The sequence below is a fragment of the Actinoallomurus soli genome (assembly GCF_024055715.1).
In the GTDB taxonomy this organism is placed as follows: domain Bacteria; phylum Actinomycetota; class Actinomycetes; order Streptosporangiales; family Streptosporangiaceae; genus Actinoallomurus; species Actinoallomurus soli.
Genome location: NZ_JAMXMV010000001.1, coordinates 229314 through 344656, shown reverse-complemented (window position 1 = coordinate 344656; position 115343 = coordinate 229314). Strand labels below are relative to the sequence as shown.

Here is a 115343-nt window from a genome sequence, read left to right as displayed (position 1 = left end):
GAGGACGAGCGCGAGGGCCGCCGGGTCCCCGGGTTCGAGAACGTCCCCGGCGCCGTCGCCGCCGCGGCGGCCCTGGAGGCGTACGCGGCGGAGATGGAGCGCGACGGGCCGCGGCTCTCCGCGCTCGTCGACCGGATCCGTGAGCGCGTTCCCCGGCTCGTCGAGGACGTCGAGGTCATCGGCGACCCCGTACGCCGCCTGCCGCACCTGGTGACGTTCTCCTGCCTGTACGTCGAGGGCGAGGCGCTCCTCACCGAACTCGACCGGCTCGGTTTCGCCGTCTCTTCCGGCAGTTCGTGTACGGCCGATACGCTGCGTCCCAGCCACGTCCTGGAGGCGATGGGGGTGATTACCCACGGGAACGTCCGGGTATCGCTCCCTCGCGGAACCAGCGCGACCGACGTCGACCGTTTCCTCGCGGTTCTGCCCGGAGCCGTGGCCCGGCTCCGCCGTACGGCGGGGATGACCACTCATTGAGTAGGGAGATGCGATGGGGCTGAGGCGCCGCCGGGCCGAGCGGGAGGTCCCCCGGGAGGCGACGCCCCCGGCGTACACCGGGCCGATGCCGGTCCTGACCATCGATGCGCTGGGCCGCAAGTGCCCGATCCCGATCATCATGCTCGCCGAGCGCATCGGTGAGGTGCCGGTCGGCCAGATCATCGCGGTGCAGGCGGACGACGTCGCCGCGCGCACGGACGTCCCCGCCTGGTGCCGGATGAAGTCCCAGGACTTCGTCCGCGAGGAGACCCTCCCCCGCGGCTGGGCCTTCCACATACGCCGGACGTATTGAACCGCGCCCGCTCCGCGGGCGCGGTTCGCCGGCGCCCAACGCACCGTCTTCCCTCGCGTCTGATGGCGCCCGCTCCGCGGGCGCGGTTCGCCGGCGCCCAACGCACCGTCTTCCCTCGTCGCTCCGGTCGCTTCGCTCCCTGCGCTCCTCAGTCCAGACGGTGCGCGCCGGCTCACCTTGTGGTTGCCGTTGCTCAGGCACGGCGGTCGGAGCGGCACGAGCTTGCTTCGATTGCTGCGCTCCTCAGTCCAGGCGGCGCGTGCCGCTGACGCTGCGGTCGCTGTTCGGATTGCCTGAACGGGTGAGCGCTCGCTCCGGCCCTGAAGGGGCGGAGCGAGCGCGGAGGATGGAGTCAGATGTGCCGGGCGATCTCGGCGGCGGCGTCCGGTCCGTACGCGTCGGCGAACCGCTCGACGAAGCGCTCGCCGTGGAGGGTGTACTCCTGCGGGCCGGCGACCTCCAGCGCGTGCGCGGCGAGGAGGTTGCCGGTCTGCGCGGCGCGTTCGAGGGACAGCTCCCAGGAGAGCGCCGTGAGGAACCCGGCGCGGAACGCGTCGCCGACTCCCGTGGGCTCGACCTTCACGACCTCCGGGGCGGCGTCCACGTGCAGGCTCGGCTCACCGGCGCGGTCGATACGGACGCCCTTCGGGCCGAGCGTGGTGACGCGGACGCCGACGCGGGACAGGATCTCCTCGCTCGACCAGCCGGTCTTCTGCTCGCACAGCGACGCCTCGTACTCGTTGGTGAACAGGTACGCTGCGCCGTCGATCAGCTCCCGCACGTCGTCCATCCGGGCGAGTTGCTGGGAGGGGTCCGCCGCGAAGGGGATGCCACGGGCGCGGCACTCCTCCGTGTGACGGATCATCGCGTCGGGGTCGTCGGCGCCGATGAGGACCAGGTCGATGCCGCCGACCCGCTCGACGATCGGCTGCAGCTCGATCTGGCGGGCCTCGCTCATCGCACCCGTGTAGAACGAAGCGATCTGGTTGTGGTCCTGGTCGGTCGTGCACAGGAACCGCGCGGTGTGGTGGAGGTCGGACACGTGCACCGAGGACGTGTCGACGTTGTGCCGCTCCAGCCAGGACCGGTAGTCGGCGAAGTCGTCGCCCACCGCGCCGACGAGGATCGGGCGTTGTCCGAGCAGGCCCATGCCGAAGCAGATGTTGGCCGCCACGCCGCCGCGCCGGATCTCGAGCGCGTCGACGAGGAAGGACAGGGACACGGTGTGCAGCTGGTCGGGAATGAGCTGGTCCGCGAACCGTCCCGGAAAGCTCATCAGGTGGTCGGTTGCGATGGAGCCGGCTACAGCGATGCGCACGACGTCGATCTCCTCGTCGGTTCGGCGGCCTCGTCATGAACGCGGGGCCGTCTCGAAGGGCGTTCCAAACCCGGCAAGGGTACTGCCTCACCGGGTCCTGACACGCCGGATGCCCGTGACCGGGGCAGGCCCGGTCACGGGCATCATCGCGTGCAGCCCTGGAGGCTCAGTGGAACGAGTCGCCGCAGGCGCAGGAGCCGCTGGCGTTCGGGTTGTCGATCGTGAAGCCCTGCTTCTCGATGGTGTCGACGAAGTCGATCGTGGCACCGGCGAGGTAGGGGACGCTCATCCGGTCGACACGGACGTTGAGGCCGTTGAAGTCCTGGACGAGGTCGCCGTCCACCTCACGGTCGTCGAAGTAGAGCTGGTAGATCAGGCCCGAGCACCCACCCGGCTGGACCTGCACGCGCAGCGCGAGACCTTCTTCGCCCTGCTGCTCGAGCAGGCTCTTGGCCTTCTCCGCGGCGGCGTCCGTGAGGACGACGCCCTGCTGCGTGCCGGTCTCGGCTGGAACCGTCATGTGCTGACTCCCGATTGGCTCGGTCGCCTCGCGGCGGCCGTGATGTTGTCGCTTGCCTCTCCGCACAACGTACCCGCTGCCGGGGGGCATTCCCCAATGAGCGTGTTCTTTCACGCCCGCTCCCGGCCACTTGACCTCCCGCGCGTACGATGACGTATCGTCAAAGAGACGATAAGTCTGCCAAGGGAGCCTCCCAGTGACGATCGACATCGGCAGCCCCCTGCTGCTCCTCGGCCGCGGCGCCGACCCGGCGAGCGAGCGCGGTGTCTCCTGCCCGGGTGACCTGCCGCCCGCCTCCGACCCCGCCCTGGTCGAGCGGGCCCATGCCGCCAAGGCGGCCCTCGGCGAGCGGCTGTTCGTGCTGGGCCACCACTACCAGCGCGACGAGGTCATCCAGTTCGCGGACGTCACGGGCGACTCGTTCAAGCTCGCCCAGGAGGCCGCGGCCCGGCCGCAGGCGCCGTACGTCGTCTTCTGCGGCGTGCACTTCATGGCCGAGTCCGCCGACATCCTGACCGGCGCGGACCAGCGCGTCGTCCTCCCGGACCTGGCAGCCGGCTGCTCGATGGCCGACATGGCGACCTACGACCAGGTCGAGGAGTGCTGGGAGGTCCTGGAGGACGCGGGCATCGCCGACGACGTCGTTCCGATCACGTACATGAACTCCTCGGCCGACATCAAGGCGTTCGTCGGCCGGCACGGCGGCACCGTCTGCACGTCCTCCAACGCGCGCCGCGCCCTCGAGTGGGCGTTCTCCAAGGGCTCGAAGGTGCTGTTCCTGCCCGACCAGCATCTGGGCCGCAACACCGCCGTGCTCGAGATGGGCCTGGGGCTCGACGACTGCGTGGTCTACAACCCTCACCGGCCGGACGGCGGTCTCGGCACGGACGAACTGCGCGCCGCCACGATGATCCTGTGGCGCGGGCACTGCTCGGTGCACGGACGGTTCAGCAAGGAGTCCGTCGACGACGTACGGGCCCGCATCCCCGGCGTCAACGTGCTGGTGCACCCCGAGTGCCGTCACGAGGTCGTCAAGGAGGCCGACCACATCGGGTCGACGGAGTACATCATCCGGATGCTCGAGGAGGCGCCCGCCGGCTCGGCGTGGGCCGTCGGCACGGAGCTGAACCTCGTGAAGCGCCTCGCCGACCGCCACCCCGACAAGACGATCGTCTTCCTCGACAAGACCGTCTGCTTCTGCTCGACGATGAACCGCATCGACCTGCCGCACCTGGTCCGGTCGCTGGAGTCCCTGGCGCACGGCGAGGTGGTCAACCAGATCACGGTCGACGCCGAGACCGCCCACTACGCCCGCATGGCCCTCGACCAGATGCTCGCGCTCCCCTAGCCGCCCCACCGCCCGATCACCGGCGGTCGCCGCGGCCCTTCCGCCGACCGCCGGTGCTCCGGCTTCAGCGAAGCCCGTCGAACGGCTCGACCAGCTCATCCAGCATCCGGCACATCGGCTTCGGGTCGCCGCGCATCCTCGCGATCGACGCGGCGGTGTTCTGGTCCGCGTCGAGCCGATGCCAGTTGCCACGGAAACTGGCATCTCGGGCGAGTTGCCCGAAGAGAGCACGTTGGGTCCGGCCGTTGCCTTCCCGGAAGGGATGGACGGCGTTGATCTCTCCCAAGTAGAAGGCGAGCCTCTCGACGAAAACGCTCCGTCGGAGCCGCCTCAGGTGGCCCTCGCGGGCCAGGCCGCGGAATATCTGGTCCGCGGCGGACTCGATGAACTGAGGGAGGCAGAACGGGTGGCCCTTGGCGATCACGACGGTTCTTAACTCGCCGGCCCATGGATAGACGTCGCCGAAGATCGCCTTATGGAACGAGCGCAAGTGAACGAGGTCGTAGTCTCCGGAAAGCGATCGCGTCTCAAGCCGGGCGAGCGCCAGATAGGTGAGGTCGGCCTCGGCTTGTGACAGCTCACGTGGGTCATTCATGCCGAGCCTGTTGACAAGGACGCCGGTTGACGGATCTATGTACGGGTCATTACTCACAGACGTCGATACTGCCGCAGCGTCTCCTCGTACATGTCCGCTTCGCTGATCTCACCCCTAGCCCAGCGCTCCGCGCGGGCGGTCGCCTCCGCCGAGGGGGCGAGGCCTTCCGCCCGGAGCGATCCCTCCGCCGCGTCCAGCGCATGACGCCGACGTTTGTACTCGGCGAATTCCTCATATGCGGCATATGGCAGCAATACCGCTTCAGGCTTGCGCTGCGACCCGAAGATCACTGGCTCCGCGGACGCGCCCTCGCGACGAAATCGCGCGACCGTCTCGGAGAGACGCCGGCGCACCTCGGACAGCGGATGCACGGACAGCGCGAAGGACGTCATGCCCACGAGTGTACTTGGAATGTGTACAACTTCCCGTACATCTCCGCCACGACCTGCTGCTTGTCAGGGCGGGGTCTGTTCGGAGACCCAGGCGGCGATCTGGGTACGGGAGGTGAAGCCGAGCTTGGCGAGGATGTGCTCGACGTGGCCTTCGGCGGTGCGCTGGGCGATCACCAGGGACGCCGCGATCTCCTTGTTGCTCATTCCCCGCGCGACGAGCCGGGCGATCTCCGTCTCCCGCTTGGTCAGCGGGGTCCATCTGTCGCCGACCGCCGGGGCGGACGGGGCGGGCGGAGGCGGCCGCCGCTCCGAGAGGGCGTAGTCGAGCGCCTCCTCCTCCGAGAGGCGGGTACCCCGTTCGACGGCCGCGCGGAACGCCTCCTCACCGAGCCCCTGACGCGTACGGGCCACGCATTCCTCGTGGTGGATCGCGAGGTAGGCGTATCCCGGCATCCGCGCGCCGATTCCCTCCCAGAGATTGCCCAGGATGCCCAGCAGCCGGCCGGCTCGCTCGTGGTCCCCCTCCCCGGCGGCGATCCAGGCCAGCGCCTCGATGTTCAGGCCCATTCCCAGCGTGTCGCCGAGCAGGCGGTTGAATCGCAGGCTCTCGCGTTCCAGGGAGGCGGCGCGCCGCGGATCGCCCTGACGCCAGGTCTGGATGCCGAGCGCCGTCATCGCGTACGCCCGCTGCCAGCGTTCTCCGTGGACGTCGCAGATGGCCATGGCCTTTTCGGCGGCGGCGACGGCGCGCTCGGACTCGTCCAAAGAGGAGTACGCGAGGGCGAGCCGGGTGAGCGCCAGCACCTCACCGAGAGGGTCCTGGACGGCGCGGTGACGGGTCACCGCCTCCGTGTAGAACCCGACCGCAGCCTCACTGTCCCCCTGATGCATGGCGACCGTCCCGGAGTACGACGCGACGTAACCGAGGATGTGCTCCAGCCCGTTCTGCTCGGCGAGGGCTCTGCTCTCGGCGAGCATCCGGGTCGCGGACGCCGGATCTCCCTGCATGATGGCGAGCCAGCCGCACGACGCCAGCGCCCGGGACCTGATCTCGACGTGGATCCCGGGATCCGCGAGGCCCTGCTCCAGCCAGTCGCGCCCCTCCCCGAGGTGGTAGCTGGTCACCCAGTGGTACAACAGGTTGCTGGCCATGTCGATGCAGAGCCCGGCGCGCTCGGCGTAGCAGTACTCCAGAGCGGAACGCAGGTTCGGATACTCGACCCTCAGCCGGTTGAGCGTCTCCACCTGCGCCGGGCCGAACAGCCGCGCCTTCGACTCGCGGGCGACTCTCCGGTAGTAGTCGCGGTACCGGCGTTCGACCGTCGACTTCTCGCCCGAGTCGGCCAGCCGCTCCCGGCCGTACCGCCGTATGGTCTCCAGCAGCCGGAACCGAACTCCGCCCGGGCCCTCCTCCCGGGCGAGGACCGACTTCTCCACGAGGCCGATCACCAACTGGACGATCTCGCCACGGCCGATGCCGTCCCCGGCGCAGACCTCCTCGGCAGCCTCGAGATCCAGGCTGCCGGTGAACACCGAGACGCGCGCCCACAGCAGACGCTCCTTCTCCGTGCACAGGGCGTAACTCCAGTCGATCAGCGCGCGGAGCGTCTGATGTCGCGACGCGACGGCTCTCGACTCCATGGACAGGAGCCGGAAACGATCGTCGAGCCGGTCGAGCAGCTGCTCGACCGAGAGGGCGCGCAGCCGTACCACGGCGAGTTCGATGGCGAGCGGGAGCCCGTCCAGGCGCCTGCAGATCCGCTCGACGATCTCACGATTACGGTCCGTGACGGCGAATCCGGGCAACACCGCCTCGGCCCGCTCCGTGAACAGCCGGACCGCGTCGGACATCGCGGACTGTGTCCCATGCGGCGCTCCGTCGCAGGGCAGGGACAGCGTCGGCACGACGTACGTCTGCTCGCTGAAGATGCCCAGCGGCTGCAGGCTCGTGGCCAGGATGTGCAGCTCCGGGACCTCGCGCAGCAGCGTTCGCGCGAGCAGGCCGCACTCTTGGAGGAGGTGCTCGCAGTTGTCCAGGATCACCAGCGTCCGTTTGCCGGCCAGATGCTCGACGAGCACTTCGCCGGGGCGCTCGACCGAACGGGCCGTGATTCCCAGCGCGGCGACCAGCGTCTGGGCGAGCAGCTTCGGATTGTCCAGTTCCGCGAGTTCGGCCAGCCAGACGCCGTCCGGGTAGGCGCGTCGTAGTTCGGCGGCCACCCGCAGGGCCAGCCGGCTCTTGCCGACACCGCCCGGTCCGGTGAGGGTCACGATGCGAGACACCGACAGCAGGCGTTTCACTTCGGCCAGCTCGCGCCGACGCCCGACGAATGTAGTCATCTCCGCAGGGAGCCAAGAAGTGGATCTCCGCCCGGAGGTGCTGAATGTGGTCACCGTCATTGAAGCCTCGTATTCGGCTTTGACCAGCGATTTCAGGCTGAAACCCACCCTAGCAGCGTCTCGCGCGCCGATTCGGGCGCGTCCGATCGAGGGCCGGCCCTAGCAGCGCAGGCGGTGGGCCTCGTCGAAGAGGGCGGCCTCCGCGAGGCGGGTGGTGACGTACGCGCTGATGGCCGCCGCCGCGAGCAGCATGTACATCACGACGATCTGATAGCGGATCGCGGTGAGCGGGTCGACACCGCCGAGGATCAGGCCGGTCATCGCGCCGGGCAGAGTGATCAGGCCGACGACCTTCGTCGAGTCGACGACGGGCAGCAGGGCGGTGTGGAGCGCGTCGCGGGTATGCGGCGCGAACGCCTCGCGGGCGGTGAGACCGAGCGACAGCCGGGCCTCGATCGCTGCCCGGCCGGACGTCACCGCGTCCCGTACGCGCCGGAGCGCCAGGCCGGCCGCCTGCATCGAGCCACCGATGATCATTCCGGCCACGGGGACGACGACGCGCGCCTGGGCGGGGATGACGTCGAGCAGGACGAGGGCGAGCAGCGTCGTGCCGCCGCCCGCGGCCAGGCCCGCGGTGGCGGCCACCCGCGACCGGGGCACCCCCGAGCCGCGCCGCCCCGCGACCTGCCCGGCGATCACCACCATAACCGCCGCCCAGGCGAACGCCCCCGGCAGGCCGGCGTACTTGAAGATGGCGAGCAGCAGCGCGCCGACGGCGATGAGCTGGACGCCGGCGCGGACGGCGGCGACGACGAGTTCACGGCTGATCCGCAGACGTGCCCGCGCGACGATCCCGAGCGCGACGGCGACCAGCGCGAGCGAGGCCACGACGCCCGGCCATGACGGGACGTGCACCTCATGGGTCACAGGACCTCCTCCACAGGAAGAGCGATCGCACTCACGAGACCTCCTCCACCGCAGGGGCGACCGCACTCACGATGCCTCCTCCGCCGCAGGGGCGACCGGCGGAGCCGTGCCCTGGCTCGCGCGCTCACGAGGTCGCGGTCCGCAGGTAGGCCACCTCGTCGGGAGGGCCGTGTTCGGCCAGTCGCCCGGCGCGGAGAACGATCACGTCGTCGGCGAGGCGCCGGGCCTGCGCGGTGTCATGGCTGACGAGGACGGCGGTGCCGCCTGCCGCGCGCAGGTCCTTGACGACCTGCTCGATGGCCTCGGCGCTGGCGCGGTCGAGTGCGGAGGTGGGCTCGTCGAGGAGGAGGACCTCGGGGCGGAGCGCCAGCGTACGGGCCAGGCAGACGCGCTGGGCCTCTCCTCCGGACAACCCGGCGGTCGGGCGTTCGGCGAAGGCGGGCGGCAGACCGATCTCGGCGAGGAGCGAGCGGGCCTCGTCCTCCGTCAGGCCGGGACGGCCGACCCGCAGATCGTCCAGGACCGTGCCGGTGAGCAGGGTCGGCTGCTGCGCGACGAGGCCGACGCGGCGGCGCAGCGCGAGGACGTCCAGGGCGGGCAGCGGGGTGCCGTCGAGCAGGACGCGGCCGCTGGTCGGCTCCAGCATCCGGTTGAGCAGGCGCAGCAGCGTCGACTTGCCGGCGCCGCTGGGCCCGGCGATCGCCGTGCAGTGCCCCGATCGGAGGGTGACGCTGATGCCGTCGAGGATGACGGCATCGCCGTGGCGTACGCCGACGGCCTCGAGGACGAAGGTCACAGCCCGGGAGCGCCCCATACCGGGAACCACCGGCTCAGGTCGCCCTCGACGGGCAGGTCCGCGCCGACCGCGCCGCGTACCTGCAGTTCCAGAGCGTTGTCCCGCCTTTCGCCCGGCATCGGGGCGAAGGGGTAGAAGGTGCCGCGCTTGTAGAGGTAGACGAGGCCGAAGCGCCTGCCGTCCGGGCCGGTGAAGGCCACGAGCGAGCAGAGCAGCTGGGGGCCGAATCCGCCGGACTCCAGGGCGGCGTTGACCGCGTGCAGGTCCGTGACGAGGCCTTCGAGGTCGGTCGCGGGGTGCCGGGCGACCAGCCAGGTGTAGCCGTACGTGTCGGTGCTCAGCTCGACCTTCGGCCCCTCACCGGCGTCCAGGAGCTCGCGCACGTCCTTCTCGATCTGCGCGAACGCCGCGCCCTCGGCCGCGCGGAAGCAGACGGCGCCCACGCCCGTGGGCGTCAGCCCGGCCGCGGCCTCCAGGGTCACGGCCGCGGTCGGCAGCGCGAACAGCCGGTCGAGGTCGGGTTTCTTGGGCTTCGACCGGCCCAGCAGTGTGTCGAGGAACCCCATGTAAGACTCCCTGGTCCACCAGCGGCGTGTCGCCCGCGTCAGGCTCCCCGGCCGAGCTGGGCGGAGATCTTGGCGAGCTGTTCGAGTCGCTGGTCCAGCGACGGGTGGGTGGAGAAGAGCGTCGAGATGCTGATCCCCTTGCTGAAGGCGGGCGCGAAGTAGAAGGCGTTGAACGGCTCGGCGGCCCGCAGGTCCTTGGTCGGGATGCGGGACATCTCGCCGGTGACCTTGGTGAGCGCGGCCGCCAGTGCGGAGGGCCGTCCGGTGAGCAGCGCCGCGGCGCGGTCGGCCGACAGCTCGCGGTAGCGCGACAGGGCGCGGGTCAGCAGGAAGCTGATGGCGTAGACCGCGGCGCTGACGCCGATGACGACCAGGAGGACCATCGCGGTGCTCTGGTCGTTGTTGTTGCGGTCGCGGTCGTTGAACCCGCCCCACAGGCCCCACTCCAGGCCGAACCGCGTGAGCAGGCCGGCCAGGATGCCGAGGAACGACGCGATCGTCATCACCGCGACGTCACGGTGGGCGACGTGGGACAGCTCGTGGGCCAGCACGGCCTCCAGCTCGACGGGGTCGAGCCGCCGGAGCAGGCCGGTGGTGACGCAGACCACGGCGTTCTGCTGGTTGCGTCCGGTGGCGAAGGCGTTCGGCACGTCGGTGTCGGCGACCGCCACCTTCGGCTTCGGCATATCGGACATGGCGCAGATCCGGTCGATCACGCCGTGCAGCTCCGGGGCCTCCTCCGCCGACACGACGCGCCCGTGCATGGCGAACAGCGCGAGCCGGTCGGAGAAGAAGTACTGGGCCAGGAGGAAGGCCACGGCGATGACCAGGACGACCAGCCAGAGCCGTGGCACGAACACGAAGAAGAACCCGACGAAGACGATGTACAGCAGCCCCAGCAGGAACATCGTCAGCAGCATGCGCGATGTGAGCCCTCGGTCGGGTGCGAAGCGCGAGCGCTCCATCATGTCCCCTTCCTCCCGTCCGACGCTTCTTCAGATAGAACGTGCGGACAGGCCCGCTTTGTGCCGTACGGGTCAGTCAGGGATGAGTCCTTCGTCACCCAACATCGCGCGGACCTCATCCATCGTCGCGTCAGCGGGCGGCAGGATCAGGTCCGACGGCTCGAGGTCCTCGGGCGGCAGTGGCTTGCCCACCGTGCGCACCCGCTCGAGCAGCGCGTGCAACGCGCCGCGGAACTGCTCCTCGTCGCCGGACTCGATGGCCTTCTCGAGCTCGGCGTCGAGGTCGTTCAGGGCGGCCAGGTCGCCGTCGGCGACGTTCAGCTGGCCCTCGCCCATCAGCCGGACGATCACTGGCCCTCCCCCGGCTGGTACGGCCGCTGGGGCTGCGGCTGGGCCTGCTGGTGGGGGGCGGCCTGCTGGCCCTGCGCCTGGCCCGGCGCGGCGTCGAGCTGCTTCGGCGCGGAGCCCATGCCGAGCTCGGCCTTCATCTGCTCGAGCTCGAGGTCGACGCCCGGGCCGCTGCCCATGCGGTCGAGCTCGGCCTGGATGTCGTCGCGCGGACCGGAGTAGTCCTCCAGGGCGCCCGAGGCGAGCAGCTCGTCGATGGCGCCGGCGCGCGCCTTCATGTTCTCGGTCTTCTCCTCGGCGCGCTGGATCGCCAGGCCGACGTCGCCCATCTCCTCGGAGATGCCGGAGAACGCCTCGTTGATCTTGGTCTGCGCCTCGGCGGCCGTATAGGTGGCCTTGATCGTCTCCTTGCGCGTACGGAAGGAGTCGACCTTGGCCTGCAGGCGCTGGGAGGCGAGCGTGAGCTTCTCCTCCTCGCCCTGCAGCTGCTGGTACTGCGCGCGCAGGTCGTTCAGCTGGCTGTCCAGACCCGCCCGGCGGGTCAGCGCCTCGCGGGCGAGGTCCTCCCGCCCGACCTGCAGGGCCTTCTTGCCCTGCTCGGTCAGCTTGTTCTGCTGCTGCTCGAGCTGGTTGATCTGCAGCTCCAGTCGCTTGCGAGACGTCGCGACGTCCGCGACCCCCCGGCGGACCTTCTGCAGCATCTCAAGCTGGCGCTGGTAGGAATAGTCAAGGGTCTCGCGAGGATCTTCCATCCGATCCAGTGCCTTATTGGCCTTGGACTTGAAGATCATCGACATACGCTTCATCACGCTCATCGCGCGTGGCCGGTCCCTTCCGCTGGTGCCTAACAACGCTGCTGGGGTTTCGCTGACCACCCTACGCGTTAACGTCCAAGACAGTCATTATGTTCGCCGCGAGCGCCGGTAGGCTGATCTGCGTGTTCCGACGCCGTACCGATACCGCCACGCAGGAGCCCGAAGCCACCCCGGAGATCGTCAAACCGGGAGGGAAGGGCCGCCCCACGCCCAAGCGCCGCGAGGCGGAGAGGCGCAACCGCCAGCCGATCACCGCGCCCAAGACGCGCAAGGAGGCCTATGCGCAGGCCCGCGAGCGCCAGGCCCGTGACCGCCAGAAGGTCAAGGAGGGCATGGCCCGCGGCGACGACCGCTACCTGCCCAAACGCGACCAGGGGCCGGGCCGCCGGCTCGCCCGCGACTTCGTCGACTCCCGGCGCACGTTCGGCGAGTACTTCATGTACCTCACCCTGCTGATCCTGCTGCTGGCGATGGTCGCGCCGATGACCGTCAAGGCGTACGTCTACCAGTTCGGCTGGCCGGTCATGCTCGTCCTGATCATCGGCGAGTCGATCTACCTGGGCAGGCGGGTGAAGAAGCTCGCCCAGGAGCGCTTCCCCGACGACAACCTCCGCGGCATCGGCTTCTACACCGCGACCCGGTCGATGCAGATCCGCCGGTTCCGCATGCCGCAGCCGCGCCTCAAGCCGGGTCAAAAGGACCAGGTCTGACCTCCGCCGCTTAGGGTTCCGAGCATGGAGTTCCGTCATTTGGGCCGAAGCGGCCTCATGGTCAGCGAAATCTCGTACGGCAACTGGATCACGCACGGCTCCCAGGTGGAGGAGGACGCCGCCAAGGCGTGCGTCCAGGCCGCCCTCGAGGAGGGCGTCACCACCTTCGACACGGCGGACGTCTACGCCGGCACCCGCGCGGAGGAGGTCCTGGGCCGCGCCCTGAAGGGACAGCGCCGGGAGTCGCTGGAGATCTTCACCAAGGTCTACTGGCCCACCGGCTCCGGTCCCAACGACCGCGGCCTGTCCCGCAAGCACATCTTCGAGTCGATCCACGGCTCGCTGCGCCGCCTGCAGACCGACTACGTCGACCTGTACCAGGCGCACCGGTTCGACCACGAGACCCCGCTCGAGGAGACCCTCAAGGCGTTCGACGATCTCGTACGCCAGGGCAAGGTGCTCTACATCGGCGTGTCGGAGTGGCGCGCCGAGGAGATCGCCCGGGCGCTGAAGATCGCCGACGAGATGGGCCTGGACCGGATCGTCTCGAACCAGCCGCAGTACAACATGCTGTGGCGGGTCATCGAGTCCGAGGTCGTGCCGCTGTGCGAGAAGGAGGGCGTCGGGCAGATCGTCTGGTCGCCGATCGCCCAGGGCGTGCTGACCGGCAAGTACGAGCCGGGCGCCGCTCCGCCCGCGGGCTCACGCGCCACCGACGAGAAGAGCGGCGCCGCGTTCATCCAGCGGCTCCTGGACGACGAGGTGCTGACCCGCGTGCAGCGGCTCAAGCCGCTCGCCGAGGAGGCGGGCCTGTCGATGGCGCAGCTCGCCGTCGCCTGGGTCCTGCAGAACCCCAACGTCTCCTCGGCGATCATCGGCGCCACCCGCCCGGAACAGGTGCGGGACAACGTAAAGGCCGCCGGCGTCAAGCTCGAGGCCGACCTGCTGCAGCGCGTCGACGAGATCCTCGCGCCGGTCGTCGAGCGCGACCCGGCCAAGACCGTCAGCCCGTCGCACCGCCCGTAGGCGCCGGCGTCCGCCGGGCCTCCCTGACCGGGAGCCCGGCGGAATCCGCCGCCCGCGCGCCGGCTCGGCGCTCAGCCGGCCTCGGGGTGAAGGCTCATCGGGCCGTACTCCACCCGCCCGTCCTCCAGGAGGGACACCTGGTCGACGCCGGCCTCCAGGAGGCCGCGCCAGTTCTCCCCCACCCAGGACTCCGCGTCGGCCTGGGTGGTCCAGGTCTCCTCGCCGAAGCCGGGGGCCTCCACCGGCGTCCCGTCGGACTTCTCGTACCGCCAGCTCCAGGGCATCGCTCTCCTCATTCCCGTCCGGATCGTCCGGCTCGTCGGGCCGCCCCCGCCACGGGCCGCGGCGACCTCCGAGGTCGGCGTCGCGCTCGGACCCGCCTCATGATCCGCAGGTTACCGGGACCGGCCGTTTTGACGCCGTTCACCGCCCCGTGGTCAACTCATCGGCAGCAGCACACGCGCCGTCGCGGGGGAAGCCGGTCCAAGTCCGGCGCTGACCCGCAACCGTAGGCCGTACGGGCGTCCCGCCCGGCGGCGAGCCGGAATGCCCGCGCCGGCGCGAGCGGCTCCGTCGTTCCGTCGTGGTCTGCGGATGGAGTCCGGGCGCGTGCGGCATTCGGTGCGCCCGCTTCACCGGGGACCGCCCTGCCCCCAGAAAGGCGCCCATGCCGAAGATCGCAGCCGCTCGCCCCGCCACGAAGATCGGGGCGGGCCTCCTCGCCTCCGCCCTGGTGTTCGCGCCCATGTCCGAGGCGCACGCCGACGGCGTGGCGTTCTGGGGATACTGGCAGGCCAAGGGCGGCACATGGGCCTTCGCGAGCACGGGCCCGGCCCAGGCCCATCCCAAGGACGGCGCGGTCGAGGGATGGCGGTTCGCGAAGTCGAGCGGGAACACCGGGACCCCGCCCCGCGACAAGCCGGACTTCGCCACGATCTGCGGGCCCGGGAGCGGCACCCCGGCGGGCAGGAAGCGCGTCGCCGTCGTCATCGACTACGGCGAGGCGGGCGACGCCCCGAAGGGCCAGGTGCCGCGCGCTTCCAAGCGGTACTGCGCGACCGTTCCGGAGAACGCCACCGGCTCCGACGTCCTCGCGGCGGCGGGCAGCCCGCAGGCGGACAAGAGCGGCCTGATCTGCGCCATCGACTCCTTCGGCACCTGCGGCATACCGATCGCCCCGTCCCCGACGGCGACCGCGGCCGCGAAGACGACCGCCGAGAAGAAGAAGGACTCCGGGACGCCGGTCGGGTTGTACGCCGGGATCGGCCTGATCGTGGTCGTCGCCGCGGGCGGCGGTCTCGTCGCGGCCCGCCGGTCGCGCCGATGAGCGAGCGCAGCGAGCGAACCAAGAACGCCGCGCCTCTGGTCACTCCTCCGACGAAGGAGGACGCATGAGCGAGCGCAGCGAGCGAACCAAGAACGCAGCACCTCTGGTCACTCCTCCGACGAAGGAGGACGCGTGAACCGACGGCTGCATCCCGGGGCCTGGTGGCTGTGGGCGCTGGGGCTCGCGACGGCGGCCACGCGGACGACCGACCCGCTGCTCCTCCTGCTGGTCGGGGCGGTGACCGGGACGGTCGTCGCGGTGCGCCGGACCGACGACCCCTGGGCGCGGGCGTACGGGATGTTCCTGCGGATCGGTCTCTTCGTGGTCGTGGTGCGGCTGGTGTTCGGGGCGGTGTTCGCGGCGCAGGCGCCGGGCACCACGCTGGTCACGCTGCCGTCGGTGACCCTGCCGTCCTGGATGGCGGGGCTGCGGGTCGGCGGGCCGGTGACCGCCGAGGGCCTGGCCGTCGCCGGGTACGACGCGCTGCGGCTCGCCACCGTCCTCGTCTGCGTCGGCGCGGCGAACGCGCTGGCCGCGCCGAGCCGGCTGCTCAAGTCGGTGCCCGGGGCGCTGTACGAGGTGGGCGTCGCGGTCGTCGTGGCGATGACGTTCGCACCGCAGGCGGTCGCGCACGTCCGGCGGGTCCGCGACGCGCAGCGCCTGCGCGGCCGCGCCGACCGGGGGATCCGGTCCCTGCGGCGGCTCGCCATGCCGGTGCTCGAGGGGGCGCTGGACCGGTCGGTGCAGTTGGCCGCCGCGATGGACGCGCGCGGGTACGGCCGTACCGCGGCCGTACCCCGCACGCGGCGACGCGCCACCGCGGCCCTGGTCCTCGGCGGGCTCCTCGCGGTGTGCGCCGGGCTGTACGGGCTTCTCGACGGGCAGGCGCCGGCGGCGCTCGGGACGCCGATGCTGCTCGCGGGGTCGGTCTGCGCCGCCGCCGGCCTGTGGCTCGGGGGGCGCCGCTCCCCCCGGACCCGGTACCGCCCGGATCCGTGGGCGCTGCCGGAGTGGGTCACGGGCGGATCGGGCGTGCTGGCCGCCGCCGCGATGACCGCCGCCGGTCTCGCCGGCACCGAGGGCCTGCGGCCCGTGCCGGGGTCCGCCCCGGGCCTGCCGGCGCTCCCGGCCGCCGGCGTGTTGCTCGCCCTCGCCCCGGCGCTCCTCCGGAGGATCCGGACATGATCCGTTTCGAGCGGGTCGGCTTCCGCTACGGCGGGACGCCGGTGCTCACGGACGTCGACCTGGAGATCGAGGAGGGGGAGCTGTGCCTGGTCGCCGGGCGTACCGGCACGGGCAAGTCCACGCTGCTGCGCGCGGTGAACGGCCTGGTCCCCCACTTCACCGGCGGCGTGCTGTCCGGCCGGGTGACCGTCGCCGGCCGGGACACCCGCGATCATCCGCCGCGTGAGCTCGCCGACGTCGTCGGCTACGTCGGCCAGGACCCGCGGGCCGGGTTCGTCTCCGACGTGGTCGAGGAGGAGCTGGCGTACGGCATGGAGTCCCTGGGAGTCCCGCCGGACGTCATGCGACGGCGCGTCGAGGAGACCCTGGACCTGCTCGGCCTGGCCGGGTTGCGGGACCGGCCGCTCGGCACGCTGTCCGGCGGGCAGGCGCAGCGGGTCGCGATCGGCTCGGTGCTGACCACGCACCCGAAGGTCCTCGTGCTCGACGAGCCGACGTCCGCGCTGGACCCGGTCGGGGCGGAGGACGTCCTGGCCACGCTGCAGCGGCTCGTGCACGACCTCGGCCTCACCGTGGTCCTCGCCGAGCACCGCCTCGAACGGGTCGTCCACCTGGCCGACACGATGGTGCTGCTGCCCGGCGACGGGCGGCCGCCCGCGTACGGCCCGACCGGCGCGATCATGGCGGACTCGCCGGTGGCGCCGCCCGTGGTCCGGCTGGGGCGGCTGGCGGGCTGGTCGCCGCTGCCCCTGTCCGTACGGGACGCCCGGCGCGCCGCCGCTCCCCTGCGCGAGCGCCTCGCCGTGGCTCCGCCGCCCGCTCCGCCCTCGGTGAACGGCGACGGGCGGACGCTCGCGTCCGTACGCGGCCTGGAGGTCCGGTACGGCCCGGTGCCGGCGCTGCGCGGCGTCGACCTGTCCGTCGCCTCCGGTGAGGTGATCGCGCTGATGGGACGGAACGGCGCCGGGAAGTCCTCGCTGCTGCGCGCCCTGGTCGGCCTCGTGCGCCCGGCGGGCGGGCGGGTGCGGGTCGGCGACGCGGCGCCGCACGAGACGCCGCCGCGCGTCATGGTCCGGAACGCCGGCCTGGTCCCGCAGGACGCGGCCGACCTGCTGTACGCCGAGACGGTCGCGGCCGAGTGCGCCGCCGCGGACCGCGACATGGCGGCGGAGCGCGGAGCCTGCCGCTCCCTGTTCGAGCGCCTCGCGCCCGGCGTCGACGACGCCCTGCATCCGCGCGACCTGTCGGAGGGGCAGCGGCTGTCCCTCGCGCTGGCCGTGATCCTGACCGGACGGCCGCCGCTGGTCCTGCTGGACGAGCCGACGCGCGGCCTCGACTACACCGCCAAGGAACGCCTGGTGGAGATCGTCCGTGACCTGGCCGCCGACGGGCACGCGCTCGTCCTGGCCACCCACGACGTCGAACTGGTCGCCGAGGTCGCGACCCGCACCGTGGTCGTCGCCGAGGGCGAGATCGTCGCCGACGGGCCGACCGCCGAGGTGGTGGTGTCCTCGCCGGCGTTCGCCCCCCAGGTCGGCAAGATCCTCGCTCCGGCGCCGGTCCTCACGGTGGACCAGGCCCGTGAGGTCCTGGCATGAACCCGGTCCGGCTGCGGGCGCGGTCCGGGACGGCGCTCGTGCTCGTGTCGCTGGCGGGGCTGACCGCGTTCTGCTGGCCGCTGCTGGTCACACCCGGGGCCCGGATCACCCAGTCGACCTTCGCGCCGTGGATCTTCGTGCTGCTCCTTCCGCTGCTGCTCGCGGTGGCGCTCGCCGAGGTCGCCGAGGGCGGGATCGACGCGAAGGCGATCGCGCTGCTGGGCGTGCTCGGCGCGGTCGGCGCGGCGCTCCGGCCGCTCGGCACGAACGTCGCCGGGTTCGAGCCGATGTTCTTCGTGCTCGTGCACGGCGGGCGGGTGCTGGGGCGCGGGTTCGGCTACCTGCTGGGGTCGGTGACGATGTTCGCCAGCGCCCTGATCACGGCGGGCGTGGGCCCCTGGCTGCCGTACCAGATCCTCGGCGCGGCGTGGGTGGGGTTCTTCGCCGGGTGCCTGCCGCGACGGCCGCGGGGCCGGGCGGAGATCGCGATGCTCGCGGCGTACGGCGCGGTCGCCGCGTTCCTCTACGGCTGGCTGCAGAATCTCGGGTTGTGGCCTTTCGCCGGGGGGATGTCGAGCTCGATCTCGTTCCACCCGGGCGCCCCGCTCGCCGACAATCTCGGGAGGTTCGTCGCGTTCGACCTCGCCACCTCCCTCGGGTTCGACGTACCGCGGGCGATCTTCACGGCGATCCTGGTGGCCGTCACCGGCCGCCCGGTGCTCCTCGCTCTGCGCCGGGCCGCCCGGCGGGCGGCGTTCGAGGCTCCGGCGGGTGACGGGACGGCGTTCGAGGCCCCGGCCGGCGGCCGGGCGGGCGAGGGGCGGTGACCATGGAGATCGATCTGCTCGGCACGGCCGGGCCGCGCGGCTGGCCCGAGCCCGGCTGCCGCTGCTCCTCCTGCACCCGGATGCGCGCGGCGCGCCTCCGCGTCGAGCCGACCCGTGTCCTCCTCGACGGGGTCCCGCCGGAGGAGTGCGACCGGCGCGAGGTGCCCGGCGGATACGACCTCCGTACGCCGCGCGGGCACCGGGTCCTGCTCGCGGCCGGGCCGGGCGCCCGCCCCGAGCCGGCCGGCCCCGAGCCGTACGACGCCGTGCTCCTCGACCTCATCGGCGACCCGTCGCACCTGGGGCGGCTCCGGCGCGCCGGAGCGGTGACCGAAGAGACGCGGATCGAGACCGTCCACGTCGACCACCGCGTCGCCTCTCCGGCCGAACTGGAACGCCGGCTGGACCGGTGGATCCGCCCCGTGTCCGGGCCGTGGCGGTCGCTGATCCTGGGCGGCGCCCGGTCGGGCAAGTCCGGAGAGGCCGAGCTCCGGGTCATGGCGCACCCGGCCGTGACGTACGTCGCGACCGGGATCATGCACGCGGACGACCCGGAGTGGCGCGCCCGGATCAGCGCGCACCGGCGGCGCCGCCCCCGCTGGTGGGAGACGGCCGAGACGATCGACCTGGCCGGCCTCCTGCGCGACGCGAGGGGCACCGTCCTCATCGACGGGATGGGCACCTGGCTGACGGCGGTGTTCGACGAGCTCGGCGCGTGGGAGCGTCCCCAGGCGGTGACGCCGCGCCTGGACGAGCTGGTCGACGCGTGGCGGTCCACGCGGGCCCACGTCGTCGCGGTCGGCGACGAGGTCGGCCTGTCGATCGTTCCCGGCACCGCGAGCGGGCGCGCCTTCCGTGACATTCTGGGACGGCTCAACCAGCGCCTGGCCGCCGAGTCGGAGGAGACCGCACTGGTCGTCGCCGGCCGGGTCCTCGACCTGCCGTGACCGCCGGGAGGCGCGCGGCGGCGGAGGACGCCCGGAGGACGTCGTGAGGGAAGAGAACGAGCGGATCCTCGGCGCGGAGGGACTCCGCCTCGCCGTGTCGCTGCTCACCGTGTTCCCGGTGCGGTGCGGGCGCGTGGACCGGGAGACCGCTCGGCGGGCGATGACGCTGGCCCCGGCCGCCGGTCTCCTGGTCGGCGTGGCGGCCGCCGTGGTGCTCACGGTCGCGGGCCTGCTCGGCGCCGGACCGCTGCTCGGCGCCGCCCTGGCGGTCGGGACGACGGCGCTGCTCACCCGCGGTCTGCACCTGGACGGGCTGGCCGACCTCGCCGACGGGCTCGGCAGCGGACGCCCCGCCGAGGGCGCCCTGGCGGTCATGAAGCGGTCCGACATCGGGCCGTTCGGGGTCATCACGCTCGTGTTCACGCTGCTGATCCAGGTGGCCGCCCTGGCCCAGGCGCCGCACCGGGCGGTCGCCGTGACCGCCGCGGCCGTGACCGGGCGGCTCGCGGTGACGTGGGCCTGCCGCGCGGCGATCCCCGCCGCCCGCCCGGAGGGCCTGGGCGCCCTGGTCGCCGGGACCGTACGGCGCCGGGACGCCGCGGCCGCGACGGCGGTCGTCGCGGCCGCCGCGTCGGTCGTGGGACTGCTCGCCGGGGGCGCGCGACCGGCCGTCCTCGCCCCGGTGGCCGTGGCGGCCGGGCTCCTGGTCTCCGCCGCGCTGCTCCGGCACGCCGTACGGCGCCTGGGCGGCGTCACCGGCGACGTCCTGGGCGCGCTCGTGGAGACGTCCGCGACCACGGCGATCGTCGTACTCGCGGTGGCGTAGACGCCGCGGAGCGAAGCGCAGGCGGACGGCGGGGCGAACGCGGTGCGGCGGCGTAGGCCGCAGGGACACGGGCCGACGCGCCGGGACCGGACGGCGTGGGTCGGAGAAGGCGCGGGAGCGTCCCGAGAGTGAAGCTCCCGCGCCGGTCGCGGAACGCGCCCTGGCCATGGCGCGTGTGATGTCCCGCGGGCCGCCGTCCCCGTGGACGACCGCCGCTGCCCGCTTCCCCTCGGCCAGAGACGGCCCTGGGATGTCCCAGGACGACGGGGCCAGTCGAGGAATCGTAATCGACCGGTCGAGGGCGAAGGTCCGGACGACGCGCGGCGAAGATCGCCCAAGTCCGTGGACTCGAACAAAGAACTGCGAGGCAGGACTACCATCGGGCTGTGTGACGAACCTCCACCTTGCCAACGCTCAATCCGCTTCTCTTGACGTCGACGCCGTCGTGATCGGTGTCGTGACCGACGACTCCGGGCCGGCCCTGGCGCCCGGTGCCGCAGGGGTCGACGAGGCCTTCCAGGGTCGCCTCGTCGACGCGCTGAGCGGATTGGGCGCCGAGGGCAAGCCGGGTGAGGTCACCAAGGTGCCGACGTTCGGCAACCTGGCCGCCCCGCTCGTCGTGGCCGTCGGCCTCGGCGAGTCCTACGACGCCGAGGCCCTGCGCCGGGCGGCCGGTGCCGCGCTGCGCTCGCTCGCGGGCTCCGGCTCGGTCGCGGTCCTGCTGCCCGCCGCCACCGCGGACGAGGTGGCCGCCGTCGCCACCGGCGCGCTGCTCGGCAACTACGCCTTCCTGAACTACCGGACCGGCGACGGTCACAAGCACCCGGTCGCGGAGATCACCGTGGTGACCGAGGCCGACACGAACGGCGTGGTCCAGGGCGCCCTCGACCGCGCCCGTACGCTCGCCGAGGCCGTCTCCCTGGTCCGCGACCTGGTCAACGCCCCGCCCTCCGACCTGAACCCGGAGGATCTCGCCGCCGCCGCGCGCGAGGTCGGCGAGGAGGCCGGCCTGTCGGTCGAGGTCCTCGACGAGCACGCCCTGGTGGAGGGCGGTTACGGCGGGATCGTCGGGGTCGGCCAGGGCTCGGCCAACCCGCCGCGCCTCGTCCGTCTCGCCTACGAGCACCCCGAGGCCACCAAGACCGTCGCGTTCGTCGGCAAGGGCATCACGTTCGACTCCGGCGGCCTGTCCCTCAAGCCCAGCGAGTCCATGGACTGGATGAAGTCCGACATGGGCGGCGCCGGCGCCGTGCTCGGCGCGCTGAAGGCCATCGCCGCGCTCGGTCCGAAGGTCAAGGTCGTCGGTTATCTCGCCATCGCGGAGAACATGCCGAGCGGCACCGCGCAGCGCCCCTCCGACGTGCTGACCATCTACGGCGGCAAGACCGTCGAGGTGCTCAACACCGACGCCGAGGGCCGCCTCGTCATGGCCGACGCGATCGTCCGGGCCGGCGAGGACGAGCCCGACCTGATCGTCGACGTCGCCACCCTGACCGGCGCCCAGCTCGTCGCGCTCGGCACCCGGACGACCGGCGTCATGGCCAACGACGACGACGTGCGCGAGAAGGTCGTCGACGCGGCCGGCCGCGCCGGCGAGTCCGCCTGGCCGATGCCGCTGCCCGAGGAGCTGCGCAAGGGCCTGGACTCGGCCGTCGCCGACATCGCCAACATCAGCGGCGAGCGCTGGGGCGGGATGCTGGTCGCCGGGATCTTCCTCAAGGAGTTCGTGCCGGACGGCGTGCGCTGGGCGCACCTCGACATCGCCGGCCCGTCCTTCAACCAGGGACAGCCGTACGGCTACACCCCGAAGGGCGGCACCGGATCCGCGGTCCGCACCCTCGTCCAGATCGCCGAGGACGTCGCCGCCGGCACCCTGTGACCGACGTGGAATCGGCAGGCCCGGTGCGCGGCGCGCGCCGGGCGGCCCGGGCAGGCCGCGCGCGGGGACGGCGCGTCCCCCGCGCGGCTCGGCGGCCGGGCGGGCGGCGCGGGTGAGAGGCGTCGTCCCGCCGGGCGGACGGCGGCCGATGGGAGGCGCTGTCCCGGCCCGGCGGCCGGAAGTGGAAAGATGCGTGCGGGAAAAGAAATCGCTCCGGGCCGGAGGCGCCCGAGCGGGCATCGAAGGAGCGTCCTGTGTCGAATAGCCCCTACGACATCGTCGTCCTAGGTGGCGGCAGCGGCGGATACGCGTGCGCCCTGCGGGCGGTCGAGCTGGGTCTGAGCGTCGTACTGATCGAGAAGGACAAGCTCGGCGGCACGTGCCTCAACCGCGGCTGCATCCCGACCAAGGCGCTGCTGCACGCGGCCGAGGTGGCCGACCAGACGCGCGAGTCGGCCACGTTCGGGGTCAAGGCCCGGTTCGAGGGCATCGACCTGCCGGGCGTGCACGCCTACAAGGACAAGGTCGTCAGCACGACCGTGAAGGGCCTGACCGGGCTGATCAAGTCCAAGGGCATCACGATCGTCGAGGGCGAGGGCCGGCTGACCGGCCCCACCACGGTCCAGGTCGGCGACACCACGTACGAGGGCCGGCACATCGTGCTGGCCACCGGCTCGGTGCCCCGGTCGCTGCCCGGTCTGGAGATCGACGGCGAGCGCGTCATCTCCAGCGACCACGCCCTCGTGCTCGACCGGATCCCGCAGTCCGTGGTCGTCCTCGGCGGCGGCGTCATCGGCGTCGAGTTCGCGAGCGTGTGGCGGTCCTTCGGCGCCGAGGTGACGATCGTCGAGGCGCTGCCGCACCTGCTGCCGCTGGAGGAGGAGTCCAGCTCCAAGCGGCTGGAGCGGGCCTTCCGCAAGCGCGGCATCAAGTTCGAGCTCGGCGCGCGGTTCGAGAGCGTCAAGCACACCGAGTCGGGCGTCATCGTCACCCTCCAGGGCGGCAAGACCCTCGACGCCGACCTCATGCTGGTCGCCGTGGGCCGCGGCCCGGTCTCCGAGGGCCTCGGCCTGGAGGAGGTCGGGGTCGAGACCGAGCGCGGCTTCGTGAAGGTCGACCAGTACTGCCGCACCAACGTCCCGACCATCTCGGCGGTCGGCGACCTGGTCCCGACGCTCCAGCTGGCGCACGTCGGCTTCGCCGAGGGCATCCTCGTCGCCGAGCGGCTGGGCGGTCTGGACCCGGCGCCGATCGACTACGACGGCGTTCCGCGCATCACCTACTCCGAGCCCGAGGTCGCGTCGGTGGGCGTCACCTCCGCGGTGGCCCGCGAGCGCGGTCACGACATCATCGAGTTCACCTACGACCTGGCCGGCAACCCCCGGAGCAAGATCCTGGGCACGCAGGGCGAGGTCAAGGTGATCGCGGCCAAGGACGGTCCCGTGCTGGGCGTGCACATCGTCGGCAGCCGCGTCGGCGAGCTCATCACCGAGGGCCAGCTGATCTACAACTGGGAGGCCCTGCCGTCCGAGGTCGCCCAGCTCATCCACCCGCACCCGACCCAGTCCGAGGCGATCGGCGAGGCTCACCTCGCGCTCGCCGGCAAGCCGCTGCACGTCCACGGCTGACCCCGCACGTACCCAGAACACGACGTATCACAAGGAGTCGCTGAGAACCATGCCGGTCTCCGTAACCATGCCCCAGCTCGGCGAGAGCGTGACCGAGGGCACCGTCACCCGCTGGCTCAAGAAGGAGGGTGAGCGCGTCGAGGCCGACGAGCCGCTTCTCGAGGTGTCGACGGACAAGGTCGACACCGAGATTCCGTCGCCGGCCGCGGGTGTCCTGAGCAGCATCACCGTCGCCGAGGACGAGACCGTGGAGGTCGGCGCGGAGCTGGCCGTCATCGCCCAGGAGGGCGAGGCGACCGCCGACGCCGCCCCGCAGCAGGAGCAGGCCCAGCCCGAGCCCGCCCCGGCCCCGCAGGCCGCCCCGGCCCCGCAGGCCGCCCCGGCCCCGCAGGCCGCCCCGGCCCCGCAGCCCGAGCCGCAGCAGCCGGCCGCGCCGTCCTGGCCGCCGGCCCCGGCCCCGCAGGCCGCCCCGCCCGCTCCGGCCGCGCAGCCGGCCGCCGCGGCGCCGCAGCCCGAGCCGCGTCAGGAGGCCCCGGCCCCCGCGCCGGCGCCGCAGCAGGAGACGGCCGCCGAGCAGCCGTCGGGTGAGAGCCCCTACGTCACGCCGCTCGTCCGCAAGCTGGCGGCCGAGCACGACGTGGACCTGGCCACCGTCAAGGGCACCGGCGTCGGCGGGCGCATCCGCAAGCAGGACGTCCTGGAGGCCGCCCGGGCCAAGCAGGCACCGCCGCAGCCGGCGCCCGAGCCGGCGCCGCAGGCCGCTCCGGCTCCCGCGCAGCCCGCCCCGGCCGCCGCGCAGGCTCCCGCCGCTCCCGCCGCCCGCCCGGCCGCGCCGGTCTCGGCGGAGGTGTCGCGCCTGCGCGGTACCACGGAGAAGATGTCCCGCACCCGTCAGTCGATCGCCCGGCACATGGTCGAGTCGCTGCAGGTGTCGGCGCAGCTGACCACGGTCGTCGAGGCGGACGTCACCAAGATCGCGCGGCTGCGTGAGCGCGCCAAGGACGACTTCCTGGCGCGGGAGGGCGTGAAGCTCAGCTTCCTGCCGTTCTTCGCGCAAGCGGCCGTCGAGGCGCTCAAGGTGCACCCGAAGCTCAACGCCGTCATCAACTCCGAGACCAACGAGGTGACCTACCACGACGTCGAGAACCTCGGCATCGCGGTGGACGCCGAGAAGGGCCTCATGGTGCCGGTGATCCACAACGCCGGTCAGCTCAACCTCGCCGGCCTGGCCCAGCGGATCGCGGACCTGGCGGAGCGCACCCGCACCAACCGGGTCAGCCCCGACGAGGTCACGGGCGGCACGTTCACGATCACCAACACCGGCAGCCGTGGCGCGCTGTTCGACACGCCGATCCTCAACCAGCCGCAGGTCGGCATGCTCGGCACCGGTTCGGTCGTCAAGCGTCCCGCGGTCATCGACGACCCGCAGCTCGGCGAGGTCATCGCGGTGCGCTCGATCGTGTACCTCGCGCTGACCTACGACCACCGCCTGGTGGACGGCGCCGACGCCGCGCGGTTCCTCACCACGGTGAAGAACCGCCTCGAGGAGGGCAACTTCGAGGCCGAACTCGGCCTTTAAGGTCTGTGTCGGCTCCGTCTTTCGTTCGGTCCGCTAACTAAGCTGCGATCGTGCAGATCGCCATCACCGGTTCGACCGGACTCATCGGTAAGGCCCTCGTCCGCGCGCTGCGCGACGAGGGCCTTACCGTTCTCAGGCTCGTACGACGGCGGCCCGCGGCCGACGACGAGGTCCGCTGGGATCCGTTCGGGGAGGTGGACACGGCCTCCCTGGAGGGCGTCGACGTGGTCGTCCACCTCGCCGGAGCGGGTATCGGCGATCGCCGTTGGACCGACTGCTACAAGCAGGAGATCCGCGACAGCCGCATCGAGGGCACCCGCACCCTCTGCCGGGCGCTGGCGGCCATGGACGACCCGCCCTCGCTCCTGGTCTCCTCCTCGGCGGTCGGCTACTACGGCTGCACCGGCGACCGTACGGTCGACGAGGACAGTCCTCCGGGCGAGGGCTTCCTCGCCGACGTCTGCCGCGACTGGGAGGCGGCCACGGCGCCGGCCGCCGAGGCCGGGATCCGCGTCGTGATCCCGCGTACGGGCGTCGTGCTGGCGCGCGAAGGCGGCACGCTCGGCCGGATGCTCCCCCTGTTCCGAGCCGGGCTCGGCGGGCGCCTCGGCAGCGGCCGCCAGTGGTTCAGCTGGATCACCCTCGCCGACGAGGTGGCGGCGCTGCGCTTCCTCATCGGCGGCCCGCTGGAGGGACCGGTGAACCTCACCGCCCCCGAACCCGTCACCAACGCCGCCTACACCACCGCCCTCGGCCGCGCGCTGCACCGGCCGACCCCGTTCGCCGTCCCGCCCTTCGCGCTGCGGCTGGCGCTCGGCGGGCTGGCCGACGAGGGCGTGCTCGTGAGCCAGCGCGTCCTGCCCGCCCGCCTCACCGCGGCGAACTTCGGCTTCCGGCATCCGGACCTGGCGTCCGCGCTCGCCGGCATCCTCCCCTGAACGCCCGGGGACCCGGGAGGTCGGTCGGGGTCGGTTGGTCGGGGAGAGCCCGGGAGGTCGGTCGGGGTCGGCGGGTCGGGGAGAGCCGGCAGGTCGGTCGGGTCTCTCCCAGGAAGTCGCAACGAACGCGCCACTCCGCCTGCACGGCCCGGCGCCGGGGCCGTACCGTGACGAGTGGCCGGGCGCCGCGGAGGGCGAGCGGGCGATGTGGTCGGGCGGCCCGACGCGACGGGCCGGTCGGCGGCGCGGGACGATCCGGCCGCGAGGCGAGGGAGAGAGCGAGAGATGAGCACCGACGGTAAACCGCACATCGTGGCGATCGGCGGTGGCGGCTTCATGCCCAACGACCGCTACGGGCTGACGCCGAGCCCCCTTCTCCGGTACGCCCTGGACCTCACCGGCCAGGACCGCCCGCGGGTCTGCCATCTCGCGACCGCGCTCGGCGACGCCGCCGACGCGATCGCCCGTTTCTACGCCGCGCTCGCCGGGACCGACGCCGAGGTGAGCCACCTGGCGCTGTTCCCGATGCCGAACCACGAGGACCCGGCGGCGCACCTGCTGGCCCAGGACCTCGTCTACGTCTCGGGGGGAAGCGTCGCCAACCTGCTGGCCCTGTGGCGCCTGCACGGCCTCGCCGACGCGTTCGCCGAGGCCTGGCGGACGGGCGTCGTCCTGTGCGGGCAGAGCGCCGGAGCGCTGTGCTGGCACGTCGGCGGCACGACCGACTCCTTCGGTCCGCACCTGCGCCCCCTCACCGACGGGCTGGGCCTGCTCCCCTACTCCTGCGGTGTCCACTACGACAGCGACCGGCAGCGGCGGCCGCTGCTGCAGCGTCTCGTCGCCGAGGGCGAGCTGCCCGACGGGTACGCCGCCGACGAGGCGGTCGCGCTGCACTACGTCGGTACCGAGTTCGTCCAGGCCGTGTCGTACGTCGAGGGCCAGGGCGCCTACCAGGTCGCCGCGGACGGCTCCGGTGGGGTCAAGGAGACACGGATCGAGCCTCGGCTGCTGGCGTCGTTCTAGAAGGACGTACGCTGATGGTCGTGAGCGTCAGCGAAGAATCCACCACCGTCCTCGGCGAGCGGCCTGCGAACACCGGCACCGGCGACCTGGTCTTCATCCACGCCGGCTTCGGCGAGCGGGCGATCCCGTACGAGGAGGCGTGGGAGCTGCAGCGCCGGCTGCACGAGCGGCGGGTCGCCGACGAGATCCCCGATGTGTGTCTCCTGCTGGAGCATCCGCCGGTCTACACGGCGGGCAAGCGCACGGAGCCGCTCGACCGCCCGATCGGAGACCCGGGCGCGCCGGTGATCGACGTGGACCGCGGCGGGAAGATCACTTGGCACGGCCCCGGCCAGCTCGTCGGGTACCCGATCGTGAAGCTCCGGGAGCCCGTCGACGTCGTCGCGTACGTCCGCACCATCGAGGCGGCGCTGATCTCGACGTGCGCCGACCTGGGCCTGGCCACCAAGCGGGTGGAGGGCCGCAGCGGAGTGTGGGTGCCCGGCGTTCCCGACCGCAAGGTCGGCGCGATCGGCATCCGGGTGTCGCGCGGCGTCACGATGCACGGGTTCGAGATCAACTGCGACTGTGACCTGGGGTGGTTCGACAAGATCGTGCCCTGCGGCATCCGTGACGCGGGCACGACGTCGCTCTCCGCCGAGCTGGGCCGCGAGGTCACCGTGCCGGAGGTGCTCGCGCTGACCGAGGCGCGCCTCGCCGAGGCGCTCGACGCGTCCGGCACCGCGCACCGTTCGCTCGACGCGATGCTCGGCCGGCCCGTCACCTCCTGACGGCACGGGCCAAGGCGCTGAGGCGGAGGCCCATCGGCCCGGTCCGCGGCCGCGTCGGCTCACGGACAGGTGGGCGCAGGGTCAGGCCGGTCCACGGATCGGCCGGTCCACGGCCGGGTCGGCAGGCGGTCAGGCCGTCTCCTCGGCAGGTCGGCCCACGGCCGGGTCGGCACGGGGGTCGGGTCGGCACGGGGGTCGGGTCGGCCCACGGCTGGGTCGGCGCGGGGGGTCGGGTCAGCCCATCGCCTTGAAGATGGCCTGTCCCTCCGCCGAGGCGGCCTCGAAGAAACGGGTGAGCCGCTCGTACACCACGCGCAGTTCACCGTCGCGGATCGCCTCGGCGGGCTCGCCCACCCAGTCCTCCGCGCCCTGGACGCCGAGTTCGGCCATCCGCTCGGCGTCGTAGCGTCCGGCGATTCGCGCGAACTCGGTCGCGGTGAGGTGGTCGGCGGCCAGCTTGACCCGCTCGGCGGTCAGGTAGATGACGTCGACGCCGAGTTCCTCGGCGCCGTCCTCGGTGAGCAGCCGCCCGCCGCAGACGACGTCCGCGGCCGGGTGCGGGCCGTCCCACGGGTCGCCGGTCAGCAGGTAGTGCAGGGCCTGCCACGCACCGGCGACGGGGAGCACGGGGTGCTTCTCCCGCCAGTTACCGCGGCCGAACACCGCGCGGGCGCGGGCCCCCGGATCGCCTCCGCCCTCGGCCTCCGGAAGCCTGAGGTACGTCATGGCCACTCGCACGCCTGACCTCCGTCATACATCATCCGCACGCGACACCCACGTCACCTTAGAGAGATCGACAGCTACGTATGGTGAGAACGAGATAAAACACCGATCTCAACCTCCCGCCGGCGCCTCGGCGGGCCGACGTGGAGCACGGAGCCGGCACTGTTCCGGGTCGCGACCGCGCTTTTCCCGGAAGATCGTCCACTATGGGACCGGCTTGCGCAACACGGGTGAATACGGACATACCCTGGACGGGTGACCGCCGTATCCCCTGAGGGCCGGAAGCTGCTGCGTGTCGAGGCCAGGAACGCCGCGACACCGATCGAGCGCAAACCGCCCTGGATCAAGACCCGGCTGTCGATGGGCCCGCAATACCGCGAACTCACCGACCTGGTCCGCACCGAAGGCCTGCACACCGTCTGCCAGGAAGCCGGCTGCCCCAACATCTACGAATGCTGGGAAGACCGCGAAGCCACCTTCCTCATCGGCGGCGACCAATGCACCCGCCGCTGCGACTTCTGCCAGATCGACACCGGCAAACCCGCCGCCTACGACCCCGACGAACCCCGCCGCGTCGCCGACTCCGTCGCCACCATGGGCCTGCGCTACGCCACCGTCACCGGCGTCGCCCGCGACGACCTGCCCGACGGCGGCGCCTGGCTCTACGCCGAAACCGTCCGGCAAATCCACACCGCCATCCCCGGCTGCGGCGTCGAACTCCTCATCCCCGACTTCAACAACGTCCCCCACCTCCTGGCCGAGGTCTTCTCCGCACACCCCGAAGTCCTCGCCCACAACCTCGAAACCGTCCCCCGCATCTTCAAACGCATCCGCCCCGGCTTCCGCTACGAACGCTCCCTCGCCGTCCTCACCGCCGCCCGCCAAGCCGGACTGGTCACCAAGTCCAACCTCATCCTCGGCATGGGCGAAACCCGCGAAGAGATCACCGAAGCCATGCACGACCTGCACCAAGCCGGGACCGAACTGCTCACCATCACCCAGTACCTGCGCCCCTCCCCCCGCCACCACCCCGTCGAACGCTGGGTCAAACCCGAAGAATTCATCGAACTGCAGGCCGAAGCCGAAGCCATCGGCTTCGCCGGAGTCATGTCCGGACCCCTGGTCCGCTCCAGCTACCGCGCCGGACGCCTCTACCAGCAGGCCATCACCGCCCGCCAGGCCTGACACGCACACCGCCGACTGACACGCGCACAGGGGAACGCCCCGGCCGCGGGCCGGGGCGTTCCTCTCTTCCGGGGGGACAGAAGTTCTTCGGGGACCGTACGTCTCAGGCGAGCGCCGTCACCAGTTCTTCTCGACGCCGTGGACGTTCGGCGGGAGCCGGTGGCCGGGCGGGTACATGATGTAGACGATGCCTCCGCTGGACGAGCTGCGCTGCCAGACGTTCTCGAAGTTGGCCCGCGGGTAGACGTGCCGCACGGCCGCGTCCGACGGCGACGCCGGGTCGTTGATGATCGGGTCGCCGGTCTTGGTGAACCCGACGACCACCATCAGGTGCCCGTTCGTGCTGTAGCCGGCGCCCGGCAGGTCCGAGGCCTTGAACGACTGCGAGGTCACGACCGGGATGCCGGCCTTGATGAACTGCTCCAGCTCGTTGAGGGACCGCAGCCGGGTGATGAAGCCGTTCAGGCCGAAGCGGGCGGCGTACGCCGGGTTGAACGGCCAGTTGCCCGCGCCCTGGTAGTTGTAGTCGTAGACGTTACGGGCGGCGTAGTCGACCTGCGGGTCGGCGTAGGACGGGTCGACCCAGGCGAGGTCCTTCTTGGACGGCCCGCGCTTCCAGTACGAGACGACCATCGAGGTCGAGGTCGGGCTGCACCACGCCTCGCCGCCGTTGTCGTACTGGGGGTACTGCCCCTTGTGGATGTCCTGGGAGTAGGCGGGCACCTTCAGCTCGATGCCCTCCGCTCCGCCGAGCGGGCTCGCCGGCACCGTCGTACGGGACGGCACGAGCGAGGCCATCGCGCCGACCGAGCGCAGCACGGGGCGGACGTGCTCACCGGGGAGGCGGTAGAGCGTCACGCGCAGCTGGTAGGACGTGAGGGAGTTCGCGGCGACGAAGGTGTCGATGTCGACGTTGCCGTCGCCGTCCTTCTGCCCCGGGACCGAGGTGCGGTAGATGTCGCCGCCCTCGCCCGGGTCGTCGGACGCCCAGCGGCCCATGACGTACCACTTCGTCTCGGCGCCCGCGCCGGTGTGCCCGCGCATCTCCACCTGCAGCCAGCTGCCGTGCGGCGTGCTGGCGTTCCAGGACGCGACGAGCTGGCTGGCGCCGAACCCGACCGCAACGTTCGGTGAGGTCCAGCGGGCGTAGTCCCAGGTCTTGGTGCCGGCGCCGTACGGGTCCGTGTAGGTGGTGGTGCCGACGGGATGGGCGATCGTGAGCGCGCCCGATCCCAGCCGGCGCACCCCCTCGGAGGAGCCGGCGGCGAAGTCGCGCGCCGACGTCCACTGGTGATAGGCGACGCGGGACTGGTTCGCGGGGGTCACCTCCGCCGAGCCGGGCGTCGTGGTCGCCATCACGGTGGCGAGACCAGCTGACACAAGAAGCGGAACCTTCCATACCGAAGCACGTACATCGGACCACGCCATGACGACTCCAAGAGCAGCGGAAACCTGCTTCGGGACGCTAAGACGGCGGACCGGATCATGTCAACGCTTTACACCCCCTGTGGCTGGATCGAAATTTGTTAACGGCTCGCTGGCCCGCTTTCGACTAGGGTCACGAAGCCTCGTATCCTTCCATCCATGCCAAAGAAGCCCCAGGAAGGCACGCAGGACGAGCGCGCCGGTCGCGTCAAGCAGCTGCGCATGGTCGCCTCGTTGGTCCACCAGGCCAACCCGAAGGCGATGCCGATCGTCTTCGCGTCCGCCCTCGGCGTCCTCGTCGTCTTCGTCGTCCTCGGGCTGCTGCTCGGTCAGGCGCTCTACCTGATCCCGCTGGGCGTCCTGGTCGCCATCCTGGTCGGCATGATCGTGTTCGGTCAGATGGCGCAGCGCACGCAGTACTCCATGCTGGAGGGCCGGCCGGGCGCCGCCGCCTCCCTGGTGGAGAACATGCGGGGCCGCTGGGTCGTCACCCCCGCCGTGCAGGCCAACCGCAACATGGACGTCGTACACCGCGTCATCGGCACGCCCGGCGTGATCCTGCTGTCGGAGGGTCCGCGGTCGCGGGTCGGCAAGCTGATCGGCGCCGAGAAGAAGCGCATCTCCCGTGCCGCCTCCGAGGTGCCGATCTACGACATCCAGGTCGGCTCCGAAGAGGGTCAGGTCCCGATCGCCAAACTGCAGCGCCACCTGACCAAGCTGCCGCGCAACCTCAAGAAGGAGCAGGTCAGCGAGCTGATCGACCGGCTCAACGCGCTGCCGCAGGCGATGCAGATGCCCAAGGGCCCGATTCCGAAGGGCGTCCGGATGCCGAAGGGCCCCAAGCCCCGCACCCGTTAGCGTGGCGGGCCCTCCCGGAGACGGCGGGCCCGCATCGGAGAGGTACGGCTCAGAGCCGTACGACGACGCTGTTCGCGGCGCGGTCGTGCAGGCCGCGGTAGTCGCGGTCCCAGATGAGGGCGGGCACGACCAGCACCAGCAGCAGCGCGCGCACGAAGGCCCACAACGGCCCGACCGGGCCGCCGTCGACGCGGACGACCCGCAGCCCGCACAGCCGCTTGCCCACCGTCGTCCCGATCGACCCGATGAGCAGCCACGCCATCACGCCGAACACGAGCAGCGTGATGAGACTGCGGGTCTGCGGGCCCACGTGCAGGGCGCCCGCCAGGACGGCGGCGACCGCGAGGGCGATCAGCCAGTCGATCACCAGGGCGCCCAGCCGCCGGCCGTACCCCGCCGCGGAGCCCGTCCCCTCGCGCGGGAGACCCATCCGCTCACCGGGGTACCCGAGGTCCACGCCTGCCGCGCGAGCTCCTTCGATCCATGATCCGATCGAGCGCCGACGTTCAGTCATACCCCCAAAGCTATCCGCCGAACCGCGTTCGAACGGTTCCAGGGTGGCCGTAACACACGCGAAACACATGGGACACGGGTCGGAAACGGCGGGCACCTAACGTTCTAACCGCACTAGAGCGCCCCAAGGAGGTTGGATGTTCAACAACGCCGAAGAGGTCCTGAACTTCATCAGGAACGAAGGGGTGCAGTTCGTCGATTGCAGGTTCACGGATCTGCCCGGCACCACGCAGCACTTCACGTTCCCGGTGGAGAACTTCGGAGAGAACGTCTTCACCGACGGGCTGATGTTCGACGGTTCGTCCATCCGTGGGTTCCAGGAGATCCACGAGTCGGACATGCTGCTGCTGCCGGACCCGTCGACGGCTGTGGTCGACCCGTTCCGCCAGCACAAGACGCTGAACCTCAATTTCTTCGTCCACGACCCGCTGACCGGCGAGCCGTACACCCGCGACCCGCGCAACGTCGCCCGCAAGGCGGAGGACTACCTGCGCGGCACCGGCATCGCGGACACGGCGTTCTTCGGCCCGGAGGCGGAGTTCTACATCTTCGACGACGTGCGCTTCGAGACGAAGGCGCACGAGTCGTACTTCCACATCGACTCCATCGAGGGCGCGTGGAACACCGGCCGCAAGGAGGACGGCGGCAACCTCGGGTACAAGCCGCGGTTCAAGGGCGGCTACTTCCCGGTCCCGCCGATGGACCACTTCACCGACCTGCGCTCGGAGATGGTCCGGCAGCTCATCGAGTGCGGCATCGAGACCGAGATGCAGCACCACGAGGTCGGCACCGCCGGTCAGGCGGAGATCGACATCAGGTTCGACACGCTGCTGACCATGGCCGACAAGATGATGCTCTACAAGTACATCATCAAGAGCGTCGCCCGGCAGCACGGCAAGACCGTCACCTTCATGCCCAAGCCGATCTTCGGTGACAACGGCTCCGGCATGCACTGCCACCAGTCGCTGTGGAAGGACGGCTCGCCGCTCTTCTACGACGAGGTCGGCTACGCGGGCCTGTCCGACACCGCGCGCTACTACATCGGCGGCCTGCTCAAGCACGCCCCGTCGCTGCTGGCCTTCACCAACCCGACGGTGAACTCCTTCCACCGCCTGGTCCCGGGCTACGAGGCGCCGGTCAACCTGGTGTACTCCCAGCGGAACCGCTCGGCCTGCGTCCGGATCCCGATCACCGGGTCGAACCCCAAGGCCAAGCGCCTGGAGTTCCGCGTTCCGGACCCGTCCGCCAACCCGTACCTCGCGTTCTCGGCCATGCTGATGGCCGGCCTCGACGGCATCAAGAACAAGGTCGAGCCGGCGGAGCCGGTGGACAAGGACCTGTACGAGCTGCCGCCCGAGGAGGCGCGCAACATCCCGCAGGTCCCGGGCTCGCTGGAGGCGGTCCTGAACGCGCTCGAGGCCGACCACGACTACCTCCTCGAGGGCGGCGTGTTCACGCCGGACCTCATCGAGACGTGGATCGCCTACAAGCGCGAGAACGAGCTGGACCCGATCCGGCTCCGCCCGCACCCGCACGAGTTCGAGCTGTACTACGACGTCTGATCCCGCGGACGCCGAGCGAGCGCCCCGCCACCGGTTCCGGTGGCGGGGCGCTCGTCCGTTTCACGGACCGGGCGACGATCGGTTCCGGCGCTCCGGCCTTCAGCGGCCGGGGGCGGCCCGGGACTCGCCGGTGGCGGGGAGGCAGCAGGTCGAGCCGGTGGGCCTCTCGAGGGTGTCGGCGTCGGCCTTGACGACGTAGACCTCCCACGGCTCGGAGCCGGGGCCGCGCACCCAGACCTTGTCCTGCACCGCGTAGCAGCAGGCCGTGTCGGCCTCCTCGACCGTCGCCAGGCCGGCCTCCTTGAGGCGCTCGGCCGCGGCCGCGACCTGGCCGGTGTGCTCGACCTCGACCCCGAGGTGATCCATCCGCGTCTCCTCGCCCGTCTCGCCCTCGATCAGGACCAGCTTCAGCGGGGGCTCGGCGATGGCGAAGTTGGCGTAGCCGGGTCGGCGCTTGGCGGGCTCGGCACCGAAGAGCCGGGTGTAGAAGGCGACGGAGGCCTCCAGGTCGGCGACGCGCAGGGCGAGCTGGATACGGGACATCGGATGGTCCTTCCACGGGTCGGGGCGAGCGACGGGAGCGCTGATTAGATAATCATCTAATCAGCCCCGCGCCGTCAGTTTGCGATGCTGCATAGACGTGTGTCAAATTAGAAACATGTCGAAGAAGGGGCTGTCGCTGCTCGACGTGTCGGAGGCCGACGCGGGCGCGTGCTGCGCGCCGCTGGCGTGCGAGCCGCTGACCGCCGGTGAGGCCGAGGACCTGGCACCGCTGTTCAAGGCGCTCGCCGACCCGGTCCGGTTGCGCCTGCTGTCGCTGATCGCCTGCCATGACGGCGGGGAGGCGTGCGTCTGCGACCTGACGTCGGCCTTCGAGCTGACGGCGCCGACGATCTCGCATCACCTCAAGGTGCTCAAGCAGGCCGGTCTGATCGACTCCGAGCGCCGGGGCACCTGGGTCTACTACTGGATCAACCCGACCGCGCTGACACGGCTGTCGGCGCTCCTGCGGCCCCGGCACGCGTTCGGCGCGGTGGAGGGGTGACGGACGTGCCCGAGATCCCCGAGGTGCTGTTCGTCTGCGTGCACAACGCCGGACGCTCCCAGATGGCCGCCGCCCTGCTCGAACACCACGCCGCCGGGCGGGTGCGCGTCCGCTCCGCCGGCTCCGCGCCCGCCTCGGAGATCAACCCGGCCGTCGTCCAGGTGATGGGTGAGCTCGGCATCGACCTGTCCGCGCGGTCCCCCAAGGCGCTGACCGGCGACACGGTCCGGGCGGCCGACGTGGTGGTCACCATGGGTTGCGGTGACGCCTGCCCGGTCCTTCCCGGCAAGCGGTACCTCGACTGGCGGCTCCCCGATCCGGCGGGACGGTCCGCCGACGAGATCCGGCCGATCCGCGAGGAGATCGACCGCCGCGTCCGTGCCCTGCTGGACGAGCTCCTCGGTGCGGTGGCGCCGCCGGACGGCCGGGCTCCCGTTCCGCCGGGCGTCACGATCCGGCCGATGCGGAGCGAGGACGCCGGCGAGGTCCTGGCGATCTATCAGGCGGGTCTCGACGGCGGCGACGCCAGCTTCGAGACCGAGGCTCCGACGTGGGACGCCTTCGACCGGGCCAGGCTGCCGGCGCACCGGCACGTCGCCGCGGACACGGCCACGGGCCGGATCCTCGGCTGGGTGGCCGTCACCGCGGTGTCCGGCCGTTGCGTCTACGCGGGCGTCGTCGAGCACAGCGTGTACGTCCACCCCGACCACTGCGGCCGCGGCATCGCCTCCGCGCTCCTGCGGGCGCTCATCGACTCGACGGAGGCCGACGGGATCTGGACGATCCAGTCGGGCGTCTTCCCGGAGAACACGGCCAGCCTGCGGCTGCACGCCAAGGCCGGGTTCCGTACCGTCGGCGTCCGGGAGCGTCTCGGCCGGCACCACGACCGCTGGCGCGACGTCGTCCTCATCGAACGGCGCAGCGCCGCGACCGGGATCTCCTGACGGGCGGGCCTCGGCCCCCGCACGGGAAAATGAAATTTGATCGATCATTTCTCCCGCCGACCACTGGCCGGAGCGCATCGGCTGACATAGCGTCCGATGCATGGACACGCCGCTGGTGCTGCTCGACGTGGACGGTGTTCTCAATCCCCTGCAACGCTCCCCCGGCTATCAGCGGTACCGGGCCTCCCCCGACGGGGTGGTCTACCGGCTGCTGCTCAACCCGCTGCACGGACCGCTCCTGACCGGCCTCGCGGCCGCCACCGGCGCGGAGATCGTCTGGGCGAGTTACTGGAGGGACGCGGCGAACGACTGGATCAGCCCGCGGATCGGGCTGCCGTCCACCCTGCGGTACGTCCCGATCCCCCGCCACGATCCGGAGTTCTCCCTCGGAGCGTGGAAGGCCCGGCACGTGGCCGCCTGGGTGGGCGAACGGCCGTTCGTCTGGCTGGAGGACGAACCGGACGTGCCGGAGGCCCTCGCCGGAGAGGACGGGCTGGGCCCGTACCTCATCGTGCCGGTGGATCCGCTGCACGGGCTGGCCGAGACGCATGTGGACCAGGCCCGTACCTGGCTGGAACAACTCGTCCGGGACCATGGTTAGGCACAGCGACCTACAGAGGAGGCACCATGGCTTCGGTTCGGGTGGAGCGCACCGACGACGGAGGCTTCGTCGCCCGGAACGACCGCGGCGCGGAGGTGGCCGTCGGGGGCTCCGATGAGGACGGGGTCTTCACCCCCGTCGAACTGCTGCTGGCCGCGCTGGGCGGCTGTGAGATCGTGACGGTCGAGCCGCTCACCGCCAAACGCGGTCACCGGCTCGTCAGGCTCGCCGCGCGCGTGGAGGCCGAGAAGGTCGCGCCGACCAAGCTCGGCACGATCACCGTCACGTACGACGTCGAGTTCCCGGAGGGCGACGACAAGGCGCCGCAGATCTTCACCGAGGTCGCGCACCGCGTGCACGAGAACCACTGCACGGTCGGCCGCGCGCTCCGCGAGGGCACCCCCTCCGAGCAGGTGCTGCCCCCGCTGTCCTGACCGGCCTGTGAACCGCGCGCACACCCGGTCGGGCCCTGATCGGCGAGGGCCGGGACGCCGCAGCGGCACACCGCCCGGTGACCCGTCGTCACCGGGCGTCCCGGCCCGGCCGGTGCCCGCGGGCGCCGCCGGGGCGGCGGCCGGATCGGCGTTCCCGGCACACGCGAACGTGGCTTACGCTGGTCGTGATCCCGTGGGACCCGGTGGAGACGGCATCCCCCCTGAGGACTAGGCGCATAGTCTCCTGGTGCGAGTCGCAGACCATTCCTGAAGATGATCACAAAGGGATGCGGCTCGTCGAAGATTGACAGCATGGCCCAGCTAGCCGCCCCCCGTCCCCGTCCCGTCGACAAGCAGCCCACCGCCTCGTCCGTACGCTCGCCGGCGCTCCGGCTCTGGCGCGAGCTCGCGCTGGCCGCCGCCTTCTACTGCGCGTACACGCTGGTCCGGCTGCTGATCCCGCACGACGAGACGATGGCGTACGCGCACGCGTCACAGGTTCTGCGGCTGGAGCACGCGCTGGGCATCGACGTCGAGCTGGACCTCAACCACGCGCTCCTGCGGACGCCGTCAGTGGCCAAGGTGGCGAACTGGTTCTACGCCACCGCCCACTTCGCGGTCACCCTGACCGTGCTCGTGTGGCTCTACCGGCGGCGGCCGGAGCACTTCCGCCGGCTGCGCGCGGCCCTGATGGTCGCCACCGGGATCGCGCTGCTCGGCTTCTGGCTGTACCCGCTGGCGCCACCGCGTTTCCTCGGCGGCCGCGGCTTCGTCGACCCGGTGGTGGCGCTGCACAGCTTCGGCCTCTATTCGTCGCCGGAGGCCGGTTCGCTGACCAATCAGTTCGCGGCGATGCCGTCAATGCACGCCGGATGGGCATTGTGGTGCGCGATCGCGGTCGTGACGCTTTCGAAGCGTCCCTGGGTACGGGCGATCGCCGCGCTTTACCCGGTCGTGACAATTCTGGTGATCTTCTCGACCGCCAATCATTACGTGGTGGACGCGGCGGCGGGTGTTGTGATCACCGCGTCCGCGCTGCTCATCGGCAGGCTTCCCCTGGCGAAGATGACGAGGATCGGACCGATGAAAGATCACAAAGTGACAAACAAGACAAGCAATACCGACGGGTCACCCGATTCGATCTGAGAACATGGGGATCATGTCAAGGTCGGCCGTGGTGCCGGTCGCCACGGGCGACCTGACGGGGGAGCAGGCCGGCGGGCGCGCCGCCGGGCGCCCCCGGTTCTATCGCGAGATTCTGCTCATCGCCCTCTGTTACGGCGCCTACTCCCTGGTGCGCGATCTCGTGCCGCGCAACCACACGGCGGCGCTGAGCCGCGGGCACGACATCCTCCACCTGGAGCGCCTGCTCCACCTGAACGTCGAGCTGTCGATCAACCGGCTGTTCACGGACGAGCGCTGGCTCGGAGTGAGCGCGAACTACTACTACTCGAGCCTCCACTTCATCATCACGATCGGCGTGCTCGTCTGGCTCTACGTGCGCCATGCGGACCGCTACGTGTTCTACCGGCGGTTGATCTTCGCGACCACGGTGCTCGCCCTCGTCGGGTTCTGGCTGTACCCGCTGGCGCCGCCGCGCATGATCCCCGGGTTCGTCGACACGGTGCTCTCGTTCCACACCACCGGCCTGTACGAGTCCAGCGCCTCGCCGGTCGCCTCGGTGTCCAACCAGTACGCCGCCATGCCGTCGCTGCACACGGGGTGGTCCCTGTGGTGCGCGATCGCCATCGCCGACCTGGCGCGGCCCAGCCGGTTCCGGTGGCTGGCGTACTGCTATCCCGCCGCGACCGTGTTCGTGATCCTGGGGACGGCCAATCACTACGTGCTCGACGCCATCGGCGGCGTGGTCACCCTGGGCGTCGGATACGCCGCGACCCGGACGGTACGGGTCGTGGTCCCGCGCCTCGGCCCGGTCTCCCGCGTCTTCTCCACCGACACGGGCGGCTCGACGGTCAACTGACCGCGCCACGCTCCGCCTCCCGTCCACGCCTCAGTCCAGGTCCGCGCCCTGCGCCAGACCGGTCTTGGCCGGCCGGATCTTCCCGAGGTTGTCGCGTACCGGGTGGGCCCGGCCGGCCGGACCGGCGGCGAAGGCGCGCAGGACGTTCTCGGTGACCTTGGACACGAAGGACGCCGCCTTGCCGGTCACCCCGTGGCCGCAGGCCCGTCCGCGCATCGAGCAGACCCAGCGCATGGTCCCGGTGGCGAACACCCCGGCCCCGCTCTTGGCCGTGTAATACGTCGCGTCGCTGGTCGTCGTGTAGGTGCCGCAGTGGATCGTCGAGTGGGCCAGCACCTCGATGGGCCGCGGGGTCGGGCCGCCCGAGGTCACCGCGTCCGACTCCGGTCCGATCACGCCGGGGAACTCCTCCCCCTCGCGCGCGCCGGTGCCGGCGAACATCCAGGCGTCCGGCCGGTACACCTTCCACGCCCCGTCGGCGGGGAAGCAGGTGTACATGATCCCGATCAAGGCGCTCTCCGGGCGCGGCTTGGGCGACAGGCGCCAGTCCTGGGTCTTCTCCGCCGGATCCTTGATCGGGTCCTCGTCGGCGCTCTTGTAGCAGACGACGAGGCGGTCGGCGCCGAGGGCGGTCGGTTCGAACCGGATGTGCCGGTTGACCGCGTTGGCCCCGAGGAACGCGATGTTCATCCCGGCGTCGCGGGCCTTCGTCGTCTCGTCGCGCATGGCGGTCGACCAGTACTCGTCGTGGCCGAGGGTGACCAGCGCCCGTGCGCCGTCGAGCAGCCGCGGGTCGTGGTGCAGGTCGTTGTCGGTCTCGTACGCGAGGGGCAGCCCCGTCTTCTCGGCGAGCGCGATGGCGGGCTGTTCGAAGGCCAGGAACTTCACCGCGCCGTTCCCGTCGTACGGGCGGTCGAAGCTCACCGCGCGGGACCGGCCGTCGAAGCCGCCCGGCCCCTGGTACAGGTCCCGGCCGCCCCACATGTTGTACGCCTGCCAGGTCGTCGTCCCGTTCAGGATCACGACCCTGCCCGCCGTGCTCGCCGACCGTACGGTGATCGGCACGAACCGCTGGGCCCCCGAGTCGGCGTCGAGGCGCAGCAGGTAGGAGCCTTCCGGCCAGCCGCGGGTGGAGACGGTGAGCGAGGGCTGCCAGGACGCGGTGACCGTGTGCGTCTTACCTGTCGTCTTCGCGGCCCCCTGCCGCCGCCCGGCCTGGGGCGGCGCGGTCCAGACCTTCCTCGCCTGGGCCCCGGCGTACCAGCCCATGCGGAAGGCGCTGACGGTATAGCCCTTGGCCGTGGTGGAGACGAACAGCCGGAACGACTCGCCGGGCAGCACGCTCACGCGGTCGGCGAAGCCCTCGATGGCGTGCTCGGCGCCGGTCTTGCGCACCTTCCAGTCCGCGTTCCCCGGCCTGCCGTTCTCGGCCACCGCGGGCGAGGGAGCGGATCGGGGCGCCCTGGACGGACCCGCGGCCCTGCGATGTCCGCCGCCGCAGCCGGCGAGGGCCAGGAGGAGGACGGCGACGGCGGCGACGGCCCGGTTCATGATCACGACGAGGATTCTCGCGCATCGCCGCCCGCGTCGGTGCGGGCATGACCATGCGTTGACCTCCGCCCGGCGTTTCCGTGCGTCCGGTCCCCGAAGCCCGGCTCCCGCACGGACCCGCGAGGCCCGGCTCTCTCACGAGCCCGCGCGCCCGGCTCCCCTACGACCCCGCCACGTCGCCGTAGAAGACGCGTTCGACGACGGCGCGGGCGTGGCGGGCGTGGCGCCGGTAGTCCTCCAGCATCTCGCCGGAGGCGTCGTAGCCGAGCACCCGGGCCACGGCGGAGCGTTCACGGTGGTGCTCGGTCGGCAGCAGGTCCGAGGCCCGTCCCCGTACGAGCATGACGGCGTTGCGGATGCGCGTGGCGAGCCGCCAGGCGTCGGCGAGCCGTACGGCGTCCTCGCGGTCCAGCAGGCCGGCCGCCGCAGCCGCGTCGAGCGCCGCCAGCGTCCGCGTGGTCCGCAGCTCCGGAACGTCGTACGCGTGCCGGAGCTGCAGGAGCTGGGCCACCCACTCGACGTCGGACAGGCCGCCGGGCCCGAGCTTGGTGTGCAGGCGGCGGTCCACGCCGCGGGGCAGCCGCTCGGCCTCCATCCGGGCCTTGAGCCGGCGGATCTCCATGAGGGCACGGTCGTCGATGCCGCCCTGGGGCCACCGCAGCGGGTCGATCAGCGTCCGGAAGCGCGCGCGGAGCTCCTCGTCGCCGATGACGGGCGCCGCGCGCAGCAGCGCCTGGCTCTCCCACGGCGAGGACCAGCGCCGGTAGTACGAGGCGTACGAGTCGAAGGTGCGCACGAGCGGGCCCTGGCGTCCCTCCGGCCGCAGCCCCGGGTCGATGACCAGCGGCGGGTCGGGCGCCGGCAGGGCGAGCAGCCTCCGCAGCTCCTCCGCGACCGCGTGCGCCGCGGGCGCCGCCTCCTCCTCCCGGCCCGGCAGGGGGTCGTGGACGTACATGACGTCCGCGTCGCTGCCGTACCCGAGCTCGTACCCTCCGAGGCGGCCCATCGCGACGATCGCGAACCTCGTCGGCAGCGGCGACCGGCGCTCCATCTCGATCTTCTCGATCGCGGCCCGCAGCGCCGCCTCGATCGTGACGAGGGCGATGGCGGTGAGCGCCTCGCCGGTCTCGCCCACGTCGAGGCGGCCGAGCAGGTCCGCGACCGCGACGCGCAGCAGCTCGCGGCGCCGGATCCCGCGTAGGGCGGTGACGGCGTCGGCCGCCGGATCGAGCTGCAGGCGGACGGGGACGGCGCTCATGTGCCGGCCCACGGCGGCCAGCGCCTCCCCGCGCAGCGCACCGGCCGGGCGTGGCGTCAGCTCCGCGTCGCCGCGCAGCAGGGAGACGGCCTCCGGCGCGCGCAGCAGCAGGTCGGTGGCGTAGCGGCTGGAGGACAGCACGTGCGCCATCCGCTCGGCCACGGTGACGTCGTCGCGCAGCAGGCGCAGGTACCACGGCGTGGTGCCGAGCGCGTCGCTGACCTGCCGGAACCCGAGGAGTCCGGCGTCGGGGTCGGGGCCGTCGGCGAACCAGCCCAGCATGACGGGCAGCAGCGTGCGCTGGATCGAGGCGCGCCGGGACACCCCGGCGGTGAGCGACTGCAGGTGCCGCAGCGCGCCGTCCGGGTCGGTGTAGCCGAGCGCCTCCAGGCGGGCACGCGCCGCCTCGCGGGTCAGGCGCGCCTCCTCCCCCGGCAGGCGGGCCACCGCGACGAGCAGCGGCCGGTAGAACAGCTTCTCGTGCAGGCGCCGGACCTCACGGGCGTGCCGTCGCCACTCGGTGGTGAACTCCGCCACGGGGTCGGTGCGGAACCCCAGGGCGCGGCCGAGGCGCCGCAGGTCGGCGGCGTCCTCGGGCACCAGGTGCGTCCGGCGCAGCCGGTGGAGCTGGATCAGGTGCTCGACGCGCCGCAGGAAGCGGTACGCGTTCGCGAGCGCGGCGGCGTCGGCCCGGCCGACGTACCCGCCCCAGGACAGCTTCTTCAGGGCGTTCAGCGTGTTGGAACCGCGCAGTTCCTCGTCCGTACGGCCGTGCACGAGCTGCAGCAGCTGCACCGCGAACTCCACGTCGCGCAGGCCGCCGGGACCGAGCTTGAGCTGCCGCCCGGCGTGGTCCGGGTCGATGTGCTCCTCGACCCGGCGGCGCATGCCCTGGACGTCCTCGACGAAGTTGTCGCGTTCGGCGGCCCGCCAGACCAGCGGGGCGAGCGCCCCGACGTACTCCTCGCCCAGCTCCCGGTCCCCCGCCACCGGCCGGGCCTTGAGCAGCGCCTGGAACTCCCAGGTCTTGGCCCAACGCTCGTAGTACGCGCGGTGGCTGGCGAGCGTCCGGACGAGAGGGCCCGCCTTGCCCTCGGGCCGCAGGGCGGCGTCCACCTCCCAGAGCGCGCCTTCGGCGGTGCTGGCCGAGCAGGCCCGGATCATCCCGGACGCCAGCCGCGTCGCGGCCCGCAACGCGGCCGTCTCGTCCTGGCCGGGCATCGGCTCGGCGACGAAGACGACGTCGACGTCGCTGACGTAGTTCAGCTCCCGCCCGCCGCACTTGCCCATGCCGATCACCGCGAGCCGGCAGGTGCCGGCCTGCTCGCCGAGTTCGGCGCGGGCGATGGCCAGGCCCGCCTCGAGCGCGGCGGCGGCCAGGTCGGCGAGTTCGGCCGCGACGTCCTCGACGTCCGTCACGCCGGTCAGGTCCCGGCCCGCCAGGTGCAGGAGCGCCCTCCGGTACGCGACCCGGAGCGCGACCGCGGGCTCCGCTCCCCCGGCGCGGGGGGCGGGGTCGGCCGCGTCGGCGCCGACGGCGGTCAGCAGCGCGGTCCGCAGTTCCCCGGCCGTGGGACGCCGCAGCGCCGTGGGACCGGCGAGGACCCGCCAGTGGCCGGGATGGCGCGCCAGGTGGTCGCCGAGCGCGGCGCTGACGCCCAGGACTGCGATCAGCCTGCGGAGGGCGTCCGGGTCTGCGGCGAGTTCGTCCTGGATGTCGGCCCGTTCCAGCATCCGGAGCAGACCGGTGAGGGCCAGGTCCGGGTCCGCGGCGGAGCCCAGGACATCGAGCAGGTCGTCACCGAGCCGCTGTCCCGCCAGACGGCGCTGGGCCTCGGCGACGTCCGTGATGCCGAGGCGGGCCAGCCGGGCGGTGATGCTCTCCGTACGGCGTTCGCTCACGGTCAAAGGTAATCATGAGCCTCCGGTGGGCCGTACGGGCGTCTCGGGTGTCGGCGGCCCGACGCGACGCCGGGCGTTCACGGCGTTCGCTCGCGCCCAAGAAAGATCACGGCCGGATGCCAACTCTCGGCCGGAACGGCGCGTCTCCTCTTTTACGGCAACTGTCAGTAAGGAGTCAGTCAGTGAGAATCCTCGCCACGGGCACCATCGCCATGGTGACCGTCGCCGCGACGGCCGGCCTCGCCTCGGCGGCGGTCGCGGCCGCGCCGCGCCAGCCGGTGACGCCGGCCGGTGTGCGGGCGGCCGTGAAACCGGCCAAGCCCGGTGACTTCAACGGCGACGGCTACCGTGACCTGGCCATCGGCGCCCCGGACGCCAAGGTCGGTACGGCGACGAAGGCGGGCGCCGTCGCGGTGGCGTACGGGTCGAAGAACGGCCTGAGCACGGCGCGACGCCAGGTCATCAGCCAGAACAGCGCCGGAATCCCCGGCACCGCGGAGAAGGGCGACCACTTCGGCCGGCAGCTGGCCGTCGGCGATTTCAACCGGGACGGCTACTCCGACCTGGCGATCGGCGCACCCGGCGAGGACATCGGCACGAAGAAGGACGCCGGGTCGCTGACGATCGTGTTCGGATCCAAGAACGGCCTGTCGACCAAGGCCGTCGCCGTGGACGGTGTCGGTGGCAACACGCTCACCGCCGGCGACTTCGACAAGGACGGCCGTACGGACTTCGCGACCGCCGCGGTCAACGGCACGAAGATCTGGGTGATCCGGGGCACGACCTCGGCCACGCCGCGGGCGGTCGGGATCAGCCCCGGCAAGGACGGCGAGGTCGACACGCTCGCCGCCGGCGACGTGACCGGGGACGGCTACGCCGACCTGGCCGTGAGCTGGTGGTGGGACGACCCGGCCGATCAGGGCACCACGAGCGTGATCGCCGGATCGGCCAAGGGCCTGGGCAAGAAGGTCGGCCCCACGATCGAGCTCGGCGACACGAACGATGTCGCCGTGGGCGACCTGAACAAGGACGGCCGCGCGGACGTCGTCATCGGCGGGTACGAGGGCGACGGTTACCGGGTCTACCCCGGCACCAGGAACGGCATGGACGAGGCGCACGGCACGACCTGGACCGAGGGCAGCGACCCGGTCACGGTCGGGGACGTCAACGGCGACGGGTACGCCGACGTCGCGTCCGAGCTGTCGCCCGAGGACGGCGACGCCGTGGTCGCGACGCGTCTCGGCTCCGCGAAGGGTCTCTCCGCGAACGTCCGCACGATCACGGAGAAGAGCGTCGGCGTTCCGCCGAACCAGAACAACGGGTTCGGGAACTCGCTTGCCCTGACCGACCTGAACGGCGACGGCCGGGCCGAGCTGATCACGGGGATCCCGGGGCTCGACGACTTCGCCGGGGCGGTGGCCGTGACACCCGGCACCGCCTCCGGGATCGACGCGTCCGGCACGAAGCTGATCAAGGCGAGCACCTTCGGCCTCGGCGCCGGCGCCCGCTTCGGCACGCTCCCCCGCTGAGCGGAAGGATCAGGGGGTCCCCGGCGGGCCCCCTGGTTCCTGACACGGAGGACCGGGATCGGCCGGCCGATGACGGCACCGAGGTTCGCCGGCCGGCGTCCCTATCGGTGATCATTGTCGGAACGTCGGCGGGCGAAGGGTGGTCGAGGCGGTGGGGTTGCCAGGTGCCGTAGGTGAGGCGCTCAGCCGGACGCGGCTGTTCGGCGCGGTCGGGCACTTCCTGCGGCTGCCCGCGACGGGGACCGCCGTCCGCCGTGCGGCGGGAGACGCCGGCCACGTCGCCGAGCGGGCCCAGGGTTCGCGTCTGGCGAGTCTGCGCGCCACGTCCCGCCGCCTCTGGTCCCGGGTCACCACCAAGGACCCGATCGACGTGGCCACCGGCGAGGTGGTGCTGCGACAGACGGACGTGGAACTGGCCGGCGTGCTCCCGCTGGTGCTGGAGCGGACCCACGTGTCGTCGTACCGGTCGGGTTCGCTCCTGGGGCCGTCCTGGGCCTCCACCTTGGACCAGCGGCTGGCGGCCGACGCCTCGGGGATGACCTTCGCCGCCGAAGACGGCATGCTGCTGGTCTACCCTCCCCCGTCCGCCGGCACGACGGTATGGCCACTGGAGGGGCCGCGCTGGCCGCTCGCTCCCGTGCCCGGCGGTGGATACACCGTCACCGATCCGCAGGCCGGCGTCACTCGTCACTTCGCCGCCGCGGATCCCGCACGTCCCGGGAACCTCCCGCTGACGGCCGTCACGGACCGCAACGGCAACCGGATCACGCTGGTCTACGACGAAACGGCCACCCTCACCGAGGTGCGGCACTCAGCCGGATACCGGATCGCCGTCGACGTCGTGGACGGACGTCTCAGGATGCTGCGTCTCCTGACCGGGGAGAGCGGCGATGACGCCGTCGACCTCGTGCGTTACGGCTATGACCAGGCCGGCCACCTCGCCGAAGTGATCGACTCGTCCGGCCGGCCGCTCCGGTTCTCCTATGACGACACCGGGCGGATGACCGAATGGCTCGACCGCAACGGCTCCTGGTACCGCTACACCTACGACGAGCAGGGGCGCGGTGTCCGCGGCGAGGGCTCGGGCGGCTTCCTGAACACCCGCGTCGAGTACGCTCCCGACGGCCGCCGTACCAGGGTGACCGACTCGCTCGGGAACGTCACCACCTACCACTTCAACGACCTCGGCCAGGTGATCGCCGAGGCCGACCCGCACGGGCACCGCACCGTTTCGGAGTGGGATCGCTACGACCGGCTCCTGGCCCGCGCCGATCCGCTCGGCCACACGACGCGATACTCCTACGACGAGGCGGGGAACGTCACCGCGATCCTCCGCCCGGACGGCCATCGGATCATCAGCCGCTACAACGAGCTGAACCTTCCCGTCGCGCTCGTGGAGGCGGACGGGGAGACGACCTGGCGGCAGGAGTACGACGAGCGCGGCAACCTGATCGCCGTCACCGACCCGCTCGGTCACACCACCCGCCGCGCCTACGATCACCGCGGCCGCCTCACCACGATCACGGACGCGGTCGGCGGCACCACTCGCGTGGTCCCGAACCCCGCCGGACTCCCGATGGAGATCACCGACCCCTCGGGCGCGCGCCTCCGGGTCGAGCGCGATGCCTTCGGCCGGGTGACCGCGGTCACGGACCCGGTCGGCGGGGTGACGCGGTACGGCTGGACCACCGAGGGACGACCGGCCTGGCGGGCCCTGCCCGGTGGTGCGGTCGAACGCTGGATCCATGACGGCGAGGGCAACGCGGTCGCCCATGTCGACCCCCTGGGCCGTACGACCCGGACCGCGTACACCCACTTCGATCTCCCCGCCGCGCGGACCGGACCGGACGGGGCACGTCTGGAGTTCGGCTACGACACGGAGGCGCGCCTCATCTCCGTCACCAACGCGCAGGGCCTGGTCTGGCGGTACGACTATGACGCCGCCGGACGGCTCGTGGGCGAGACGGACTTCAACGGGCGCCGCCTCACCTACGCGTACGACGCGGCCGGCCGGCTCATCTCCCGGCTGGACCAGACCGGCGAGGCCGTCCGATTCACCCGGGACCCGCTCGGCCGGATGACCGCCCGGACCGGCGACGGGGGCGTCGTCACCCTCGCGTATGACGCCGCCGGCCGCCTGATCCGCGCCGCCGGTCCGGACACGGAGGTGGTCTTCGGGCGAGACCGGCTCGGCCGGATCGTCGCCGAGACACGGGACGGTGCGACCGTCACCAGCACCTATGACGCGCGGGGCCGGCGGATCCACCGTCGTACGCCCAGCGGTGCCGAATCCCACTGGGCGTACGACTCCGCGGGCCGGCCGATCGGTCTGCGGACGGGCGGACTGACGCTCGGCTTCGCTCACGACCCCGCGGGGCGAGAGATCGAACGCCGGATCGGCGACGGCGTCCTGCTCGCTCAGCAGTGGGATCCGGACCACCGCCTGACCGCGCAGACCCTGTGGGCCGCACCGGGCGTCGGCCCGGCCGCCGCCACGCCGGAGCCCGGGACACCACCGGCGCCCTCCTTGCTGCAGCATCGCGCCTACGCCTACCGGGCCGACGGGTACCTCACGGGAATCGCCGACCAACGGGACGGTGTACGCGCGCTGGACGTTGATCCGGCCGGACGCGTGACGGCCGTCCGGGCCGCCGGCTGGACTGAACGCTATGCCTACGACACGGCGGGAAACGTCACCCACGCGCTCTGGCCGGCGACGTCCGCGAGCGGCTCGCCCGACGATGAGGCCTTCGGCGACCGGGAGTACTCGGGCACCCTGCTGCGCCGGGCCGGGCGGGTCCACTACGAACACGACGTTCACGGTCGGGTGGTCGCGCGCCGCCACCGCACCCTGTCGGGCAAGGTCCGTACCTGGAGATTCACCTGGAACGGCGACGACAGGCTGACGTCCGTCATCACTCCGGAGGGCCGGGAGTGGCAGTACCGGTACGACCCGCTCGGGCGGCGCGTCGAGAAGCGGCTGGTCGGCCGTGACGGTGTCATCGAACGGACCGACTTCACGTGGGACGGCCCGGTCCTGGCCGAGCAGACCCGCACGGTGCGACGACCCGGCGGGTCGGCGCGCCGCACCATCACCTGGGAACACCGGCCGGGTACCTTCGAACCGCTCACCCAGACGGAGCGTTCGCCCGATCACGAGGCTCGCCGGGGACGGGTCGACGAGCGGTTCCACGCGATCATCACGGATCTGGTCGGCAGGCCCGCCGAGCTCGTCGACGCCTCCGGCCGGGTCATGCCTCAGCCCGCGACGAACCTCTGGGGAGCCGGCCTCGGGAACGACGCGAGACCGTGCCCCCTCGGTTTCCCCGGCCAGTATCACGATCCCGAGACCGGCCTCGAGTACAACCACTGGCGCTACTACGATCCGGTCGGCGGTCGCTACCAGAGCGGCGACCCCCTCGGCATCACCCCGCAGCCGGATCCGCACGCGTACGTCCACAATCCGACCGCCGCGGCCGATCCGCTGGGTCTGGCCCCGTACCTGCTCGAGAACAACAGGAGCATGTGGGAGCAGAACATGGAGATGAAGGCCGCGCGGGACCGGGGCCTCACCCCCGTGACCCTGCGGGAGGACGCGGGGATGGAGAGTCTCATCGCCGCGCTCCGCGGGGAGACCGAGTTCAAGTGGGCGGTCGTCCCCGGCGAGGGAGGGGCGCACGAGTTGCGCGTGATGCCCTTCAACTACGGCGCCGGCGGCTGGAACAGGGTGGAGATGGCGCACACGATCCTCGCGGGACCCGGTGGCCGCGTCTACGCCGCAGGTTCCGGATCCGTGCTGATGGAGGGATTTCCGGCGTCCATCAACCGGGCGAGCGGGCACTTCGAGCCGGGACCGGAGACGATGGGCATCGGCAGTGCCGCGTTCGAGCGGGCGGGCATCGACGTCATCGTTTCGAACACCTATTGAGGTGGAGCATGAACACGCGATCGTCGCCTCTCCCGAGCACCGCCGACCTCACCGGGATGTCTCCGGCCCAGATGGAGCGCGTCCTCGCCCGTTCCGACCTGGCGGACGCGCCCGCCGAGTGGTGGACCGTGCTGCTGTCCGTGTGCAACACCGGTCTGCTCGGCACCGAGTCCGGGAGTCCGGACGGCAGGACCTGGGGGGCGATCCTGCTGACGGCGCTCGACGTCGCCCGGCGGGCCGGCGCCCTCGAGCCGGAACAGGCGCTGCAGCGGAGACTCATGGTGCAGGCCGCGATGTTGCACTACTTCGGGCCGTCGAAGCAGGACCCGGTCCTCGATCCGGAGCTGATGGTGACCGGGTTCCTCGACGACATCGGCAGGTCCCGGGACGAGGTGCGGGAGGAGAGCCGGGAGCTGGAGCACGAGCTGCGGGTGCGCCGGGGCGATCCCGCCCTGCTGCCCAGGGCGTTCCGGATGAGGCGCGTCAAGGACGCCCTGGGCTCCCTGCGTCTCATCGCCGGCCATCTGACCGACGAGGGTCTGCGGCGGGAGGCCGAGGAGTGGTGGTCGCTGGCCGACCGTATTCCGTGACCGCCGCGAAGGCCGTACGTCACGGGTCCCCGGTCCGCCTCCTGCGGACCGGGGACCCGTGATCGATCGACGCCCGGATCAGATGACCGGCTCGGTGAGGGTCTCCTCGGCCTGCTGCTTCGGGCTCCCGGGAGCCGAGCCGCGGAGCGGCACCTCGCGGACGAACCAGGCGAGGATGAAGGCCGCGAAGGCGACGACGGCTCCGCCGATCAGCGTGCCGTGCAGGCCGTTGGTGACGCCGGACTTGAACGCCTCCTGCACCGGCACGGGCAGCGTGTGCAGCAGCGCCGGGGTCACGTGCGCGCCGCCCGACGAGATCTTGTGGGCGACCTGCGGGCCGAGCCGGTCGGAGATGGTGTGCTCCAGGCGGTTCGTGAAGATGGAGCCGAACAGCGCCACGCCGAGCGAGCCGCCCACCGTACGGAACAGGGTGACCGAACCGCTCGCCGCGCCCATGTCCCGGAGCTCGGCGCTGTTCTGGGTGATCAGCATGGTGTTCTGCATGATGAAGCCCATGCCGAGGCCGACGCCGGCGGTCAGCGCCGAGCTCACCGCCGTGCTGGTGTCGACCTTGAGCAGGAGCAGCACGAGCATGCCGGCGGTCATCACCGCGCCGCCGATGATCGGGTAGAGCTTGTAGCGGCCGTTGCGGGCGATCAGCTGACCGGTGGTCAGCATGACGACCAGCATGCCGAACATCAGCGGCAGGAGCAGCAGGCCGCTCGCCGTCGCGGAGGCGCCCTGGACGTCCTGCATGTACTGCGGGAGGAAGTTCACCGCGCCGAACATGGCGGCGCCCACGAGGAAGCTCAGGATCTGCGCGACCGTGAAGTTCTTGTTGCGGAACAACCGCGGCGGCAGGATCGGCTCGGCGGCGCGGGCCTCGGCGAGCACGAACAGCACCAGGGTGACGACCGCCACGACCGCCAGCCCGATGATCTCCCAGGAGGCCCAGGGGTACTCGGTGCCGCCCCAGCTCGCGACCAGGGTGAGGGAGACGACGCCGACGGTCAGCAGGAAGGCCCCGAGGAAGTCGATCTTCGCCTTGATGTGCGGGGTGTGCAGGCGCATGCCGACACCGGTGACCAGCAGGGCGAGCGCGCCGAGCGGCACGTTGACGTAGAAGGTCCAGCGCCAGCTCAGGTGGTCGGTGAGGAATCCGCCGATCAGCGGGCCGCCGACGAAGGCGATGGGCATCATCCCGCCGATGATCGCCTGGAAGCGGCCGCGCTCGCGCGGCGGGACCAGGTCACCGATGATCGCGAAGGCGCCGACCATGAGGCCGCCGGCGCCGAGGCCCTGCAGCGCACGGAACCCGATGAGCTGGCCCATGCTCTGCGACAGCCCGGACAGCATGGAGCCCGCGAGGAAGACGACGATGGACGCCATGAACATGCCCTTGCGGCCGTACAGGTCGCCGAGCTTGCCCCAGATCGGCGTCGCGGCCGCGGTGGCGAGGGTGTAGGCGGTGACGACCCAGGCGAGGTGGCTGAGACCGCCGAGGTCGCCGACGATGGTCGGCAGCGCCGTGCCGACGATCAGGTTGTCGAGCATCGCGAGGAACATGCCGAGCATCAGGCCGATGATCGCGATGTAGATGGATCGCGTGCTTCTCGGCTCCGCCGCGCCTGGTGGCGCTGACTCCGCCGTGTTCGTCCCCGCCATCGGTAACCTCTCTCTGAGGCCGACTGCTTACTTGTCGACCGGCTAGTTTCTTTACCTGCCGTACGGTAAGTTAGGAACTAGCCGGTCGTCAAGTTAGTTTGGTTTGGACGGAGTCTCATCATGGGCGAACCCCGCGGCGACACCCGGGCGCGGATCCAGGCGGTCGCGCTGGAGCTGTTCGCCGAGCACGGATACGAGAAGACCTCGCTACGGGAGATCGCCGAGCGGCTGCACGTCACCAAGGCGGCGCTGTACTACCACTTCAAGACCAAAGAGGACATCATCGTCAGCCTGTTCGACGATGCCCTCGCCAGGCTCGACGACCTCATCGCCTGGGGTCAGGCCCAGCCGCCGACCGTGGAGACGCGGCAGGAGATCGTGCGCCGCTACGCCGACCACCTGTACACCTCGACGCCCGGAATCATGCGCTTCGCGCACGAGAACCAGGGCACCATGCGCGAACTGGCCGTCGGCGAGAAGCTCAAGTGCCGGGTCAGGGCCCTCATCGAGCTGCTCGCCGACCGGAAGGCCCCGCTCACCGAGCAGCTCAAGTCGGCGATGGCGATCTTCGGGCTGAACATCGCGCTCTTCGCCTTCGACGACTACGACATCACCGACGAGCAGCGCCGCACGACGGGCCTCGCCGTCGCGATGGAGATGATCGGAACGCCTCAGAGCACCGACAGTTGACGCGCTCCCCAGCCTAAAAGGCTGAGGATTCAGTCCGTGCCGTGTCATGCGGCACCTCTGTGGCTTCCTGCTTCAACGGGCATGCCACCAGGGTGGGGTGGTCTTACCTGCCCTCCACCGGAACGGCTTTCACCGTCCCGCCCACGGGTGTGGGAGGCGTTTAGTCTCTCCGCCCGTCCGGCGGCGAGGATGTTCTTGGCCGCATTCACATCCCGGTCATGGACCGCCCCGCACGAGCAGGCCCAGGATCGGACGTTCAGCGGCATCGACTCGGCCAGTGCCCCGCAAGCCGAGCACTGCTTGGAGGATGGATACCACCGGTCGATCCGGTGGACAGTCCGCCCGTACAGGCGCGCCTTGTACTCCAGCATGGCCACGAAGGACGACCAGCCGGCATCGTGAACGCTTTTGGCCAGCCGGGTGCGCGCCAGTCCCTTGACGGCCAGGTCTTCCACATAGATCGCTTGGTTATCGCGAATCAGTTGCGTGGAGAGCTGGTGATGGAATCCGCGTGCGGGCAACCGCCGGGACCAGCGGACCGCGATATTCCCGACCTTCGGTAACCGGAGTTTCCCGCCGGAGGTGATGGCGAAGCGGGCATTGCGGGTAAACCGGACCGCCTGCCGGTTGTCCTTACGGGACCGGAAGCGTGGGGATGCGATCTTCGATCCCTTCCGCCCTCCCTGCAGGGAGGTGAAGAAGTTGCCTATGAGCGCATCGGTTCCGCCTCAGGCGGCCCAGAGACGGCCCAGGGCTGTTAGGAGAGGTTCGGGCCGACGGTACGTCTGACCGTCGGCCCGACCGTCGTGCGGGTCTGACTAACGGTCTGAGCAGGGATTACAGGACCGACAGATAGCGGCGGCGCTCGTACTCGGTGACCTGGCGGCGGTAGTCCTCCCACTCCGCGCGCTTGTTGCGCAGGAAGAAGTCGAAGACGTGCTCGCCGAGGACCTCGGCGACCAGCTCGCTGCGCTCCATGGCGGTGATGGCCTCGTCCAGGCTCTGCGGCAGCGGCTCGATGCCCATCGCGCGGCGCTCGGCCGCGGTCAGCGCCCACACGTCGTCCTCGGCGCCCGGCGGCAGCTCGTAGCCCTGCTCGATGCCCCGCAGGCCGGCGCCCAGGATCGCGGCGAAGGCGAGGTAGGGGTTGCAGGCGGTGTCCGGCGCGCGGAACTCGATGCGGGTCGCGTGCCCCTTCTGGGGCTTGTACATCGGCACGCGCACCAGCGCGGAGCGGTTGTTGTGGCCCCAGCAGATGTACGGCGGGGCCTCGCCGCCGGCCCCGGCGGACGCGCCGACGCCGCCCCACAGGCGCTTGTAGGAGTTGACCCACTGGTTGGTGACCGCGGTGATCTCGGCGGCGTGCCGGAGCAGGCCGGCGATGAACGCGCGCCCGACCTTGGAGAGCTGGTACTCGGCGCCCGGCTCGTAGAAGGCGTTGCGGTCGCCCTCGAACAGCGACATGTGGGTGTGCATGCCCGAGCCCGGGTACTCGGTGAAGGGCTTCGGCATGAAGGAGGCGTGCACCTCCTGCTCGAGCGCGACCTCCTTCATCACCAGGCGGAACGTCATGATGTTGTCGGCCGTGGTGAGCGCGTCGGCGTAGCGCAGGTCGATCTCCTGCTGACCCGGGCCGCCCTCGTGGTGGCTGAACTCGACGGAGATGCCCATCGACTCCAGCATCATGATGGCGTTGCGCCGGAAGTCGTGCGCGGCGCGGTGCGGCGTGTGGTCGAAGTAGCCGCCGAGGTCGACCGGCGTCGGCTCGCTGCCGTCGTCCGGCGCCTTGCCGAGCAGGTAGAACTCCAGCTCGGGGTGGGTATAGAAGGTGAACCCGAGGTCGGCCGCGCGGCCCAGCGTGCGCTTGAGGACGTAGCGCGGGTCGGCGAAGCTCGGCGACCCGTCCGGCATGAGGATGTCGCAGAACATCCGGGCGGTGCCCGGCGACTCCGCCCGCCACGGCAGCACCTGGAACGTCGACGGATCCGGCTTGGCGAGCATGTCGGCCTCGTACACGCGGGCGAACCCCTCGACGGCCGAGCCGTCGAATCCGATGCCCTCGGCGAACGCCTGCTCCAGCTCGGCGGGGGCCACCGCGACGGACTTGAGGAATCCGAGCACGTCGGTGAACCACAGCCGGATGAAGCGGATGTCGCGCTCCTCGAGCGTGCGGAGCACGAACTCCTGCTGACGGTCCAAAACGGATCCCCTTTGTGACCTTCGACGACAACTCTGGCGTTCTATCAGTGTGCCGCGTCCATGTTTCGGCGACGTTACAAGGTCGCGAAGCGTGACCGCCGTTCCGGTGAGCCCCTCACGACCTGCCGTCAGGGGCTCACCGGGGTCACTCCTCGACCTCGGCGGCGGCCGGGTCGAGGACGCGGGACAGGAACGTGCGCGTGCGCTCGTGCGTCGGGTCGCCGATGACCTTCGACGGCGGCCCCTCCTCGACGATGACGCCGCCGTCCATGAAGACGACCCGGTCGGCGACCTCGCGGGCGAAGCTCATCTCGTGCGTGACGACCAGCATCGTCATGCCCTCGAGGGCCAGCCTGCGCATGACGCCGAGCACGTCGCCCACGAGCTCGGGGTCGAGCGCGGAGGTCGGCTCGTCGAACAGCATGACGTCCGGGCCCATGGCCAGCGCGCGGGCGATGGCGACCCGCTGCTGCTGGCCGCCGGACAGCTGGGCGGGGTAGGCGTCCACCTTGTCGGCCAGCCCGACGCGGGCGAGGTTGTCGCGCGCGATCCGGTCGGCCTCGTCCGCGGAGCGCCGCAGCACCTTGCGCTGGGCGATGGTGACGTTGCCGAGCACCGACAGGTGCGGGAACAGGTTGAACTGCTGGAACACCATGCCGACGCGACGGCGCGCCGCGTCGATGTCCACGTCCGGGTCGGTCAGCTCCACGCCGCCGACGTACACCTTCCCGGCGGTGGGCTCCTCCAGGAGGTTGACGCAGCGCAGGAGCGTGGACTTGCCGGATCCGGAGGGACCGATGATGCACACGACCTCGCCGCGCGCGACCTCGAAGTCGATGCCGCGCAGCACCTCCAGGTCCCCGAACGCCTTCTGCAGCCCGGCGACCTGGACCGCCGCGGTGGTGTTCACGGTCGTCACCGCTGCCCCCTCTTCTGCCGGGCCTCCAGCCGCCGCGCCAGGTGGCCGAGCGGGATGGTGATGATGAGGTAGCAGAGGGCGGCGACGATGATCGGCGTGGTGTTGCCCTGCTGGCCGGTCACGTCCTGGGCGAGCTTGGACAGCTCCCGCTGCTGCAGCGTGACGCCCAGGTACAGCGCCAGGGACGAGTCCTTGAACAGCAGGACCAGTTCGTTGGTCAGCGGCGGGATCACGATGCGCAGCGCCTGCGGGATGATGATCGAGCGCATCGCCCGCCCGTGCGACATGCCGAGCGTGCGCGCCGCCTCCATCTGGCCGCGCGGCACGGCCTCGATGCCGGCCCGGATCGTCTCGGCCATGTACGCCGCCGAGACCGCTCCGAGGGCGAGGGCGGCCTGGCCGTACACGCCGCCGGGGAAGTTGACCCCCGGGAAGGCGAGCGGGACGCCGGTGCCCACGAAGATGAAGATGAGCAGCGCGGGCAGTCCGCGGAACACCTCGATGTAGGCGATGGCGAACCAGCGGTACGGCGGCACCGACGACAGCCGCATCAGCGCCAGCACCAGGCCGGCCGCCAGGCCCAGCGCGAACCCGGTGACCGTGAACAGCAGGGTGTTGCGCAGCGCGACCGTGATGATGTCGGGGAACAGCGTCTTGGCGACCCGCCATTCGGCGAAGTTGGTCTTGAGCGCGCCCCAGTTCGCCAGGGACACGAGCAGCACGACGGCGACGACGAAGATGCCGTACTCGCCGCCCAGGATCATCCGGCGGCGCTGCCTGCGGGTCAGCCGCGGCGCCGCCTCCGCGTGTTCAGTCATTGCGGCCTCTCGGATCGGTCAGGGCCGGGCTCAGGCGCCCGCGGGCATCGGGCCGATCCACTTCTCGTAGATCTTCTTGTACTCGCCGTCCTGGCGCGCCTCGTCGATCGTCTGGTTGATCAGCGCGAGCAGCTTGGGGTTCTTGCCCTTGCGGACGGCGAAGCCGTACTGCTCACCGGTGTTGAGGCTGGCCGCGACGCCGTACGCGGAGTTCGCCGGGTCCTTCAGCCAGCCCTGCACGACCGGGTAGTCCTCGATGATCACGTCCACCTGGCCGCTGCGCAGCCCGTTGAGGAGGCTGGCGGAGTCCTTGAAGGACTTCGAGTCGATGCCCTTGGAGTGGACGTAGTCCTCACCGGTGGTGCTCGCCTGGGAGCCGACCTTGAGCTTCTTGGCCTTGACGTCGTCCAGCGACGCGTAGGTCATGCCCTTCTTGGCCATGAGCGCCTGGGTCGCGTTGAAGTACGGCTTGGTGAAGTCGATGTACTTCGCCCGCTCCGGCTTGATCGTCATGCCCGCGGCGGCGACGTCGCACTTGCCGGCGTTCAGCGCGGTCCCCGACTTGATCGTCTCGAACGGGGTGTCGACGACCTGCTGGGTCACGCCGAGCTTCTTGGCGACCAGGTCGATGAGGTCGACGTCGAAGCCGACGACCTTGCCGCCCTGCGCCGACTGGAACGGCGGGTACGGCAGGTGGGTGCAGGTGGTCAGCTTGCCCTTCTTCACCAGCTTGGCGCCCTGGACCGTCGCTCCGCCTCCTCCACCGCCACAGGCGGTGAGGGCGAGGGCGGCCGCGCAGAGCCCGGCGGTGGCGGCGGCGAGCCGACGACTGATAGCCACAATTCCTCCATAACCAGGACAAATAACTGTCCGACTATGTCATATCGCTCGCCACCTGCGGAAACGTCAGCGGGTCACGACTTGATCACGGCAAGGAAGCGAGCCGCAACCGGCCCGGCCACCTGCCCGCCGTCCCCGCCGTGGAGGACGAAGACGGCGAAGGCCAGATCGCCCCGGTAGCCGATGAACCACGCGTGCGTATGGCCTTGGGCATCATATTCGGCCGTCCCCGTCTTGCCCGCCGTGCCCGCCGGAAGTCCGGCGTGAGCCGCGGTGCCCCGGGTGGCGACCGCGCGCATCATCGACCGCAGCCCGTCGACGGCCGAGGACGGCAGCGGCCGGGCCATTCCCGCGTGCACGAGGGGTGCGGGGACCATCCTCGGCGGCCGGTACGAGCCGTCGGCCACGGCCGCGGCGACGACCGCCATCGCGAGCGGGGTCGCCTGGACCCTCCCCTGGCCGATCGACGCCTCGGCCAGCCCGTTGTCGCCGCCCGGGTCCAGGAAGTCACCGGAGTACGCCGTGTCGGTCCCCGTGTCGAAGTGCGCGCCGAAGCCGAACGCGGCGGCGCTCTGCCGGATCCGCTCCGTTCCCGCCGCCACTCCGAGCTTCGCGAACGTCGTGTTGCAGGACTCCGCGAACGCGTCGGTGAGGGCGACCCGGCCGAGCGCCAGGCCGCCGTGGTTGTGGATCGTGCGCTGCCCGGCGACCGTCACGGCCGGGCAGTCGACCGCGCTCGCCGGGGTCATCCCGCCTTCCAGGAGCGCCGCCGCGACGACCACCTTGAACGTCGATCCCGGCGGATACAGCCCCTGGAACGCGCTCTCGGCGTCGGGCAGCCGGTCGGAGACCGCCACGATCTCCCCCGTCGAGGGGCGGATCGCCACGAGTGCGGCCGACGCCGATCCCACGGCCGCGTCGGCGGCGGCCTGCGCGCGCCGGTCGATGGTCGTCCGGACGGGCTCCGCGCCACGGCCGGGGAAGACCTTCAGCTGCCGCGCCGGCCGTCCCGGGTTCCGGACCTCCACCGCCCACCCGGGGACCCCGTCGTCCTCGCCGTACCGTCCGCCGACGTCCGCGAGGTACGGCTGGGCGCCGCTGTCGTCGGGCAGGGGCCGGCCGTCCGCGGCGACCGGCGCTCCCGACGCGGCGTCGGGCCGGGCCAGGGCCAACGCGCCGCCGTCGACCAGGGCGGGGTGCAGCGTGGCCGGCGACCACACGACCCGCCACGCGCCGTCGCGGCGCACGAGCCGCAGGGTCGCGCGGAAGCTCCAGTCGCCGATCCCGGTCAGGTGCCGGGTGACGCCGTAGTCGACGGACGCCTCATCGCCGTGCCGTACGAGCGGGCCGGGGGTGAAGCCCACCGCGTCGACGCGCAGCGCATGCGACAGGGCGCGGTGCCGGTCGGCGAAGTCTCCGGGCGGGTCGTCGACGAGCCGCCGCATCGCCGAGAAGTCCCCGTCGCTCCAGGCGCGGAAGTAGGCGCGCGAGGCCTCCTCCGGCGTCGCCGGACCGCTCGCTCCTCGTAAGGCGGCGCACGAGAAGGCGGCCGCAGCCACCAGGATGATCAGGCCGGCCGCGACGACGGCCACTCTCCGCATCGCACTCCCCCATCGGCGACCTCTAAGTCGATCATGGTCTCCGACGCGGTGACGACGGCATGGCCGGTTCCGGCCGCCGGCTCACCCGGCGGCGTCACGCGGTGGTCTGTGGCGGCATGGGGCCCATCCAGCGCTCGTACGTCCGCCGGTAGGTGCCGTCCCGCCGGATCTGCGCGATGACGTCGTCGATCAGCCGCAGCAGCGCCGGGTTGTGGCCCTTGCGCACGGCGAAGCCGTACTTCTCGTGGGTGAGCATCCCCGGGACGAGCGTGAAGTCCGCGTTGGCCTCGTCGGTGAGCCAGTAGCGCACGACCGGATCGTCCTGGACGAGCGCGTCGACCTGGCCGGTGCGCAGCGCGTCCAGCTCCGTCGTGGCGTTCTCATAGCCCTTCGTCTGCCATCCCCGGCGGCGCGCGTACGCCTGCCCCGTCGTGCCGACGACCACGCCGACCCGCGGCCCGTTCGGCCCCAGGGCGTCCGGGGTGATCCGCGCGTCACGGCGGGCCATCAGCACCTGCCCGGAGTCGAAGTACGGCCGGGAGAAGTCGATCACGGCGGCCCGCCGCGGGTCGATGGTCGTGCCGGCGGCCGCCACGTCGCAGGCCGCGACCGCGAACACCTCGCCCGAGGTGATGGCGGTGAACCGGGTGTCGACGATCTTCTGCCGCACGCCCAGCCGCCGGGCCACCAGGTCGATCAGGTCCACGTCGAAGCCGACGATCGCCTTGCCGCGCTGGAACTGGAACGGGGCGTACGGCAGGTGCGTGCAGGTGGTGAGCCTGCCGCGGGCGACCAGGTGGACGCCCCGCACGGTCTGACCGGGCGGCGCGCACCCGGCGAGCAGGCAGGCGGCCACCGCCGTCGCGGGCACGACGCGCGCCCGGGAGAGAGTGAACAGGTGCACGGTGCCTCCGAGGGGGGTACGACGCTCCATCCGTCCCACTCACGCGGAAGAGTCAATCAGTTGCGCACCGTCACGTCCATGTCGATCGCGCCACCGGCCTCCGTGATCGCACCTCCGGCCGTCGCGAGCGCGTCGCCGGCCGCCGTGCGCGTGTACAGGACGCGCCTTCCGACCCGGTGGCCGGTCACCAGACCGCAGGCGCGCAGGACGCCCAGGTGCTGGCTGATCGCACCGGGGGTCACCGCCAGGCGCCTGGCGAGCTCCGTCGTCGACGCCGGGACCGTCAGCGCGAGCAGCAGCGACGCGCGACGCCGCCCGATCAGTGCCGCGATGGCGTCCGGGGGCGCCGCCGGGGCGGTCTCCCACAGCGTCGCGACGCCGTACGCCGGGTAGCTCAGCATCGGCTGGTACGGCGGGGTCATCACCGAGACGGCCGGCCAGACGAACGCGCTCGGCACCAGGACCAGCCCGCGCCCGGCCAGCGGACCGCGATGGTGCCACCGGCGCTGAACGGCGAGCCGGTCGCCGTGCCAGCGCACCGCCTCGTGGAGGCCGGCGAAGAGGCCCTCGGCCCCGCGCTCGGTCAGGGCGCGGGACCGCCGGAGCACGTCGGCCTCCAGCAGCGCCCGCATCCTCGGCCAGGACTCCTCCAGCGCCGCCTCCCAGTAGGCCTCGACCAGGTCCGCCACCTGGGCGAGGGCACGCTCGGGATCCTCGGACATCGCCCGGCGCCACGCGCGCAGCGGCGCCGGTTCCACGGACCCCGTCCCGACGTCCCGGATCTCCGCGGCGACCCGGCCGGGGGGCGTGGCCCGTACCCGCTCCAGTTCGGCGGCGAAGTCCGGGAGCGGGGACGCCGGAGGCGGGGTCAGGAAGTCGGGCATGTACCCGTCCGCGGGGACGAGCGCGTGCAACGGCGTCAGGTCGAGCCCCCGCAGCCGGGGCCGTACGGCGCGGACCCACGGCAGGTGCAGCGCGCGCCGGGACGGGTCGGCCAGCACGCGCAGGCTGTGCATGAGCTCCCAGAGCGGTGAGAACGCGAAGCGGACGCGCGCGACGTCGTCCGGGGCGAAGAGGAATTCGATCATTCAGGCTTCGATCTTTTAGGCACCGCTAAAAGAGTTCCAGCCGGGCGCCGGTGTTGTCGACCATGCGTCCATGACCTCCGTCGACGAGATGCCCGCTCCGCCGCCCACCCGGCTCCCCGCGTTCCTGCACACGCGGGTCGGGGGCCTGCCGCGGGGATTCTGGGCACTCTGGACCGGCAGCTTCGTCAACCGGCTCGGCACGATGGTCGAGCCGTTCCTCGCCTTCTATCTCACGGGGGTGCGCGGCCTGTCGGCCGGCGCGACCGGGCTCGTGCTCGCGCTGTTCGGTCTCGGCTCGATCATCTCCCAGGTCGTCGGCGGAGTGCTCGCCGACCGGGTCGGGCGGCGGGCCACGCTGACCGGCGGGATGCTGGCCACCGCCGCCGCGATGCTCGCGCTCGGGTACACCACCGCGACCCCGGTCCTGATCGTGCTGGTGTTCGTGCTCGGCCTGACGATCGACGCGTTCCGCCCGGCCTCGCAGGCGCTGCTGGCCGACCTGGTCGGGCCCGCCGAGCGGACCCGCGCGTTCGGCCTGCTGTTCTGGGCGATCAACCTGGGCTTCGCGGTCGCGATGGTGCTCGGCGGGACGCTGTCGCGCGCCGGCTTCTCCTGGCTGTTCTGGATCGACGCGGCCACGTCCGTGATGTGCGGCGTCCTCGTCTGGCGGGCGGTGCCCGAGACCCGCGGACGGCGTGCGGAGCGCGAACCCGGCGGGCTCGTGGACGTTCTCCGGGACCGCGTCGCCGTCGCCTCGGTGCTGGTCGTCCTCTGCTACGGCATCGTCTACATGCAGTCCTACTCGACGCTCCCGCTGGCGATGCGGCACGCGGGGCTCCCCCCGTCGGCGTACGGCTTCGCGATGGCCCTCAACGGCATCGGGATCGTCGTCGTCCAGCCGCTGATCGGCGCCTGGCTCGGCCGCCGCGACCACAGCCGGGTCCTGGCTGCGGGGACGGCCGTGGTCGGGGCCGGGTTCGGGCTGACCGCGTTCGCGTCGTCGGGCTGGGCCTTCGCGGCGACGGTCCTGGTGTGGACGCTGGGCGAGGTCCTCTTCGCGGCGGTGTCCACCGCGATCATCGCGGACCTCGCGCCCGCGCACCTGCGGGGGCGCTACAGCGGCCTGTACGGCACGGCGTTCGCGGCCGCGTCCCTGCTCGGCCCGCCGCTCGGCGGCGGGCTGCTCGGCCTGGCCCCCTGGTCGCCGTGGCTCGCCTGCGCCGTCCTGTGCGGGGTCGCCGCCTGCGGCGCACTCGCGCTCGGCCCGGCGGTCCGGCGACGACGGGTTCTGGCGGCGTAGGAGGGACGACGGGCTTCGGAGCCGTGGGGGGACGACAGGCTTCGGAGCCGTCGAAGGGGCGACCGGCGCTGGTGCCGTGGAAGGAACTGGGCCGGAATAGGGTGCGGGCGCGAGGCGGGCGGGGCGGGAAACCGGTGGACGCCCCGCGCCCGCACGTCTCAGTGACCGAAGTCGAACCAGTTGACGTTGACGAAGTCGGCGGGCTGGCCGCTGGTGAAGGTCAGGTACACGTCGTGCGTGCCGGTGACCCCGGCGATGTTGGCCGGGACCGTGCGCCAGTTCTGCCAGCCGCCGGTGTTCCCGACGGCGAAGCTTCCGATCGGCGCGTTGGACCGGCTGTCGAGGCGCACCTCGACCAGCCCGCTCACGCCGTCGGCGGCGCCGCTCGCGACCCGCGCGTAGAACTGCGTCGCCGGCGTGGAGCCGAAGTCGACGCCCTTGTACAGCGCCCAGTCGCCGTTCGCGACCCACCCGACGTCCTGGCCGCCGCCGCTGTCGGTCGTCGTCTCCGTGGCCAGGCCGGACTGCTGGTCGTAGGACTCGGCCTGGACCGGCGTGTAGGCGTCACGGCTCCCCGGTGGGGGCGGCGGGGGCGTGCTCCCGCCGCCGGTCTGCCAGACCGCCACGTAGTCGACGAGCATGGAGTGGCCGGGGACGGTGCCGGAGTCCGGGCCGCCGCCGTACGCCGCCGGGAACCCGCCGCCCATCGCGAGGTTCAGGATGACGAAGTAACCGTGATTCGTCGCGTTGGCCCAGGTGGTGGCGTCCATTTGGTCGGCGCGCACGGTGTGGAAGTTGACTCCGTCGAGGTAGAACCGCATTTGTTCCGGGCTGGTGCTCCGGTCCCATTCGAGGGCGTAAGTGTGGAACGCGGCCTGACAGGTCGTCGGAGAGCAGGCGCGCTGGCCGCTGATGCCGTTCGTCTCGTGACACGGGCCGTCGGGGCTGGTGCCGCAGTGCATCGTGGCCCACTCGTTGTTGATGCCTTGAACGTTCTCCATGATGTCGAGCTCGCCGATGCCCGGCCAGTTCCACCAGTTGCCGCGATAGGGGGCGCCGAGCATCCAGAACGCGGGCCAGTAGCCGTTGGCCGCCGCGCCGGTGACGTCCGGCATCTGGATCCGCGCCTCGACCCGGAGCTTCCCCCCGGCGGGCGGCTGGAAGTCCGAGCGCCGGGTCTCGATCCGGCCGGACGTCCAGTTCCCCGCGCCGTCGCGCTGCGGGGTGATGCGCAGGTTCCCCGCGCCGTCGAGGGAGACGTTCGAGGTCGAGGAGGTCATCGTCTCGACCTCCCCGGTGCCGAAGTTGGCGGGGCCGCCGGGGTAGCTCGTCCCGGTCGTGTACTGCCAGTTCGCGGTGTCGACGCCGGAGCCCGCGGCGCCGTTGAAGTCGTCGCTGAACACGGTCGTCCAGCCGGAGGGAGGACCGGGCACGGAGGCGCGGGCCGCGCCGGGGGTGATGGTCGCCGCGGCGCCCGCGACGACGAGGGAGGACAGCAGGGCGAGGGTCGCTCGCAGGCGAAGCCTGCCTCGCCTGGCGGGGGTCGCACTCATAGGGACCTCTCTTCCGAGAGCGGGGGCGGAGCCATGAGCGCGCAGTCGGGAGGCTGCGGCCTCACTGTCCCTCGCGGAGGCGATTCGGTCAAGGCATGAACACATAACCGCCACGGCGGTGTGCTATGCGTTCAATTCATGAACACCTGCTTCCGTCGGCGCGAGCACCGAAGGGGATTGACCGAATGTTGTGAAATGTCTAACTTCAGGTGGTTAACCCCCTTCGAGGCGGCGTACGAGCTGAATGGTGCAGGGTCCGAGGTCCTGTGGCCTGGTGCGCGGGCTGTCCGTGCTCCGGGAGCGTGACTTCCGCTGGTTCTTCCTCGGCCAGTGCACCTCCATGCTCGGCGACGGGATGGTCGCGCCCGCCCTCGCCTTCGCCGTCCTCGGCCTGACCGGGCGCGCCCTCGACCTCGGGGTCGTGCTCGCCGCCGGCTCCGCGGCAGAGGTGCTGTTCACGCTGATCGGCGGCGTCATCGCCGACCGCCTGCCGCGCCACTCGCTCATGCTCGGCTCCGACCTCGTCCGCGCCGTGATCCAGGGCGTCGCGGCGGCCCTCCTGATCAGCGGCACCGCCCAGATCTGGCATCTCGTGGTCCTCCAGGCGGTGCACGGGATCGCCGCCGCGGTCTCCGGGCCCGCCGTCGCCGGGGTCGTGCAGGCGACGACGCGACCCGAGCAGCGGCAGCCCGCCAACGCCCTGCGGGTCCTGGCGCTGTCCACGTCGCTCCTCACCGGACCCGCGCTGGCCGGTGCCCTGGTCGTCGGCGCCGGTCCGGGCTGGGCGCTCGCCGCGGACTCGGCGACGTTCGCGATCAGCGCCGCGTGCCTGTCCCGGCTGCGGCTGCGGCGGGCGGGGGGCGACCGGCCGCAGAGGTTCGCCCGCGAACTCGCCGACGGCTGGCGGGAGTTCCGCTCACGGCGGTGGGTGTGGAGCGTCATCGTGGCGGCCTCCCTGGTGAACCTGCTGTACGGGGCCTTCTCGGTGCTCGGCCCCACGGTGAGCGCCCGGTCGTTCGGCGGCGCGGGCGCGTGGGCGCTCATCTCCGCGACGTTCGGCGCCGGCTGCCTCGGCGGCGGCGCGATCGCGCTGTGCGTACGGCCGCGGTACCCGCTGCGCTCGGGAGTGGCGATCATGGTGATGTTCGCCTGCCCGACCCTCGCCCTGGCCGCCGGGCTCACGGTGGCCGGCATCGCGATCGCGGCGTTCTGCGGCGGGCTCGTCCTGATGGTCTTCAACACGCTGTGGGAGACGGCCCTGCAGCACCACATCCCGGCCACGGCCCTGTCCCGCGTGTGCGCCTACGAGTGGGCGGGGGCGCTCGCCTGCCAGCCCCTGGGCCTGGCGCTGGTGGCGCCCGTGGCGGGCTGCTTCGGCCTGCGGACGACGCTCTGGACCGCTGGAACGCTGCAGATCCTCGTCGTCCTCATCCCCCTGCTGTTCCCCGAGGTGCGCATGCTGGCGTCGCCGCCACGCGACCAGCGGACGTGACACGGCCCATCGGGAACGACCGCGCCTGGCAGCGCGTCTCCGGCCCGCATCCGAGGTGGATGCCGGCCACGCGGCTGCCGCTGCCCGAAGGTCTCAGTGGGCGGTCGGCCCGGTGGAGGTGCCGCAGCCCGAGCGGCGGGGGTGGGGGCAGCGGTGCCGAGTGACCGGCGTGGAAGGACTGCGGGAGGTGGGCCACCAGGCGCCGGGACGCCGGGAGCGGGCTGCACCCGGGCGAGCGGGTCTGGGGCCGGCCACCCCGGCGGCCCCGCCGCCGAGTACGTCACCGCACTCCCCCCGGCGGCTGGCCGCCCCGGGCAACCGCCCGTCCGCTATCGCCAATGAGCGTTTCGTTCCCGGCGGGCCGGCACCCGGCCCTCCGGTCCCTGGGAACACCGCCCCGTACGTCCCGTCTAGTCTCGGAGGCGTGGCACAGCTTCGTATCGCACTCGCTCAGGTGAACGGGACCGTCGGCGACCTCACCGGCAACGCCGACCTGACCGTCGAATGGACCCGGCGCGCCGCCGACCGCGGCGCGCACCTCGTCGTCTTCCCCGAGATGTTCCTCACCGGATACCCGGTGGAGGACCTCGCGCTGCGCAAGTCGTTCGTGGACGCGTCGATCGCCACCCTGGAGGCGACCGCCCGGCGGCTCGCCGGCGAGGGTCTCGGCGAGCTGGCCGTCGTGCTCGGCTACCTCGACCGGCGCGGCGACGTCGTGGACCGCGTCGGCCAGCCCGCCGGCGCGCCCCTGGACGCGGCGGCGGTGCTCTACCAGGGCCGGGTCGTCGTGCGCACCGCGAAGCACCACCTGCCGAACTACGGCGTCTTCGACGAGTACCGCTACTTCGTCCGCGGCGACCGGCTGCCCGTCTTCCGGCTCCACGGCGTCGACGTCGCCGTGGCGATCTGCGAGGACCTGTGGCAGGAGGGCGGACCGGTGGCGGTGGCCCGCGACGCCGGCGCCCAGCTGCTCGTCACCCCGAACGCCTCGCCGTACGAGCGCAACAAGGACGACGTGCGCCTGGAGCTGTGCGCCCGGCGTGCCCGCGAGGCCGGGTGCGCGCTCGCCTACGTCAACCTGGTCGGGGGCCAGGACGAGCTCATCTTCGACGGCGACTCCGTCATCGTGGACGGCGAGGGCCGGCTGGTCGCCCGCGGCCCGCAGTTCACCGAGGACCTGCTCGTCGCCGACCTGGACCTGCCCGCCGCCCCGGCGGAGTTCACGCCGGGCGAGACGCCCGCGGACGGGCGCGACGGCACCACCATCACCATCGAGCGCGTGCTGCTGTCCTCGGACCCGGTGCCGGCCTACACCCCGGATGAGCCGCCCTGCGCCGAGCCGCTGGGCGATCTCGGCGAGGTGTACGGCGCACTCGTGCTCGGCGTGCGCGACTACGTCCGCAAGAACGGCTTCCGCTCGGTCATCCTCGGCCTGTCCGGCGGCATCGACTCCGCGCTCGTGGCCACGATCGCCGCCGACGCGATCGGCCCGGACAACGTGCACGCCGTCCTCATGCCGAGCCGCTACTCCAGCGACCACTCGATCACCGACGCGGAGGACCTGGTCAAGAGGCAGGGCATCCACTCCCGTACGGTGCCGATCCGCGGCATGGTCGACGCGTACGAGGTGGAGCTGGAGCTGCACGGCCTGGCCGCCGAGAACCTCCAGGCGCGGGTCCGCGGCAACATCCTCATGGGCCTGTCCAACGAGCACGGCCACCTGGTCCTGACCACCGGCAACAAGAGCGAGCTGGCCACCGGCTACTCCACGCTGTACGGCGACTCGGCCGGCGGCTACGGGCCGATCAAGGACGTGCCGAAGGTCACGGTCTTCGCCCTCTGCACGTGGCGCAACGAGCGAACCGACGGAGCCCACCCGTTCACGCGCCCGTCCGAGACCCCGCCGATCCCGCAGAACATCATCGACAAGCCGCCGTCCGCCGAGCTGCGCCCCGGCCAGCTCGACACCGACTCGCTCCCGCCGTACGACATCCTCGACGCGCTCCTGGACGACTACGTCGAGAAGGACATGGGCCGCGACGGCCTCATCGCCGCGGGCCACGACCCGGAGCTGGTCGAGCGGGTGATCCGGCTGGTCGACGCGGCCGAGTACAAGCGCCGCCAGTACCCGCCGGGCCCGAAGATCACCCCGAAGAACTTCGGCCGCGACCGCCGTCTCCCCATCACCAACAAGTGGCGCGAGATCGTCGCCCCCCACACCAGCGACCCGGCCCACGTGGCCACCCAGCAAACCGCCAGGAACACCTGACCACCGCTACCGAGCAACCACCGTGCCACAGAGCCCCCAGGTCGCCGGATCACCGAGCGCCAAGTCGCCGAGGACGGTACGCCCCTCGGCGATCGGGGGCCGCTCGGCGATCCGGGGGGCCGCTCGGCGGCATCGGGTCGCCCGCCTCGCCGCTCAAGCCCCCTCCCCATGGGAGAGACAGGAACCTATTCCTGAGTGGAGAGGGATAGATGTCTTTCCTGGGCGGGAGAGACAGCGCGCCCGCGGCGGGCGACCCGAAGCTCCCGTCCGCCCCGCCGCATCCGGCCCCGCGACACCCGCGCCGTCGCCGTCGTCACAGCGCCGCCGCTGTCGCCTCCTAGCCGTCGCTGCGGTCTCTTTGCCGTCAGCAGTGACGATGAATGACCGACTCGCCACTTATCTGAGGTCACGAACAGCGGCACAGCGGGCAGAACAGCGGCACCGTGGCCGAACCGGCGGCACAGCAGGCCGGGCAGCAGTACAGCGGCTGGGCTGACGGCACAGCGGCGGCACAGCGGCTGGGCGATCGGCTGAATGGCTCAGCGGCGTGTGGGGCCCGGTTGGATCCTCGCCGGCCGACCTCACGCGGTCCGACCCCACGCCGCACGGCTCCACACGGCCCGGGTCCGCGCCGCCCGGCCCGGTGGGCGGGGCGGGCGGCGTGGTGGGCCGGTGCGGGTCAGCGGTAGCCGTGTTCGGGGCCGGGGAAGACGCCCGAGACGACCTCCGCGGCGAACTCCTCGACGGCGCCGCGCAGCACGCCGGCCACGTCGGCGTACTTCTTGACGAACTTGGCGGTGTGCGGGGTGAGGCCGGCCATGTCCTGCCACACGAGCACCTGCGCGTCGGTGCCGGGGCCCGCGCCGATGCCGATCGTCGGGATGGACAGCGCGGCGGTGACGCGGTCGGCGAGTTCGGTGGGCACGCATTCGAGCACGACGGAGAAGGCTCCGGCCGCCTCGAGGTCCTTGGCGTCGGCCATGAGGCGCTCGCCGTCCTCACCGCGTCCCTGGACGCGGTAGCCACCGAAGGCGTTCACGGACTGCGGCGTGAGGCCGAGGTGCGCCATGACGGGGATGCCCGCCGCGACCAGCGCCTCCACCTGCGGGAGCACCCGCCGGCCGCCCTCGAGCTTGACCGCGTGCGCACCGGCCTCCTTGAGGAACCGCGCGCCGGTGTGCAGGGCCTCGGCCACGCCGGCCTGGTACGCGCCGAACGGCAGGTCGGCGACGACCATGGCGCGGGAGGTGCCGCGCACGACCGCCGCGGTCAGCGGGATGAGGTCGTCGACGGTGACGGGGATCGTGGACTCGTGGCCGAAGACCACCATCCCGGCGGAGTCGCCGACGAGCAGCACCGGGATCCCGGCGTCGTCGAAGACCCGCGCGGTGAGCGCGTCGTACGCGGTGAGCATGGGCCACTTCTCGCCGCGCTCCTTGGCCGCCGCGATGTCGCGTACGGTCACGCGGCGTGCGGTCTGGCCGCCGTACAGGGTGGTCGGCCGACTGGTCGAAACAGACATGGGAAACCTCCTGCCTCGAGGCGCCACGGTGGCGTCCCCGGACGAGATCGATGATCCCACGAGGTCAACAAGTCGTACAGCCCTGACCTTCCCGGCGAGTTCCGAAACGGTACGGTTGCGTATCGGAATAATCCGTCCTAGGCTGTGCTTCGTTAAGAAACGACACGGACTCGTATCTATTCCTCTTCGAAGGGCCTCATGGATCCCCAGACCATTCAGAGGAGACGCTGGAGCATCCTCGGCGTCCTCATCGTCAGCCTGCTCGTCATCGTGCTCGACAACACGATCCTCAACGTCGCCCTGAAGACGATCGCGGACCCGCGCGACGGCCTCGGCGCCACCCAGGGCCAGCTCGAGTGGGCCATCAACTCCTACACGCTCGTGTTCGCCGGCCTGCTGTTCACGTTCGGCGTGCTCGGCGACCGGATCGGCCGCAAGCGCATGCTGATGATCGGCATGACGCTGTTCGGCCTGGCCTCGCTGCTGTCCTCGCTGGCACAGACCCCCGACCAGCTGATCCTCGCCCGCGCGGCGATGGGCTTCGGCGGCGCGGCGGTCATGCCGCAGACCCTGTCGATCATCACGAACGTCTTCGAGCCGCAGGAGCGCGCCCGCGCCATCGGCCTGTGGGCCGGCGCCGTCGGCATCGGCGTCGCCATCGGCCCCATCACCGGCGGTCTGCTCCTCGACCACTTCTGGTGGGGCTCGGTCTTCCTCATCAACGTCCCGGTCGTCGCCGCCGGCGTGATCGGCATCGCGCTCCTCGTTCCCGAGTCCCGGAACCCGATCCGCGCGAAGATCGACTTCGGTGGCGTGCTCCTGTCGATCGCCGGCCTGATCCTGCTCACCTACGGGATCATCGAGGGCGGCGACAAGGCGACCGTGACCGCGCCGACCGTGTACGGCTCCGTGCTCGCCGGAGTCGTGCTGCTCGCAGTGTTCGTCTGGTACGAGTCGCGCATCGCGCACCCGTCCCTCAACGTGCGGCTGTTCCGCGACGGCCGGCTGTCGGCGTCCGTCGGCGCCATCGCGCTGGTCTTCTTCGCGCTCGGCGGCGTCTTCCTGTTCATCTCGCTGTACCTGCAGGACGTCCGCGGCTACACCCCGCTCCAGGCGGGCCTGCTCACGCTGCCGCTGGCCGCCGGCCAGATGATCTTCTCCCCGCGCAGCGCCGGGCTCGTCGCCCGATACGGCGCGCGGCCGGTCGCCGCGACCGGGCTGACGATGGTCGCGCTCGCCCTGCTCAGCTACCACTTCGCCGCGGTCCACAACCCGATCTGGACCCTGGAGATCACGTTCTTCGTGCAGGGCGCGGGCATGGCCCTGGTGATGACCCCGGCCACCACCGCCGTCATGTCGGTGCTGCCGCGGGAGCAGGCCGGGTCCGGCTCGGCCATCAACAACATCGCCCGTCAGGTCTCGGTCGCGCTCGGCACCGCCCTGCTGGGATCCCTGGTCGCCTCGATCTACCGGAACGGCATGAAGCCGCACCTGACCGCGCTGCCCCAGGGGCTGCGCTCCGTCGCCGGATCGGACATCGGCGCCACCACCGGGGTGGCGGAGAAGCTCGGAACGGCGGGCCGGGCGCTCCTCCCGCCGGCGCACGACTCGTTCGTCCACGCGATGCACATCACCTCCGCCGTCTCCGCCGCGGTGGCCTTCCTCGGAGCGCTCGTCGTCCTGAAGTGGATGCCGGGCCGGCCGGCGGCCGAGCCCGAAATTCCCCAGGTCGAACAGCGCGAAGCCGTCGAGGTGTGAGACGGTGAAGCGTCATGACGCACACCACTGAACCGTGCTCCGCGCGGCCGCCCGGGCGGCCGCGCAGCGAGCGCGCGGACAAGGCGATCGTCGACGCCACCCTGGACCTCCTCGCCGAGGAGGGCGGGGTGGCGGGCGTCTCCATCGAGGCGGTGGCCGCGCGCGCGGGCGTCGGCAAGACGACGATCTACCGCCGGTGGCCCAACAAGGAGGCGCTCATCATCGATGCGCTCGCCGCGTTGAAGGAGCCGCTGCCCGAGCCGCGCGGCGAGTCGGTCCGCGAGGACCTGATCGCCCTGGCCCGCGCCTTCGTCGCCGACAAGAGCGACAAGAAACGGGTGGACTGCTACTGGAGCGTCTCCGGCAGCGCCGAACGCTATCCGGAGCTGATGGGCCGGTTCACCCGCGAGATCATCGAGCCCCGGCGCGAGGTCATGCGGGAGGTGCTGCGGCGGGGCGTCGCCACCGGAGAGCTGCGCCCCGACCTGGACGTCGAGCTGACCCTGTGGATGCTCACGGGGTCGATCACCCACCGGACGCGGGCCGCCGACGCGGGCCCGGTCCCGGAGGACTTCTCGGAGCGGGTCGTCGACGCCCTCCTGGCGGGTCTCGCGCCACGCTGAACCGGCGCGGCAATGATCTTCCTCCTTGGAGCGGCTTTGGTCATACTTTTACTCCGGGGGAAGACGGTCCACAGGAAGGACTCCGGCGGATGGCCGATTCTTCGGCGAGGACCCTGGTGCTCGGCATCGGCCGGGGCGGCCGGGTCCTCCAGTGCGGGCAGAACTCCTCCGGCGTGCTGGGCCGCTCCCCCGAGGAGATCGTCGGCACGGACGTGACCGGCCTGTTCACCGACGAGGGCAAGGAGGCCCTGGCCGGGCTCCTCGACGCCCTCGCCGACCGCCACGAACGGACGGCCGTCCTCGGCCTTCGCGCCACGGACGGCCCGGCGCCCAACGCCGTCGTCACCGTCCAGCCGATGCACACGACCGCCGGCGACCCCGTCGACCTGATGATGATCCGGGTCGCCGTGACGGACCTCGAACGCTTCACCGACCCGGCCCTGATGCGCCGGGCGATGCTGGACGACGCGCTCGTACGGATCGGCGCCACGCTCGACCTCGACCAGATGGCCCGCGAGCTCGCCGACGTCGTCGTCCCCCACTTCTGCAACTCCGCGGGCGTCCTCATCCAGGAGGCCATCGTCGCCGCCGACGAGCAGCCCTCGATCGCGGCGGACGGCACCACGGTGCTGCGCCGGGTCGCGCTCGCCTCAGACGAGTCCGACCCCCGGTGGAACGCCGCCTTCCCGACCGGCGAGGTCCTCACCTACCCGCCCGACACCCCGTACACCCGCTGCATGGCCACCGGCGAGCCGGTGCTGGTGCCCCACCTCGACGGGAAGGTCGCCAAGCGGACGGCCCGGCTGTGGCGGCGCAAGCCCGTCGCCCGGCTCCTCGCCGACACCTCCATGGTCGTGCTGCCGCTCATCGCGCGGGGCACGACGCTGGGGTTCGTCGTCTGCACGCGCAACTCGGCCCACCGGGCGTTCGACGCGTACGACGTCGAGCTCGGGATGGAGTTCGCCGCCCGCGCCGCGCTCTACATCGACAACGCCCGCCACTACAGCCGCGAGCGCGCGACCGCTCTCACCCTCCAGCGCAGCATGCTGCCCACCGGCCTGACCGCGCCGTCCAGCGTCGCGGTCCGGCACCGCTACCTGCCGGGCAACCAGCTGATCGAGGTCGGCGGCGACTGGTACGAGTCGATCGCGCTGCCCGGCGGCCGCGTCGCGCTCATCGTCGGCGACGTCGCCGGTCACGGCGTGCGCGCCGCCGTCACGATGGGCCGCCTGCGCACCGCCCTGCGGACCATCGTCAACCTCGAGCTCTCCCCCGCGGACGGCCTGCAGCAGCTCGACGCGCTGATGCGCGAGATCGGCGAACGAGAGCCGGCCTTCGCCACCTGCGTGTACGCCGTGTACGACGCGACCGACGGCACCTGCGAGATCGCCTCGGCGGGGCACCTGCCGCCGTTGCTGCTGCGCCCCAACGGCACCAGCGAGTTCCTCGACGTCCCGCCCGCCCCGCCGCTCGGCGTCGGCGAAGGGATGATCGAGACCCGCACGTTCACGATCGGGGACGGCAGCGTCCTCGTCCTCTACACCGACGGGCTCGTGGAGAACCGCGGCCAGGACATCGACGACGGCCTGTCCCGCCTGCAGGGGCTGTTCGGCGCGGACGCGCTGTTCCGGCCGCTGGAGGAGCTGGCCAAGGCCACCCTCGACAGCGCCTACGCCGACCACGACCGCGACGACATCGCGGTGCTCATCGCCCGCCTGCGCCGCCTGCCCGCCGGCCACGTCGTGTCCTGGCGGCTGCCCGCCCTGCCGTCCGCGGTACGGGAGGCCCGGGTCCGTGTCCGCGAGACGCTCGAACGCTGGGACTGCGCGGAGCTGTCCTTCAGCACCGAGCTCGCGGTGTCGGAGCTGGTGACCAACGCGCTGCGCTACGCCTCGGGCGACATCGAGCTACGGCTGCTGCGCGACCGGACGCTGGTCTGTGAGGTGCGGGACGACTCCGACGCGCTGCCCCGGGCCCGCCAGGCCGCCGACGACGACGAGGGCGGCCGCGGTCTGCAGGTCGTGCACCGGCTCGCCAAACGCTGGGGCGCCCGCCCCTCGGGCGACGGCAAGGTCGTCTGGTGCGAGCTGGAGCTGCCCGGCCAGGAGGACGACGTCGACGGCGCCTGGCCCGGCGAGGCCCACCACCTCCCCGCCTGAACGGTCATGACGTGGATTCGCGGCAACTCCCCCCGCGAAGCCCTGTGATGCACTAGGTTTCGTCCGTCGTCTGATCATGAGGCGGACGCCTTCGGCGCCGCGTGACGCCGAAGGATGCCGAGGGATGACCGCCCCCCTGAGCCCGCCGCCATGGCCCATCCCGCCGTCGTGGCAGGTCGCCCTCCCGGCGCGCGCGGCGGACGCCGAGCCGTCGCCGCCGGTGCCGCCCGGTCCCGCCGCCCCGCCGGCGACCACGCCCTCGGTTCCCCCCGCGACCGGCACGGGCCCGGCCGGTGAGGGGGCCGGCGACGGTCCGTCCGGCGCCCGGCCGGAGGCCCCGCCCCGCCTCGTCGTCGTCTTCGCGCCCGAGGGGTCCGCGCCGGTCACCGGTGCCGTGCCGTCGCCGCCGAACGGGGTCAGGGTGGAGCGCCGCCCGGCCGCCGGTCCCGTCTCCACCTTCGCCGGGGTCGGCGAACTGGCCCGTGTGGTCGGCCGGGCGATCGGCGACGGGGCGATCGGCGCCGTGATCGTGCACCCCGCTGAGACGCTCGCCGAGACCGCCTGGGCACTGGAACTCCTCCATGAGGGAGACGCGCGCCTCGTCTTCGTCGCCGCCTCGGGCAGTCCGGCCGACCTGGCGGACGCCATCGCCGTCGCGGCCGCCGGGCCGCAGCGGCTCGGCTGCGCGGTCGTGGCGCGCGGGGAGATCCACGCGGCCCGCCACGTCACGGCGACCGGGATCGCGGCTCCGGCGTTCGCCTCGCCGGACGCGGGGCCGCTGGGCCAGGTGATCGGCGGGATCCCCCGGCTGGTGCGGCGGCCGCCCGAGAGGTTCACGGTGCGCGGTCCGTTCGCGGGACGGCCGCCGCGCGTCGGGCTCCACGTCGTCGCGCTCGGCGACGACGGCCGGTTGCTGCGGACGCTCGCCGACGACTGTGACGGACTGATCGTGGCCTCCCGTGCGGGGCAGGCCGCCCTCGCCGCGCTTCTTCCGGCCGTCTCCGAGACGGCCGCCCGGATCCCGGTCGTCCTGCACTCCCCCGCCGCGCCGCCCGCCGGGTCGGCGGTCACCCGCCTCGACCCGCTGAAGGCGCGCGTCCTCATGCACCTGCTGCTGGACACCGGCCACGACCGCGCCGCCGTGCTGGCCGCCTTCGCCGCGCTGGAGGCAGGCGCCGCCGTGCCGCCGGCGCCTCCATCGGCCGCGTTTTGAAGATCGTCCGGCACGGGTAGATGATCTCCGCTCCCTCGTAACGCCACAACCGACGACCGGTCCGAGCCGTCAGGGACGAGTACCCGGATGGCGGGGCGAACCCCCGCTTTCCGAAGGGCACTCCCATGCCGCGCGTCTTCGTCATCGTCCTGTCCGCGACCACCGCTCTCGGCGCGACCGCCGTTCCCACCGCGGTGGCCGCCCCCACCAGGGGCACCGCTCCCGGGATCTGTTCTCAGGCGTACCTGCCGCTGCCCGATCCGGCCTGTCAGCCCGGCGCGATCAACCCGGACGTCACGCAGGAGACCATCGGCTCGACGATCTGCGTCGCCGGGTGGACCAGGACCGTACGGCCGCCGGTCGCGTACACGAACGCGCTCAAGGCGCGACAGATCGCCGAGTACGGCTATTCCGACACGAACCCGGCGAACTACGAGGAGGACCACCTCATCCCGCTGGAGCTCGGCGGGGCGCCGCGCGATCCGCGCAACCTGTGGCCGGAGCCCCGGTACGACGCCGGCGGGGGCACCGCCGCCGACAAGGACGAGGTCGAGAACGCGCTGAGGAAGAAGGTGTGCGCCGGGCTGACGCCGCTCGCCGCCGCCCGTACGATCATGGCCGTGGACTGGAGGCGGGGCCGGAGCGCGGCAGCCTCGCGCCGAGGACCCGCCGCGCCTCGGTGAGCGACGGCCCGTACCACTCCAGGTGCCGGCCGCTCACCAGCGCCACCGGAACCCCGGGGAACATCTCCGGCCCGTCGGTCGCGGAGAAGGCGTACGGCTCGTCCGGCAGGACGACCAGGTCCGGCCGCCGGCCCAGCATCTCCGCGACGGTGACCTTCGGATACCGCTCATCGGCGTGCGCGTACAGGTTGGCGACGCCGAGCCGCGCGAGGAGGTCGCCGGCGAAGGTGTCCCGGCCGAGCACCATCCAGGGCCGCCGCCAGATCGGGACCACCGCCCTCACCTCGGGCGGCGGAGGCGGGCCGAGGACGTCCGCCCACGTCGTACGGGCGTCGGCGAGCCAGCCGGGCGGGTCCTGGCCGCACGCGGCGAGCATCCGTTCGAGGCTCGTCAGCGCCTCCGGGAGCGTACGGATCACGGTCACCCAGACGGGCACCCCCGCCGCGCGCAGCGCGTCCAGGTCGGCCGGGCGGTTCTCCTCGAAGTTGGCCACGACCAGATCCGGCGCGAGTTCGACGACGCGGCCCACGTCGGGGTTCTTCGTGCCGCCGACGCGCGCGACCCCGAGGCCCGGCGGCTGCACGCACCAGTCGGTGGCGCCCACCAGCAGGCCCGGGGCCGTACGCGCGATCGCCTCGGTGAGGGACGGCACGAGGGACACCACGCGGCGGACGTCCCGAACGGGATCGAACGGGATCGAACGGGACGCCGAGGTCGTCCGCCCGGACCGGGGCGCCGCGCGGTCGTGCGGTCATTCCGGCGCGGGCCCGTCCAGCGCGGCCAGGAACTCCTCCGGCGTCATCAGGCCGGGTCGCAGGCCCTCGTGGGCCATCCGGTTCGCCAGCCGCCGCAGCAGGTCGTTGACCGGGGTCGGCACGCCGTGTTCGCGGCCCAGAAGGACGATCTCACCGTTCAGGTAGTCGGCCTCGATGGTGCCGGTCCCCCGGCGCAGGCTCTGGTAGGACGAGCCGCCGCCGCGCTCGCGCCCGCGGATCGGACGGATCTGGAACGGCATGCCCCCTCCGCCGAGTACGTCGATGCCCGCAGCGCGCAGGCACGCCTCACCCTCGTCCCGGGCGAGCCGGGCGATGTCCGCGCCCCGCTCGCCGGGCCCGATGACCGCCTCGACGGCGTTGCCCAGATTCATCAGGAGCTTGCCGTACTTGTAGCGCATGACGTCCGGCCGTGCCTCTGACACGAAGGTCGCGCCCGCGAAGGCCGCTGCGAGGGACTCCGCCGTGCCGTCCACGCCCCCGGGATACCGGCCGACGTCCAGGCCGCCCGTCTTGGCGACGGTGTAGGCCTCGACGACGCCGGGTTCGAGGAACGCCGACGGCAGCAGGACGCAGACGCCGTACACGCGGGGGAACCGGCGGAGGGCGAGGCGTTCGTTCTCCACGCCGTTCTGGGCGCAGGCGATGACGACGTCCGGCGGTGCGACGGCCGCCAGCTCGGCCAGCGCCGGCAGGGTGTCCTGCGTCTTCATCGCCAGCAGGACGACGTCATCGGGCCGGAAGGCCACCTTCGACGGCCGGTCGGCCACCGGGACCGGCAGGGTGACGCTCTCCTCCGGAGTGTCGAGGCGCAGTCCCCGGTCGCGTAGGGCCTCGTAGTGCGCGCCACGGGCGATGAGCGTCACATCGTGCCCGTGCTGGAACAGCCGGGCTCCGATGACGCCGCCGACCGCGCCCGCGCCGTAGACGACGAACCTCATACGTCCGTGACCCGCAGGCCCGCGTGGGCCTTGTACCGCCGGTTGATGGAGATCAGGTTGGCGGTCAGCGCCTCGACCTGGCAGGCGTTGCGGAGCCGCCCGCCGTAGACGCCGCGCACGCCGCCGATCCGGCCGGCGAGGGCCTGCACGGTGTCCGTGGCCTCCCGGTCGTCGCCCAGGACGAGGACGTCGAGGTCGACCTCGTCGACGGCGGGGTCGAGGAGCGTCACGGCCGAGACGTGGTGGAAGGCCGCGACCACGGTGCTGTCGGGCAGGGCGGCCGCGGCCTGCTGGGCGGCGCTGCCCTCCTCGACGGGCAGCGCGTAGGCGCCCCGCTTGTCGAAGCCGAGCGGGTTGACGCAGTCGACCACGATCTTGCCGGCCAGCTCCTCGCGGAGGGACTCCAGGAGCGCCTTGTGACCGTCGTACGGCACGGCCACGATGACGAGGTCGGCCTGACGGGCGACGGCGGCGTTCTCCGCGCCCCGGACGGTCAGGCCGTCCCCGAGGCTCTCGGCGGCCTGCTGGGCGCGTTCGGCCTTGCGCGACCCGATGATCACCTCGTGACCGGCGAGGGCGAACCGGCGCGCCAATCCCTTCCCCTGGTCGCCGGTGCCGCCCAGGATGCCGATGGACAGACCGCTGACGTCGGGCAGCTCCGCGTGCTGAGTGCTCATAGTGAACGATCCTGCCAGGTCTCCTCAGGACCGTCCCGTGCCGGGTACCGCGGCCATGGCGGCGCCGATGATGCCCGCGTCGTTGTGCAGCTCGGCGGGGACGACCGGAGTCCGGACGTCCTTCAGCAGGGGCACGAAGTGGTCGGCCTTCTTGCTGACGCCGCCACCCAGGATGATCAGCGAGGGCCACAGCAGGTCCTCGATCCGCTGGAGGTACTCCCCCAGCCGCCTGGCCCAGTCGTGCCAGCTCCAGTCGTGGACCTCACGGGCGTGCGCGGAGGCGCGTCGCTCGGCGTCCTTGCCGCGGATCTCGATGTGCCCGAGCTCGGTGTTCGGCACGAGCCTGCCGTCGAGGAACAGGGCGCTGCCGACCCCGGTGCCGAGCGTGAGCATGAGGACCGTGCCCGGCCGGCCGCGTCCCACGCCGAAGGTCATCTCCGCGACTCCCGCCGCGTCGGCATCGTTCAGCAGCGTCACGGGCGCCCCGCTCGCCTCCGCGAACAGGTCGCGCGCGGCCAGGTCGATCCAGGCGTCGCCGAGGTTGGCCGCCGTACGGACGACGCCGTCGGTGACCACGCCCGGGAAGGTGACGCCCACCGGCCCCGTCCAGCGGAAGTGCGAGACGACCTGCGCGACGGCCCCCGCCACGTCCCGGGGCTGCGCGCCGTCCGGAGTGGGAAGGCGCAGCCGGTCGCGGGTGAACTCGCCCTTTTCCACGTCGACCGGCGCGCCCTTGATGCCGGACCCGCCGATGTCGACCCCCAGAATCTCCATGGGCAATACCTACCTGAGATCGCCGACACCTAACAAAGTGCACGTGATCTCACGATCCGTGCGGCACGATGGACGCCATGGACGCGAGTCAGGTGGCGGCTCTGCGGGAGCTGCTCGCGACGACCGGCTGGCCGGAGCGGACGCGGGAGTTCGCCCGTGCGCTGCGTTCGTCCGCCCGGACGCCGGGCGGCCTGCTCGTCTTCGGCCCGCCCGACGACGAGCCGTGGCACCTGGCCGCGCACCTGGACGACGAGAGCCGGCTCGGCGGCCTGCCCGAGCTGACGCCGACGCTGGTGCGCTGGGAGCCCCCGCCGGGCGCTCCGCCGCACCTGCGGGTCGGGCTGGAGCGCCTGGAGGCGGCCCGGCGCGGCGAGACGCTCATCGTCGTGTCCGAGGAGGACGAGTCGCCCGCGCCGCTGCTGGAGCGGGTGGACGACGCGCGCCGCGTCGGCGCGACGATCCTCGCGGTCGACACGGGCGACCGCGAGCTGGAGGGCCTCGCGCACGAGGCGCTGACGGTGCCGGCCGACGACCGGCTCGTGTCGTTCGACGCCGCCCAGCACCTCGTCAGCGCCGCCGCCGGAGAGCCCCAGCCGAGACGCGGCCTGCGCGTCCGCCTGGCCCGCCTCCTGGACACGATCAGCGGCCCCACCGTCCCCTGAAGACCTGCGGCGCCGCCAGGTCGGGGTCCGCGCCGACCGATGCGATCCGCTGATACGGGATTACGAAAATTCCGATTTCCTAATGTCCACTCCGTGCAGGCGCTCCCCGGCGATTCAACCCCCGTAACCGCATATGGAGAGACACGACAGGCCTCCCAGAGATCGACTCAGCGCTTCTGCTGACAGATGCCGGAAAGCAGGGCACTATAGGCATGTCCCGCTGGTCAATCTGGGGGCGGAATGCTACGAGCCAGCAGTAGGTTACAGTTCGGAATCCTCCTGTTGACAGTGTGTTCGGCGTGTGCCCTCGTAGGGACAGCGGGTCTCCTGCGCGTGGCCGCCGGTGCGAGCCTGCCACTGCTGGCCGCGGCCATGTTCTGGTCTGTGGTGGTAGACGAGCGCTCCCGGCTGCGGGATTCGAGGAGAATGCTCAAGCCATTCGAGCTGCCTCCCCCGCCGGCCCATTTCGTCGGACGTGCGGCGGAGCTCGAGAGGCTGACGGGAATCCTCACGCGTGATCCAGACCGCCCTGGACCCGCCGTAGTGACCGTCCACGGCGAGGGCGGAATCGGGAAGACGACGCTGGCGGTCGTCCTGGGCCATCGGGTCGCGAACGAATTTCCCGGCGGTCAGCTGTTCGCCCAGCTCGACGGGCCGGACACCCCTGACAGTCCGGATGAACTACAACACCGGATCAATAAGGTCCTCGCCCACTTCATCGCGGCCCTACAGGGGCCGGAGGAGGAAGTAAACTTCGATCCGGCCGCTCTGCTGGTCGCCTACCGTAACCTCACCAAGAATCGCAAGGTCCTCGTCGTCCTCGACGACGTCCCGCGCGCGCACAAGGTTGAGGATCTCTTCCCCGCAGGGCCGCGGTGCGCGGTGATCCTGACGTCCCGAGAGCCACCCACGGACCCTCCCATGGCGGGTGAGGGCCTCTGCGAGCTCCAAAGGTTGTCCGAGAACGAGTCCGTCGCACTGCTGAAACAGTTAACGCGGCGAGAGGACGACGTGCTCTCAGAGTTGGCAGCGCGCTGCGCGGGCCTGCCATTCGCGCTACGTGGCGTCGCCACCGCGCTGGCCTATCGGCCGCAGTGGGAGCCCGTGACGGTCGAACACGCCCTGCGGGTCGCCACCGCCCATGACTCGAGGCCACAGCCGCTCGCCGCGAGTTACGGGCTCCTTTCCGAAGGTGAACGTATCGCCTTCCGCTGCATCGCATCTTTCGAACAGCCCGTCTTCGCGCCATGGATGCTCGCGGAAGCAGCGGGCATCGAAGAAGGCGATGCCCACGTACTCGCGGCCCGGCTGGCGGACGCGCGATTGGTCGAACGGCACAGCACCGAACCGTCCGCCGAATTGCTGTACGTGGCGCCCGACCCCGTGCGGGAGTACGCAGCCCATCTCGCGGAGATCGAGGACGGGCCGGAACGCATCGCCAGGACGCAGCGGGTCCGCGACGCTCAGCACAAGCGCGCGACCGTCAACGTGCGGGAACAGGCGACCTCGCTGATCGAGCAAGGACGTCTGGGCGCGGCACTGAGTAAGGCGCAGACCGCGCTGACGATCGCCCGTGAGGGCCATGACAACGAGGCGGAGGCCCTGGCCCGCGTTCTGCTCGCCGAGGTGTCCGCCGAACTCGGAGACGTCGCGCAGACCGAGAGGCTGGCGAGGCGCGCCTGCGAGTTGGCGAACGGGCGCGTGAAAGCCCGCGCCCTGCGATGCCTAGGACACGCTCAACGCCGCCTGCGCGACCTGCGCGGTGCCCGTCAGAGCCTCGACTCCGCTCTCGAACTCGTCAGTCCATCCGACGACCCCGCCGAGTACATACGGGTGCTCGCCGAGCGGGCGGTGGTATGGGGAATGCTCAAGGAGGTCGGCTCTGCCAAGGAGGACTGCGCGGAGGCCGAACGACTTCGCCATTCCCGAGACGGAGTGCAGCCGGCGATCGTTGAGTGGGCACGCGGGGTCAGCAGTTACTACCTCGATGAGTTCGCCGAGGCGCGCACTGTTCTAGCGGAAGGCCACACCGTCGCAAGCAAGAACGGGCAACGATTGATGGCCGCTCAGCTGCACTTCTGGAGCGCCGAGGTAGCGCTGGCACAAGAGGATTATCCCACCGCCCAGAAGATCGCCGCAGAGTCGCTTACGTCGTTCACGGAGATGCGGCACCGATATGGCATCGCGCGGTGTAATCATGTGCTCGGCCGTGTCGCGGTCCACCAGAATCGCTACGGCGAGGCCGCGCTCATCCTCCAGGAGGTGGCGGAGTGGTTCCGTGGCTGCGGAGACCCCTGGACCGAAGGGGACGCCACCCGGTTGCTCGCGAACGTCTACGCCGAATCGAAGAAGCAGCAGCAGGCGCAGGTGATGCGCGGACTCGCCCGGTCGCTCTTCATGGAGGCGGGCGATCAGGAGAGAGCGCGTCAACTGGCCGGCGGTGTTGATTCGTCGCTCAGACGTTTGATGAGCGCAATCGATAGATCCGGCGAACGCGAATAACAGGATGAGGAACGGCAAGTGCCCGGACAACGCGCACACTGGTCGCGACGCACAGTAGCCCGATGGCTGCTATTGGCGATCATCGTTGTGACCCTCGTTCTCTTAGCCGTCTTCGGAACGAGGACGCTGAGGCTGGGCCTCGTCGCCTTCGTCGCAGTCGTCTCCATCGTGATCATCGTCTCCATGGCGCTGCTTCCAGCACCTCAGGGCGAACTTCCGCCCAAGAATCAGATACCGCCTAATATGCCTCCCCTCGTCGGACACGAAAAAGAGCTCAACGAGCTAGCCGAACGACACGAACAGGCGCGTTCCGACGGCATGAGGCGCGGACCGGTGATAATTCTGATTCACGGCATGCCCGGAACGGGGAAGACCGCGTTGGCGAAGGAGCTCGCCAACCGGCTGGCAGCGCAGTACCCGGACGGCCAATTCTTGGCACAGATGGGAAAGTCAAGCGACCGGCGCGATCCTGGAGAGATCGTCACCAAACTACTCCAGTCCATTCGCGGATCATCACGGGGAATCTCCTCGGCGACCTTCATCGGCGACCCGATCGGCGCCTTCCGCAGCGTCACCATGAACAAGCGAATGCTCTTCGTGTTCGACGCGGCTCGAGATGATCAACAGGTGTCGGAGGCACTGCCGTCCGGTTCCGGATGTGCCGTGATCGTCACCAGCCGGCAGAACCTGGAGCCCGCCCTGGGCTTGTCCTCTTACTGGCTGGACATTCCCGAAGGGGTGGAGGCCGCCGCCATCTTGTGCGCGCATCTGTCCGGAGAGAAGACGCCGCCCGCCGATCTGGTCGCCGCGGTCACCGAATATTGCGAGCGCGTTCCCGCCGCTCTCCGCGCCGCCGGCGAGAAGGTCGGGTACGAGGGCCTGAGCAGGGCGGTCGCCACTTGGCGCTCCGTCCGAGAAAAGCCGGAATGGCTCGACATCCTCGAGATGCGGCAACACGTCGCCGCGGAGTTCGACGGCCTTCGTAAAGAGGAGCAGAGGGCCCTGGCCCTGTTGACCCTCGTGCGGACCAGAACCTTCCTCCCCTGGGTCCTGCAGCCTCTCATGGACACGAATACCGAAGGGGCCTACGCCGAACGAGCGGTCAGCCTGGTGACCCGGCTCAGTTCATCCGGCCTCGTCGACCCCATGCCGCCCGACCGCATGGGCGTGAGCGCGGGATCTCAGGAGTCCGCCTACTTCGCGCGCTACAGGATCAACCCGCTCGTCCGAGTGTTCATGCAGGACAAGATGGACAAGATGGTGCCTCGGGGAGAGAGGAAGGTAATCCTCGAGCGTCTTCATCGCACATCGGCCCTCATGGTCGCCGAGGTGCTCTCCGAGCTCGGAGACATCGAGCGTCCGTCGATCTCATGGCAGCCTTCTCCCCACTGGCTGCCGGACATACCGCAGTGGCAGAGACGCGTCGCCAAGGACCCGGACAGCTGGGTCCGCTGGGAACTGGAGACGCTCGTTGAAGTGGTGCACGAAGCGCATGCGATGGGTGCGCACGAGGTGTGCTGGGGCGTGGCCGCCAAGCTCCGCGGTTGCGGAATCTCAGAAACCGACGTCTCCAGGATGAAACGCGCGTTCGAACTGGCGCATAGATCGGCACAGGAGGTCCGTCGTCCGGAGGCATCGGTGCGGGTGATGCTGGCCCATGGTCTCTTCCTGTCTGCGATCGAGGATTATGACAACGCGTTCGACCTCCTCGGTTCCGCATACGAACTGGCCGAGAAGACCCGGCTTCCCTTATGGCAGGCGAAAGCTCACTACGCCATCGGCCAGGCGTGGCAACGGCTGGGGTGCCATGAGGCGGCCGAGGAGGAGTTGACGTACGCGCAGCAGGCGGCCCGGAAGGCAGGCGATCAGCAGTTGATCCGCAGTATCGCCGTCCAGATGGCGGAGAACGCCGCACTGACGCGTCCGAAGCAGTGGTCGACGGACATCGCTGCCGAGTTCGGAGCAACTCCGGACTCCGATCAGCCGCTGGACGACCTGCTGATTTACGCCGCATCGTCGGCGCGCGCAGACGACTGGGAGCGCACCGACCAATGGCTCGCCAACGCCGTCGCCAAGAGCAGGGACGATGCAGGGCGTCACGCCCGCACCTGTTGCGAGATCGCGGCCCTCAGACTGAGCGAGGCGGCGGCGCGCGGCGATGGGTGGAAAGATCATGTGGCCGTCGCCAGGGTCCACGTCGGCCAGGCCGTCTTCGCCTACCAGCGATGCGGGAACAGGGTCGGTGAGCTCCGGGCCCGGATCCTGCTCGCCGACGCGCTGGCGGTCGAGGACGATTGGGAAGAGTGCAAAGAACAGCTGAAAAAGGCCCGAGCGCTCCTCCCATCATCCGACGAGCCTTATTTCCCGGCGCTGAACGCCGAGCTGCGACGCATCGAGGGTGAACAGGCTCGGCACAAGGGGCCGCCCGGCGCGTCCATCTCGCTGCTCGAGCAGGCGGCTCGGGAGTTCGACCGGCAGGGCGCCTTCTGGAGCGCGGCGCGGGCGAGACTCGCGCTGGGCCGCGCCCGCCTCGCGTCCGGCGAGGAGACGGGAGGAATGGCGGATCTTTACACGGCCCTGGCGGCCTTCGAGTCCTGTGGGGACCGCCCCTTCATCGCGCAAGCCCGAGCGGCCATCGCCGGGAACGGACCTTAAGGCATCCCGTCATCCAGCGCGATTCTCCTTCACGGCGGTGACCAACTCGGTCATCGTGGCCTGGAAGTCCGCACGGTCGTCCTGCCGATAGTTCGAGAAGAACCAATCAGGCACGCGCGGCGCGCCCTGCCTGGTCAGCAGGAGGACATCCTGCACCTGCCGAGCGAGAAGAACGAGATCGTCGTCCGCGGCTGTGGCCGTCGTGCCGGGGACGCTCTTCGACGGGATCCTCAGCCGGGCGACACGCGACTTGACCAGGGCGAGCGCCCGCTCGCGTCTGGCCACCACGTCCCGCTGCCCGCGAAATGCCTCGATGCCGAGGAGTAATGCTCCGAGCGAGGGAACGTACCAGCGGGTCAGAAGGTCGCTGAGCGTCAACTCGGCCGCGACCCCGATGCCGATCCCGGCGAGTCCCCAGATCACCAGCACGACGATGACCGCCTGGCCGTAACGCCGCCGGACCCGCGCTCCCCAGCCGAGGTTCTGCATCTGGCAGGCGAGTACGTCGAGTGGGGGAGGCAGATCCGGAATTTCGTAGTAGTCGCGCAGATCCCCCTCATCGCCGCGGTAGCGCTTCGCGAGCCGGCTGACGTCGTGGGCGTTCACTCGGTCCCCGGCCAAGGCCTCGTTCCAGGGAATCCCGTAGAGACGGACGTCGAACTCCTCCTGTAAAGCCGCCGCTCTGCGCGTCTCGGTATTCGTCCACCCCGAGAGGCCGGCGGTGTACGCGAGCGCCCAGAGGACGCCGAGGGCGGTCACGACAGAGGCCACGCGGTCCGCGAACGCCGCGACGAGGCCGGTCGCCGCGATGACGGTCGAAACCGTGAGGCGGAGCCCCTCGAGTCGCCGAACGCGGGCATGCGCGACGGACATCGCGCGAAGGAGTTCCAGGGACGGTTCCTGGTTCTGCCGGAGCGGAATCGACGACTTCGGCTGTGTCACACAAGGCTCCTATCGGCGTTGGCGGAACTCTCACTGTGCGGCATCGCGTCGTCAGCGTCCATGCCAGGAGACACAGTCGTCATACCCTTAGTTGGTGTGATATCAGGTATCTACGCCCGCTTCGCCAGGATGTGCCCCTCGGACACCTGGACAAGATCACTAATTCGAGGCAGGCGATGACCCATGCGACCTCAGCGCGGAGGTGCGATGGACCCTGATTCGGATCGCTCGGAACTCCTCGCCTATCTCAGCGGGGACGAACCCGTCTACCGAGTACTGATCACGTGGGCCGAAGGCATTGGATGCCAGGTGAAGGTTCCGCCGGTGCCGTGGACCCGTAAGAGCCGATTCACCGATGCGAAACTGCTGGCCATCTTGCTGCGCACGCCAGACGGCGGAAGCGAGACAGTGATGATCAAGGTCTGCGCCCGGAGAGACGGGCTGGGTGAGGCGCGCCGCCGCGCGACGATCCAGCGCAATCGACCCGACTTCGCGCAGAGATTCCTCGTCGCGCAGTCAGACCCCGGCGTGCCAATCGAACCGGACCGCTACTTGCTGTTCTCGACCGTGACCGTGGAACTCGCGAAGACGGTGACACTGCGCGATGTCGGTCACGCTCACCTCCCGGCTCTTTGCCGGACTCTCACCGAGATTCTCATGACGGAGTGGAACGGCGAGTCGCTCGGGAGACGTTTCCGACCGTCATCGGACAGTATGACGGTCGCCGAATATCTGCAGTGGGAACTCTGCGATGCGCTTTGCGACGAGGTCGCTCGCCGCCGGATCGAAGCATGGGGGGTGAACGCCGAGGACGCTGACTGGATCGCCTTGGCCGAAGAAGGCAGGTCATTGCCGAATCCGGTCAGGATGGCCAATGCCGGTGCCCTCGTCAGCGACAAGAAGATCATATGCCTCATGGGAGATGCCCACGGCGATGCTCACCTGGACAATGTCGTGGTGCAGCGGACCGAAAGCGGCGGCATCGAGGCTGGCAGCATGCGGCTGATCGACCCGGCCGCCTCCATTGAACCAGCGCCGCTGAGCCGCGACATCGCAACACTGGCCCTCTCGATCGCACTGCAGTTGTTCGTCGAGCAGCAGGAGGCGAATCCTGGATACCGGCTGACGAGAGGAGAGGCTAGAGACCTGATCCATCTCCTCCTGCATCCGAGGGATCGTGAGACCACTGATCTACCTCCCTACATCTCCCAGTCGATCAGGAACGTCTACGAGACCGCGTATGCGGCACTGGGCGGCAGAACTGATCTCTGGCGGGATCAGTACCTGCTGTCCCTGCAGGCACAGGCACTGAAGTATTTGTCCTACTCGAGTATCGACGAGAACCAGTGCTGGTGGTTCTTCCGTCTGGCCGCTCGGGCCGCCGAGGCCTTCTTGAACAATCGAGGATGTCTTCGCCCGTCCGAGCTCCCCGAACCGGTCGGCCCGGGCCCTCACGACGGCGCTGCGACCGTCCCGGCCCTTCCTGCGAAGGACCAGAGGCCCCCGGACCCTGTACCGCACTCCGACGATCCGCAGGAGGACGCCGAGTCGACGCCGCCTTCACGGGGCGCATCGACCACCGCGGACAGCGGGGACTCGGCCGACCTGCCGGACGCGGCCCCGAAGGACCGCCTCGAGGATTCCGGGAAGGACCGCGCCGAGGACGTCGGCGATCTCCTCCCTGAAACTCTTCAACCGGAGCTGGAACGATTGATCGCAGGAGCCGGGCGCCTCATTCGGCAACTCGCTCGGCTCGAGGACTGTCGGACCCCCGACCAGGTGGTCGACGGTGCCCGAGCACCGCGCCACCTGGCGGAGACCCTCCAGCGCTGGCTGGCGGCATTGCCGGCGATCGACCTGGATGAGCGCCTTCCCATCGACCTTCGCGACCAGTGGGCCAAGGCACGCGGTGACGCCTCCGCCTCCGTGCAGAGCGTGCTCCGCGGCCTGCCTGCCGATCGTTGCCAGGCCGTGCGCGCCTGGAAGTGCCGCAACGGTCTCGACAACGAGGCGGTCGCCCTCCGCGGGCGCCTCGCGGACCTCGCCGTCCTCCTGATGGGCGGCGTCTAGAAGTCGTCGTCCTGGCGGCGCCACTGCTCGTTGCGCTCGGCGGCCCGCTGCAGGGCGTGAGCCGCCTCGTCCTCACTGGCGTAGGGGCCCATCCGATCCCGGTCCGGGCAGCCGGGCCCGTGCTCGACCCGCTGGTGCTTGAGACAGAAGAACCACTTGCCCTCGTCACTCATCGCGACCTCCGATCATGGAGTCATCTGTGCCCCGGCTGGCTGACTACACTCCAACAGCATGACGACGCAACTCCACCCCGGTCACGTTTCCCCGATGCGCAAGGTGCCCGCGGAGATCCCCCGGCCGGAGTACGTCGGCAAGAAGACCCCGCGGACCGGAGAGCCGGACGTCAAGACTCCCGAGATCATCGAGAAGATGCGGGTGGCCGGGCGGATCGCCGCGCAGGCGCTGGAGGAGGTCGGCAAGCAGATCCGGCCGGGTGTCACGACCGACGAGCTGGACCGGATCGGGCACGAGTTCATGCTCGACCACGGCGCGTACCCCTCGACGCTGGGGTACCGCGGGTTCCCCAAGTCGCTGTGCACCTCGCTGAACGAGGTGATCTGCCACGGCATCCCCGATGACACGGTCGTCCGCGAGGGCGACATCATCAACATCGACATCACCGCGTTCAAGGACGGCGTGCACGGCGACACGGACGCGACGTTCCTGGTCGGCGAGGTGGACGAGGAGTCCCGCCTGCTCGTGGAGCGCACGCACGAGGCGATGATGCGCGGCATCAAGGCGGTCCGCCCTGGCCGGCAGCTGAACGTCATCGGCCGGGTCATCGAGTCCTACGCCAAGAGGTTCGGCTACGGCGTGGTGCGCGACTTCACCGGGCACGGCATCGGCACGACGTTCCACTCCGGGCTGATCGTGCCGCACTACGACGACCCGCACGCGACGACCGTGATCGAGCCGGGCATGACGTTCACGATCGAGCCGATGCTGACGCTCGGCACGATCGACTACGAGATCTGGCCGGACAAGTGGACCGTCGTCACCAAGGACCGCAAGCGCACCGCGCAGTTCGAGCACACGATCCTCGTCACGGACTCCGGCACGGAGATCCTCACTCTCCCGTGAGATAGGCCCCCTCGCGGGTACGTACCGCGCCGTGGCCGACAGACTCGGGACGTACCGCCAGAAGCGCGACGCGAGCCGCACGCCGGAGCCGGTCCCCGGCGAGGGGCCGCTCCCGCAGGGCGACGACGACACGTTCGTCGTCCAGGAGCACCACGCGCGGCGGCTGCACTGGGACTTCCGGCTCGAACGCGACGGGGTTCTCGTCTCCTGGGCGCTGCCCAAGGGCCTGCCGGACGATCCGCGGACGAACCACCTCGCGGTGCACACCGAGGACCATCCGCTGGAGTACGCGTCCTTCGCCGGGGAGATCCCGAAGGGCGAGTACGGCGGCGGCCAGGTCACCATCTGGGACCGTGGCACGTACGAGACGGAGAAGTGGACCGACCGCGAGGTCAAGGTGGTCCTGCACGGGCGTCGCGTCTCAGGCCGGTACGTCCTGTTCCCGACCCACGGTGAGAACTGGATGATCCACCGGATGGATCCGCCCGTCGACCCGGACGCGGCGCCGATGCCCGAGCGCGTCGACCCGGTGCGCCCGGAGCGGCGGGAGCGTCTGCCCCGGCGCGCGGACGCGTACGGCTTCGAGTTCGCCTGGGGCGGCCGCCGGCTGATCGTCTTCTCCGACCGCGGCACGATGCGCGCCCAGGACGGCGACGGGAGGCCCGCCAAGGCCCCGTCCGGCCTCGGGGAGGCGATCTCCGCCCACCGGGTCGTCCTCGACGGCGAGCTCGCCGGTGTGGACGGCGGCGAGACGTACATGGTCTTCGACCTGCTGCATCTGGACGGTCGCACGCTCCTCGACGAGCCGTACCGGCGACGGCGGGAGCTGCTCGACGGACTCGGCCTCGCCGGGCCGCGGTGGCAGACCGCGCCCTGCTTCGACGACGGTGAGGCGGTACGGGCGGCGGCGCGCGAGCAAGGACTGCCAGGCGTGGTCGCCAAGCGTCTCGACGCCCCCTACCGCCAGGAGAAGGCCGACTGGCGTCTCATCCCGGTTCCGGCGCCGTGACCTCCCGAACCGTCTCCCGGACCCGGCCCGGGGGCGCGATAACTCCGCCTCCACGGCGATTCTGACGAAGATCGGAGAGCGCCGCACCTCCGGGTCGGCGGCTATCTACGCTACGGCGGGTCGTACGCACGCGTCTGGAGGCATTCCGTGAGCGGTTCCCGCTTTCTCTTCCCCACGCCGGGAGAGCCGATCCTCGACACCTACGACCGGCTCCGGCAGGCCGGCCCGGTCGTCCCCATCGAGCTTCCCGGCGGCGTGGCGGCGTGGGCGATCAACAGCTACGCCGGGGTCGCGGACCTCCTCGCGCGGGACAACAAGGTGTTCTCCCGTGACCCCCGGCACTGGAACGCCCTCCGCGACGGCGCGGTACCGCCGGACTGGCCGATGCTGCCGCTGGTCTCCGGGGACCACCTGCAGGTGAAGGACGGCGCCGACCACCGGCGGCTGCGGGGCCTGATCGCGCGGGCCTTCACCGCCGCGCGGGTCGAGGCGTTGGCCCCGCGGATCGCCGAGATCACCGCCGCGCTCATCGAGGAGATCGCGGAGGCGGGTGACGGGGTCGACCTGGTCGCGGCGTTCAACGAGCCGCTGCCGATGTCGGTCATCTGCGACCTGTACGGCGTGCCCGTCCCGGACCGCGCCCGGCTGCGCGGCTGGACCGTCGCGCTCCTCTCGCACACGAGCACGGGCGAGGAGGCGGCCACGGCCCACGAGGAGCTGCTCTCCTACCTCGCCGCGCTGGTGGAGCTCAAGCGCCGGGACCCGGGCGACGACCTGACCACCGGCCTCGTACGGGCGCACGACGAAGAGGACCGCCTGTCGGACGGCGAGCTGGTCAGCGCCCTGTGGGTCATGCTCATCGCGGGCCACGAGACCACCGTCCACCTGCTGGGCAACGCGATCGTGGCGTTGTGCGCCCACCCGGACCAGCGGGCGCTGGCCCTCTCCCGTGACCTGTGGCCGGAGGTCGTGGAGGAGACCCTGCGGTACCGCAGTTCCGTGATCGGGTCGCCCTTCCGGTACACCGTGACGGACGCGACCGTCGAAGGGGTCGACATCCCCGCCGGCGAGGCGCTCTGGGTGAGCTACGCGCACCTGGGCGCCGACACCGCGCGGTACGGCGACGACGCCGGCCGGTTCGACATCACCCGTGAGCAGACCGGGCACCTGGCGTTCGGCCACGGCCCGCACTTCTGCATCGGGGCGCCGCTGGCCCGGCTGGAGGCCCGCATCGCCCTGCGGGCGCTGTTCGGCCGGTTCCCGGAGCTCCGCCTCGCGGTGGACCCGGCCGCCATCCCGTACACGCCGTCCCTCATCACCTACGGGCCCATGGCGCTGCCGGTGCGCCTCGGGCGGATCGAGGACCGGCCCGCCGGGCGGCCGGCGCCCGAGCCCGCCTGACGCATGATCCGCACGGATCGATCCCGTTCCCGGACCCTTCCGGGTACGGGGTCATGGGCCTCTCAGGCGTCGGTCGGATTCGCGTCGATCGCGGGAACCGCACCGGCGCGTCGCGCGTCCGTTAATCCCGAAGCGGGCTACAGTCCGCGCGTGGCAACAAAGCGGGTGATCTTCACATGATGGGCCATACGCATGCGCTGGCGGGGGCGGCGGCCTGGCTCGGGACCGTACCGTTCCTGGCCGACTACGGGATGCGGATGACCCCCGGTCAGATGGCGGCCGGAGCGGTCGTCTGCGCCGGAGCGGCGCTGCTGCCCGACCTCGATCATCACGACGGCACGATCGCCAACACGTTCGGGCCGGTCACCCGCGCCCTGTGCAAGGGCATCGCGGTCGTGTCGGGCGGGCACCGGCACGCGACCCACTCGCTGCTGTTCTGTATCGGCATGGCCCTCGGCGCCGACTGGCTGTCGGAGCACCTGGTCCAGGCGTGGTGGGTGATGCTGTTCCTGATCATCGGCCTCGGACTCCGGGGGATCGGGATCCGCGTCCCGGAGCGTGAGCACTTCGACGCGCTGCTCAACGCCGCCATCGCCGGCGGCCTGACCTTCCTCATGGCGGGCATGCACTTCGCCGGGCCCGGCCTCGGCACGCACGGGTTCACGCTGGGGTGGGCCGGGTTCGCCGTCGGTCTCGGCTGCCTCGCGCACGTCGTCACCGACGGCATCACGCCGCAGGGCTGCCCCGTCTTCTGGCCGGTCCCCTGGCGCCTCGCGATCCCGCTGGTGGGCAGCACCAACGGCACGGTGGAGAAGTGGGTGGTCACGCCGCTGCTCACGCTGGGCATCGTCATCCTCGGCGTCCGCTCCTCGGCCGGGTCCTTCGCGGCGCACTGGCTCGAGCACAACGGCGGCTGACCCCGCCGGCCCGAGCGGCCATCCGCCCCGAGCCCTCCACCGGCCCGCCGGGCCCTGCGCTCCGCCGGGCCCGGCGGGCGAGCCGTCCCCCCGGGGCCCCTGGCGGAGACATGACGGTGCTCGGGGCGTCGTGCCGCTTCACCCGCCGACCGGCTGGGAAGAGCAGTGGTGTGGGACACATGACGCGATGTGGCGTCACCATGATCACCGCGCTCGTCCTGGTCGCCGGGTGCGGAGGCGGCGACGCGAACAAGACGAACACGGCCGCGACCACGACGCCGCCCGGGCCGCCGGGCCAGACCGCCGCGCTGCGGCTGGAGCAGGACTACGAGCGGGTCGTGAAGACGGTCCTGCCCTCGGTCGTGCAGATCGACACCGACACCGGGCTCGGGTCCGGTGTCATCTATGACAACAGAGGTGACATCGTCACCAACGCCCACGTCGTGGCCGGGGCCAACCGGTTCACGGTGACGACGGCGACCGGGAAGAAGTCGCTTCCCGCGACACTCGTCGGCCAGTACGCCCCGGACGACCTGGCCGTCGTCCGGGTGAACGGCGCGTCGCTGCGGCCCGCGCGGTTCGGCGACTCCAGCCGGGTGGCGGTGGGCGAGATCGTGCTGGCGATGGGCAACCCGCTCGGCCTGTCGGGCAGCGTGACGAGCGGCATCATCTCCGCGGTGGGCCGTACGGTCTCCTCCCAGCGCGAGGGAGCGTTCCCCGGCGCGACCATCGCGGGCGCCGTGCAGACCAGCGCGCCGATCAACCCCGGCAACAGCGGTGGCGCGCTCGTGACGCTGCAGAACGAGGTCATCGGCATCCCGGCGCTGGCCGCCACCGACCCGCAGATCGGCGGCGCGGCCGCGGGGATCGGGTTCGCGATCCCGAGCAACACGGTCAAGCTGATCGCCGATCAGCTGATCAAGTCGGGCCGGGTGACCAACTCCGGCAGGGCGGCGCTGGGCGTGACGGTCCGGGACGTCGTCGACCTGTCGGGCAACGTCGTCGGCGTCGGCGTGGTGTCGGTGACGAGGGACGGTCCCGCCGACAAGGCCGGGATCCGCGTCAACGACATCATCGTGTCGCTCAACGGCACCAAGACGCCGAGCACCTCGGACCTGTCCGACGTCCTCGCGGTCCTCAGGCCCGGGCAGGTCGTCCCGGTCGTGGTCCAGCACCCCGACGGCACCAAGACGACCACCCGGATCACGCTCGGCCAGCTGCCCGGCTGACCGGACGCGGCGCCACCCGGTGACGGGTTCCGCCGTGCCCCTGCACCGTCCAGCCGACCTCGCGCTCCGCCCGTACGTTCACGGCCGGCCGAACGCCGCCAGCGCATGGTCGGTGACCTCGCGCAGCCGGCGGCGGACGCTCGGGTCGTACGCGTCCCGGTGCGCCGTGGACCGCGTCATGCCGTCGAAGAACAGGCCCGTCCCGGTCTCATCGGTGACCAGCCGCAGGACCGCGTCACCGCCCTCCTCCACCGTCGACCATGGGGTGATGCCCGCCTCGCGGACCATGGCGGTGTCCATATAGGTCGCCGGGTGGACGCAGTTGACCGCGATGCCGTCCAGCTCCGCGGCCAGGTCGAAGCTCCACGCCGCGAGCGCCATTTTGCTGCGGCAGTAGGCCAGGGTTCCGGTGTACCGGCGTTCCATCGTGAGGTCGTCGAAGTCGATGGCGTCCTGGCCGAGCGAACCCTCGTTGACGATCCGGGAGCCCGGGCCGAGCGCCGGCAGCAGGAGACGGGTGAGAAGGACGGGCGCGAGGTAGTTGACGGCCCAGTGCAGTTCGTGGCCGTCCGCGGTGATCCGGCGATCCCCGGCGCTGCCGACGCCGGCATTGTTGATCAGGACGTCCAGCCGGGTGGCCTCCGGGTGCCCGGCCTCCTCCGCGGCGAGGTCGGCGCGGACCCGGGCCGCCAGGTCCCGCACCTCCGCCAGTGAGGACAGATCGGCGAGGTACGGCCGGCCGCCGGTCTCCGCGGCGAGCTTGTCCAGTTTGCCCTGGTCACGGCCGTGCAGCAGAACGGTCATCCCCCGCTCGGCCAGGCGGCCGGCGAGATACCGTCCCACCCCGGCGGTGGATCCGGTGATCAGTACGGTGGTCATGATCCGATCCTGGTACGCGGCGGCGGTACGGTGCTAGGTCACGCCCCACCTGGTACGACGGCCACCACCTAACGCCGGAAGTCGATGCGGTCGTGCTGGAAGTCGAGGGTGACGCTGCTGAAGTGGCGGAGCTCGTCCGAGCCGAGCAGGCCGGCGACGCCCATGCCGAGGTCGACCACCGCCAGCGACGTCGCCCGCAGCGGAACGCCGCCGATCGTCCAGCGCCGTATCTTGACGATCGGAACCACCCCGCTGCCCGTCACCCCCTGGACGCGGTGCTCCTGTCCCGTGCGCGGCAGCCGCAGCCGCCGGACGAGGCTGCGGTCGACGGAGGAGTTGGACGATCCCGTGTCCAGGACGAAGTCGTACGGGCCCATGCCGTTGACCCGCACCGGGACGAAGAGGAGGGTGCCGTCACCACTGTGGATCACCCGCATCGGCAGCGAGAAGCTCTTGCCGGTCTCGAACGGGTCGGGCGGGGCGGGTGAGGCGGGTGCCGACCGCACCGGGGACGTCCGCATGCGGGCGGACCCGACGGGCGTTCCGACGGTGAGGTCGGCGGCCGGACGGGCGCGTGTCTCGGCGCAACCGGCGGCCAGCGACAGCAGGGCCGCCAGCAGCAGCCTGGTGATCATCGTGCGGGACACACGGACGGACGTTCCCGCAGGCAGGCCGGCTAACCGTGTCGACCTCACGGCAGGCGGACCGGCTGACCGTATCGAAACCCCCGGCGGCGCGCGCCCGCGCCCGGCGAAACCGTCACTCCTGGCTGTGCGCCCGCTTGTCCAGCGACGCCAGGTAGGCGTTGTAGTCGGCCAGCTCGTCGTCCTCCTTGCGCGCCGCCGCCCGGTCGGCGCGGCGCTCCTGGCGGCGTGCCACGCGCTGGTCCGCCACGAACCACTGGAACACGATCGCGAGCAGGACGATGAACGTCGGAATCTCCCCGAACGCCCACGCGATCCCGCCGCCGGTCTGCTGGTCGACGAGGATCGACGGCCCCCACGACCGGTGCAGCGAGTTGTACCAGCCCTCCGCGATGGGCTTGCCGAGCTCCATCAGCGCGATGCCGAAGAAGGCGTGGAACGGCATGGTGACGAACAGCAGGAGGATCCGGGCGATGTAGGGCAGCCGGCGCGGCGTCGGGTCGACCCCGATGAGCACCCAGAAGAAGAGGCTGCCCGCGGCCATGAAGTGGACGAGCATCGCCAGGTGGCCGACGTGGGCGCGCATGAGGTAGCCGAACAGCGGCGTGAAGTACAGCACGTACGTGCTGCCCATGAAGATGACCGTGGCGACGGCCGGATGGCCGATGAACTTGGCCCCCCGGCTCTTCAGGATCGCCGCGAGCCACTCGCGCGGACCCCGGTCGCCGCGGACGGCGGCCGGCTTCAGCGCGCGCAGCGCGAGCGTCACCGGGGCGCCCAGCACGAGGAAGATCGGGGTGAGCATGGACAGCGTCATGTGCTGCACCATGTGCACGCTGAACAGCACCGGCGCGTAGGTCGCGGCGCCGGTCATCGTCACCGCGACCACGGTGGCCAGGCCGACGAACCAGGAGACGGTCCGGCCCACCGGCCACCGGTCGCCGCGCCGTCGCAGCCGCGTGACCCCGGCGAGGTACAGGCCGCCCATCACCACGACGAGGGCCCCGAAGAACAGGTCCGGCCGCCACATCGTCGCCAGCCGGCCGAGGGTGACCGGCGGCGGCATGTCGAAGCCGAGCAGGCTGCGGATCGGCGACTCCTCGGCGGACGGCGCCGGAGGGGCGGTTCGGGCGAGCGCGACCGCGACGCCCATCGTGGCGGCCATCACGAACGCCTCGGCGGCGAGGAGGCGCACCAGGGGCCACGGCGGGCGGCCGACCGGCGGTCGCGTGTACCCCTTGGGATTGTGCGCCATGACGGCGGGCAGCGTGCGCTCCCGGTGCAGCCACCCGGCGACGCCGAGGAGGACGAACAGCACCGTCTTGACGAGGACCAGCCGGCCGTAGTCGCTGCTGACCAGCTGGGCGGGGTCGGGCAGCCGGGAGACGGCGTTCGCGACACCGCTGACGCCGACCGCGATGAAGCACCACAGCGCCATCCGGCTGAAGCGGTGCGCCGCCACGCCGAGATGGTCGCCGTCGTGGACGGCGTGCCAGGTGAGGACCAGCAGGCCGCCCACCCAGGGCGCGAGCGCGACGACGTGCATCGCCAGCCCGCTGATCGCCAGTTCGTGGTTGGGCGAGGTCGCCGAATGGCCGGTGAGCGGCGGCGGCAGCAGCGCGACGAGGGCGACGACGAGCAGTCCCGCCGCACTGCCGAGCGTGGCCGCGGTCCGGGTCAGCAGGGCGATCATCGCGGTCAGCAGGACGACGATCATCAACGCGGTGCCCTGGGGCAGCTGACCGACGTAGCTGGACAGCTCGTTGCCGCCGGCCACCTTGCCGACCGGCTCGCCGAGGACGTCGGAGACCGTGAAGAGCAGAGTCGCGGCGGCGCCGGCCGCCCAGATCGCGGCGATCCAGGACGTGGCGCGGATGTAGCGCACGGCCTGGGGGTCCATGACGCCCTTCGCCGAGGGCAGCATCGTCACGGCGAACAGCAGGGTCCCCACGGTCAGCGCGCCGCCGAGGTCCATGGCCAGGCGGGCGACCGGCAGGCCCCAGCGGGTCAGCGTGCCGGCGTCGGCCAGCCCGCTGATCACCTTCTCACGGACCGCGCCGCCGGCGACCAGCGCGATCAGGAGGGCGGCGAGGCTCGTGAGCCCGACGAGCCCCGCGACGGCGTACGGCCGGTGGCTACGCACGGGAGACCGACCACGAGAGGAGGACGGCTGCGCTCGGCGCACCGGCGTGGGCGGCGGCACCGGAGCGGTGCGCGTGCGGGATGTTCATCATGGCGAGGCGGTGGTCTCTCCGGATCGGAAGGTATCCCGGATCGCTCACGGCACGGCATCACCGGCACGCGGCCTCCTCGGCCGCCCGCCCGCTCGCCGGGATCGCTCCCCGGACCCCCTCAGCTTATTCACCGTAGGGCGTCGCGGAGATACGGACCGGCATAGGGGGCGGGACGGCCGTCCGCTCTCAGCGGCCCGCGCAGGTCAGTGCCTGCCGGTACCGCAGAGGCCCGCGCAGGCCGGCGCCTGCCGGTACCTCAAAGGCCCCCGCAGGCCGCCGCCTGCCGGTACCTCAAAGGCCCCCGCAGGCCGCCGCCTGCCGGTACCTCAAAGGCCCCCGCAGGCCGCCGCCTGCCGGTACCTCAAAGGCCCGCGCAGGCCAGCGCCTGCCGGTACGCGTCGGCCCGCTGCTGCGGGGAGCCGGCGTCCGACAGCAGCTCGGCGAGCCGGAACCAGCCCTGCGCCGCCTCGCGTGAGGGGCCGATGCCCCGGAGGCACGTCATCGCACGGTCCAGTGTCGCCGTGGCCTCCTCCGTACGGCCCAGCCGCAGGGTCGCCTCGGCGAGCGCGATGAGGGCTCCGGCGGTGGCCGGCCGGGGCTCGTCGCCGAGCAGCTCCAGCGCCTCGTGGGCCCGGTCGGCTGCTCGCTGCGGCTCGCCCACCGCCAGCTCCGCGCGGGAGAGCTCGGTCAGGCACCAGGCGATGTCGACGTCGGCCGCCCCCGTCGCGGTGCGCTCGTGGAGGGCGCGTTCGAGCTCGTCGCGGGCGCGTCGCGCGTCCTGCGGCCGGGCCAGCAGCATCAGGGTGGCGTACTCCCCCCGCAGCCGGCTGGCGTCGCGCAGGTCGGCCACCTCGCCCAAGAGGGCCAGCGCCCGTTCCCCGTACGTCACGGCCGCGTCGAAGTCCGCCTTGTGCTGGGCCACCAGGGCGGCCTCCCAGTAGGCGGCGATCCGGGCGACCGGGCTGCTCGTCGCCTCGGCGTGCTCCACCAGCCTCTCGGTCAGCTGCCGGGCGCTGACGAGGTCGCCCCGTTCCAGGTAGACGCCGACGAGCGTGGCGCCGAGCTTGACCGTCTCGTCGCTCCACGGCCCCTGTTTCGCGGTGACCCGCGCGAACGCGCGCTCGGCCACGGCCGCGCTCTCCGCCAGGTTCCCGTTGTCCAGGTGGCAGCGGGCGGCGGCGACGTTGACCCGGATCCACTCGTCGGTGTCGTACTCCGGTGACAGCGTCGATCCGAGGGCGGCGAACTCGCGCAGCGCCTCCTCAATGGCGCCGGCCGCCTCGAGGGCGAGGGCGTGGCCCCAGTGCGCGCGGCGCGCCGGCTCGGGGAGACTGGTCAGCGCCGGATCGGCCAGCAGTTCCGCGAAGCGGTCCCGCGCCTCCGCCGCCCGGCCGCCCCGTAGCGCGGACTCCGCCTCGTCGAGCGTCGTCTGCAGCCGGTCCTGCGTGGCCTCGTCGATGCCGCTGGACAGGTAGGACGCCGAGCAGCCGAGCTTGCGGGCCAGGAGCCGTACGACCTCCGGGGTGGGGGTGCGCTTGCCGCTCTCGATCAGGGAGACGTAGCTGTCGGACAGCTCGGGGAGCGCCAGTTGCGCCTGCGAAAGACCCTTACGCATCCGTGCCCAGCGGATGCGTTGCCCGAGCGATTGGTGACTGTCCACATTGACCCACTTTTACCGAAACAATCAACAGAGAATCAGGAGGAGTGGTCGACTCCGGGTCGCGGCTCACGAAGGGCCGTACGGCACGGCCTTCGACGCGGGTGCGGTTCCCCCGTGAACCAGGACAGTTCAACGATCACGCCTCTCATCAGCGGCGAACCGGCCGCCCCCATGCCGGCCGTCCCCCGTCGCTGACAATACTTGTACCAGAAAGGATAGTTTTCTCCGTCTTCTTACAGAAGACCTTTTTACGGACTTCGAAACCTGTGGCGCCGACCGCGCCCGGATCGCCGCGCGCGGACGCGCGCTTCACGGCCGATCTCCGCAAAGCGCGAGCGCGATTCACCCCAATACCCATCCATCCCGAGACCACACCCCTGCACCGCCGGCACGGGACGCCCGCCGCGCCGCCGTCCCCTGTGCGACGGGCATGTCACCTGCGTACGACCGATGTGTTACATCGATACCGGGTGGCCCGGAACACCGCCTGGGCGGCTAGTCTTCCCCCGTCCCCCTTACGGCCCGAGACCCTGACGATCCCCTCGCCCGATCGATTCGTCGGAGGCCGTACGCCCAGTCCTGCGAAACGGAGCCCCCGAATGACGACGCGGCTGGAGGCCGGAGGTCCCCTCGACCGCTCCGGAGGTCCCCTCGACCGCTTCTTCGACCTGACCGCGCGCCGGAGCACGGTCGCGCGCGAGGTACGCGGCGGCGTCACGACGTTCGTCGCGATGGCCTACATCATCCTGCTGAACCCCATCATCCTCGGCGGGGCCACGGACGTCACCGGCGCGAAGCTGTCGATCTCCCAGCTCACGACGATGACCGCGCTGGCGGCGGCGATCTCCACCATCATCATGGGCCTGGTCGGCAACGCGCCGCTGGCCCTGGCGTCCGGCCTGGGCATCAACGCGGTCATCGCCTTCCAGGCCGCACCGCACATGACCTGGCCCCAGGCCATGGGCCTCGTGGTGCTCGAGGGCGTCATCATCGTCATCCTGGCCGTCACCGGGCTGCGCGAACGCATCATGAACGCCATCCCGCTGGCCATCAAACACGCCATCGCCGCGGGCATCGGCGCCTTCATCGCGCTGATCGGCATGGTCGACTCCGGCTTCGTCAGCCCGGGCGACGGCACGCCGCTGAACCTCGGCACGGGCGGCCACCTGGCGGGCTGGCCCGTGCTCGTGTTCGTCATCGGCCTGCTGCTGATGATCGTGCTGTACGTCCGCCGAGTCCCCGGGGCCATCCTGCTGAGCATCGCCGTGGCGACGGTGCTGGCGGTGATCCTCAACAGCAACGCCACGATCGCGGCCAAGGCGTGGGGCACGGTCGTGCCGAAGCTGCCCTCCAAGCTCGTCTCGACCCCGGACTTCGGGCTGATCGGCAAGGTCGATCTGTTCGGCGGCTTCGGCAGGGCCGGCGTGCTGACGGCGCTGGTCCTGCTGTTCACCCTCGTGCTGAGCGGCTTCTTCGACGCGATGGGCACGATCCTCGGCCTGACCGAGGAGGCCGGACTGCTCGACGAGGAGGGACGGGTTCCCAAGCTGGGCCGCATCCTCGCCGTGGACGGCCTGGCCGCGATCACCGGCGGGCTCACCAGCTCCTCCGCGGGGACCGTGTTCGTCGAGTCGGCCGCGGGGATCGGCGAGGGCGCCCGGACCGGGCTGGCCAACATCGTCACCGGCATCCTCTTCGCGCTGACGCTGTTCCTCACCCCGATCGCGGCCGTCGTGCCCGCGCAGGCGGCCGCGCCCGCGCTGGTGATCGTCGGCGCGCTGATGATGACCCAGGTCGCCAAGATCGCCTGGTCCGACCTGGACATCGCGATCCCGGCGTTCCTCGCGATCGTGGTGATGCCCTTCACCTACTCGATCACCAACGGCGTCGGCGCGGGCGTCATCGCCTACACCGTGATCCAGACCGCCCGCGGCCGGTGGGCCGGCTGGCTGCTGTGGCTGATCTCGGTGGTCTTCGTCGCCTACTTCGGCATCACCGTCATCGAAAAGATCTTCGGCATCTCCTGACGCGGACATTCGGCATCTCCTGACAGAGCGAGGTGGAGCCATGCTCATCCATCCCTGGGACGCGGCCGACGAGGACGAGTGGCGCGCCTGGCTCGGCGAGCACGACTTCGGTCAGCTCATCGCCGCGGGGCGCGGGCGCGACGTGCCGATCGTCGTGCCCACCCACTTCACGTTCGACGGCGTACGGACCGCGTGGCTCCACCTGGCCCGGCCCAACCCGGTCTGGGCGGCCCTGGAGGAGAACCCCCGTGCGCTGCTCACCGTCGTCGACGACTACACCTACGTACGGTCGGAGTGGAACGCCGGCGCGTCGACGCCGGACGGCCGCGGCGTGCCGACGTCGTACTACGCGACCGTGCAGCTCGCCTGCGACGTGCGGATCGTCGACGACCCGGCGGAGAAGGCCGAGCTGCTGAACCGCCAGCTCGGCCACTTCGAACCAGGCTCCGGCCGGCTGCCGGTGTCCGCCGAGGACGACCCGGACCGGCGGCAGCTGCCCGGCATCCGCGGCATCGAGCTCACCGTCACCGACGTCCGCGCCAAATTCAAGTACGGCGGCAACAAGGAGGTCGAGCACCGGTACGCGATCGCCGCCCGTCTCGAGGAGCGCGGCGGGCGCGCGGACCTCGCGGCGCGTGGTCACCTGGTGCGGCGCGTATCGATAACGTAGGACCTCAGGTGTGCCGGGAAGTCTGGTCGGCTCTGTCTTCGTCGTCCCCTTAGAGAGGCAGTGGCCGTGTCAGGCGTCGAGAGTTTCGGGCTGGCGATCCTGCTGATCGCGCTCGTGGGCACCGTGGCGGTGCTGTCCAACCGCTTCAGCGAGCGCACGCGGATCCCCGCGCCGGCCATCTTCCTGCTGTGCGCGGCGGTCGCCTCGGACCTGTGGCCCCGTCTCGGCGCGGTCTCGATCCCGACGATCCAGAAGGTCGTCACCGTGGCGCTCGCGGTGATCCTGTTCGACGGCGGGATGCACATCGGCCGGCGGAGGTTCCGGTCCGCGGCCGGCGCGACGATCTGGATCGGCGTCGCCGGAACGCTCGTCACCGGCGCGGCGGTCACCCTGCTCGCCCACTACGGGCTCGGCATCGACTGGCGCCTCGCGATGCTGCTCGGCACCGCCCTCTCACCCACCGACCCGGCCGTGGTGTTCTCCGTCCTGGGCCGCCGGGAGATCGCCGGGCGCACCGGGACGCTCCTGGAGGGCGAGTCCGGGGCCAACGACCCCGTCGGCATCGCCCTCCTCGTCGCCGTACTGGGCGCCACGGGCGGCGGCGCGTCGGCGATCGGGCACGTCACCGTCGTGTTCGTCGAGCAGATGGCCATCGGCGGCGTCATCGGCGTCGCCGGAGGAATGCTCCTGCTGGCCTTCATGCGGCGCGTCCCACTGCCCAGTGAGGGCCTGTACGCGCTGCGGGTCCTGTTCGGAGCGCTGGCGGTGTACGGGCTGGCGACGGTCGCGCACGGCTCCGGCTTCCTCGCCGTCCTCGTCGCCGGCATCGTGCTCGGCGACGAACGCGCGCCGTACAAGCGGGAGATCGAGCGGTTCCATTCCTCGCTGGCGAGCCTCGCGGAGATCGTCGCGTTCACCATGCTCGGTCTCACGATCAGCCTGCGGGGCCTGGGCGACGGCGGCGCGTGGTGGATCGGCCTGGTCCTCGCGGTGGCGCTGGCCTTCGTCATCCGCCCGCTGTTCGTGGGGCTGCTGCTGTGGCCGGTGCGCCTGCGGCGCAACGAGCGGATCTTCGTACTGTGGACCGGGCTCAAGGGGGCGGTGCCGATCCTCCTCGGCCTGTTCATCCTGCAGGAGGGCCTGCCCGGGGCCCGGCGCGCGTACGAGATCATCTTCGTGGTCGTGGCGTTCTCGGTGATCGTGCAGGGCGGCTCGGTGCCGGGTCTGGCCCGCCGCCTCAGGATCCCGCTGCGCGTCGTCGAGCCCGAGCCGTGGAGCCTGGGGGTGCGGTTCCAGGAGGAGCCCGAGGGCCTGCACCGCTACCAGGTGCAGGCGGGTTCGCCCGCCGACGGGATGAGCGTGGACGACCTGCCGTGCGGTGAGGACGTCTGGATCAGCTTCGTGATCCGGGACGGGCGCCTGGTGCCGGTGCGCGGGGACACGCTGATGCGGGCGGGGGACGAGGTGCTGGTCCTCGCCACGGACAGCCCCGATCTGGACGCGGTGTTCGCCCGCCACCGGGAAGGCCCCGCGACCTGCTGACATGATGTCAGCAAGCTTGCCGATGCGGATACATGTTGCGCCGGTCACTGTGGGCCTTTCACGGCCACCCTTGGGGTGGAAGCACCATGAGGAGGAAACGTGAAGGTCGGCGTACCCCGCGAGATCAAGAACCATGAATACCGTGTGGCCATCACGCCCGCGGGCGTGCATGAGCTGGTCCGGCACGGCCACGATGTCCTGATCGAGCGTGGCGCCGGCGCGGGCTCGTCCATCCCCGACGAGGACTACATCGGCGCCGGGGCCAAGATCCTGGAGAGCGCCGACGACGTGTGGGCGGCCGGTGACCTGATCCTGAAGGTGAAGGAGCCGATCGCCGAGGAGTACCCGCGGATGCGGAAGGGCCAGACGCTCTTCACCTACCTGCACCTGGCGGCGTCCCGCCCGTGCACGGACGCGCTCCTGGAGAACGGCGTCACCTCGATCGCGTACGAGACCGTGCAGCTGCCGAACCGGTCCCTGCCGCTGCTGGCCCCGATGTCGGAGGTCGCCGGACGGCTCGCCCCGCAGGTGGGCGCGTACAACCTGATGCGCTTCAACGGCGGCCGCGGCGTCCTCCCGGGCGGCGTGCCCGGCGTCGCCCCGGCCAAGGTGGTCGTGGTCGGCGGCGGTGTCTCCGGCCTGAACGCCGCGCAGATCGCCGTCGGGATGGGCGCGGACGTCACGGTGATGGACGTCAACGTCGACCGGCTCCGGTACATCGACGCCATCTACCAGGGTCGGCTGAAGACGCTGGTGTCCAGCGCGTACGCGATCGAGCGCGAGGTGCTCGGCGCCGACCTGGTCATCGGCGCGGTGCTGATCCCCGGCGCCAAGGCCCCGACGCTGGTCTCCAACGACCTGGTGGCCCGGATGAAGCCGGGCTCGGTGCTCGTGGACATCGCCATCGACCAGGGCGGCTGCTTCGAGGACTCTCACCCGACGACGCACGCGGACCCGACCTACAAGGTGCACGAGTCGGTCTTCTACTGCGTCGCCAACATGCCCGGCTCGGTGCCGAACACCTCGACGTACGCGCTGACGAACGTGACGCTGCCGTACGCCGTCGCGCTCGCCGACAAGGGCTGGCGCGCCGCGCTGCGCGACGACCGCGCCCTGGCGCTCGGCCTCAGCACCCACGACGGCGCCCTGGTCAGCGAGCCGGTGGCCGAGGCGCACGGCCTCCAGGTGACCGCGCTGGACGACGTCCTCGCCTGAGCCGCCCGTAACGCTCCCCCCGCCCGCGGGGCGGTGGGGAGCGTTCCACAGGTCTCCCGTATTGTGCCCTCATGGGGGAATTGATACTGCTGCGTCATGGTGAGACCGAATGGAGCCGGACGGGCAGGCACACCGGCCGTACGGACCTCCCCCTGACCTCGCGCGGCGAGGAGCAGGCCAAGGCGCTCGCCCCGCTGATCGCCGCCCGCGACATCGCGTTCACCCTGACCAGCCCCGCGCGACGCGCCCGCCGGACGGCCGAACTGGCCGGACTGACCGTCACCGAGGTCGACGACCGCCTCTGGGAGTGGGACTACGGCGCGTACGAGGGGCGCACGACACCGGACATCCACCAGGACCGGCCCGACTGGTACCTGTGGAGCGACGGCGTACCCGAGGGCGAGACCGCCGGGCAGGTCGGCGCGCGGACCGATGCGGTGATCGAGCGCGTCCGGCCGCACCTCGCCACGGGCGACGTGGCGCTCGTCGCGCACGGGCACGTGCTCCGCGTGCTCACCGCACGGTGGCTGGGCCTGCCGCCGGAGGACGGCCGCCTGTTCCGCCTCGACACCGGCACCGTCTCCGCCCTCGGCACCGAGCACGACCGTCCCGTCATCGGCTCCTGGAACGTCCCCGCCCGTTAGGTTCGGGGCGCGTGAACGATCTCCAATTCGCCGGCCTCGGCGACGTACGCCTCGCCTACCGGGTGCGCGAACTCGTGCTCGAGGAGTCTCCGCCGCCCGTTCCGGCCGACCCGCCGAGGTCTGCTCACCGTCGACGCGGGCACGCCGTGCACGAGACGAGGCCCGCGGAGTTCATCGCCGCCCTGCGCGCCTTCCTCTGACCGGACGGCCCGGTCCCCTCCCGCCGGGTCAGGACACGGCGGCCAGGTCCGGGCCCGCCTCGCGGGTCAGGCGCCGGGCGCGGCGGGCGTCGGGCGAGTAGCGCCACTGCTCGGGGACGACGCGGGTGCCCTGGTACAGCGCCTTCAGCGTGGTCGTGGCCCACAGGTCCTCCAGCGGCGTGGCCGGCAGGCCGTACATGCGACGCGCCCAGCGCGGCAGCGTCGCCACGACGAGCGTCGCGATGCTCGGGGCGGCGAGCTTGAGCGGCAGCATCCGGCGCGGAACCGTCGGGTTGTACAGGCGCCGCAGGCCCTGCCTGGCCTCCTTGCACGCGAAGAGCTTCGGGCGGATCTCCGCGTAGTAGTCCCGCATCTCGGCCACCGAGGCCGGGATGTCGGCGGGGTCGAGCCCGACGACCGCGCCGGCGCGGCGCTGTTCGTCGACGAACGCGTCGGCCTCCTCCGGCGTCAGGGGGACTCCGGAGCGCCGCGCGATGTCGAGGTAGGAGTCGACCTCCCCCATGTGCACCCACAGCAGGTTCTCGGGCTCGTCGACGCGGAAGATCTCGCCGGTGTAGGGGTGGAAACCGGTCAGCCGCGAGTGGATCCGGCGGACCCGGCGGCCGGCCCGCTCGACCTCGTCCAGCGTGCCGTACGTCCGGACACGCACGAACTCGATCGTGCGGCCGAGCCGGCTCCAGGCCGCGTGCGGGTCCATGAGCTCGGAGTTCTGCGCCGTGCCCCACATGGACGGCGGGTGCAGCGCCTGCAGGATGAGCGCGCGGAAGCCCCCGATGATCAGGACGGGCTCCCCCATCACCTTCCACGTCACGGATCCGGGGCCGAACAGCCCGTAATCCTCGCTCATCCGTCACCGCCTTGAGAGACCGGACCGGAGCACGGGCGTGGGGAGACGCCACGGCGCAAGTGAGTGATTATTGCCCAATTACGGACAGATCACACCTGGCGTGTCCTCAGATCGTGGTCTGCTCGCGGACCCAGGCGAGGTAGTCGCCGCTCCCCGCGACGACGGGGGTCGCGATGATCTCCGGGGTGTCGTAGGAGTGCTGCTCGGCGATCCGGCCGGCGAGGGCCTCGAAGCGCTCGGCGGTGGTCTTGAAGACCACCATCCACTCCTCGGCCGACTCGATCTCGCCCTCCCACCAGTAGGTGCTGGCGATGGGGCCGACGAGCTGGGCGGCCGCGGCGAGGCGCTCGGCGACCGCGGACCGGGCGATCTCGGCCGCCTCATGACGCGAGTCGGTGGTCGTCGTCACCTGGACGTACGCCTCGGCCATGGGCGACTCCCTCCCCTGCTCGATGGTAGCCCTGACGTGCGTCGGCCTCGCCCAGCGATCACGTAATCATTTGGGATGGACCACCATCGCGCTGCCACCGCCCCGGCGGACCGGCTCGGCGACGGCCTGGAGCACGCCGCCGCCGAGGAACTCCAGGCCGGCCGCCGCGCCGATCACGCCCGCCGGCGGCCCGGGGAACAGCGCGAGGTCCTGCCCCTTGGCCTTGAGCGCCGCGCCGTACCGGTCGATGAACGCCTGCTCGGCGAACGTCTGCGGCGTGTTGCGCTGGGTGGCGCGCGGCGCCGCCACCGCCTGCGGCAGCGTCATGCCGAGGTCCACGCGGTTCAGCAGGATCTGCAGGACCGTGGTGATGATGGTGGAGCCGCCCGGGGAGCCGACGGCGAGGTACGGCCGTCCGTTCCGCAGCACGATCGTGGGCGCCATGCTGCTGCGCGGCCGCTTGCCCGCCGCGGGCAGGTTCGGGTCGGGGTAGCCCGCCGGGGTCGAGGACGTGAAGTCGAAGTCCGTCATCTCGTTGTTGAGCAGGAACCCGCGGTGCGGCACGGTGATCCCGCTGCCGCCGAACTGCTCGATCGTCAGGGTGTACGAGACGACGTTGCCCCAGCGGTCCGCGGTCACCAGGTGCGTCGTCTGCGGCCCCTCGTACGGGAGGTTCTGGGCCTTGCCCTGCGGGGCCGCGCAGCCGTGGGCCTTCAGGTCGCCCGGCGGCACCGGGCTCGTGGCCGCCTGGTCCGGCTTGATGAGGCACGCACGGGAACTCGCGAACCCGTCGGACAGCAGCGTCTTCAGCGGCACGTCGACGTACGCGGGGTCACCGACGTAGGCGTTCCGGTCGGCGTAGGCGAGCCGGGACGCCTCCAGGTAGGTGTGCAGCGCCTGGACGGGGTCGCTGAAGTGGAAGTTCTTCATGATGTTCAGCGCCTCGCCCACGGTGGAGCCGCCTGAGGAGGGCGGAGCCATGCCGTAGACGTCCAGCCCCCGGTAGTTCACGTGGGTGGGGGCGCGGCCCACGGCGTGGTAGCCGGCGAGGTCCGAGGTCTGCATGACGCCGGGCCGTACGTTCCGGGTGGCCTTCGGGTCGACGGGCGGCTTGCGCACCGTCTGGGCGATCTCGGCGCCGAGCCCGCCGCCGTAGAACCAGCCGAGGCCGCGCCGGGCGATCTGCCGGTAGGTGTCGGCCAGGTCGGGGTTGCGGAACGTCGATCCGACGGCGGGCGGCCGGCCGCCCGGCAGGAACAGCTCGCGCGTCGGCACGATGTCCTTGAACCGGTCGGCGTTGACCGCGGTCTGGTCGTAGAACTCCTGGTCCACGGTGAAGCCGTGCTCGGCCACCCTGATCGCCGGCTGGAGGAGCGTGCCGAGGCGGCGGGTGCCGAAGTCGCGCAGCGCCTTGTCCCACGTCGCCAGCGTGCCGGGGACGCCGATCGACAGGCCGCTCGTCACCGCCTCGTCGAACGACAGCGGCTTGCCGGTCTTCGGGTCGATGAAGATGTCCTTGGTCATCCGCGCCGGGCCGGTCTCGCGGCCGTCGATGGTGGAGACCTTGTGCGTCCGCGCGTCGTAGTACGTGAAGAAGCCGCCGCCGCCGATCGCGGCGACGTACGGCTCGGTCACGCCGAGGGTGGCGGCGACGGCGACGGCCGCGTCCACCGCGTTGCCGCCGTTCCGCAGCACCTCGATGCCGGCGCGGGTGGCGTCCAGGTCGACGCTCGACACCGCGCCGCCGTATCCGACCGCGACCGCCTGCTTGCCCTGGGGCGGAGCGACGGCCGGGGGGTGGCCGGGCAGGCTCCGCGCCTGGGCCGGCACGGTGAGGGTCGCCAGGGCGAGGGCGGCGAGCCCGATGACGGCGTGTCTGCGGCGCATGCGGTTCTCCTGACCCACGGTGAACGCTGGGAACGCTTGCCCCCACCATGCCACCCGGCCGCTCCGGGTTCCAGGAGATCGGCCGGACACGGCCGAAGTGTCGCGTATCTCCGAAAACCCATTTAGCGGTCGTGACCTTGTTATCCACCATTAACTCGGACATCCTTGGGTGCCCTAGAACCCATAGGCGGTGGGGGCTCGACCGGCCGAGACACCTTTTGGGGGGACGACACGAGTTGAGCGTCCAGGCACCGTTCCGCAACAACGTGCTCCGCCGGCTGCCGGTCGAGGAGATCGTCGGCCCGCACTACGGCGGCCGCCACCGGCTGTCCCTCATCTACAAGACGCGCGACCTGATCGTGCTGGGCCTCGGCGTGATGGTGGGCGCCGGCATCTTCCGGGTCGCCGGCGAGCAGGCCGCGACGACGGCGGGCCCCGCCGTCATCGTCTCCTTCGTCATCGCGGGCCTCGCCTGCCTGCTGTCCGCGCTCTCCTACGCCGAGCTGTCGTCCACGATGCCGGTCGCGGGCAGCGCCTACTCGTTCGCCTACGTCGCCTTCGGCGAGATCTGGGCCTGGGTGATCGGCTGGGCGCTCCTTCTGGAGCTCCAGCTCACCGCCGCCGTCGTCGGCCGGGCCTGGTCCCTGTACGCGACCCGGCTGATCGGCGACGTCCGCACGCTGTCCGGCGTCTCCGCCGTCCACGTCCCCTCGGCGATCGCGGGCGTCGTAGGGCACGAGACGGGGTTCGACCTGTTCTCCCTGCTGCTCCTCGCGGTGCTGACGCTGGTGGTCGCCAGCGGCGCGCGGCTCAGCCTCTACACCCTGTGGTTCATGGTGCTGGCGAAGGTCATCGCGATCGGCCTGGTGATCTCCGGCGGGCTCCTGTTCTTCCATCCCGCCAACCTCAGGCCGTTCGTGCCGCCCGCCCGGCCCCTGCCCGCCCCCGACGGCGACCGGACCGTCCTGGACCTGGTCACAGGCGGCGCGCCGCACGCGTTCGGCCTGTTCGGCATCTTCGCCGCCACCTCCGCGATCGCCTTCGCGTACCTCGGCTTCGACCTCATCGCCACGGCCGCGGAGGAGACCCGGGACGCCCCCCGCCGGGTGCCGGCCGGGATGATCGTCAGCCTCCTCATCGCGATCGCCCTCTACATCGGCGTCGCGGTCGCGATGGTGGGCATGGTCCCGTACGCCCGGCTGAACCCGGCGACGCCACTGGCCGACGCGTTCACCGCCGTCGGGTCGGACGGGATGGGCCTGGTCATCGACGTGGGGGCGGTCATCGGCCTGGCCACCGTCATCCTCGTCGTCATGGTCGCCCAGACCCGCGTGCTCTTCGCGATGGCACGCGACGGCCTGCTGCCAGCGCCGCTCGCCGTGGTCAGCAGCCGGTACAAGGTGCCGACCCGCGCCGCGCTCCTGACCGGAGGCACGGCGATCGCGCTGTCCCAGGTCGACGTCTGGACGTTCGGGAAGGTCAGCGTCCTCACGCTCCAGCAGATGATCGTGATCGGGACGCTCTTCGCCTTCCTGTTCGTGTCGGCCGGCGTGCCGGTGCTCCGGCGCGCCCGCCCGGACCTGCCGCGCGGGTTCCGCGTGCCCGGTGTGCCCGTGACACCCGTCCTGGCCATCGCCGCCGTCGGCTGGCTCATGCTCAACCTGCGCCTGCGCACATGGGAGTACTTCGGCCTCTGGATGGCCTTCGGGCTGGGCGTCTACCTGCTGTACGGGCGGACCAACAGCCGCCTGCGCCATCTCCTCGACGGCCGTCCGGTCCGCGATCCCGGCCGGCACCGCCGGTGACGGAGGGTACCGCCCGCCGGAGCGCGTAGGTGATCATGGTGGGATGTCTTCGACGTCCGTCTCGGCCGGTCCGACGCAACGGGACCGCCTGGCCCGCCTCGCCGTCGCCTGCGTGTTCGCCCTGCACGGCATCGCGGCGGGCAGCTGGGCCGCCCGCATCCCCTGGGTCAAGGAGGCCCGGCACCTGTCCTCCGCCGGCCTGGGGCTGGCGCTGATGGGCGCGGCGATCGGCGGACTCTCGGGGATGCCGATCGCCGCGTGGCTGAGCGCGCGCGTCGACAGCCGCACCCTGACCCGCGTCATGACGCTCGCCGTCGCGGCCGCCCTGCCGCTCCCCGCCTTCGCGCCGACCCTGCCGGTGATCTTCGTCGCGCTGTTCCTGTCCGGCGCCGCCGGCGGCATCCTCGACGTGGCGATGAACGCCCAGGGTGTCACGGTCCAGAACCGCTACGGCCGGTCGATCATGTCGGGCCTGCACGGCCTGTGGAGCGTCGGCGGCCTCATCGGCTCGGCGAGCGCCGGGCTGGTCGCGCGGGCGGGCGTCGCGGCACCGGGGCACCTCCTGACCGTCGGCGTGGTCATCGCGGTGGTCGGCGTCCTGTGCGGCACGCGCCTCACGCCCGCGCCGCCGACGGCGGCCGGGAAGGTCTTCGCCCGGCCGGACCGCGCCCTGCTCGTCCTCGGCGTCATCACCTTCTGCAGCCTGTTCGGGGAGGCCGCCGCGGCCGACTGGAGCGCGGTGTACCTCCGCACGGCCGCGCACGCCACGCCCGGCGTCGCCGCGTGGGGCTACGCGGGGTTCTCCCTGTCCATGGCCGCCGCCCGCCTCGTCGGGGACCGTGTCGTGGGCCGGCTCGGTGCGCCCCTCGTGGTCCGCGCGGCGGCCGTGATCGGCGCCGTCGGGCTGGCCGCGGGGCTCCTCGTGCCCGTCACGCCGGTGGTCGTCGCCGCCTTCGTCCTACTCGGGCTCGGCATGGCGACGGTCGTCCCCCTGACCTTCAGCGCCGCGGGCCGTACGCCCGGACGGGATCCCGGCACCGCCGTGGCCGCCGTCGGGACGGTCGGGTACGGCGGATGGATGATCGCCCCGCCCGTCATCGGGTTCGTGGCACAGGCGACCTCGCTGACGGCCGCGCTCGCGCTCGTCACGGTCATGACCGCCCTCATCGCCCTGCCCGCCGGGGCCCTGCGCGAACGGTGACGCCCGGCCGCGCTGGACGCCGTCACCCCACGCCCCACCGGGCGCCGTCACCCCACGCGCCGTGCCGGACGCCGTCACCCCACGCCGTATCGGGCGCCGTCGCGGCGTTCAGCGCTCCAGGAACGGCGTCAGGAGGCCCGGGAGGGCCTCCTCGGCGATCCGGAGGGCCTGCGGCAGCGGAACGTCCTGGACCTCCACCCGCTGGCGTCCGGCCGCGGTCGTCGCGACCAGGGTCGCCAGGCCGCTCCGCCGCTGGAAGAAGGACCGTCGCAGGTTCCAGCCGATGATTCCTTCGCAGGACAGCACGCTCCGGCGGCGTACGAGCGAGCCGCGGCGGCTGACCAGGGCCCCGTTGACGACCGTGTGACCGAGGGCTCGCGCGCGGTCGGCGGCCACCAGGGCGGCGAGCGGGACGAGGACGAGCGCGACCTGCCAGGTCCACGCGGGCACCGCGCCGAGGGCCCACAGGGCGGCGGCGACGGCCACGACGAGGAGGGCGACGCCGACGGCACGGGAGAAGCGGCGGCGGGTCGCGCGCGGGCCGTGCCCGGTCGGCGTCCGGCTGAACGGGACGTCGTCCCGTAGAACCGCGCCGGCCACCCGGAGGGCCTCGGCGCGCGGCGCGGGCGGCAGCAGCAGCGACCCGCCGCGCTCGGCGCCGCGCCCGACGCGCAGCCCGGTGGTGATGGCGATGCACCGCGCCCCGCCGACGGCTCGCAGCAGCAGCGGCTCGCTGAACTCCACGCCGCGCAGCCTCCGCTCCTCGATCGTGATCGCTCGCGTCGTGATGAGACCGCGGGTGACGTGGAGGGTGCCGGCGTCGCCCCGGGTGAGCCGGAAGCCGTGGAAGGCCAGGACGTACCCGAGGGTGGAGGCCGCCGCCACGACCACCAGAAGCGCGACGGCGACGATGAGGACGTCCACGGCCAGCGAGGTCCGCCCGAACCGGTCCAGCAGCGCGCTCAGCGCCCGGATCCGCCGAGGGTCGACGTGCGCCTCGTTGAGGGAGCGCCACACGACGCCGGCGACGACCCCGACCGTGACGAAGCCCGTCAGCGTGAACGGGCCGTACCGCACCCATTCCGGCCGCATCCGGGCCAGGAGCGTCTCGCGGGGCCGCGCGGCCGGCCGCGTGGCGGAGGCCGCCGGATGGTGCAGGAGCTCATCGCGCAGGCGGGCGGCCTCGGCCGTGTGCAGGGCGTCGAGCTTCACCCCGTCGTTCTTGCGGTCGGTACGGCCGGTGCCCACCTCCACCTTGGCCAGGCCGAGAGAGCGGTGCAGCGCGTGGGCCGTGACGTCGACCGTACGGATCCGGTCGCGCGGGACGGTCAGGACCTGCCGCCGCAGGAGGCCCTTGCGGACCTGGACCTGCTCGGCGGTGACGCGGTAGGAGGTCGTGAACCAGCGCAGCAGGCCGCCGATGATGACGGCGGCCGTGGCCGCCAGGCTCCACCAGGATCCGTGCCCGCCGGCGCTTCCGGCCACCACGAGCCCCACGAGCACCGGCCAGGCCCGCAGGAGCTCCTGCACCGGGTGGACGAGGAGCATGCGGGTGGACAGCCGCCGCCAGTCCCCCGGTTCGGGCTCGGCGTTCACGCGCCCTCCTTCGACGGAGGAGTGACCAGAGGCGCTGTGCTCTTGATCCACTCGCTGCTCGCTCAAGTCGCGTCGCTCCGGTCGGCCGAGGTGCCCTCGGTGAGATGGTCGACGAGCCGCTCCGCCGCGTCCCGGTCGAGTCCGCGGATCTTCAGCGGACCGGCCGCCGAGGCCGTCGTCACCGTGACGTTCGCGAGGCCGAACAGCTGTTCGAACGGTCCGCGCTCGCTGTCGACGGTCTGGATGCGGGAGATCGGGGCGATGCGCCGCTCCTGGTCGAACCAGCCGGACTGCGTGTAGACGGCCTCGGGCGTCACCTCCCAGCGGTGCACGCGGAACCGCCACTGGGGCATGACGATGACGTGCGCCGCGCCGAGGACCCCGGTCAGGACGAGCCCCGCGAGATGCCAGGGAACGTGACCGTCGTCGCCGAGCGTCCAGATGACCTGAGCGGCGAGGATGGGCAGCCAGCCGCCCAGCGCGCGCAGGGTCCAGTAGCCGATGGCCTTCCGGCTGACCAGGTGACGTGGCGGCCTGAGCCGCACCTCCGTTGCCTCCACAGGGCCGATCCTCGCAGAGCGCCCGTCGTCGCCACAGAGCGCGCTATCACCGATTCTCCGATGACAGATGTCACTACGGCCGTGCGCCGCCCCGCCGCACCGGAGCCGCCGGATGGTGATCCCGCTCACGCCGGGTAGGTGATAAGGGCGCCGCCGCTTAAAGTTAGGCTCACCTAATAAGGAGTGTCACATGACCAACGACAGGCCCGCCCGGCGAGGCCGGCGAGTGAACCGGGGACGCGTCCAGCGCGTCGAGCGGCTGACCCCGCACCTGATCCGGGTGGTGATCGGCGGCGAGGAGCTGGCCGGCTTCTCCGTCGGCGAGTACACCGACCACTACGTGAAGATCCTCTTCCCGGTGCCCGGCGTGGAGTACCCCGAGCCGTTCGACATGGAGGCCGTCCACCGCGACCTTCCGCGCGAACAGTGGCCGCGGCTGCGCTCGTACACGGTGCGCGCGTGGGACGCGGAGGCCCGTGAGCTGACCATCGACTTCGTGTATCACGGGGACCACGGTCTGGCCGGTCCCTGGGCCGCCCGGGTCAGGCCCGGCGAGGAGGTGCTGTTCCTGGGGCCCGGCGGGGCGTACGCGCCGAGCGAGAAGGCCGACTGGCACCTGCTCGTGGGTGACGAGAGCGCGCTCCCGGCCATCGCCGCCTCGCTGGAGCGGCTCCCGGAGGGCGCGACCGCCCGGGTCTTCGTCGAGGTGGCCGGCGCCGAGGAAGAGGTGCCGCTCGACGCTCCGGGTGACACGCGGATCGTCTGGCTGCACCGCGGCACCGCCGAGGTCGGCGAGGCGCTCGTCGAGGCCGTACGCGACCTGGAGTTCCCGCCGGGCGAGGTCCACGCGTTCGTGCACGGTGAGGCGGGATTCGTCAAGCGGCTGCGGCGGCACCTGCGCCTGGAGCGCGAGCTGTCCATGGACCAGCTGTCCATCTCCGGCTACTGGCGCCTCGGCGCGGACGACGAGGGCTGGCGGGCGAGCAAGGCGGAATGGAACCGCCGGATCGAGGAGGAAGAGGCCTCCGCGACCGTCTGAGCGTCCGGGAAGGCCGCGGGGCACCCGCCGACGACCGGCCTATTGGACCGATCCGCCGTAAAGGGAAAGATTTCAAAGGCTATTTCGGTCTCAGTAGGCCCTGAGGTCTGTTCACCGGTGGTCATCGATGGCAGACTCTGCCCGCATTATGGTGATCGGAGGTGGGAACCCGTGGCCGTGGCGGTGCATTCGGTGAGCAGGCCCACCGTCCGCCGCAGGATCGTGGGAGCGCAGCTCCGCCGCCTGCGGGAGGCGGCCGGGACGAGCCGCAAGGAGGCCGCCGAGGCCATCAACGCGACGGAGAGCCGGATCGGCCGGCTCGAACAGGGCCGCGCCGGTCTCGACGAGGACGACGTCGTCGCCCTGCTCAAGCTGTACGGCATCGACGACCGCGGCGAGCGCGACGCCCTCCTGACCGTCGTACGGGAGGCCAGCCGGCCCGGCTGGCTGCAGGCGTACAACAACGCGATGCCCGCCTGGTTCCGCCCCTACGTCGACCTGGAGGAGGCGGCCCAGGTCATCCGGACCTACGAGGTGCAGTTCATTCCCGGGCTGCTGCAGACTCCGGAGTACACCCGCGCGGTCGTCATGCAGGGCATGTCGGATCCGTCGGCGGACGAGGTCGAGCGCCGGGTCGAGCTGCGGATGCGCCGGCAGCGGATCCTGTACCAGCCGCACCCGCCCCGCCTGTGGGCCGTCATCGACGAGGCGGCGCTGTGGCGGCCGATCGGCGGCGTGGAGGTGACCCGCGCCCAGTTGCGGGCGCTGCACGAGGCCGCGCGGCGGGAGAACATCACGGTGCAGGTGATGCCGTTCCGGGTGGGCGGTCACGCCGGTGAGGCCGGGGCGTTCACGATCCTGCGCTTCCCCGAGCCGGAACTCCCCGACATCGCCTACATCGAGCAGCTGACGGGCGCGATGTACCTGGAGAAGGACGACGACATGGACCACTACACGGCGGCCATGGAGCGCCTGTGCGTGCAGAGCGCGTCGCCGGAGGAGTCCATGGATCTGATCAGCAAGATCATGCGCGAGCTCTGAGAGTCAGAGCCCCCGGAGATCAGAGGCCGCGGAGGTCTAGAGCCCCCGGAGGTCTAGAGACCGCAGAGGTCAGAGGCCGCGGAAGTCTAGAGACCGCAGAGGTCAGAGGTCGCGGAGGATCGCTCCGAGGGTGTCGCGGATGCGGGTGGCGGGCTCGGCGTCAATGCACAACCGCTCCATCACCGCCAGATAATCATCCACATCCTCACGCTTGTCCAAATACAACGCACTGGTCAACTGCTCCAAATACACCACATCCGG

The 115343-nt window shown here is 71.6% G+C and carries 102 protein-coding genes and 1 pseudogene (2 of these 103 cut by a window edge); 58 read left to right on the top strand and 45 right to left on the bottom strand.

Features of this window, described 5'->3' with window-relative positions; genetic code table 11:
• Window positions 1-477, top strand: partial view of a cysteine desulfurase family protein gene (locus tag NDW01_RS01600; protein WP_252815856.1) — the final stretch only. It extends 660 nt beyond the left edge of the window; only the last 477 of its 1137 coding nucleotides appear in the window; the start codon falls outside the window, past its left edge; the stop codon is at window positions 475-477.
• 85 nt (window positions 478-562) lie between these two features.
• Window positions 563-790 (top strand): sulfurtransferase TusA family protein, encoded by a 228-nt coding sequence (locus NDW01_RS01595; protein WP_252810881.1) that lies wholly within the window; start codon window positions 563-565, stop codon window positions 788-790.
• Between the two features lie 352 nt (window positions 791-1142).
• On the opposite strand, the gene NDW01_RS01590 is transcribed toward NDW01_RS01595, so the two are convergent.
• Together NDW01_RS01590 and NDW01_RS01585 are read right to left on the bottom strand one after the other, a co-directional pair.
• Entirely contained in the window at window positions 1143-2108 is a 966-nt protein-coding gene (locus NDW01_RS01590) for a carbohydrate kinase family protein (protein ID WP_252815854.1), read from the bottom strand.
• A gap of 166 nt (window positions 2109-2274) precedes the next feature.
• Entirely contained in the window at window positions 2275-2628 is a 354-nt protein-coding gene (locus NDW01_RS01585) for a HesB/IscA family protein (protein ID WP_252815852.1), read from the bottom strand.
• A gap of 196 nt (window positions 2629-2824) precedes the next feature.
• Between NDW01_RS01585 and nadA the strand changes: the two genes are divergently transcribed.
• Entirely contained in the window at window positions 2825-3976 is a 1152-nt protein-coding gene (gene nadA / locus NDW01_RS01580) for a quinolinate synthase NadA (RefSeq protein ID WP_252815851.1), read from the top strand.
• 64 nt (window positions 3977-4040) lie between these two features.
• On the opposite strand, the gene NDW01_RS01575 is transcribed toward nadA, so the two are convergent.
• The 9 genes from NDW01_RS01575 to NDW01_RS01535 all read right to left on the bottom strand — a co-directional run bounded on the left by NDW01_RS01575 (window position 4041) and on the right by NDW01_RS01535 (window position 11720).
• Complete coding sequence (locus tag NDW01_RS01575; protein WP_252815850.1) at window positions 4041-4628, bottom strand: Fic/DOC family protein; 588 nt, start codon at window positions 4626-4628, stop codon at window positions 4041-4043.
• Window positions 4625-4963 carry an antitoxin VbhA family protein gene (locus NDW01_RS01570; RefSeq protein ID WP_252815849.1) on the bottom strand — a complete coding sequence of 113 codons (339 nt, stop codon included), beginning with the start codon at window positions 4961-4963 and terminating at the stop codon, window positions 4625-4627. The genes NDW01_RS01575 and NDW01_RS01570 overlap by 4 nt, the downstream gene beginning before the upstream one ends.
• Window positions 4964-5026: 63 nt before the next feature.
• Entirely contained in the window at window positions 5027-7303 is a 2277-nt protein-coding gene (locus NDW01_RS01565; RefSeq protein WP_252815847.1) for an ATP-binding protein, read from the bottom strand.
• Window positions 7304-7462: 159 nt separating this feature from the next.
• On the bottom strand, window positions 7463-8230 hold the full coding sequence (locus NDW01_RS01560) for an ABC transporter permease (protein WP_252815845.1): 768 nt from the start codon (window positions 8228-8230) through the stop codon (window positions 7463-7465).
• Between the two features lie 124 nt (window positions 8231-8354).
• Window positions 8355-9026, bottom strand: a complete 672-nt coding sequence (locus NDW01_RS01555; protein WP_252815843.1) for an ABC transporter ATP-binding protein — start codon at window positions 9024-9026, stop codon at window positions 8355-8357.
• On the bottom strand, window positions 9023-9592 hold the full coding sequence (gene pspAB, locus NDW01_RS01550; protein WP_252815841.1) for a PspA-associated protein PspAB: 570 nt from the start codon (window positions 9590-9592) through the stop codon (window positions 9023-9025). Before pspAB ends, NDW01_RS01555 begins: the two co-directional genes overlap by 4 nt.
• Before the next feature lie 38 nt (window positions 9593-9630).
• Window positions 9631-10557 carry a zinc metalloprotease HtpX gene (gene htpX, locus NDW01_RS01545; protein ID WP_252817324.1) on the bottom strand — a complete coding sequence of 309 codons (927 nt, stop codon included), beginning with the start codon at window positions 10555-10557 and terminating at the stop codon, window positions 9631-9633.
• 72 nt (window positions 10558-10629) lie between these two features.
• Window positions 10630-10908 (bottom strand): PspA-associated protein PspAA, encoded by a 279-nt coding sequence (gene pspAA / locus NDW01_RS01540; RefSeq protein WP_252815840.1) that lies wholly within the window; start codon window positions 10906-10908, stop codon window positions 10630-10632.
• A complete protein-coding gene (locus NDW01_RS01535) occupies window positions 10905-11720 on the bottom strand; it encodes a PspA/IM30 family protein (RefSeq protein WP_252815839.1) in 816 nt (271 codons plus the stop codon). The genes pspAA and NDW01_RS01535 overlap by 4 nt, the downstream gene beginning before the upstream one ends.
• Window positions 11721-11842: 122 nt before the next feature.
• Here NDW01_RS01535 and NDW01_RS01530 point away from each other — a divergent pair, with 122 nt between their 5' ends.
• Together NDW01_RS01530 and NDW01_RS01525 are read left to right on the top strand one after the other, a co-directional pair.
• Window positions 11843-12430, top strand: a complete 588-nt coding sequence (locus NDW01_RS01530) for a DUF3043 domain-containing protein (protein ID WP_252815838.1) — start codon at window positions 11843-11845, stop codon at window positions 12428-12430.
• A gap of 24 nt (window positions 12431-12454) precedes the next feature.
• The gene (locus NDW01_RS01525) at window positions 12455-13456 is read left to right on the top strand and encodes an aldo/keto reductase family protein (RefSeq protein ID WP_252815837.1); all 1002 of its coding nucleotides are present in this window, start codon (window positions 12455-12457) and stop codon (window positions 13454-13456) included.
• A gap of 71 nt (window positions 13457-13527) precedes the next feature.
• On the opposite strand, the gene NDW01_RS01520 is transcribed toward NDW01_RS01525, so the two are convergent.
• Window positions 13528-13740: a hypothetical protein gene (locus tag NDW01_RS01520; protein WP_252782815.1), complete on the bottom strand. Its 213-nt coding sequence runs from the start codon at window positions 13738-13740 to the stop codon at window positions 13528-13530.
• A gap of 383 nt (window positions 13741-14123) precedes the next feature.
• Here NDW01_RS01520 and NDW01_RS01515 point away from each other — a divergent pair, with 383 nt between their 5' ends.
• The 12 genes from NDW01_RS01515 (at window position 14124) to lipB (ending at window position 27983) form a co-directional block, all read left to right on the top strand.
• Window positions 14124-14783 (top strand): SCO2322 family protein, encoded by a 660-nt coding sequence (locus NDW01_RS01515; RefSeq protein ID WP_252815836.1) that lies wholly within the window; start codon window positions 14124-14126, stop codon window positions 14781-14783.
• A gap of 132 nt (window positions 14784-14915) precedes the next feature.
• Window positions 14916-15968, top strand: coding sequence for an energy-coupling factor transporter transmembrane component T (locus tag NDW01_RS01510; RefSeq protein WP_252815835.1), 1053 nt, complete (start codon window positions 14916-14918; stop codon window positions 15966-15968).
• Window positions 15965-17566 carry an ABC transporter ATP-binding protein gene (locus tag NDW01_RS01505; RefSeq protein ID WP_252815834.1) on the top strand — a complete coding sequence of 534 codons (1602 nt, stop codon included), beginning with the start codon at window positions 15965-15967 and terminating at the stop codon, window positions 17564-17566. The genes NDW01_RS01510 and NDW01_RS01505 overlap by 4 nt, the downstream gene beginning before the upstream one ends.
• A complete protein-coding gene (locus NDW01_RS01500; protein WP_252815833.1) occupies window positions 17563-18393 on the top strand; it encodes an ECF transporter S component in 831 nt (276 codons plus the stop codon). The genes NDW01_RS01505 and NDW01_RS01500 overlap by 4 nt, the downstream gene beginning before the upstream one ends.
• A gap of 2 nt (window positions 18394-18395) precedes the next feature.
• Window positions 18396-19340, top strand: coding sequence for a bifunctional adenosylcobinamide kinase/adenosylcobinamide-phosphate guanylyltransferase (locus NDW01_RS01495; protein WP_252815831.1), 945 nt, complete (start codon window positions 18396-18398; stop codon window positions 19338-19340).
• Between the two features lie 43 nt (window positions 19341-19383).
• On the top strand, window positions 19384-20166 hold the full coding sequence (gene cobS / locus NDW01_RS01490; RefSeq protein WP_252815829.1) for an adenosylcobinamide-GDP ribazoletransferase: 783 nt from the start codon (window positions 19384-19386) through the stop codon (window positions 20164-20166).
• A 388-nt stretch (window positions 20167-20554) separates the two neighbouring features.
• The gene (locus NDW01_RS01485) at window positions 20555-22045 is read left to right on the top strand and encodes a leucyl aminopeptidase (protein WP_252815827.1); all 1491 of its coding nucleotides are present in this window, start codon (window positions 20555-20557) and stop codon (window positions 22043-22045) included.
• A gap of 254 nt (window positions 22046-22299) precedes the next feature.
• Window positions 22300-23673: a dihydrolipoyl dehydrogenase gene (lpdA, locus tag NDW01_RS01480; protein ID WP_252815825.1), complete on the top strand. Its 1374-nt coding sequence runs from the start codon at window positions 22300-22302 to the stop codon at window positions 23671-23673.
• 49 nt (window positions 23674-23722) lie between these two features.
• Complete coding sequence (gene sucB / locus NDW01_RS01475; RefSeq protein WP_252815822.1) at window positions 23723-25252, top strand: 2-oxoglutarate dehydrogenase, E2 component, dihydrolipoamide succinyltransferase; 1530 nt, start codon at window positions 23723-23725, stop codon at window positions 25250-25252.
• Window positions 25253-25302: 50 nt separating this feature from the next.
• Window positions 25303-26190, top strand: coding sequence for a TIGR01777 family oxidoreductase (locus tag NDW01_RS01470; protein ID WP_252815820.1), 888 nt, complete (start codon window positions 25303-25305; stop codon window positions 26188-26190).
• A 285-nt stretch (window positions 26191-26475) separates the two neighbouring features.
• Window positions 26476-27213, top strand: a complete 738-nt coding sequence (locus tag NDW01_RS01465; protein ID WP_252815818.1) for a Type 1 glutamine amidotransferase-like domain-containing protein — start codon at window positions 26476-26478, stop codon at window positions 27211-27213.
• Between the two features lie 14 nt (window positions 27214-27227).
• Window positions 27228-27983: a lipoyl(octanoyl) transferase LipB gene (lipB, locus tag NDW01_RS01460; protein ID WP_406567673.1), complete on the top strand. Its 756-nt coding sequence runs from the start codon at window positions 27228-27230 to the stop codon at window positions 27981-27983.
• Window positions 27984-28217: 234 nt separating this feature from the next.
• On the opposite strand, the gene NDW01_RS01455 is transcribed toward lipB, so the two are convergent.
• Complete coding sequence (locus NDW01_RS01455) at window positions 28218-28721, bottom strand: DUF1877 family protein (protein ID WP_252815817.1); 504 nt, start codon at window positions 28719-28721, stop codon at window positions 28218-28220.
• 240 nt (window positions 28722-28961) lie between these two features.
• Between NDW01_RS01455 and lipA the strand changes: the two genes are divergently transcribed.
• Window positions 28962-29891 (top strand): lipoyl synthase, encoded by a 930-nt coding sequence (gene lipA / locus NDW01_RS01450; protein WP_252815814.1) that lies wholly within the window; start codon window positions 28962-28964, stop codon window positions 29889-29891.
• A 117-nt stretch (window positions 29892-30008) separates the two neighbouring features.
• Here lipA and NDW01_RS01445 read toward each other — a convergent pair whose 3' ends face one another.
• Entirely contained in the window at window positions 30009-31271 is a 1263-nt protein-coding gene (locus tag NDW01_RS01445; protein ID WP_252815812.1) for a C39 family peptidase, read from the bottom strand.
• Between the two features lie 204 nt (window positions 31272-31475).
• Between NDW01_RS01445 and NDW01_RS01440 the strand changes: the two genes are divergently transcribed.
• Window positions 31476-32174 carry a DUF4191 domain-containing protein gene (locus NDW01_RS01440; protein WP_252815810.1) on the top strand — a complete coding sequence of 233 codons (699 nt, stop codon included), beginning with the start codon at window positions 31476-31478 and terminating at the stop codon, window positions 32172-32174.
• A gap of 49 nt (window positions 32175-32223) precedes the next feature.
• Here the strand turns inward: NDW01_RS01440 and NDW01_RS01435 are convergent, their stop codons facing one another.
• Complete coding sequence (locus NDW01_RS01435; protein WP_308211615.1) at window positions 32224-32631, bottom strand: RDD family protein; 408 nt, start codon at window positions 32629-32631, stop codon at window positions 32224-32226.
• Window positions 32632-32824: 193 nt separating this feature from the next.
• Here NDW01_RS01435 and glnA point away from each other — a divergent pair, with 193 nt between their 5' ends.
• Window positions 32825-34249, top strand: coding sequence for a type I glutamate--ammonia ligase (gene glnA / locus NDW01_RS01430; RefSeq protein WP_252815806.1), 1425 nt, complete (start codon window positions 32825-32827; stop codon window positions 34247-34249).
• A gap of 99 nt (window positions 34250-34348) precedes the next feature.
• Here glnA and NDW01_RS01425 read toward each other — a convergent pair whose 3' ends face one another.
• Window positions 34349-34792 carry an ArsI/CadI family heavy metal resistance metalloenzyme gene (locus NDW01_RS01425; protein WP_252815804.1) on the bottom strand — a complete coding sequence of 148 codons (444 nt, stop codon included), beginning with the start codon at window positions 34790-34792 and terminating at the stop codon, window positions 34349-34351.
• 115 nt (window positions 34793-34907) lie between these two features.
• Between NDW01_RS01425 and NDW01_RS01420 the strand changes: the two genes are divergently transcribed.
• The 7 genes and pseudogenes from NDW01_RS01420 to NDW01_RS01390 all read left to right on the top strand — a co-directional run bounded on the left by NDW01_RS01420 (window position 34908) and on the right by NDW01_RS01390 (window position 39254).
• Window positions 34908-35294: an ArsR/SmtB family transcription factor gene (locus NDW01_RS01420; protein ID WP_252815802.1), complete on the top strand. Its 387-nt coding sequence runs from the start codon at window positions 34908-34910 to the stop codon at window positions 35292-35294.
• A pseudogene (locus NDW01_RS01415) lies at window positions 35291-35695 on the top strand (arsenate reductase ArsC); the annotation flags it as partial. The gene NDW01_RS01420 and the pseudogene NDW01_RS01415, both read left to right, overlap by 4 nt.
• Before the next feature lie 6 nt (window positions 35696-35701).
• Window positions 35702-36238 (top strand): GNAT family N-acetyltransferase, encoded by a 537-nt coding sequence (locus NDW01_RS01410; protein WP_406567684.1) that lies wholly within the window; start codon window positions 35702-35704, stop codon window positions 36236-36238.
• 100 nt (window positions 36239-36338) lie between these two features.
• On the top strand, window positions 36339-36839 hold the full coding sequence (locus tag NDW01_RS01405; protein WP_252815800.1) for an HAD domain-containing protein: 501 nt from the start codon (window positions 36339-36341) through the stop codon (window positions 36837-36839).
• A 26-nt stretch (window positions 36840-36865) separates the two neighbouring features.
• On the top strand, window positions 36866-37273 hold the full coding sequence (locus NDW01_RS01400) for an OsmC family protein (protein WP_252815798.1): 408 nt from the start codon (window positions 36866-36868) through the stop codon (window positions 37271-37273).
• Window positions 37274-37585: 312 nt separating this feature from the next.
• Window positions 37586-38419, top strand: coding sequence for a phosphatase PAP2 family protein (locus tag NDW01_RS01395; RefSeq protein WP_252815796.1), 834 nt, complete (start codon window positions 37586-37588; stop codon window positions 38417-38419).
• 13 nt (window positions 38420-38432) lie between these two features.
• Complete coding sequence (locus tag NDW01_RS01390) at window positions 38433-39254, top strand: phosphatase PAP2 family protein (protein ID WP_252815794.1); 822 nt, start codon at window positions 38433-38435, stop codon at window positions 39252-39254.
• A 30-nt stretch (window positions 39255-39284) separates the two neighbouring features.
• On the opposite strand, the gene NDW01_RS01385 is transcribed toward NDW01_RS01390, so the two are convergent.
• Window positions 39285-40805 carry a N,N-dimethylformamidase beta subunit family domain-containing protein gene (locus NDW01_RS01385; protein WP_308211643.1) on the bottom strand — a complete coding sequence of 507 codons (1521 nt, stop codon included), beginning with the start codon at window positions 40803-40805 and terminating at the stop codon, window positions 39285-39287.
• Window positions 40806-40965: 160 nt separating this feature from the next.
• Entirely contained in the window at window positions 40966-43965 is a 3000-nt protein-coding gene (locus NDW01_RS01380) for a bifunctional [glutamine synthetase] adenylyltransferase/[glutamine synthetase]-adenylyl-L-tyrosine phosphorylase (protein ID WP_308211614.1), read from the bottom strand.
• A gap of 182 nt (window positions 43966-44147) precedes the next feature.
• Between NDW01_RS01380 and NDW01_RS01375 the strand changes: the two genes are divergently transcribed.
• The 3 genes from NDW01_RS01375 to NDW01_RS01365 all read left to right on the top strand — a co-directional run bounded on the left by NDW01_RS01375 (window position 44148) and on the right by NDW01_RS01365 (window position 50012).
• The gene (locus tag NDW01_RS01375; protein ID WP_252815790.1) at window positions 44148-45494 is read left to right on the top strand and encodes an FG-GAP-like repeat-containing protein; all 1347 of its coding nucleotides are present in this window, start codon (window positions 44148-44150) and stop codon (window positions 45492-45494) included.
• 157 nt (window positions 45495-45651) lie between these two features.
• A complete protein-coding gene (locus NDW01_RS01370; protein ID WP_252815788.1) occupies window positions 45652-49422 on the top strand; it encodes a DUF6531 domain-containing protein in 3771 nt (1256 codons plus the stop codon).
• An 8-nt stretch (window positions 49423-49430) separates the two neighbouring features.
• Window positions 49431-50012, top strand: coding sequence for a hypothetical protein (locus tag NDW01_RS01365; RefSeq protein WP_252815786.1), 582 nt, complete (start codon window positions 49431-49433; stop codon window positions 50010-50012).
• A 78-nt stretch (window positions 50013-50090) separates the two neighbouring features.
• Here NDW01_RS01365 and NDW01_RS01360 read toward each other — a convergent pair whose 3' ends face one another.
• Entirely contained in the window at window positions 50091-51677 is a 1587-nt protein-coding gene (locus NDW01_RS01360) for an MDR family MFS transporter (protein ID WP_406567672.1), read from the bottom strand.
• 120 nt (window positions 51678-51797) lie between these two features.
• Here NDW01_RS01360 and NDW01_RS01355 point away from each other — a divergent pair, with 120 nt between their 5' ends.
• Window positions 51798-52367: a TetR/AcrR family transcriptional regulator gene (locus tag NDW01_RS01355; protein ID WP_252815783.1), complete on the top strand. Its 570-nt coding sequence runs from the start codon at window positions 51798-51800 to the stop codon at window positions 52365-52367.
• 44 nt (window positions 52368-52411) lie between these two features.
• Here NDW01_RS01355 and NDW01_RS01350 read toward each other — a convergent pair whose 3' ends face one another.
• The 8 genes from NDW01_RS01350 to NDW01_RS01315 all read right to left on the bottom strand — a co-directional run bounded on the left by NDW01_RS01350 (window position 52412) and on the right by NDW01_RS01315 (window position 60736).
• Window positions 52412-52888: an RNA-guided endonuclease InsQ/TnpB family protein gene (locus NDW01_RS01350; protein ID WP_308211613.1), complete on the bottom strand. Its 477-nt coding sequence runs from the start codon at window positions 52886-52888 to the stop codon at window positions 52412-52414.
• A gap of 316 nt (window positions 52889-53204) precedes the next feature.
• Complete coding sequence (locus tag NDW01_RS01345; protein WP_252782775.1) at window positions 53205-54566, bottom strand: glutamine synthetase family protein; 1362 nt, start codon at window positions 54564-54566, stop codon at window positions 53205-53207.
• 145 nt (window positions 54567-54711) lie between these two features.
• Window positions 54712-55485, bottom strand: a complete 774-nt coding sequence (locus NDW01_RS01340; RefSeq protein ID WP_308211612.1) for an amino acid ABC transporter ATP-binding protein — start codon at window positions 55483-55485, stop codon at window positions 54712-54714.
• Complete coding sequence (locus NDW01_RS01335) at window positions 55482-56303, bottom strand: amino acid ABC transporter permease (RefSeq protein ID WP_252815781.1); 822 nt, start codon at window positions 56301-56303, stop codon at window positions 55482-55484. Before NDW01_RS01335 ends, NDW01_RS01340 begins: the two co-directional genes overlap by 4 nt.
• A 30-nt stretch (window positions 56304-56333) precedes the next feature.
• On the bottom strand, window positions 56334-57143 hold the full coding sequence (locus NDW01_RS01330) for an ABC transporter substrate-binding protein (protein WP_252815779.1): 810 nt from the start codon (window positions 57141-57143) through the stop codon (window positions 56334-56336).
• A gap of 74 nt (window positions 57144-57217) precedes the next feature.
• The gene (locus NDW01_RS01325) at window positions 57218-58744 is read right to left on the bottom strand and encodes a penicillin-binding transpeptidase domain-containing protein (protein ID WP_252815777.1); all 1527 of its coding nucleotides are present in this window, start codon (window positions 58742-58744) and stop codon (window positions 57218-57220) included.
• A gap of 94 nt (window positions 58745-58838) precedes the next feature.
• Window positions 58839-59648 carry an ABC transporter substrate-binding protein gene (locus NDW01_RS01320; RefSeq protein WP_252815775.1) on the bottom strand — a complete coding sequence of 270 codons (810 nt, stop codon included), beginning with the start codon at window positions 59646-59648 and terminating at the stop codon, window positions 58839-58841.
• A gap of 56 nt (window positions 59649-59704) precedes the next feature.
• The gene (locus NDW01_RS01315) at window positions 59705-60736 is read right to left on the bottom strand and encodes an ArsR/SmtB family transcription factor (RefSeq protein ID WP_252815772.1); all 1032 of its coding nucleotides are present in this window, start codon (window positions 60734-60736) and stop codon (window positions 59705-59707) included.
• Window positions 60737-60806: 70 nt separating this feature from the next.
• Between NDW01_RS01315 and NDW01_RS01310 the strand changes: the two genes are divergently transcribed.
• Window positions 60807-62036 carry an MDR family MFS transporter gene (locus tag NDW01_RS01310; RefSeq protein ID WP_252815770.1) on the top strand — a complete coding sequence of 410 codons (1230 nt, stop codon included), beginning with the start codon at window positions 60807-60809 and terminating at the stop codon, window positions 62034-62036.
• Between the two features lie 158 nt (window positions 62037-62194).
• On the opposite strand, the gene NDW01_RS01305 is transcribed toward NDW01_RS01310, so the two are convergent.
• Window positions 62195-63589, bottom strand: coding sequence for a glycoside hydrolase family 16 protein (locus tag NDW01_RS01305; protein WP_252815769.1), 1395 nt, complete (start codon window positions 63587-63589; stop codon window positions 62195-62197).
• A 274-nt stretch (window positions 63590-63863) separates the two neighbouring features.
• On the opposite strand from NDW01_RS01305, the gene NDW01_RS01300 reads away from it, so the two are divergent.
• Complete coding sequence (locus tag NDW01_RS01300; RefSeq protein ID WP_252815767.1) at window positions 63864-65081, top strand: MFS transporter; 1218 nt, start codon at window positions 63864-63866, stop codon at window positions 65079-65081.
• Window positions 65082-65505: 424 nt separating this feature from the next.
• Window positions 65506-67350, top strand: a complete 1845-nt coding sequence (locus tag NDW01_RS01295) for an NAD+ synthase (protein ID WP_252815764.1) — start codon at window positions 65506-65508, stop codon at window positions 67348-67350.
• Between the two features lie 679 nt (window positions 67351-68029).
• On the opposite strand, the gene panB is transcribed toward NDW01_RS01295, so the two are convergent.
• Entirely contained in the window at window positions 68030-68872 is an 843-nt protein-coding gene (gene panB, locus NDW01_RS01290; protein ID WP_252815763.1) for a 3-methyl-2-oxobutanoate hydroxymethyltransferase, read from the bottom strand.
• Between the two features lie 198 nt (window positions 68873-69070).
• Between panB and NDW01_RS01285 the strand changes: the two genes are divergently transcribed.
• From NDW01_RS01285 to NDW01_RS01265, 5 genes are all read left to right on the top strand, one after another.
• Entirely contained in the window at window positions 69071-70630 is a 1560-nt protein-coding gene (locus tag NDW01_RS01285; RefSeq protein WP_252815761.1) for an MFS transporter, read from the top strand.
• 14 nt (window positions 70631-70644) lie between these two features.
• Window positions 70645-71253 (top strand): TetR/AcrR family transcriptional regulator, encoded by a 609-nt coding sequence (locus tag NDW01_RS01280; protein WP_252815759.1) that lies wholly within the window; start codon window positions 70645-70647, stop codon window positions 71251-71253.
• 89 nt (window positions 71254-71342) lie between these two features.
• Complete coding sequence (locus NDW01_RS01275; RefSeq protein ID WP_252815757.1) at window positions 71343-73412, top strand: ATP-binding SpoIIE family protein phosphatase; 2070 nt, start codon at window positions 71343-71345, stop codon at window positions 73410-73412.
• Between the two features lie 124 nt (window positions 73413-73536).
• Window positions 73537-74625: an asparaginase domain-containing protein gene (locus NDW01_RS01270; protein WP_252815755.1), complete on the top strand. Its 1089-nt coding sequence runs from the start codon at window positions 73537-73539 to the stop codon at window positions 74623-74625.
• Window positions 74626-74750: 125 nt separating this feature from the next.
• Entirely contained in the window at window positions 74751-75308 is a 558-nt protein-coding gene (locus NDW01_RS01265) for a hypothetical protein (protein ID WP_252815753.1), read from the top strand.
• On the opposite strand, the gene NDW01_RS01260 is transcribed toward NDW01_RS01265, so the two are convergent.
• The 4 genes from NDW01_RS01260 to ppgK all read right to left on the bottom strand — a co-directional run bounded on the left by NDW01_RS01260 (window position 75238) and on the right by ppgK (window position 78473).
• Window positions 75238-75960, bottom strand: a complete 723-nt coding sequence (locus tag NDW01_RS01260) for a helical backbone metal receptor (RefSeq protein ID WP_252815751.1) — start codon at window positions 75958-75960, stop codon at window positions 75238-75240. The genes NDW01_RS01265 and NDW01_RS01260 overlap by 71 nt on opposite strands.
• Window positions 75961-76059: 99 nt before the next feature.
• Window positions 76060-77022: a ketopantoate reductase family protein gene (locus NDW01_RS01255; RefSeq protein ID WP_252815749.1), complete on the bottom strand. Its 963-nt coding sequence runs from the start codon at window positions 77020-77022 to the stop codon at window positions 76060-76062.
• Window positions 77019-77699, bottom strand: coding sequence for an NADPH-dependent F420 reductase (gene npdG, locus NDW01_RS01250; protein ID WP_252815747.1), 681 nt, complete (start codon window positions 77697-77699; stop codon window positions 77019-77021). The genes NDW01_RS01255 and npdG overlap by 4 nt, the downstream gene beginning before the upstream one ends.
• Before the next feature lie 24 nt (window positions 77700-77723).
• On the bottom strand, window positions 77724-78473 hold the full coding sequence (gene ppgK, locus NDW01_RS01245) for a polyphosphate--glucose phosphotransferase (protein WP_252815745.1): 750 nt from the start codon (window positions 78471-78473) through the stop codon (window positions 77724-77726).
• Between the two features lie 77 nt (window positions 78474-78550).
• Here ppgK and NDW01_RS01240 point away from each other — a divergent pair, with 77 nt between their 5' ends.
• The 3 genes from NDW01_RS01240 to NDW01_RS01230 all read left to right on the top strand — a co-directional run bounded on the left by NDW01_RS01240 (window position 78551) and on the right by NDW01_RS01230 (window position 84292).
• Window positions 78551-79135: a hypothetical protein gene (locus NDW01_RS01240; RefSeq protein ID WP_252815743.1), complete on the top strand. Its 585-nt coding sequence runs from the start codon at window positions 78551-78553 to the stop codon at window positions 79133-79135.
• Window positions 79136-79561: 426 nt separating this feature from the next.
• Complete coding sequence (locus NDW01_RS01235) at window positions 79562-81637, top strand: NB-ARC domain-containing protein (RefSeq protein ID WP_252815741.1); 2076 nt, start codon at window positions 79562-79564, stop codon at window positions 81635-81637.
• 72 nt (window positions 81638-81709) lie between these two features.
• Entirely contained in the window at window positions 81710-84292 is a 2583-nt protein-coding gene (locus tag NDW01_RS01230; RefSeq protein WP_252815738.1) for an NB-ARC domain-containing protein, read from the top strand.
• Window positions 84293-84301: 9 nt separating this feature from the next.
• Here the strand turns inward: NDW01_RS01230 and NDW01_RS01225 are convergent, their stop codons facing one another.
• The gene (locus NDW01_RS01225; protein ID WP_252815735.1) at window positions 84302-85234 is read right to left on the bottom strand and encodes an S-4TM family putative pore-forming effector; all 933 of its coding nucleotides are present in this window, start codon (window positions 85232-85234) and stop codon (window positions 84302-84304) included.
• Between the two features lie 207 nt (window positions 85235-85441).
• On the opposite strand from NDW01_RS01225, the gene NDW01_RS01220 reads away from it, so the two are divergent.
• A complete protein-coding gene (locus NDW01_RS01220; RefSeq protein WP_252815732.1) occupies window positions 85442-87304 on the top strand; it encodes a hypothetical protein in 1863 nt (620 codons plus the stop codon).
• Here NDW01_RS01220 and NDW01_RS01215 read toward each other — a convergent pair.
• Window positions 87301-87477, bottom strand: a complete 177-nt coding sequence (locus NDW01_RS01215) for a hypothetical protein (protein ID WP_252782743.1) — start codon at window positions 87475-87477, stop codon at window positions 87301-87303. The genes NDW01_RS01220 and NDW01_RS01215 overlap by 4 nt on opposite strands.
• Window positions 87478-87535: 58 nt before the next feature.
• Between NDW01_RS01215 and map the strand changes: the two genes are divergently transcribed.
• The 5 genes from map to NDW01_RS01190 all read left to right on the top strand — a co-directional run bounded on the left by map (window position 87536) and on the right by NDW01_RS01190 (window position 92940).
• Window positions 87536-88384: a type I methionyl aminopeptidase gene (map, locus tag NDW01_RS01210; RefSeq protein WP_252815730.1), complete on the top strand. Its 849-nt coding sequence runs from the start codon at window positions 87536-87538 to the stop codon at window positions 88382-88384.
• 31 nt (window positions 88385-88415) lie between these two features.
• A complete protein-coding gene (locus NDW01_RS43655) occupies window positions 88416-89393 on the top strand; it encodes a DNA polymerase ligase N-terminal domain-containing protein (RefSeq protein ID WP_252815728.1) in 978 nt (325 codons plus the stop codon).
• Between the two features lie 147 nt (window positions 89394-89540).
• Window positions 89541-90794 (top strand): cytochrome P450 family protein, encoded by a 1254-nt coding sequence (locus NDW01_RS43650; protein WP_252815726.1) that lies wholly within the window; start codon window positions 89541-89543, stop codon window positions 90792-90794.
• 179 nt (window positions 90795-90973) lie between these two features.
• The gene (locus NDW01_RS01195) at window positions 90974-91711 is read left to right on the top strand and encodes a metal-dependent hydrolase (RefSeq protein ID WP_252782739.1); all 738 of its coding nucleotides are present in this window, start codon (window positions 90974-90976) and stop codon (window positions 91709-91711) included.
• A gap of 179 nt (window positions 91712-91890) precedes the next feature.
• A complete protein-coding gene (locus NDW01_RS01190) occupies window positions 91891-92940 on the top strand; it encodes a S1C family serine protease (RefSeq protein ID WP_252815724.1) in 1050 nt (349 codons plus the stop codon).
• Between the two features lie 78 nt (window positions 92941-93018).
• On the opposite strand, the gene NDW01_RS01185 is transcribed toward NDW01_RS01190, so the two are convergent.
• From NDW01_RS01185 to NDW01_RS01170, 4 genes are all read right to left on the bottom strand, one after another.
• Window positions 93019-93819, bottom strand: a complete 801-nt coding sequence (locus tag NDW01_RS01185; RefSeq protein WP_252815722.1) for an SDR family NAD(P)-dependent oxidoreductase — start codon at window positions 93817-93819, stop codon at window positions 93019-93021.
• A 68-nt stretch (window positions 93820-93887) separates the two neighbouring features.
• Entirely contained in the window at window positions 93888-94466 is a 579-nt protein-coding gene (locus tag NDW01_RS43645) for a retropepsin-like aspartic protease (protein ID WP_252815720.1), read from the bottom strand.
• 112 nt (window positions 94467-94578) lie between these two features.
• Window positions 94579-96606: a cytochrome c oxidase assembly protein gene (locus NDW01_RS01175; RefSeq protein WP_252815717.1), complete on the bottom strand. Its 2028-nt coding sequence runs from the start codon at window positions 96604-96606 to the stop codon at window positions 94579-94581.
• A 452-nt stretch (window positions 96607-97058) separates the two neighbouring features.
• Window positions 97059-98357 carry a helix-turn-helix domain-containing protein gene (locus tag NDW01_RS01170; RefSeq protein ID WP_308211611.1) on the bottom strand — a complete coding sequence of 433 codons (1299 nt, stop codon included), beginning with the start codon at window positions 98355-98357 and terminating at the stop codon, window positions 97059-97061.
• A 599-nt stretch (window positions 98358-98956) separates the two neighbouring features.
• Here NDW01_RS01170 and NDW01_RS01165 point away from each other — a divergent pair.
• The 6 genes from NDW01_RS01165 to NDW01_RS01140 all read left to right on the top strand — a co-directional run bounded on the left by NDW01_RS01165 (window position 98957) and on the right by NDW01_RS01140 (window position 104655).
• Window positions 98957-100384: an NCS2 family permease gene (locus NDW01_RS01165; protein WP_252815713.1), complete on the top strand. Its 1428-nt coding sequence runs from the start codon at window positions 98957-98959 to the stop codon at window positions 100382-100384.
• A 40-nt stretch (window positions 100385-100424) separates the two neighbouring features.
• Window positions 100425-101054, top strand: a complete 630-nt coding sequence (locus tag NDW01_RS01160) for an FMN-binding negative transcriptional regulator (protein WP_252815711.1) — start codon at window positions 100425-100427, stop codon at window positions 101052-101054.
• 66 nt (window positions 101055-101120) lie between these two features.
• Complete coding sequence (locus tag NDW01_RS01155; RefSeq protein WP_252815709.1) at window positions 101121-102596, top strand: potassium/proton antiporter; 1476 nt, start codon at window positions 101121-101123, stop codon at window positions 102594-102596.
• 99 nt (window positions 102597-102695) lie between these two features.
• Window positions 102696-103811, top strand: a complete 1116-nt coding sequence (ald, locus tag NDW01_RS01150; protein ID WP_252815707.1) for an alanine dehydrogenase — start codon at window positions 102696-102698, stop codon at window positions 103809-103811.
• A 71-nt stretch (window positions 103812-103882) separates the two neighbouring features.
• Complete coding sequence (locus NDW01_RS01145) at window positions 103883-104455, top strand: histidine phosphatase family protein (protein ID WP_252815705.1); 573 nt, start codon at window positions 103883-103885, stop codon at window positions 104453-104455.
• A gap of 11 nt (window positions 104456-104466) precedes the next feature.
• Entirely contained in the window at window positions 104467-104655 is a 189-nt protein-coding gene (locus tag NDW01_RS01140) for a hypothetical protein (RefSeq protein WP_252815703.1), read from the top strand.
• 28 nt (window positions 104656-104683) lie between these two features.
• On the opposite strand, the gene NDW01_RS01135 is transcribed toward NDW01_RS01140, so the two are convergent.
• From NDW01_RS01135 to ggt, 3 genes are all read right to left on the bottom strand, one after another.
• Complete coding sequence (locus tag NDW01_RS01135) at window positions 104684-105523, bottom strand: oxygenase MpaB family protein (RefSeq protein ID WP_252815702.1); 840 nt, start codon at window positions 105521-105523, stop codon at window positions 104684-104686.
• 106 nt (window positions 105524-105629) lie between these two features.
• A complete protein-coding gene (cutA, locus tag NDW01_RS01130) occupies window positions 105630-105953 on the bottom strand; it encodes a divalent-cation tolerance protein CutA (protein ID WP_252782727.1) in 324 nt (107 codons plus the stop codon).
• Window positions 105954-106019: 66 nt separating this feature from the next.
• A complete protein-coding gene (ggt, locus tag NDW01_RS01125; protein WP_252815700.1) occupies window positions 106020-107840 on the bottom strand; it encodes a gamma-glutamyltransferase in 1821 nt (606 codons plus the stop codon).
• 236 nt (window positions 107841-108076) lie between these two features.
• On the opposite strand from ggt, the gene NDW01_RS01120 reads away from it, so the two are divergent.
• Together NDW01_RS01120 and NDW01_RS01115 are read left to right on the top strand one after the other, a co-directional pair.
• A complete protein-coding gene (locus tag NDW01_RS01120; protein ID WP_252815697.1) occupies window positions 108077-109645 on the top strand; it encodes an amino acid permease in 1569 nt (522 codons plus the stop codon).
• A 43-nt stretch (window positions 109646-109688) separates the two neighbouring features.
• Window positions 109689-110846: an MFS transporter gene (locus tag NDW01_RS01115; RefSeq protein WP_252815696.1), complete on the top strand. Its 1158-nt coding sequence runs from the start codon at window positions 109689-109691 to the stop codon at window positions 110844-110846.
• Between the two features lie 108 nt (window positions 110847-110954).
• Here NDW01_RS01115 and NDW01_RS01110 read toward each other — a convergent pair whose 3' ends face one another.
• Entirely contained in the window at window positions 110955-112442 is a 1488-nt protein-coding gene (locus NDW01_RS01110) for a PH domain-containing protein (protein ID WP_252815694.1), read from the bottom strand.
• A 62-nt stretch (window positions 112443-112504) separates the two neighbouring features.
• Window positions 112505-113002, bottom strand: coding sequence for a PH domain-containing protein (locus tag NDW01_RS01105; RefSeq protein WP_252815693.1), 498 nt, complete (start codon window positions 113000-113002; stop codon window positions 112505-112507).
• Window positions 113003-113192: 190 nt separating this feature from the next.
• On the opposite strand from NDW01_RS01105, the gene NDW01_RS01100 reads away from it, so the two are divergent.
• Together NDW01_RS01100 and NDW01_RS01095 are read left to right on the top strand one after the other, a co-directional pair.
• A complete protein-coding gene (locus tag NDW01_RS01100) occupies window positions 113193-114041 on the top strand; it encodes a siderophore-interacting protein (protein WP_252815689.1) in 849 nt (282 codons plus the stop codon).
• Between the two features lie 192 nt (window positions 114042-114233).
• A complete protein-coding gene (locus tag NDW01_RS01095; RefSeq protein WP_252782720.1) occupies window positions 114234-115082 on the top strand; it encodes a helix-turn-helix domain-containing protein in 849 nt (282 codons plus the stop codon).
• A gap of 102 nt (window positions 115083-115184) precedes the next feature.
• Here the strand turns inward: NDW01_RS01095 and NDW01_RS01090 are convergent, their stop codons facing one another.
• Window positions 115185-115343, bottom strand: partial view of a helix-turn-helix domain-containing protein gene (locus tag NDW01_RS01090; protein WP_252815687.1) — the 3' end only. It continues 747 nt past the right edge of the window; the window shows 159 of its 906 coding nt (coding positions 748-906); its start codon lies off the right edge, out of view — the gene reads right to left on this strand; its stop codon occupies window positions 115185-115187.

Coding starts and splice junctions, on each gene's coding strand:
- NDW01_RS01310 (WP_252815770.1), top strand. CDS start 60,807: ATGACCTCCGTCGACGAGATGCCCGCTCCGCCGCCCACCCGGCTCCCC.
- ggt (WP_252815700.1), bottom strand. CDS start 107,840: ATGCGCCGCAGACACGCCGTCATCGGGCTCGCCGCCCTCGCCCTGGCG.
- pspAB (WP_252815841.1), bottom strand. CDS start 9,592: ATGGGGTTCCTCGACACACTGCTGGGCCGGTCGAAGCCCAAGAAACCC.
- NDW01_RS01520 (WP_252782815.1), bottom strand. CDS start 13,740: ATGCCCTGGAGCTGGCGGTACGAGAAGTCCGACGGGACGCCGGTGGAG.
- NDW01_RS01400 (WP_252815798.1), top strand. CDS start 36,866: ATGGCTTCGGTTCGGGTGGAGCGCACCGACGACGGAGGCTTCGTCGCC.
- sucB (WP_252815822.1), top strand. CDS start 23,723: ATGCCGGTCTCCGTAACCATGCCCCAGCTCGGCGAGAGCGTGACCGAG.
- NDW01_RS01160 (WP_252815711.1), top strand. CDS start 100,425: ATGCTCATCCATCCCTGGGACGCGGCCGACGAGGACGAGTGGCGCGCC.
- NDW01_RS01500 (WP_252815833.1), top strand. CDS start 17,563: ATGAACCCGGTCCGGCTGCGGGCGCGGTCCGGGACGGCGCTCGTGCTC.
- NDW01_RS01285 (WP_252815761.1), top strand. CDS start 69,071: ATGGATCCCCAGACCATTCAGAGGAGACGCTGGAGCATCCTCGGCGTC.
- NDW01_RS01275 (WP_252815757.1), top strand. CDS start 71,343: ATGGCCGATTCTTCGGCGAGGACCCTGGTGCTCGGCATCGGCCGGGGC.
- NDW01_RS01365 (WP_252815786.1), top strand. CDS start 49,431: ATGAACACGCGATCGTCGCCTCTCCCGAGCACCGCCGACCTCACCGGG.
- NDW01_RS01165 (WP_252815713.1), top strand. CDS start 98,957: ATGACGACGCGGCTGGAGGCCGGAGGTCCCCTCGACCGCTCCGGAGGT.
- NDW01_RS01220 (WP_252815732.1), top strand. CDS start 85,442: ATGGACCCTGATTCGGATCGCTCGGAACTCCTCGCCTATCTCAGCGGG.
- NDW01_RS01525 (WP_252815837.1), top strand. CDS start 12,455: ATGGAGTTCCGTCATTTGGGCCGAAGCGGCCTCATGGTCAGCGAAATC.
- NDW01_RS01270 (WP_252815755.1), top strand. CDS start 73,537: ATGACCGCCCCCCTGAGCCCGCCGCCATGGCCCATCCCGCCGTCGTGG.
- NDW01_RS01385 (WP_308211643.1), bottom strand. CDS start 40,805: ATGAACCGGGCCGTCGCCGCCGTCGCCGTCCTCCTCCTGGCCCTCGCC.
- NDW01_RS01235 (WP_252815741.1), top strand. CDS start 79,562: ATGCTCAAGCCATTCGAGCTGCCTCCCCCGCCGGCCCATTTCGTCGGA.
- NDW01_RS01420 (WP_252815802.1), top strand. CDS start 34,908: ATGTCGAAGAAGGGGCTGTCGCTGCTCGACGTGTCGGAGGCCGACGCG.
- panB (WP_252815763.1), bottom strand. CDS start 68,872: ATGTCTGTTTCGACCAGTCGGCCGACCACCCTGTACGGCGGCCAGACC.
- NDW01_RS01190 (WP_252815724.1), top strand. CDS start 91,891: ATGACGCGATGTGGCGTCACCATGATCACCGCGCTCGTCCTGGTCGCC.
- NDW01_RS01355 (WP_252815783.1), top strand. CDS start 51,798: ATGGGCGAACCCCGCGGCGACACCCGGGCGCGGATCCAGGCGGTCGCG.
- NDW01_RS01585 (WP_252815852.1), bottom strand. CDS start 2,628: ATGACGGTTCCAGCCGAGACCGGCACGCAGCAGGGCGTCGTCCTCACG.
- NDW01_RS01215 (WP_252782743.1), bottom strand. CDS start 87,477: ATGAGTGACGAGGGCAAGTGGTTCTTCTGTCTCAAGCACCAGCGGGTC.
- NDW01_RS01360 (WP_406567672.1), bottom strand. CDS start 51,677: ATGGCGGGGACGAACACGGCGGAGTCAGCGCCACCAGGCGCGGCGGAG.
- NDW01_RS01135 (WP_252815702.1), bottom strand. CDS start 105,523: ATGAGCGAGGATTACGGGCTGTTCGGCCCCGGATCCGTGACGTGGAAG.
- NDW01_RS01100 (WP_252815689.1), top strand. CDS start 113,193: ATGACCAACGACAGGCCCGCCCGGCGAGGCCGGCGAGTGAACCGGGGA.
- NDW01_RS01195 (WP_252782739.1), top strand. CDS start 90,974: ATGGGCCATACGCATGCGCTGGCGGGGGCGGCGGCCTGGCTCGGGACC.
- NDW01_RS01305 (WP_252815769.1), bottom strand. CDS start 63,589: ATGAGTGCGACCCCCGCCAGGCGAGGCAGGCTTCGCCTGCGAGCGACC.
- lipB (WP_406567673.1), top strand. CDS start 27,228: ATGGTCGTGAGCGTCAGCGAAGAATCCACCACCGTCCTCGGCGAGCGG.
- NDW01_RS01570 (WP_252815849.1), bottom strand. CDS start 4,963: ATGACGTCCTTCGCGCTGTCCGTGCATCCGCTGTCCGAGGTGCGCCGG.
- NDW01_RS01535 (WP_252815839.1), bottom strand. CDS start 11,720: ATGAGCGTGATGAAGCGTATGTCGATGATCTTCAAGTCCAAGGCCAAT.
- npdG (WP_252815747.1), bottom strand. CDS start 77,699: ATGAGCACTCAGCACGCGGAGCTGCCCGACGTCAGCGGTCTGTCCATC.
- glnA (WP_252815806.1), top strand. CDS start 32,825: ATGTTCAACAACGCCGAAGAGGTCCTGAACTTCATCAGGAACGAAGGG.
- NDW01_RS01185 (WP_252815722.1), bottom strand. CDS start 93,819: ATGACCACCGTACTGATCACCGGATCCACCGCCGGGGTGGGACGGTAT.
- NDW01_RS01240 (WP_252815743.1), top strand. CDS start 78,551: ATGGACGCGAGTCAGGTGGCGGCTCTGCGGGAGCTGCTCGCGACGACC.
- NDW01_RS01390 (WP_252815794.1), top strand. CDS start 38,433: ATGTCAAGGTCGGCCGTGGTGCCGGTCGCCACGGGCGACCTGACGGGG.
- NDW01_RS01515 (WP_252815836.1), top strand. CDS start 14,124: ATGCCGAAGATCGCAGCCGCTCGCCCCGCCACGAAGATCGGGGCGGGC.
- NDW01_RS01465 (WP_252815818.1), top strand. CDS start 26,476: ATGAGCACCGACGGTAAACCGCACATCGTGGCGATCGGCGGTGGCGGC.
- map (WP_252815730.1), top strand. CDS start 87,536: ATGACGACGCAACTCCACCCCGGTCACGTTTCCCCGATGCGCAAGGTG.
- NDW01_RS01595 (WP_252810881.1), top strand. CDS start 563: ATGCCGGTCCTGACCATCGATGCGCTGGGCCGCAAGTGCCCGATCCCG.
- NDW01_RS01115 (WP_252815696.1), top strand. CDS start 109,689: ATGTCTTCGACGTCCGTCTCGGCCGGTCCGACGCAACGGGACCGCCTG.
- NDW01_RS01440 (WP_252815810.1), top strand. CDS start 31,476: ATGCCAAAGAAGCCCCAGGAAGGCACGCAGGACGAGCGCGCCGGTCGC.
- htpX (WP_252817324.1), bottom strand. CDS start 10,557: ATGGAGCGCTCGCGCTTCGCACCCGACCGAGGGCTCACATCGCGCATG.
- NDW01_RS01265 (WP_252815753.1), top strand. CDS start 74,751: ATGCCGCGCGTCTTCGTCATCGTCCTGTCCGCGACCACCGCTCTCGGC.
- NDW01_RS01505 (WP_252815834.1), top strand. CDS start 15,965: ATGATCCGTTTCGAGCGGGTCGGCTTCCGCTACGGCGGGACGCCGGTG.
- cutA (WP_252782727.1), bottom strand. CDS start 105,953: ATGGCCGAGGCGTACGTCCAGGTGACGACGACCACCGACTCGCGTCAT.
- NDW01_RS01495 (WP_252815831.1), top strand. CDS start 18,396: ATGGAGATCGATCTGCTCGGCACGGCCGGGCCGCGCGGCTGGCCCGAG.
- NDW01_RS01395 (WP_252815796.1), top strand. CDS start 37,586: ATGGCCCAGCTAGCCGCCCCCCGTCCCCGTCCCGTCGACAAGCAGCCC.
- NDW01_RS01255 (WP_252815749.1), bottom strand. CDS start 77,022: ATGAGGTTCGTCGTCTACGGCGCGGGCGCGGTCGGCGGCGTCATCGGA.
- NDW01_RS01405 (WP_252815800.1), top strand. CDS start 36,339: ATGGACACGCCGCTGGTGCTGCTCGACGTGGACGGTGTTCTCAATCCC.
- NDW01_RS01565 (WP_252815847.1), bottom strand. CDS start 7,303: ATGACTACATTCGTCGGGCGTCGGCGCGAGCTGGCCGAAGTGAAACGC.
- NDW01_RS01145 (WP_252815705.1), top strand. CDS start 103,883: ATGGGGGAATTGATACTGCTGCGTCATGGTGAGACCGAATGGAGCCGG.
- NDW01_RS01325 (WP_252815777.1), bottom strand. CDS start 58,744: ATGCGGAGAGTGGCCGTCGTCGCGGCCGGCCTGATCATCCTGGTGGCT.
- NDW01_RS01280 (WP_252815759.1), top strand. CDS start 70,645: ATGACGCACACCACTGAACCGTGCTCCGCGCGGCCGCCCGGGCGGCCG.
- ppgK (WP_252815745.1), bottom strand. CDS start 78,473: ATGGAGATTCTGGGGGTCGACATCGGCGGGTCCGGCATCAAGGGCGCG.
- NDW01_RS01315 (WP_252815772.1), bottom strand. CDS start 60,736: ATGATCGAATTCCTCTTCGCCCCGGACGACGTCGCGCGCGTCCGCTTC.
- NDW01_RS01335 (WP_252815781.1), bottom strand. CDS start 56,303: ATGACTGAACACGCGGAGGCGGCGCCGCGGCTGACCCGCAGGCAGCGC.
- NDW01_RS01425 (WP_252815804.1), bottom strand. CDS start 34,792: ATGTCCCGTATCCAGCTCGCCCTGCGCGTCGCCGACCTGGAGGCCTCC.